The following is a 115343-nucleotide window of genomic DNA, read 5'->3' as shown; positions in this document are numbered from 1 at the left end:
TCTGGCCACGAATGGCCCCTGTAAACCGGGGTTGCTGGGGCCGCGATTCCGCTGACCCGCTGTCGCAAAAGGTACACCCCCGCAGCGCCTGTTCAAGACCCCCAGCAGGGATTTTTCGCAGAAAGGCAGCAAACCCAGTAGTCAATACCGGGCCTAGCCCAAATGGCCTAGTCCGGTCTACGGCGACTGTACTTGGAGACGCTAGATTTATACGCGCGAGGTCTTGCGCATATTCTACGAGAGTGGGACTCTCTGCGGGTCAGCGGAATTGCCGACGACGGGCTGATGCCCGAGGCAATGGTTTCTCAGAGATCCTCCATGAACCGCCCGCCGCTGAAGTTCGGCACCGAGTGGAGCCACGCTGGCACGTTCAAGCGCTACGGAAACGAGCTCACCCTGTGGGTTGCGGATGCCGCCACCCAGGAATTCTCCGACGCCTATAAGGGAGCGCCGAAGTCGCTCATCGATGCTGGCTACAGCTGGACCGACAAGGGGCACCGCAAGTCGGGCCTGATGCCCTGCTGGTGGGACCTCGGCCCCGTCGATCTCTGCGCCCTGGCCAACGCCGCGGACCGCGCGATCCGCGAGGCAGCCGCCGCCCGCGCCGAGAAGGCCCGCATCTCCGAAGAACGCCTCGCGCGCGAGGTCGCTGAAGTCGCCCCCAAGGCGGCCCCGATTCGCGCGGAGCTGGCCGCCATGATCGAGAGCCGGCCGTGGGCACTCGGACGCCAGCTCTCCGAGGCACGCGAACTCGTCGCGCAGGGAGACTGGACGCGGCCGGCCATCTGGCAGGGCGAGCGCCTGCTCGGCAACGCCAAGGGCAACGTCGAGCGGGCGGCGGAGAGGCTTGCGAAGACGCCTCCTGCGGTCTGGTTCGCCCGAGCTGGGGATAAGGACGACCGCGCGGGCGCGCTGTCCGCATGCCGGATCCTGAGCGCGCTCGACTCGGATTGGGCGGCCGTCCAGAACGGGAAGGGCTGGTCGCAAGTGAGCTGCTGGATGGGGCACACGCTCTCGGAGCGCGACGTTCTCGACCAGAAAGAAGCTGCCCACGCCATCGGCCTGCTGCATCAGCACCGGCGCCAGCTTCCCGACGAGCTCTGCATCCTCATTTTCGGCTCGGCCCCCACCCGTCGGCGCCGCCCCGCAGCCTCCGACGCCCCCTCCCTCGGGCTCTGACTTTCAGGGCGCGGGTGCACACTCGACGCAACGGCGGCCCCACTCCCGGGGCCGCCCATCGGGACAGGGGGACATCATGCTGAGGGGTATTCTCGCCGCCATCGCGCGGGCTCTGATGGGGGCCGTCACGCTCCCGCTGCGCCTGCTCGGGATCGGCGGCGCGGTGACGGCGGCCGACGTCGCCAGGTCCGCGCTGGCCGAGAGCGCACCGGCGGCCGTGCCCCGCGAGCTGACGCTGGGTCAGCTCCTCCGGGTGCACGCCTGGGACCGCGTGGAGGGTTACGACCGCGACCGGCCGGCCCGCCCACCGCTCCCGGCGGACGCCGCGGCATGGCTGGCTAAGCTGTCGAAGGAGACGGTGCTGAAGGTCGCCAACCTCCGCCCGGCTGAGATCGAGGCGCGATGCAAGGCCGAGATCGCCGCCGCGGCGGCCGCCCCGGTTGGGCAGGACCGCTCGCTGGAGGAGACCGGCCTCGCGCTGCTGCGGCGGCTCGGCCCCGCACGGCGCGACGAAGACGCGATCGAGGCGCTCGCCCGCCTCGCCTGAGCAGCCCGCGCTACGAAGAGAGGCCGTCCCGGGAGACCGGGGCGGCCTTTTCCGTTTCAGGCAACCGACAGCGCGGCCGCGTACCCGCGGAGGGCGGCCCGCGACCGGGCGAGCGCGACGTGCAGGGCCGCGTTCTCGGCAGCCAGACGGGCGGCCGCGGCCTGCGCGTCGGCGGCGACGCGCCGCGCGCGGCCGAGCTCGGCCACGAGCTTGATCACCTCGTGGCGATCTTCCGCCTGCTGGTCCTGGATCGCGCCGATGAAGCCATCGACGGCGGCATGCATCAGCCCGAAGGCCTGGAGGCCACGGCCGGCGACGTCGGCGCAGACATGGGCGGTTACGGCGGTCATGGCATCTTTCCTGGCGGGGCGGATCTAGTACCCAAAAGATGGGCCTGGGCTCAGAGTGGCGTCAAGAATCCGTCCGCGCCGTCCACAAACGAGGGTGAAAACTTCCCTGGGCCCCTTGTGCCTTTCCCTGTGCGCCCGAATTGAGCTTCCGTCGGCCTTTATTGGCCTTTCATGATAAACCCGCCCCGGATATCCCCCATATCGCGTTACCGGACCGCTCCTCTATCAGGTTCGTGCAGTAGACAGGTTTTCGCGTCGAGGGCTTGTCCTCCCGTTACTTCCGTTCAGTGCAACGCGTATTCGGCCGACTTGAGATATCACGTGCGGCCGGCAGCCGGCGCCGTCCCATGCGCTCGTATGCATACGTGCGTGGCATGCTCTCCACGAGGCCGCCGCGGCCCGCTGGAGACCACCGATGCGCATGCCGATCCCCAACGCCCAATCCGAGGATGCCGAGGCCGAGGCCGCCCCGGTCGTCGAGACGCCCCGCATGAGGCAGGCCCGCCTCGCCGCCTCGGCCGCGGCGCGCACGGCGGGCTGGCGCGCCCGCCGCGCCGAGGAGGAGGCCGCGCTCCGCAAGCAAGCCGCCCGCGATGCCGCGATCGTGGATGCCGTCGTGATGGCCGGCTACGTGGCCGAGACGGTCGCGAAGAAGGTTGGCTCCGACGAGGTGCCGACTTTCGGGATCCGAGACGTCATGCGGATCGCGAGGGACCGATTGGAGACGCTGGGCATGTCGCGCACCGAGGCCCTGAGGCAGCTGCACATGCGGCTCGCGCCCAGCGTGGAGTGCCCGTTCTGAAGGTGGGGCTACGCCGGCTCGAAGCTCACAACGACCCGCTTCCCGGCCGGCACGAGGGTTATCTCGACCCGGTGCTCCAGGGACGCGGCGATGGCGCACTGGCTGTCGAGATCCGACGTGGCGATGTCGCTGCCGCACAGAGCGGCCCTGGTTAGGGCTAGCCATACCGACGGGGTAGCGGCGGAGGCTCGGGCATCGGTCGGCGGCCCGCGCGATGGCCTCGCGGGGGGCGCGGCATGCTAATCAATGAGGCTAGCGCGTACTGATAGGCCCCCTTTCAAGAACGGCGAAAATGAGAATTCAGACCTTGCACTGCCACGAAAAGCTGCCTTTCGGCTTTGCGCCCGTCCCAGTCATTCAGCCGCCCCTGGCACCTTATTCAAAGCGGACGCGCCGGAGGCCCGGCGCTTAAGCCGGAGTAGCGTTCATCAGCTTCAACAAGGCCGTTCTTCGCGAGCCTCGGCGCTTGTGTCATCCAACGGTCGGTCTCACCTGCAGCCACATGATCAGCGATTTCGACGTCATCATCGTAGGCGGAGGTGCCGCTGGAATCGGCGCGGCGCGCCGGCTTACGGCCCGCGGGAAGGCGACACTGCTCCTTGAGGCGTCGTCGCGCCTAGGGGGCCGCGCATTCACGCAGGACCTCGGGGGGTACCCACTCGACCTCGGGTGCGAATGGCTGCACTCGGGCGACCGTAACGCCTGGGCTGGCATCGCCGAGGCGTCGGGCTTCCCGGTCGACCGGAGCGATCCGCCGTGGGCGAAGGCGCATCCTGGCATCGCCTGGGACGAGGACGAGGAGGAGGCGGCCCGGAAGGCGTTCGGCGATTGGGAGGAGCGGCTCCGCGCGGTCGCGCAGGGCAGCGACCGCGCGAGCGATGCCCTGGAGCCCGGAGGTGAGTGGAACGCCTACGTGCGGGCCATCGCCGGCTTCATGAGCGGGGTCGCGCCCGAACGCATCTCCGCCGCCGACTACATGGCCTACGACGATGCCTCCACGGGTCGGAACTGGAACCTGCCGCTCGGTTACGGCACACTCGTCGCCGCCAGCCTCCCGCCCGAGGTGACGCTGCGCTTGGCGACCCCCGTCGACCGGATCGACCTCGCGGCGGACGGCATCGCCGTCCAGACGCGCGCCGGCACCGTCCGCGCAAAGGCCGCCGTCCTCACGGTCTCGACCGCGGTCCTGGCCGGCGACGCCATCCGGCTGCCCGCCGGGACCGATCCTTGGCGCGAGGCGGCCGCCGCCCTGCCTCTCGGGCGAAACGAGAAGGTCTTCCTGGAGATCGGGCGCGGTGCCGCGTTCGAGCCGGACTCGCACGCCTATGGCAACCTGCGCGACCCGAGATCTGCCTCCTACTCGATCAGGCCCAACGGCTGGCCGGTGATCGAGGCGTTCCTCGGCGGCGAAGGGGCCCGCATCCTGGAGGAGGAAGGCCCGGCCGCCGGCTTCGCCCTCGTCACAGCCGAGTTGGTCGCCCTGTTCGGCAGCGACGTGGCCTCGGCCATCCGGCCCCTGGCGGCGACGGCCTGGAGCCGGATGGCGTCCATCGGCGGCGCCTACAGTTGTGCCCTGCCGGGGCAGTCGAAGGCGCGGGCACGGCTGGCCCGGCCGTTCGAGGACCGACTGTTCTTCGCGGGCGAGGCGACACACCCCTTCGACTTCACGACCGCCCACGGGGCGCACGACAGCGGGCAGCGGGCCGCCGACGAGGTACTGTCGTCTCTCTCAATGCGGCGGCTAGGCCCGGTGCGTGCAGTCTCCTGACCAGCCGGCTAGTGGTCGCCGGCTGACGTTTGATGCCCGTCGCGAGAGGCTGCTCCCGACGCTTTTCGGTCTTTCGCAAAATCCGCCCCTAAGCGGTTTGGTGGAGCGAGGAGGGCAGAGCTTAGCCCATCGTGATCCAGTACACTCAGGCCGGTGGTATGCTAGAGATGGTCCACCACCCACCGCCCCGCAGCCTCGAACGAGTCCTCATCGCGTCGGCGGAGCTGCTTGAAGCGTTTCGTCGCCCTCCCCACGTCGGGGCTATGACGACAGACCCCTTCTTTGAGACGATACCCGACGGTCAGTGGAATGCGTGCATCGGGGCACAGGGGAGCGCGTTGAACTATGTCGACGGCTATTTGGAGGCCGCTCGCGAGCTGATTGCCGCGGTGATCGACAAGCGCCTTTTCGGGAGCCGCGACACGCTCGCGATGCCGATTCTATATAACTGCCGCCATGGGCTGGAGCTTGCGCTCAAGTTCGCCATCGACCGTCTGCACAAGATGGAGATGATCGGGACTACCCACCCGGTCAACCACGACATTCAATCGCATTGGCAGCATCTTCGCGATGGGAAGATCGGCGATGCACGGCTCAACCATTTAATCGGTGAGCTAGAGCCGTTCGTAGCCAGCTTGGCGGGCATAGATGAGGACGGCCAGGAATTACGCTATGCCGTGAACCGAGATGGCGGCAGAAGTCTAAACGGCCTTGCGGTCGTGAACCTCCCGCTGATCCGGCACAGCATCGACGCGATGAGCACGATCTTAGAGCACATCAAGACGCGTCTCTTCGATCTGGAGGAGGAACGGCCGACCGGAACGCATACCGACGAGTGCTCGCGGGCCGACCTTATGGCGATTGCAACCATTATCGGTGACCACGCGACGTGGCGCGAGCCCAGCTTCGGCGACAAAAAGCGGGAGGTGATGGAGCGTTTCGGTCTGAGTAGCGGGAGAAAGTTCACCGCCGCAGTTACTGCGATCCGTGCATCTCGCCCACTCGCAGCCTTGGTTGGCTTGGAGTCGGAACTCCGGCACCTTAGTGACGACAAGGCTGTTGCAGCGCTAGGTCAATGGGCGAAAGCCCATCCCGTCAAGCCGTATGACCCTGAGGATCTCGGCATCGACTATTTCGACCGGGACTGGGAAAGGTACTCGGAAGAGGCGCGGATCGCGCGTGAGCTGGACGAGACCATCATTCAGCTTTTGACAATTGAAGAGTTCGCCGACCTGCAAGTTGTGTTCTATATCGGACGCGACAAAGTGAAGGGCGAGCATTATGACAAGCATATTGACCGTACACTCGAAGAACATCGCGCCGCGCCATCCCGGTGGGAGCTCGTTCACCAGATCATGTCGAAGACTAGCGTGCTCAACGCTATGATAGACGGGGCTGCGGCTGTCGGACGGCCGAGCCTGTCCGGCAAGCTGCGCAAAATCCGCGCAGGCTGAGAAGGGTTTAGCGAAACTTTCGGTTCACCGTCATGGCTTCGACACCTGAGTAGAAGGTGCCGCCGCCGATAACGAAGACATCGCCAAAGCCAGATCTCTGAGCGCTGAGTTGGGCAAGCAACCGAATGCATGCTCGCTGGCGGAGTGGCAAATTCCGCTCACCAACCGTCTCGGACTTTCAGGGGTGGGTACCAGGCGTCAGGTTCCGGCCACTAGCCCTGATCGAGTTTGGCCTTGCTCTCCGCCCCGCCGCGGTATCGCAGGGCGTCGACGACGAACTGGAAGGCGGCCGAGTGCTGGCGCCGGCTCGGGTAGTACAGGTGGTAGCCGGGGAACGGCGGGCTCCAGTCCTCCAGGACCCAGACGAGCTCGCCCCTGTCCAGATGCTCCTGCACCTGGCTCTGCGGCAGGTAGGCGATGCCGAACCCGTCGAGCGCCGCCCGCAGGATCATGCTCACGGTGTTGAACACCGCCTGGCCCTCGACCCGCACCCGGATCTCGCGCCCGTCCTCCTCGAACTCCCAGGCGTACAAGCCGCCGTGGGTCGGAAGGCGCAGGTTAATGCAGGTGTGGCCGGTCAGGTCCTGCGGCGTGCGCGGCGCAGGCCGGCGGGCGAAGTAGGCCGGCGAGCCGACCGCCACCATGCGCATGTCCGGGCCGATGGGCACCGCGACCATGTCCTTGGCCACCACCTCGCCGAGCCGCACGCCGGCGTCGAAGCGCTCGGCCACGATGTCGGTCATGCCGTAGTCGGTGACGAGCTCCACGTGGATGTCGGGATAGTCGGGCAGCACCTTCCGCAGCGCCGGCCACAGCACGTCGGCGACCGCGTGCTCGTCCGCGTTGATCCGCACGGTGCCGGCCGGCTTCTCCCTTAGCTCCGTCAGGGCCGCGAGCCCTGCCTCGATGCCGTCAAGATGCGGCCCCAGGCTCTGCAGCAGCCGCTCGCCGGCCTCCGTCGGGGACACGCTGCGCGTGGTGCGCGTCAGCAGTCGCAGGCCGAGCCGCGCCTCCAACTCCTTTACGACCTGGCTCAGAGCCGACTGCGAGACGCCCATCTGCGCCGCCGCGCGAGTGAAGCTGCGCTCGCGCGCCACCGCCAGGAAGGCGACCAGGTCGTTGAGGTTCTCCCGCGGCATTGATTAGCCCTGCTTCTGACAGCTAGCGGGTTTTAGCGGCTAATCGGTATGCCGGGCGAGGGATAGTTTGCCGTCATGCACAGCCGGCGGCAGCGCCGGCGTCCCACGAAGCGAAGGTTCGCACCGGCATGACGATGGACGTCCTCGGGTACGCCGCGCAATCGGCCGAGACCCCGCTCGCACCCTACCAATTCACCCGGCGCAACCCGCGCACCGACAACGTCGTCATCGACATCCTGTTCTGCGGCGTCTGCCACTCCGACCTGCACTCCGCCCGCGACGACTGGGGCGGGACGCAGTACCCGCTCGTGCCCGGCCACGAGATCATCGGGCGGGTGGCGAGCGTGGGCCCGCGGGTGACTCGGTTCAAGGCCGGCGACCTCGTCGGCGTCGGCTGCATGGTCGATTCCTGCCAGCACTGCGCCGCCTGCGGGAAGGGCCTGGAGCAGTATTGCGAGGAGGTCGCCACCTTCACCTACGGCGGCGCCGACCGCCACGACGGCATGCCGACCTTCGGCGGCTACTCGGAGCGCATCGTCGTCACGGAGAAGTTCGTTCTCAGGATCCCCGACAACCTCGACCAGGCCGGCGCCGCGCCGCTGCTCTGCGCCGGCATCACCACCTGTCGCCGCTGCGGCACTGGAAGGTCGGCCCGGGCAGCAAGGTCGCGGTCGTGGGGCTCGGCGGCCTCGGCCACATGGCCCTGAAGCTCGCCAAGGCGCTCGGGGCCGAGGTCACCCTGTTCACCCGCTCGCCCAGCAAGGAGGAGGACGCCCGCCGCCTCGGCGCCGACCACGTCGTGCTCTCGACCGACGAGGGCCAGATGCAGGCGGTGCAGAGCCGGTTCGACCTCATCGCCGACACCGTGCCCAACGTGCACGACCTCAACCCGTACATCCCGACCCTGGTGCTCGACGGCACGCTGGTGCTGGTCGGCTACCTCGGCCCGCTGGAGCCGGCCCTGGGATCGGTCCCGATGATCATGGGGCGCAAGGCGGTGGCCGGGTCCCTCATCGGCGGCATCCCGGAGACCCAGGAGATGCTCGATTTCTGCGGCGCCCACGGGATCACCTCGGACATCGAGCTCACCCCCATCCAGGGCATCGAGGACGCCTACGCCCGGATGAACAAGAGCGACGTGAAGTACCGCTTCGTCATCGACATGGCCTCGCTGAAGGCCTGAGCCACGAGACACAGGAGAACCACCATGGACATCAAGCGCGCCGGCTCGCAGCCCTCCGGTAAAGGCCCCGCCGACTGGTTCACCGGCACCGTGCGGGTGGACCCGCTGTTCAGCGCCAATGAGCCCGCCCGCGCGGGCGGGGCGCTCGTCACCTTCGAGCCGGGCGCCCGCACCGCCTGGCACACGCACCCGCTCGGCCAGACGCTGATCGTCACCGCCGGTATGGGCCTGGTCCAGCGCGAGGGTGGTCCCATCGAGGAGATCCGCCCCGGCGACGTGGTCTGGTTCCCGGCGAACGAGAAACACTGGCACGGCGCCAGCCCGACCACCGCGATGAGCCACATCGCCATCCAGGAGGCGCTCAACGGCAGCCCGGTGACCTGGATGGAGAAGGTCAGCGACGAGCAGTACCGGCCGTAATCGCCGGCCTAGCCCGAGGGAACGAAGCCATGCCCCACGTCACCGTCAAGCTCTGGCCCGGCAAGTCTGACCGCCAGAAGCATGACCTCGCCGACGCCATCACGAAGTCGGTGACCTCGATCCTCGGCTACGGGGACGAAGCCGTCTCCGTCGCCATGGTTGAGGTCGCGCCGTCCGAATGGACCGACGAGGTCTACGGGCCCGACATCGCCGGGCAGGCGGACAAGCTCCTCAAGAAGCCCGGCTACGGGCCTCTCGCGGGAGGCCGGTGATGGTCCGTCCCGTCGCGGCGATGCTCGCGCTTGGCCTGCTCGCCTCCAGCCCGGCCCTCGCCGAGGGCATGCAGGTGTTCCCCAACGGCTCGCGCCCGTCGGTGAAGGGGCCCGAGGCCAACTTCACCGGCTTGGTGCGGGTCGACCCGCAATTCGCCGCCCCGGACAGCCGTCTCTCGGCCGGCCACGTCACCTTCGAGCCCGGCGCCCGCTCGGCCTGGCACACGCATCCCGCTGGGCAGGTTCTGATCGTCACCTCCGGCACCGGCTGGGTGCAGGAGTGGAACGGCAAGAAGCGCCTGCTCAAGCCGGGCGACGTGGTCTGGACGCCCCCGGGCGTGAAGCACTGGCACGGCGCCACCGCGACCACCGGCATGAGCCACGAGGCCATCCAGGAGAGTGTCGACGGCAGGAACGTCGAGTGGATGGAGAAGGTCACCGATGAGCAGTACGCGTCCCCGGTGGCGCCGGAGGCGGGCAAGCCCTGACCATGCCCAGCGCCCTCGCGCCCGCCTCACCGGCGGCCGGCTCGACCGTGGCGGCGGCCCTGACGCCGCTGCTCGGGGTCGTGTTCGTCGCGTTCCTGGTGATCGGCATGGCCCTGCCGGTTCTGCCCCTGCACGTCCATCACGGTCTCGGTCTGGGCCCGTTCATGGTCGGGCTGGTGACCGGCTGCCAGTTCGCCGCCTCCATGGTGGCGCGGTTCTGGTCGGGTGGCATGTCCGACGCCCAGGGGCCGAAGCGCGCCGTAACCGTGGGGCTGGCCGCGGCATCGGTGGCCGGTGGGCTGTACCTCGCCTCGCTCGCCTTCGTCGGGTCCCCTTGGATCTCGGCCTGCATCCTCCTGGCCGGGCGCGCCGTGCTCGGCGGGGCGGAGAGCTTCATCATCACCGGTGCGACCACCTGGGGTCTGGCGCGTGCCGGCACATCGAACGCCGGCAAGGTTATCGCCTGGACGGGAACGGCGATGTTCGCCGCCTTCGCCGCCGGTGCCCCGCTCGGCACGGCGCTCTACGCGAGCGGGGGCTTCGCCGCGGTCGCCGGTGCGACGGTCCTCGCGCCGCTCGCAACCCTGCTGCTGATCATGCCCGTCCAGGGCGCCGCGCCCGCGAACCGGGCGGCTCCCTCGTTCCTCTCCGTGTTGGACCGGATCTGGCTGCCGGGCGTCGCCGCCGCCCTCAGCAGCATCGGGTTCGGGGCCCTGATCACCTTCAGCGCCCTGCTGTTCTCCGCGCACGATTGGCAGCCGGTCTGGCTCGCGTTCACGGCCTACGCCGTGGCCCTCATCGCGGCCCGGCTCCTGTTCGGGCACCTGCCCGACCGGCACGGCGGCGCCAGGGTTGCCTTGGCCTGCGTGCTGATCGAGGCGGCTGGCCTGGTCCTGATGGGCACGGCCTCGTCGGTCAGCGTGGCCGCGACCGGCGCCGCCCTGACGGGGTTCGGCTACGCGCTCGTCTTCCCTGGCTTCGGGGTCGAGGCGGTGCGCCGGGCCCCGCCCGAGAGCCGCGGTACGGCCATGGGCGCCTACACCGCCTGCCTCGACCTCGCGCTCGGCATCGCCGGGCCGGCGCTCGGCCTCGTGGCGGGCCATGCCGGTCTCGGGGCGGTGTTCCTCACCAGCGCAATCCCCGTGGCATGCGCGGCCGGCATCGCGCTCCTTTTGATGCGGTCCCAGACCGTCACCAACCAACCCTGAATGAGGGCACCACGATGCGGGGATTCCTCCCTCGATCCACCCGTTCCGCGCTCCTTGCCGCATTCGGCATCGCGGCGGCACAGCCCGTCCTGGCGCAGCAGGTCGTGCCCGGAGCCGCGCCGTCGCCCAAGGACATGCAGGCGGTGGCGCCGGCGCTCGGCCACTACACCGAGGACGTGCTCGTCGCCGAGGTCTGGAAGCGACCCGGGCTGTCGGCGCACGATCGCGGCCTGGTCACCGTCGCCGCCCTCGTCACGGAGGGGCAGACCGGGGGCCTGCTGGCGCACTACCTCAATCGCGCCCTCGACGGCGGGGTGACGCCGGCCGAACTCAGCGAGACCCTCACCCACCTGGCGTTCTACGCCGGCTGGCCGAACGCGCTCTCCGCGGCGAGCGTGGCCAAGGGCGTCTTCGCCGAGCGCGGGATCAAGGCCGACCAACTGCCGGCGGCCGACGCACCGCCACTGGCGGTCGACGAGGCGACCGACAAACACAGGGCGGACGCGGTTGCGCAGGTCTACGGCAGCGTCGTGCCCGGCTTGGTCGGCTACACGAACGGCGTCCTGTTCAAGGACGTCTGGCGCCGCCCCGGGCTGGCCCCGCGCGACCGCAGCCTCGTGACGGTCGCCGCCCTGGTGGCCGGCGGCCACGCCGAGCAGCTCCCGTTCCACCTCGAACGAGCCATGAACAACGGCCTGTCCAAGGCGCAGATCGGCGAGGTCCTGACCCACCCGCCTTCTATGCCGGCTGGCCGAAGGCGCTGTCCGCCGTCTCCGTCGCCAAAGCCGTCTTCGAGAAGCGACCGGGCTGAGCGCCTCATCCCAGAGCGGCACGTCGCGTCTGCCGATGCTCTTGAAGACCGACATGAACGTAAACCAGGAAAGAGACGACCTTTGACAGCCGATACCAACTCGATCCGCGTGGGGCAGGCCCCCTTCGCGAGAGACGCGGGCACGCTGCCGGCGAAGGGCTGGAGCGCGGTGTTCGCCATGTCCTTGTGCGCCGCGACCCTCGTGGCGTCCGAGTTCATGCCGGTGAGCCTGCTCACGCCCATCGCCACCGACCTGCACCTCACCGAGGGTCAGGCGGGGCAAGCCATCGCGGTCTCCGGCCTGTTCGCCGTGCTGACCAGCCTGTTCATCGCGCCGGCGACCCCGCGGCTCGACCGGCGCGCGCTCCTTCTCGGGCTGACCGTGCTGATGCTGGTCTCCGGGCTCGCGGTCGCCTTCGCGCCCAACGCTGCGGTGTTCCTGGGCGGCCGGGCGCTGGTCGGGATGGTGATCGGCGGTTTCTGGTCGCTGTCGGCGGCGACGGTCATGCGTCTCGTGCCGGCCGAGGACGTGCCGCGCGGGCTGGCCATCCTCAACGGCGGCAACGCCCTGGCCACCACGGTCGCCGCGCCGCTCGGAAGCTTCGTCGGGCAGTACATCGGCTGGCGCGGAGCCTTCTTCTGCGTCGTGCCGATCGCGGCCGTGACGTTCGCCTGGCTGTTCCTCACCCTCCCGGCGATGCCGAACCGGACGCGGGCGGACGCCTTCGCCACGTTCAAGGTCCTGCGCCGGCCCCGGGTGCCGCTCGGCATGCTCGCGGCCGCGCTGTTCTTCCTCGGCCAGTTCGCCCTGTTCACCTACCTGCGGCCCTTCCTGGAGACCGTGACCCGGGTGGACACCTCGACGCTGTCGGCGCTGCTGCTGGTGCTCGGCGTCTCGGGCCTGGTGGGTACCTCCGTCATCGGCCGCATCCTGCAGACGCGTCTGTTCGGCGCGCTGGTCGTCATGCCGCTGGCGATGGCTCTCCTCTCGGTGGCCCTGATCGCGCTCGGGTCGTCGCTGCCCACGGTGGCCGTCCTTCTTGCGTTCTGGGGCCTGATCGGCACGGCGGCGCCGGTCGGCTGGTGGACCTGGGTCAGCAAGGCCCTGCCGGACGACGCGGAAGCCGGCGGCGGCCTGATGGTCGCGGTGGTCCAGCTCGCCATTACCGGCGGCGCGGCCCTCGGGGGGCTGCTGTTCGACCATGCCGGCTACCGGGCGACCTTCACGTTCAGCGCGCTCGTGCTCGTCGCGTGCTCCGTGGCGGCGCTCCTGTCCGCCCGCGCCGACCGTGCCACCGGCGAGCGCTGATCCGCTCGGACCGGCCGACCTGCGAAACCCACGTCAGCCACAACGAGGAATCGTGATGAACCCGACCTACGACTTCAAGGGCAAGGTCGCCCTCGTCACCGGCGCCGCCGCCGGCATGGGCACTGGCCACCGCCACGGCCTTCGCCGAGGCAGGCGCCGCCGTCGTGCTCGCCGACTTCAAGGAGGATGCCGTCACGGCGGCCGCGCAGCGGCTAGTTGCCGCGGGGCATAAGGCCATCGCCGTACGGTGTGACGTCAGCGATGACGTCCAGGTCGCCGCGCTGGTGGAGCGCACCATCGCCGAGTTCGGACGCCTCGACGCCACCTTCAACAACGCCGGGGTCATGGCCAGGATCGCGCCGACCGCCGAGAGCTCCCCGGAAGACTGGGAGCGCGTGATGGGTGTGAACCTCCGCGGCGTCTGGAACTGCATGCGGCACGAACTGCGGCAGATGGAGCGCCAGGGCGGCGGGGCCATCGTCAACAACGCCTCGGTCGGTGCGCTGACCGGCAACCCCGGCATCGGTGCCTACATCGCCTCCAAGCACGGCGTGGTCGGCCTGACCCGTACGGCAGCCCTGGAGTACGTTAAGAAGGGCATTCGGGTGAACGCGGTGAACCCCGGCCTCATCGACACGCAGATCGCCCGCGACGTCGCCGACGGGGACGCCGGCGCCTATGCCGAGATGGAGAAGGGCACCCCCATCGGCCGGGCGGGCCGCCCCGAGGAGATAGCCGCGGCGGTGTTGTGGCTGGCCAGTTCGGCGGCGAGCTACGTGGTCGGCCAGGCCATCACGGTCGACGGCGGGATGACCGTGCCGTGACGGGCGGCCCCGCTCGGCGGTCGCGGGCCGCCGCGCTTACCGACACCGCTTCGGAAGGTAGGAAGGACGCGATCAGCATGCGACCGAAGATCATCTGCCACATGGTGACGTCCATCGACGGCAAGCTGCATCCGAGCCGCTTCACCGTGCCGGCCGCCGGCGTCGATGCCGCACGGCTCCGCAAGCACTACGACGAGGTCTCGGCCCGGTTCGGCGCCCAGGGCTGGATGTGCGGGCGCGTGACCATGCAGGAAATCTCGAAGGGGAAGGCCCGGACGGTGACCGGACCCGGCATCACGTCGCGCGAGCCGTTCGTCGGCGACCGGCGGGAACGGGACCTCGCGGTCGCCATCGACCCGCACGGCAAGGTCCACTACGGGCAGGACAGCCTCCTCGGCGACCATGCCGTCGCGGTTCTGTCCGAGGCGGTGTCCGACGCGTACCTCGCCGAGCTGCGCGAGGACGGCGTGTCCTACGTGTTCGCGGGCCCGGACGGTCGCGACCTCGCGAAGGCCATGGACGCGCTGGGTGAGACTTTCGGCGTCGAGACCCTCCTGCTGGAGGGGGGCGCGGCCATCAACGGCGCCTTCCTGAAGGCGGGCCTCATCGGCGACGAGATCAGCGTGCTCATCCACCCGGCCGTCGACGGCCTCGCCGGCGTGCAGAGCATCTTCGAGTACCCGGGTGAGCCCGACGAGCGACCTGGGGCGGGGCAGGCTCTCCGGCACATGTCCACCGAGACGCTCGAAGGCGGGATGGTGTGGCTACGGTACCAGGTGGAGAAAGCGCCGGCCTAGCCAAGGCCGCGCTGCCAACTGCACCGACGTGAGACCCATGGGAACCTCCGCACGCGTCCGTCGGGGTTGCTGCTCCGGCAGGTGACGATCTGATTCGCCCTCTCAGAGCGAACGTGGCCGCCGTCTTGAGAAGGCGGCCACGTCAACTCTAGGTTTTACTAGTGCGGAACTTTGGTGCTCCACAGCGCAACACTGGGTCGGCTATCAACAAAGACCTAACTGCCGTTCTTGATCTGCAGCAGGTCGATGATGTTGGTGACCTTGTTTGCGAGGTTCCCGGCGAGGGTGGTCACAGCCGCGTCAAGGTAGTGGAGATTGGCTGCACGTTGTTTAGAGCACGGGCGGGCGTGCCCTCAGAATGACGGAGAGGTGAGTTCCTGAACCGAAATTCGGCGCGGGTATTTCAGCCGGGCGGAAGGTCCGCTTACCTGCCTCTTGAGCTCCGAAGCGGACGGGCAGCTATCGGCCAAACTCCGTCACGTCGGATCGCCATCGCGCGCCGGAGCGGGCATTCGGCTTGGCGCCCATCTCGGTCATTCACGAAGCCGCGGACGCCACTCCATAGCGGACGTTCGCCGTGACGGCTGCGGCGGCACATTCGCATAAGAGGCAGGTTACGGAGCGACGCGGCGTTCTGCGGGCGTGCGCGACCGAGCGCGCTCTGGGTAGGCCTGCTTCCAGGTCGTCGATGAAGCAGAGGCCTATGACCGGGATGGGTGGTCTCCTGCCGGTCAGCTTCTGGATGGAGAATGCATCGAAGCAGATGTCGCCGCAGGAGCCGCCAACGCCAAACTCTTGCCCTGGGCTGTCTGCACCTCGATCTGGCGCAGCTTCAACACGATCTGCTCCGCGTTCGTCTTCTGACCTCGCCGCATGTCCGACTTCTCTGGTCCTGGCTGATCCTCTCAATCAGCCCGGTCCAAAGCCAGCCGGTCAGGTGACGTAGCGCATACTGCACAGGTAGGCACTGCCCCCTCAGGTTGTCGGGATCCAGGATCTGCGTTCCAAAGGGGCAAAAACACCTTATTCCGCCGCAGCACCGACGTTATCGGCCATCTTCGCTCCCCGCGTGCCGAGAGGCTGAGGCTCACCCACTGTCGTGTCCTCGGCAGTCTGATGCTCCATCTCGGCGTTCACCTGGGCACCCAGCAGCACGATCGTCGTAGAGATCCAGATCCAGGTCATGAACCCGATCGCGGCACCGAGCGAGCCGTAGGTCTTGTTGTAGCTGCCGAAATGGGCGACGTACCACGAGAACAGCAGCGAGCCCCCGAGCCAGAGCACCGCCGCGACGGCACTGCCTCCCGTGACCCAGCGCCAGCGTGGCGCGTCCCGGCTCGGGCCGTAGCGATAGAGTACCGCCAGGCCGCCGAGCACGGCGAGCAGGAGAACGGGCCAGCGCAGCAGGGCCAGCCACCACGCGTCCTTTCCCATGCCGATGAACTCGAACACGACCGGCAGCACCACGACTGAAACGAGCGCCATGATCAGGAACAGCAGCGCGCCGGCCGTGAACGCCAGCGACACGAGGTTGAGCACGAAGAAGTTTCGCTTCTCGCGCTCGTTGTAGACGAGGTTGAGCGCGTCGAAGATGTGCTTCATCCCGCCGTTGGCGCTCCACACCGACAGGGCCACACCAACGATCAGGCTTAAACCCAAAGTGGCGTTGCCCTTCTGGTCGAGCGATTTGATTTGTTCGCTCACGATGTCGAGCGCTCCCTGAGGCAGGATGCCCTGCAGGCTGGCGAGCTGGTCGTTGATGGTCGAGGTGTCAGCCACAAGCCCGTAGACGGACACCAGGGCGGCGATCGCCGGGAAGATCGCCAGCAGAGCGAAGAAGGTGACGCCGGCCGACACCAGCATGATCCGGTTCTCGCCCACATCACGGTAGGTGCGTAGCGCGATGTCCTTCCAGCCCTTGACGGGGATCTCTGTGGGCTTCGATGCTTGGCGTCCTCGATCAGCCTGAGTGCGAGCTAACTCGTGGGCCTCCTCGCCACTGTGAGAAGGCGAAGCTTGGCGTGCCGCTCCGGCCTGACCATCCGACCCCTTCTTAGCGGTAGGCCTCGTGCGTGCTGTACGCCGCGGCAAAGCTACGATGCCGAGAAGTGCAGTGGTCAGAGCTAGGGTCCAAGCGAGGGAGTGCCCCTTCTCGACGGGATCCGGCTTCGCGCGATCTGGAGGTGTGGAGGTCATCGTGGACTCCCGCGCGCATCAAGCTGCGCTGTAGCATCTCGCGCAATAACGGGGAGCCATCTTGAACGTTGCAGCGAGCGGCTTCGGAACGGGCGTGTGTATCGCCCTCATATGCGACGGATGGTAGGTCTAGCCACGTCCTGTGGAGGACGCCGTGAACACCGCCTTCATTCCCATGGCTCAGCACAGACCCTATGCGGTGGTCTCGCTGGAGCTCCTGTGCCGGAACCAAGCCCGACGCACGGCGGCAGGATCGCCATTCATTAACAATTGGTTGCGGGCATACCGTAGATGCAATCCATATCAAAGATGATGCGCGAAGCAGGAGCGAGATTACTGAACAATACAAATCCAAGCTAGGCGGCAAGCAAGCACTCAACGCTATAGTCATGCCCAGATTACTTACTCTATAGAAGTTGTAGCCGTGTCCATTTGCAACCTGCGCCGCCCGCTACTCCGCGGCACTACCATCGCTCTCGTGACGGCGCTACTGGCGCTTGGGCCGGCCCAAGCCAGCCTGTCCAGCGTCGTGCGCATCGTGCTGCAGAAGGGGCGGCACTACGATCCCACCGACCTGTTCCTGCGCCAGGGTGACACCATCACCCTCGTCAACGGCGACGACAACTCCGTCCACCACGCCTTCATCGAGGCGGACCGGTTCGCGTACGACGCCGGCGATCAGGGGCCCGGCGAGCAAGCGACGCTGACACTCAAGGAGCCCGGCGATTTCATCATCCGGTGCGGTATCCACCCGAAGATGAAGCTCACGATCCACGTCCAGTGAGATGGGCACTGCCGTCCGGCAGGCCCCGTCAGATCACCGGCCAGTCACCCTGTCCGACGGCGGTATCGAAAAGGACTTCGTGCCCGAGGTAGTACAGCGCCAGGAAGGCTGCCAGCGCGCCGCCATAGTACGCTGGCGCCCAGGCGGCATCCCGCACCCTCACTGTCGCGCGGGCATCGTCGGCGGCGATCGCCAGAAGCACCACGATGATCCCGGAGTGCCCGATCGCGTCCACCTTGCCGAACTCGGCGATCGCCGAGACGAAGATCGCCGCCAGGATGATCGCCGAGGTGCGGCGAACGAGAGGCGTCCAGATCAGCGCGAAGGCCAGGGAGAACTCGATGACGCCGGCGGCCTGCATGAACAGCTCGGGCGTCGCGCCCATCGTCATCTGCGGCTTGGCGGCGATGAGCGGGGCCGTCCAGTCGGGATAAGCCCACTTCTCGATCGAGGCCCACATCAGCGTGATGGCGGCTGTCCAGCGCACGAGGTCGAGCGACCGGATGTCGAAGGGCTTAAAACCGAGACCCTGGGCGATCAGATAGACGGCGATGCCGAGGAAGATCGGATAATCGGCGAGGTGGAACAGGCCGTACTGCGCCGTCGCGAAGCTGAACAGGAAGACGAGGCCGAGGCCGGTGATCGGCATGGTCCGGCGCCAGATCAGGCAGGCCGCCATCGCGAGCTGAAGCCACGGGATCCAGGCGACATCGGTCTTCAGCTCGGGCGTGAGGATGATGCCGCCGAGCTCCCAGAGCGAGACCAGGAAGAAGCCCAGCGTGGCGCGCACCAGCAGCTCGGTATCGGTGCGGATCCGCGCGGTCACGCGGTCGAGGGCGTTGAGCAGCGCGCCGCCCAGCGGCGTGCCCTCGGCGAGGCAGCCGAACATCAGGCAGGCCAGGGCTAGGACGGTCAGCCACTCGAAGTCCGCGCAGAGCACCTGTTCGAGGCCGCGGGGCTGGCCGGCGACGTCGTAGGCACAGAACCACTTCACGTGGGCGCTGGCGGATCCCGTCCCGGCGAGGAGGAGCAGAGGCGGCGCAGCGAGGCTTGCAAGCGTGCGCATACCCAGGCGAAGCGAGAGCCTGGGCGCCGAAACCCGAACCATGATGACCTCGGAGGACGTAGCGGGCCCTCGCCCGCCTACGTATTTCCTCACAATTAGGGCTTTGTGCCAACACAAAATTAACCTCTGTTATAAAATAGTTAACAGCGTTAATTGTGAGCAAGAAAGCACGTTATCTGATCCGAGTGCTCGATTGTTGAGCCCTCATTCGGCGGCTACAGGTCGCCCATCACCGACAAGCCCTATGCTCTCCTCGAACGCCTGAAGGCGCACCAGCGCACGCTCATTCTGGCGATGGCCGAGCACGATGGGCTGCCCGCCGGAAGCCCGCTGCGCCAGGTCGCCGAGTTGGAGAACGTCATCGGCGCGGCCGAAGCGGTAGCGGGCGAGGAGGCGGACCGGGCACGGCGTGAGTGATCCCGAAGGAATGCGCCCAACTATGGGACCTCCACCTTGATCGCCGCGTTGAGCGATATGCGCGCGGAGTTGCTTATGACCCTGCCGGACCCCACCCGCTTGGCTCTCACGGAAGCCGCCCTCACGTCCGCGGATCGGCTCTGGCGTGATGAGATGCGCCGAACCTACGGCCCGGACGGGGCGCTGATCTATAGGTACGCTCCAGAAGGGCAGGGCGGGCTCGGCACGCCGTTGCGGCGAAGCTGCGAGGCCCGGCGTGTGGCGGTCGCGCTCTGGCGCCGTGAACGCCATCAATCGCGATAGAAGCTGAGGACACCATGCTGACAGGTAGTTTGCTCTGGCTGCTGGGGGTGCCGATCCCCGTCCTCATCCTGATCTGGTTTTTCTTCCTCCGAGGACGATAGAGATGGCTGCCAGCATGATGGCCGAGCCCGACAAGCCTGAAGGCGAGAGCGTTCAGCCGTCCACCGTGCCAATTAGGGGTGTCAACACCCCCGATCCGACGACCGGGAGCGAGCCGGAGAGCAAAGACCCAGTCAAGGCCGCCGAGCGCAGATCAGATGATCCAGACAAGGCGGCCGAGGACGGACTGGCCTGAACTTCAAGGTCGCTCAGGCGCCTGCCAAGTCACCAACTCCATCTTACCCGTTGAGCCAGAGTGCGTGTCGAGCCGGGCTCAGTGCTATTGGCTGTTCCCCACCCCATGGTCAGAGTGGGGTGGGATCGACCTGAAGGCCTAGGCGTAGGCAGCAACCTCATACCTCGCCCCAGATCTGGCGCACCCGAGCCACCGCGGGCCGTGCAGCCATTCGTTCGAAATGTGCCGCGAGGTTTGGAGGGAGCGGGATGTTTTGCTGCGGCGCCCAGCGCTCGGCGTAGAACAGTGCGGTGTCGCCGATCGTGAATGCGTCGCCCGCCACGTAGGCGCGGTCCGCCATTTGACGGTCCAGGATGGCTAACGCTTGATCGATGATCTCGCGGCCTTGCTCCTTCACCGAGCCTTGGCCGAGCTTAAGCGTCTGGTGAAGTATGTCCTGCGGCTCGTAGTTCGCCGTCTTGAAGATCCGGCCGAAGCCTTGCAGGTGCAGGGTGCCGATCGAGTAATCCATCACCTCAATGCCCCGCCGCTCGGCTTCAGGATCTGCTGGGATCAGACTCCTGTCCGGGTTTGTGCGGGCAAGCCACGTGGCGATAGCGCCGTACTCGGTCATCACCGTCCCATCATCTCCCACGAGGGTTGGGACCTTGCCTTTGGGATTGACCGACTTGAACGGCTCCTGCTGCGTAGCGCCTCCGGCTACGTCCATCTTCACGCTCTCGTAGGGCTTGCCGATCTCCTCCAGCAGGATGTGGATGCCGATCGCACAGGTGTGCGGTCCCCAGTAGAATTTCATCGGCGGTCTCTACCTTGTAGGGCTGTAGTACGAGGAGGCTCGAAATGGCCCGTCGTGTCTGGGCCGAAGCGCGCTACTTTGAAGGCTCCGCCGGATTGGTGCCCGACGGTGATGCCGTGCGGTTCGGCAAGGAGCTTGAGGATCGTGCGCGGAGTCGCCGGTCGGGTTCGCAGCCGGAACCGGCCGATCCTTGTTCTCCGCGATCGAGTGGCCACCGGGGTTCGGTGCATCCTTGGCAGCCGACTCCTCCCGCGGCACCGGAGCTTGGCTCCAGCCGTCCTGCGCGCTTCGGCCCTTATCACCCATCGCGTCGAAACCCTTGATCTCACCGGGCTTAGTCTGAGCCTGCGCGGGTGCGGTAAGCGCCATAGAGGCAAACACGGCGACGGCCATGCTCAGGGAGGGAGACACACGGACCATTGGATTGTCTCGGCTGGCGCTAGGAGGTTCGAAAAGCAACCTGTCGCGCCAGCGGCCTGTTCCAGCCTCACGGGGCCTTCTCCCACGACTGGATCGCGCCGCCGCTGCTCAAGCCCTTGGTCGGCGATGAGGACAGAGCGCCTACCTCCATCCTGCCGGCCCATATCGAGATCGACAGCCCGCCATCAGCACCGCCGTGATCGGCTTACCCCCGCCCTCGGCACGCAGATGCAGCTTGGTCGATCCTTCGACAGGCTCAGGATGAGGAGCCGCCCTGGCTGCGCCCGAGCGCTTCGCCCATGCCCTCGACGGTCGCCTCACCCCCGATGGCGCCGGACCGGCGTGCCCCGGCGGCGTACTGGTGGGCGCGCACCACCGTGGCGTCCACGAAGTGCAGGTCCCAGTCGAGGTCGCCGCGCGCGTCCGCCTGCGCCTGCAGCCCCTGCAGCATCAGGTCAAACACGCCGGCCTTGCGCCACCGGTAGAACCGGCTCGACACCGTTCCCACAGCACCAGCGCGCCGGTAGATCCTCCCAGGGTGCGCCCGTGCGCTTCGATCCAGAGCATGCCGTTGAGGACTTGCCGGTGATCCTCCGCAGGCCGGCCCGTGCGCGGCTTCTGCGGAGGCCGCAGCGGGGCGATCTGCTCCCACTGCGCGTCGGTCAGTTCAAAGCGTCGCATCAAGCCCACATGGGCCTGACCTCCCAGCCTGTGAACCCCTTTGCAGAGACGCCCTAAAGGCGGCTTCGTAGGCCGCCTCCGAAGCGCAGCCGCTAAGCAGCCTTTTGGTTGATCTTGCTCTCGGCCATGGCAGTGAGCTTTTGGTCCGTGGCCTTCTCTTCGTCCAAGGTCTGCTGCAGCACACTGGCGCAGTCGTCGCGGCCGAGCCGCTTCGCCCAAGCGATCAGCGTAGCGTATTTCGTGATCTCGTAGTGCTCGACGGCTTGAGCCGAGGCGAGCAGCGCGGCGTCCAGCACTTCCTTGTCGCCAATCTCGCCGACGGTCTCGTTTGCCTCTATAATGATACCGTCGATTGCCGGGCAGTCGACCGCTTTTGGCTTGTGGCCGTGCATTTGGAACATTGTTCAAGGCGCTTGATCTGACCTTCCGTCTCGATCAGGTGCGCCTCAAAATCTTGCTTAAGCTGCAGATCCGCAGCCTTGCTGATCATCCTCGGCAGGGCCTTTGTGATCTGCTGCTCAGCATAGTAGATGTCTTGCAGCTGATGTACAAACAGATCATCCAAAGTCTTGATGTTGAAAGTAAACAGTCCCATAGCTTGCTCCTTGGGACCGTAGGACCTATTCTTGTCGCGGCCGATGACAATCCTGCTCGCTTATGTCGAGAACAGGTCAGGACAGAGTGATGTTCCGATCGGCTTCGGTCCCGAACGGCATGGCTACGCTTTCTTCACGGCAGGTGGCACAGTGCGGCCACCATGCCGATCCGGCCCGAACACCGCTTCTTCTATCCCATCGATTGGGCGCAGCTCTCGGCCGTGATCCGGTTCGGGCGGGCGAAAGGCTGCTGTGAGGGCTGCGGGCGGCCGCACGGGCGGATGGTCGACCACCTCGGCGATGGCCGCTGGTGGGATGCGGAAGCCGGCCGGTGGCGCGATGGATCGGATAGGCGGATCCGGATCGCGGCAGAAGCCGACATCCTCGGTCACGTGCGCCAGACCCGCGTCGTCCTCGCCGCTGCCCATAGGGACCACGACACCTGGAACAACGCGGACGCCAACCTGGCAGCCTCCTGCCAGCGTTGCCACATGATCCACGACCGTCCGGAGCATAAGCGGCGGCGCTGGCGCACGCTGTTCCGGCGGAAGGCGTTGGGTGACCTGTTCAGCGGGCCCTACTCATAAGATGGTTACTGCCATCTCCTAAGCTTTCTCCTCTACGATCTCCCGTAGCATTTTGAGCGCTCGCGCTCGCCCTTCAGCCGTTCTGATGCTGAGCCAGAGGCGCAGACATTCGTCCCCATCGGCGGTAGCTTCTGTAGACATCGCGTTTTTGAAGAACTGTTCCACAGGCACGCCGAGTGCCTCAGCGAGCCGGCGAAGAGTTGCCCGATCGGGCTTGTCCATTTCATTCATGGCAACAGTGCAATTTGTATCTCGAGAAATTTGTTCCGCGGCTTCAAAATCGCGATAGTATCAGTCATGTTAGTTGAAACGTACTGGTATCGCCCTCGATAAGGCGGTTCGCTCGTGGGGTCTGCGCCCTAGGTTCCAGACTCGCTGAGAGACCGAGGTCGAGGAGTATTCAGGATGATTTTCGTCACGGGTGCAGATGGCGAGGTCACCTACGTCAGCCCTGAATGGTGCGTATTTACAGGAAGAGATGGGGCGGCGGCGACCAAGCATGGTTGGCTGGATGCCGTGCATCCAGACGATCGCGAGATAGCTGTCAATTTTCTGCGCAGTGCTCACGTCCAGCAGAGCGAGTACAGCTTTCGGCACCGTCTACGCCGCGCTGATGGGAGCTACGCTTGGGTCACCGGTGGTGCTGTGCCCTCATTCGGCCCTCCCGGACGGACCTTCCTTGGGTACCTTGGTTCGTTGACGGAAATCAGGCCAAGTGGCTCGGAGCCACTGACTGCCTACGGAACCTTGGCGCGCTTCGTCCCAACTCCTATGAGCCCGACGACGCCCCCATGCTCGACGCTCGACCTCGTTGTCGACCATTTGCTGATGGCACATGGGCTGATCGAGCAGGACAGCGCCAAGGAGATGCTGCCGGTACTAAGCCAGGCGCTGATGGTCGCGGGCAGGCTGTTGGCACGCAACATGACGTCAGGCGATCCGGGCGACCGTCTCCATTGAACCGCCTATTATCGGGTCGGCATGTCACTTTCACTGGAAAGGGCCGAACGCCGCTGCAACCGGTCGGAAGGCGCGGACCAAGTCACCGTCCACCCGACCAGCCATGCCCTGTACGATCCCGTAGGCCTTCCCGCCGGGCATCGGTTCGCGATACGGGCGGCGCTCGATCAGCGCGCCGTAGATGTCACAGACCGTCACCAGGCGCACGAAGTCCGGGATCTCCCACCCCCTCAGCCCGTCTGGATAGCCGCTGCCGTCGAGCATCTCGTGGTGTGAGCGGACGGCCGCCAGCAGGTCAGCGTCAAAGCCCGCGCTCACGAGCATCGTGTGTCCATGCTCGGCGTGCGTGCGCATCACCGCCATCTCCGCGTCCGTGAGCCGATCCGGCTTGTTCAGGATCTCCATCGGCACCTGGATCTTGCCGACATCGTGCAGTAAGGCGGCCCGCGTCAGCCGGTGGCGATCGGCGGTGCGCAGCCCGAGCATGCCCGAGAAGGCCGCTGTAAGACCGGCCACGAGCAGGCAATGCTGGTGTGTGGCATCGTCGAACTGCTGGACCGCTCTGACCCAGTCGTAGATGCCGCTCTCGCCAACGGCGCGGTTGACCAAATCGGTCCCGGTGTCGGCGATGGCAGGCGTGATCGGGCCGCCTGAGAAGAGGCTCTGCCTGAAGAATAGTCTGGCCTTGCTGGCCTGCTTTTGCACGATAGCCGAGATCGATCGTTCCTGCAGACGATCCACCGCTCCGATCATCTGCTGTATCCCGGCCGTCGCGCTCGCACCGAGGATCTGAGCCTGCGCTTCAGCCCGGGCTACGTTGCCGTGCACGAGGAAGAGGTACGGTACGCCGTCACCACGAACTTGGGACAGAGCGCGGCGCAGGCAAATGAAGGCGTCCGAAGTGAGCGCCTCGATGTCGCTAATGATCAAGTCGTGCTGCGCGGACGGCAGCCTGTCATCGTAGAGGTCGTGTACGTGGCAGGATCCACGCGTGCCGAGATCGCGTGACAGACGTCTGCCCCGAGCGACGTCATCGGTGATTAGCAGAAGCATGCTCATCCCATCGCGCCACTGCACTCGGTTGTCGTAGTGCGTGCCTCGATATGCCGGATCAGCAGATCGATCTGAGCCAGTCCTTTGTCAGCTTCGCCGCCCAGGTCCGCGTTAATGGCGTCGAGCTGTGCGTTACCGCTCGATCCGCGCATCTGCAGATCGGTGATCAATGCGACCAGTTCGGCTCGCTGCGCCCGTAGCCTTTGTAAGATCACGTCGAGCCTTGCCGCCGACAGACTGGCTGCTCCTCCTTCTGTCAGCAGCGCTGCCGCAGCGACGTCGAAGGTGGCGAGTGCGGATGTGGCATCACGGCTGGATCTCAGCGGGATGATCGTAGCTGTCATGATAGTGTGTCCCGCTCTGGCTGATCCAAGCAGGTCGCTCGGATCAGCCGACCGCACGTGCAGCCTCACGGACCTGGCGCGTCGCGGCGTCGACCTGCTCGCTCGCCCGCGCGATCAACTCCATGCCGCCGGCGATCGTCGCTGCCCCGTGTGCGGCCGTGTGCATGCTGCCTGACATCTCCCGCGTCACAGCCGACTGCTCCTCCACCGCCGCGATAGTCGCTGAGACCTCATCGAGCGACCGGATCGTGCCCTGGATGGAGCCGATCGCATCAACAGCCTCACGGGTTGCCGCCTGCGTCGCCGTGATCTGCCCGCGGATCTGATTGGTCGCCTTGGCAGTCTGCTCGGCCAGCGCCTTCACCTCGGACGCCACGACCGCGAAGCCCTTACCCGCTGCTCCAGCGCGGGCAGCCTCTATGGTCGCGTTCAGGGCCAAAAGGTTGGTCTGCGACGCGATCCCCTGGATCATCGTCACGACGTCGCCGATCTGCGCCGCCTGCCCGCTCAGGCCCTCGGCGATGCTGCCGGTGTGGCGAGCCTGCTCGACCGCCTCGCCGGCCATCCGGGCAGCGTGGCTGACCTGCTGGCTGATCTCGCCGACTGAGGCCGACAATTCCTCGGTCCCGGAGGCAACGGCCTGAATGTCGCTGGAGACGCGGTTGACGGTATCGGCAGCCTCGCCCGTCTGCCGCGTGACGTCACTTACCGCACGACCGATCGTGTCGAGATCCGTTCCGATCGCCCACTGCGCCTCGGCGCGGCGCTGACGCTCGTGCACCTGCTCGGTGATGTCGGCGGCGAACTTGACAACCTTGAGCACCGTCCCGTCCACGTCAGTGATCGGATTATAGGTCGCCTGGATCCAGACCTCCCGGCTGCCCTTGGCGATGCGGCGGAACTCGCCCGCGGCGAAGGTCCCCCGAGCGAGCCTTACCCAGAACTCGCGGTAGGCTGCCCCAGCTTGCTCGATCGGATCGGCGAACAGGCTGTGATGTCGACCGCGGATCTCATCGAGGCGGTAGCCGACTGCGTCGAGAAAGTTCTGGTTAGCATCGAGGATGGTGCCGGTCGGATCGAAGGCGATTACGGCCTGCGAGCGGTGCAGGGCCGCAATCTGGCCGTCACTGTCCAACGCACGCAGCTTCCGCGCGGTGATATCAGTGGCGAATTTGACGACTTTTACGACGCGGCCAGCGCGGTCGAGCACAGGGTTGTAGCTTGCCTGGATCCAGACGGTACGGCCGCCCTTGGCGATGCGCTTGAACTCGGCGGACTTGAAGGTGCCCCGACGCAGATCATCCCAGAACGCCCGGTACTCTGCACTGTCGCGATGAGCAGGCCCGACGAACATCGCGTGGTGCTGTCCCTGCACCTCGGGCAGGGTATAGCCCATCGCGGTCAGGAAGTTGGCATTGGCGGTGAGGATGGTGCCGTTGGGCCGGAACTCGATGACAGCCTGCGAGCGGCCGAGGGCATCGAATTTGGCCGCGCGATCCGCCAGCCCGCGCGTTCCACCGAACATCGTCGTTTCCTCTAGGCGGCGGTCGAGGCTCTTCGACAGCAGGTCGCAGGGGCTGGCAGTCGCTGGTGCAAGCGAGTGGCGCACTGCTAATGCAAGGAATATCCTACTATAAACGTTACTTATAGCTTAACGGGCTTTAGTTTAGATCCTATTCCATTTGAGCCTAATCTAGATTAACTTCCAAGTTCAGTATAGAAGCCTAATAATTCGGCAACAAAACAACTTATACGTGCTCGAACAAAGCGAGGTTGCATAGGGCGCCGGTTAACAGATCGTTGCTTGCGGTTGCGGGATCGTAGCGCCCGCCTGCGTTCCGCGCGGGGCGGCCGATCCGGCGCAGCACCTCGCGCTCAAACGAGACAAAGTGCTCAATCCGCCCCTCTGCATTTCGCAGCGGCCGGCAATCGATCTCGGCCCGGTATTTGGTCCCGTCACCGCGGTAGTTCGTTAGATAACCGTGGAAGCGCTCACCGGACACGAGGGCGCGCCGGAAGGTATCCAACGCGGCCCGACGTGTTTCTTTGCCCTGCATGAAGCGGGGGCTTCGCCCGACGATGTCATCCAGGTCACGCCCAACGAGAAGCGCGAAAGCGGGGTTGGCGTAGATGATTGTCGGTCCGGGCAGCTCGACCGCCGCATCGGTGACAACGACGCCGACAGGAGCATCGTGAGCCAGGGCGCGAATGAGTTCGAGGACGGTCATCCCGCGGCGACGTTATGACGAAGCCGACAATGTGGTAACTGCATTCCACGCATAGCTATCAAGTGACTGCAACACACTTTCATTCGTCACGTCGGTCTGCGCATATGATGCAATTGCATGGCTCAGCCCGCGCCATAACCCGCGCGGATTCTCGTTTGAGCTGATCGGTCGAGGTCGCCCGCAGCTCCTCGGCAGCCCTTCTTCGGTCCAGGGCCGGCCGGGGCACCAACGCTGGCGGTGGCGCACGCTGTTCCAGAGGAAGGCGGTGGGTGACCTGTTCGGTGGACCCTACGCTTAAGATCGTAGCCGAGGCGGATTGGTCAGCCGTCAGCTATCCTGATCGAGAGCGAGCCCCCGGATCAGATTGCCAATCGGGTCAGCGTCGATCTTCCTGTCTGGGCTGATTGGAGCTGCCAGCGTGCTGGCCAGCCGTGGCGCCATTCTCGCCCCGGGAGGTAGCGACATCGTCAGGCGGTGTGCCAGCAGCGCGCTACTATCCGCCATCAGTAAAGCGGGCTCACTAGCGTGCAGCCTACGGGGCGGGTCAGTCCAGATCGTCGGCGCAGACGACGCCTCGCGGGTGATTACGACGACCCGTGTCTGCCGATCCGCTCTTTCGTAGTTGCCTGGATGAAGGACGTGTGCAGCGATCACCAGCCCGAGTACAGCAATCGCCGTGGTCGCCAATGTGGATCGATAGTGTTCCATGTCGGCAGAACAAACGGTCAAGCTCGCCGTTCCAACCGCTCCATTGGGATAGCTAACGGCGACTTTACAGTCGGCCGACTGACCGACACGCGGATGCTCTCACATGATCGTCCCAGGTCCGGCCGGATCTCCCGGAACTAGGTCTGGCCCAGCAGGGCCACCTGGCACAGGATCAGGCGGCGGTGCCGGCATAGGCGGGTCACCAGGTACGGGCTCTGTTGGCGGCGGCTCGCCAGGCGTCGGCAGATCGGGGCCGCCAGGATTGGGGATTGGGGTACCGGGATCAGCCATCTCGCACCGGCCGACAAAAGGAGGGTGCTCGACAACGGGCCGACCCAGTGCGCTGGTTCCTGCCAATTGCGGCGAATTACTGAGATGCCGCTGCAACCAGGAAGGCGCTTCAGGGTTGGAAGCCCAAATCCTGGCACGGCCAGGGCACAGTTGGATCCAGACATGCCGACCGAGCTGCACGATAAGGCCCATATCGACGTGTTCGACCGCGCCGCTCGCGAGCATTGGGCGCTTCGCTTCGGAGTGACCGAGGAGCATCTGCGCAAGGCTGTGCGGATGGTCGGATCACGCGTTACCAGCGTCGCCGCCTACCTCGGTCAGGCGGCCCACTGACGAAGTAGGCCCACTCTTGAGCCGCGATCTCTACGTCAGCTCGAACGGTGACCGCTGGCTCCTGCTGCGCGATCCGTCCGACGGTCGCAGCTTCGTCCGTCACGAGGCCAACCTGGCTTCGGGCGGGCACGTCACTGATATTGCTCTATCCGTCTTCCTCGCGGCTGATCGTGGTTCGCCAGAGCACCGTGCGCTCTGGCAGCTGATCGGTACCCTCGTCGAGAACGACGATGCTAAGCCGACGGCTCTGGCGTAGGCCGTACCGCCACTGCCTGAAGCAGCGCTACCTTGTCGACGATCAAGGCTGTGGCGAGTTCAGCCAGCGCGGCATCCTCGATCTCGGCGATGCCGTCGTGATCAGCTACCTCCGCCGCCACTAGGAACACGCTTTCGCGCTGCTCTGCAGGCCGTCCAGCGATCGCTGCGACCCGGCGCAGGTTCTCCGCCCGTCCGGCTCGCGTGCGCGCCCGGCCGATCGCCTCGTGCAGAGCCTCCTCCAGCATCAGGACGTCGTAGCCCTTCTCCAGGATCGGGCTGGCCAGCACGCCGGTCAGCGCGGTCTCAAACTCCGCGCCCGCCACCTCGCCATCGGCGACGATGACGTTGGCCGCCGCAGAGACGCCGGCCTGCATCAGCGCCTCGTCGCCGGCATAGGCGGCGACCATCTGACGGAAGCGGGCGAGGAGATCTTGTACGAAGGGCATGTCAATGTGCTGCTGAGCGGGGTGGGACCGTCAGGCGAAGGCGTGATCGCTGCCGCGCGACCCGCCGAGGCTGACCTGTCGGCGACTGCCACCATGAGTGCCATAGCTCGACGTCGTGTAGGGTCGGCGGGACAAGTCGTAGAGCTGGTTGCCTAGGAGCCCGGCAGCCCTGCGCAGGCTCGTTCCTTCGCAAGTCGCGGCAACTCGAACGCCCGTCTCACGGGTGTGGCTGCGCCCGTACAGCCAGACGGCCAAATTTGCTCGCGTCGCCTCTGGGATGTCGCCGAGCAGATCGAGAAGCACGTCGGGTTCAGCTCGGGTCAGCTGCATCGCGAGCCCGAGCGACACTGGGCAGTCGTCCGCGAAGTCCTCGGCGGTGATCAAACGAACCTGGTTCACGCGAGGCACCCTGCGAGCTGGAGCCCGCAGGGTGCGTGGGCATGGTTAACGAACTCTATCGGCGACGATGGTGGTGCATCGGTGATTGAGCGGCGACGGGTTCGGTCAAGGTTTCTTGCTCGGGGCCACGAACGGATTTGTCTCGGTCGGAGCCAGGTTCTTCGTGTAGCAGCTCTCCAGCCGATCCAGGCCGGCCGCGCTCTTGTCCAGCGCGACCTGGATGGTCGAACCCTCACCCCTGACCTCCAGGCTGTCGGCAAGCTTGAGCGACTTGAGGAACCGATCGTCCTTGATCGGAACCGAAACGCCATTACCCGAGGCGGCGACCTCGGCCTTTAGCACCGACGTTCCTGCGGCCAGCTCGACCGGGTAGCTCTTCCCTCGGCCAAGTTTCCACTTCGCCGAACTCATGCTCAGATCGAGGCCGTCGGCATCGCGCGTGAAGCGGACATTCATGCCGTCCGTGGTCTCACGGCTCATCACGCAGTGCTCGAACTTCTGCCCCTTGTACGTGGCCTCGACCTGCCACGGGCCGATGGTGACCGCCTCGTCCTTCAGCTGTTCAGCGGCGTGGGCTGCAGGCGTCAAAAGCGCGAGGGCGAGCGAGGCTGCGAAAGACAGACGCATCAGGTTTCCTCGGTTCTCAGCGGCTATGCCGGTCCGAAGGAGTGCGTGGGCCGGCCTCTGGTTCCCGCCAAGCTGCATCGCGCCGGACCGGTGGATCGCGTGGATTGCAGCGCTGCCGTCAACCGCACGGCAACCATTCCGGCACACACCGACGACTCGCTGTGTCCGAAGGATTGTGCTCATGCGTGCGCGGGTCTGGCTCGCCCTGACGCTGCTGGTGTGCCTCGTCGATGGTCACGCCCCGCGCGGACGCGAGCCGCGCAACCCCGATGCAGAGACAGGCTGGAGCAGAGGCGTGGAGGCCTTGAAGCGCCCGTCGATCAGAGGCGCATTGGGGTAGATCCGGCCGCACATCACTGTTGCTCGGCCGCGACAATGATCGGGTTCTGGTTGTGGATGGACCTTCGTGCCCCATGTCGGTCAAGCCTTCGGCGTCAGCCTGACCGGGTCGCACCAGATCCAGCCGCCACCATGCTCACAGCTTCCCGCACCGTCATCCTCAACTATCGTGAAGGCAGCGCCATACTCAGCTCATCCGCCGTGTTCATGGCCGGCGCGCTGACGCTCATCTGGCTGCTCGGCTGAGATGCCATCACTTCGGATCGATATTCACGTTGCGAGCCATGACCCAGCCGTGGTCACAGGGGCCGGTGTACGTCTGCTCGACGGGCACGAGGATCGTCGTCCGGCAGCCGAGTAGGGCCGCCCCGTAGACCACGCCCAGCCACGGCCCGAGCTTCTCGCAGACCACAACCATGTCACCATCGTGCAGGCGTCCGATCTCGCGGAAAGGCGCCTCGCCCGGCCCGCTCTGCACCGGCAGGAAGCCTTCGGGCTCCGATCCAACCTCGGCGACGCGGCCTTTCTCAGGACAGGCATCGTCGCCGATCGAGCCGCGCAGCAGGATCGGCACGTTCAGGGCTGCAGTCTCCGCCAAGACCGTGCTGGGCAGCATGAGCGCGAGCAGCAGCACAAGCCGCGGTGCGATGGGAGGCATGAAGGGGTGCCGAAGCTCTACAGGCTACTCTGAGGACACGAAAAGTCGGCTCATGATAGGCCCGCCCCCGATCATTGGTTAGTCCGCCAACACAGCGATGAGCGAGAACGAGCCGGCCAGCACAAACGTGCCCGCCACCAGGGAAGCAATCAGGAGCATCGGGGAAGCCTCAGGCGTCGAACGGCGCCGCTTTCTCAAGAACGCTCACGGTCATGCTTGGTTGCGCGAGGCCGAACGCCGGCCAAGTTAGTTCCCGTTGTCGCCGTCCCCAGCGTCGTCGCCGGCATCCAGCAGCCAATCAGGTATTCCGGGGAGCACCTCGCCGGCCATTTCGCCAGCAGTCGCAAGGGCCCTGCCTGCCTTCCCTCGGGGCGCTCAGCTCGAACCTCAGCAAACAGCTTACGCGCCAGCCAATCGCGTTCCTCGTCCAATAGCGTCTGACCAGGCTCATCCGTCATAGAGGTTTCCTGAGCTTAGGCCGCTCGGCCCCGGAGCTATGCGGGATTTTAGGTGACGGAGGCGGTCAGGCGGCGCGGTGATCTGGGCTCGCGGTGACCTCGGTCCCGTTGCGGAAGATGACGCCGGCCACGACCTTCGGCAACTGGTTTTCGCCCTTCAGCCGGCGCCAGGTTTTCAAGGCCGCCATCACCAGCTTGAATATCATCAGCTTGGCGGTCGTGGACGAGAGTGCGCCCTTGGTCCGCACGGTCCGATGCCGCACCGTGGCGAACACGCTCTCGATCGGGTTCGAGCTGCGCAGGTGATCCCAGTGCTCGGCCGGGAAGTCGTAGAACGCCAGCAGCGCCTCCCGGTCCTTGGTCAGGCAGGCGGCGGCTCGGGGGTACCGGCCCCGTACTTCTCGGCGAAGACGGCCAGCGCCGCCTCGGCCGCCGTCCGGGTCGAGGCGCCATGAATCTCGCGCAGATCCGCCTTCATCGCCGGCTGAACCGACTTCGGCACCTTGTCGAGGACGTTGGCGGGCTTGTGCACCCAACACCGCTGGTGGGTCTTTCCGGGGAAGATCTCATCCAGGGCCCGCCAGAAGCCGAGCGCGCCGGCGCCGACCGCGATCTCGGGCGCGATCGACACACCTCGCCGCTTCACGTCCACGAGCAACTCCCGCCAGCTCTGGGCGCTCTCGCGGACCCTAACCTGGAAGCCGACGAGCTCCTTCCGGCCCTCGGGCGTCGCTCCGATCAGCACGAGCATGCACTCGGCCCGGTCCTCCATGCGGGCCGGCATGTAGACGCCGTGGGCCCAGACAAGGGCTTAAGCGGCGCGCTGAGATGTCGCGGCCCTGCCAGCGGGTGTCCTCGTCCGCCCACGCCGCGGTCAGCCGCGCGATGACGGCCGGCGAGAGGTTCGGGGCATCCCGACCCAGAAGGGCGGCCAGCGCCTCCTGAAAGTCGCCGGTCGAGATGCCACGCAGGTACAGCTCCGGCAGCACCGCATCCAGGCTGCGGGTGCGCCGCGCCCACTCACTACTGGACACCGGAATGGCGCTCGGCCTTCTTCGGCTCCTACGGCGAGCAGAGCTTCTCGCAGAGCGCGCGTCTCGCCCAGGGCGCGATCTACAGCCTCGGGAGCGGAATCAGCGGCAGCCCGAGCTTCGGCTCGAACACGGTGGGCACGCCCGGCACCACGTTCTTCAACCTGAGCCAGGCCTTGCGCGACACCTACCAGTTCGTGGCGGGCGGCAGATCATCTGGTCGCCGGTCAAGGATCTCGATATCGGCGTTGAGGCCTTCTACACGCAAATCGGCGTGAAGAATGGCTGTGTCATCGACGTCGACAAGGACCCCACGGCCTATTCCCGTGTCGCTCAGATCAACGCTGGGGGCCCGGTCCGCACCGCGACGCAGGACTCGGTTTCGCAGATGCGCTTCCGCGTCCAGCGCGACTTCTAGGCCCGCAGATCGGGATCGGTTCCCTCCAAAGCTCCGATCTTGATGTCCCCGTGCTTAGGGACCCCAACTGCCCGGCCGAGAGGCCGGGCTTTTTGACATCGGCCGCGGCAAGTTCACGAGCGCACTATGGTCGACGTCGCGATCGCTCGATCCAACTGGTAACGAGATAATCGGCGAGCCCGATCCCGATCAAGAAGGCGTCGAACGCATGATGGCGCAGTTGCGCGACTTCGTCCACGGGCTCGGCCTGGATGAGGCAGGGCTCGGCAGATCGTCGATCAAGTCATCATCGACCTGCCACTACACACGGACGAAGAGCGGCTGGTGTGGGCCTCGGATCAGGCGCGGAAGATGAAGGACCTGGAGCGCGAGAACGCTCGATTGCGGCGGCTCGTGGCCGATCTGTCTCTGGTGGGTCAGGTGCTGGCGGACGTCGCCTCGGGAAACTTGTAGCCTTCGAACGGCGCCGGCAGGCGGTTGCTGGCATCCGGGAGAAGTACGGCCTCTCGGAACGTCACGCCTGCCGGATCGTCGGCCAGCATCGGGGCACGCAATGCACCGTGCCCACCGTGCCGGCCGATGAGGATGCGCTGACCCGCGCCGTTATCGCCATGGCGTCCGAGTACGAACCCTACGGCTACCGCCGCGTCACCGCGCTGCTGCAGGCCGCTGGCTGGCAGGTGGGCAAGGACCGGGTTCAGCGCATCTGGCGTCGCGAGGGACTCAAGGCCCCGCAGAAGCACCGACCACGCAGCCGCCTAGCGTAGTTCGCCAGGCGCGCACCTTCGTCTTGCCAAGTTCCCGGCTGTCGTCAGATAAATAGGGGGTCGGGAACGGGCATGGTGCACTGCGGTTCTGACTGGTGCAGCACAATAAGCACCGGAGCTTCGTCATCCCACAAGTTGAATTCACGCCGCGCCTAGACCCGCAAACCTTCAAGGTGAAGATCGCGGGCTCCTGGCAGGTCCTATGCCTGAACGAAGCGATGGGTGCCCATAACACGGCTCCGAAGCGCTGCCCCGAGTGTCACGGCCCGATCCTGATCGCCTCCTTCGGAAAGGCTCTTCGGCGTCGGCTTACCGACCGCAAGGCGCACACCGGATGCCCTCGCATCCCGAGCAGGTACTCGGGCATGCCTTCCCGGCATCCGATGCCGGTCATATAGGCGCGACCGCGCCCATCCCGCCGATATGGCGGTTATCGAGTAGACGCCGAATGTCCGACCGAGCCTCCTGATCGGGCCATTGCCGTCATGAACGTGTGAACGCCCCGCGGCCGATGCCCTCCGGTGATACGACCCGGAGGACACACACCGGAATTCCAATGGTCCACACCGGCTACGACCCCGCCCTCGTCGCGCTCTCCATCGCCATCGCGGTGTTCGCCTCCTACACCGCGCTCGACCTCGGCGACCGCGTCCGCGGGGCTGGCTCCAAGATGCGGGGGCTGGATCGCGGCTGCCGCGCTCGCGATGGGCGGTGGCATTTGGGCGATGCACTTCGTCGGCATGCTCGCCTTCGAGATGGGCATGCCGGCGGCGTACGACCTCGGTACCACGGTCGCGTCGCTGCTGATCGCCGTCGGCGCCACCGGAGCCGCGTTCGCCTGGGTAAGCCGCACCGGAGCCGGACCGCGCGACGTCCTCGTGAGCGGACCGCTCATGGGCCTCGGCGTCGCAGGGATGCACTACACCGGCATGGCCGCGATGCGCATGCAGGGCAGCCTCGCCTACAGCCTGCCCGTGGTTGCCACGTCGGTCGTCCTCGCGGCCGTCGCGGCCACAGCCGCGCTCTGGCTGACCTTCCGGCAGAACAGCGTCTGGCAGAAGCTCGCCGCGGCCGCGGTCATGGGCCTCGCCGTCGCCGGCATGCACTACACCGGCATGGCGGCGGCGACCTTCACGGCGGAGGACGCCGGCGCACACGCCGCGCATGCCACCGGCGTCGGCCTCAGCCAGCAGCACCTCGCCCTCTCCGTGGCCGGGGCGACCTTCGTGATCCTGTTCATGGCCGTGGTCGCCTCGTCCTTCGACCAGCAGCGGGTCCAGCGGCATCTGCACATCAGCGAGGGCCGCTTCCGTGCGGCGGCCGAGGCGGTCGGCGACATCATCTGGGCGGCCGACGCGCGCGGCGCGATGATGGGTCCGCAGCCGTACTGGCAGGCCTACACGGGCCAGTCCGAGGCTGAGTGCCAGGGCATCGGGTGGACGAAGGTCGTGCACCCCGACGACGTCGAGGTGACGAAGGCCGCGTGGCGGGAGGCGGTCGCAGCGGACCGGGGCTACGAACTCCAGCATCGCGTCCGGAACCGGGACGGGGAGTATCGCCTGTTCTCCGTGAAGGGCCGGCCGGTGCGCAACCCCGACGGGACGATCCGCGAGTGGGTCGGCGTGCACGAGGACATCACCGAGCGTGAGGCGTTCGAGACCGCGCTGAAGGAAGCCAGGGACGCAGCCGAGGAACACAGCCGGGCCAAGAGCCGCTTCCTCGCCAACATGAGCCACGAGCTGCGCACGCCGCTGTCGGCCGTGATCGGCTACTCCGAGATGCTGGAGGAGGAGGCGGAGGAGCTCGGCCAGGAGAGCCTGCTCAAGGACCTCGGCAAGATCAAGTCGAACGCCCAGCACCTGCTCGGGCTGATCAACGACGTGCTCGACGTCTCAAAGGTCGAGGCCGAGAAGATGGATCTCTATCCCGAGGACATCGACATCGCCGCCTTCGCCTCTGACGCAGCCGGCACCGTCGACGCTTTGGTCCGGAAGAAGGGGAACACCCTCGTTCTCGCCGTGACGGAGGATGTCGGCCAAGCGCGCACAGATGCGGTGAAGCTGCGCCAGTGCCTGTTCAACCTGCTCTCGAATGCGGCCAAGTTCACCGAAGGCGGGACCATCACACTCCGGGTCGCGCGAGACGGACCCGGTCGGCGGCTGGCTCCGGTTCACGGTCGAGGACACCGGGATCGGCATGAGCCCGGAGCAGGTCGGGCGCCTGTTCGAGCGCTTCACCCAGGCCGACGAGACCACCACGCGCAAGTTTGGTGGCACTGGGCTCGGGCTCGCGCTCAGCCGCGCCTTCGCCCAGCTTCTCGGGGGCGACATCACCGTGTCCAGCGTCGAGGGCCAGGGCACGACCTTCATTCTTCGCGTGCCCGTAGCCGCCCCGGACCAGACCCGTGAGGAGGAGGCAGCCGCAGCTTTCGAGACCCATGCGGCCTCGGGCGATCTCGTGCTCGTCATCGGCGACGAGGCGTCCCAGCGCGAGCTGATGACCCGCTTCTTCGAGCGGCAGCGCTTCGCCGTGCGCACGGCGGGCGACGGGCGAACCGGTCTCGACCTCGCTCGCGCGCTCAAGCCGCGCGCCATCCTGCTCGACGTGATGATGCCGGACATGGATGGCTGGTCGGTGCTCGCTGCTCTCAAGTCCGATCCAGCGACCGCGGGCGTCCCCGTGATCATGGTCAGCTTCGTCGCCGACGCGGCCCTGAGCGCCTCGCTCGGGGCTGCCGAGGCCGTTCCCAAGCCCGTGGACTGGACGCGGCTCAGGACGATCCTGGACCGGTTCCGGGCTGCGGACGGCGACGTGCTCGTGGTCGGCGACGATGCCGACACGCGCCACCGCGTCCGAACGGTCTTGGAGCGCAACGGCTGGACCGTCCGCGAGGCCGGGAACGGCTGCGAGGCGCTCGACCAGGTCGAGATGGGCGTGCCACGCCTCGTTCTCTTGGACCTGACCATGCCGGTGATGGACGGGTTCTCGTTCCTTGACCGGTTGCGCGGTCTGCCGGGCTGCGCGGAGGTCCCCGTGGTGGTGCTCAGTGCCCGGGACGTCACGGCCGAGGAGCGCGACCGGCTGTCCGAAGCGGACCGCGTCCTGCGCAAGGGCGACGCCAGCCTCCAGGACCTCGCCACGGAGCTACGCAAGCTCGACAGCCGCCAAAGCGATACACGGGCAGCAGCCGGCGTCGGAGAAGGTCCCAGAGCTTCCGAAGTCACCCTGGACGAGCTCCCCATCGACCGACGCAGCCTGTGACGCACCGCGTACCTCGTGATGCGTCGACGGCCTCCCTCAGATGACGGGCACGCCGCCGGTCACCGCATAGCGCGCGCCGGAGATGTAGCTGCCCTGGTCGGAGGCGAGGAGCACGTAGACGGGCGCCAGTTCAGCGGGCTGGCTCGCGCGCTTCAGCGGCACCTCCTGGCCGAAGCTCTCGACCTGCTCGGGCGGCATGGTCGCGGGGATGAGCGGCGTCCAGATCGGCCCCGGCGCGACCGAGTTGGCGCGGATGCCGCGCTCGGCGAGCATCTGCGCGAGGCCGCCCGTGAAGTTCACGATCGCGCCTTTCGTGGCCGAGTAGGCCAGGAGCTTGGGCTTGGGCGTATCGCGGCTCCCGCCCGGTGCTCGTCGGCAATGCGGCCGCCCTGCAGCACCAGCACGGCATTTTCGGCGACATCTTCGAGACCGCCTGCCTTTTCGTGGCCGACGGCAACGTGCTCGACCAGAGGAGCGCCGCGGTGCTGTCCGCGCTGGCCGACCAAGCCGCGGACCGCCGGCGCCAGAAGGATGCCGGCATCTGGGAACTGCGCGAGCCGCAGCACTACACCATGTCGAAGATCAGCGCCTGGCAGGGCCTCGCCCGGGCGGTCGAGCTCGCCGAGGCCGGGCATCTGCCGGCCACCTGCGTGCCGCGCTGGCAGCGCGAGCGCGACCGCATCGCCGCCTGGGTCGAGGAGCATTGCTGGTCGGAGACGCGCAAGGCCTACACCCTCCACCCCGGCACCGAGCGGCTCGACGCCTCCCTCGCTCTGGCGGTCCGCTTCGGGTTCGACGGACGGGACAAGCTGTCCTCGACGCTCGACGCGGTCCTGGAAGAACTCGGACGCGGCCCGTTCCTCTTCCGCTACTCCGGTGCCGAGCAGGAGGAGGGCGCGTTCCTGGCCTGCTCGTTCTGGATGGCTGAAGCGCTGGCCGAACTCGGCCGCCAGGACGAGGCCGAGGAGGTCTTCGCCGGCACGATCCGCGGCTTGCCCCGGGGCGTCGGCATCCTGAGCGAGATGGTCGACCCGGAGAGCGGCGACTTCCTAGGCAACACGCCCCAGGGACTGAGTCACCTCGCCCTCATCCACGCCGCCTGCACCATCGGCGGCGACCGGATGCGGCACCTCAGAGCTCCAGGGTAAGCCGCTTCGCCGCCCCAACTGAGCCCCCGGCACCGGGCATGCGGCGATCGAGCCTCCCCACCGGACGGCGGACCCACATCCATTCAGAGCAATCTATGACCCTCCTCGACCTGCCTGAGACGGACCCGCTCGATGCCGAGGCGGCAGTCTCGGCCGCGCCGTCCGCTCCTGCCCCCGGACCACGCCCTGGAGTTGTCCTCGCGGCGCTGGCGGTAGGTGGCTTCGCCATCGGCACGACCGAGTTCGCGGCCATGAGTCTGCTGCCGGCCTTCGCGCCCGATCTCGGCCTGGACGCGCCGACCGCCGGTCACGTGATCAGCGCCTACGCCCTGGGCGTCGTCGTGGGCGCGCCAGTCATCGCAGTGCTGGCGGCCAAGGTCGCCCGGCGCACGCTCCTCGTGGGCCTGATGGTGCTGTTCGCCCTGGGCAACGGCCTCTAGGCGCTCGCGCCGAGCTACGGCTGGATGCTGGCCTTCCGCTTTCTTTCCGGCCTGCCGCACGGCGCCTACTTCGGCGTCGCGGCGCTCGTGGCCGCTTCGTTGGTGCCGCGCGAGCAGCGGTCCCAGGCGGTCTCGCGCGTGATCCTCGGGCTGACCATCGCCACCGTCGTGGGCGTGCCGCTCGCCAACGGCATCGGCCAGCTCGCCGGTTGGCGCTGGAGCTTCGGCCTCGTGGCCGCGCTCGCCCTCCTCACGGCCGTCCTCGTGCGCATCCACGCACCTCTTGGGGCGCCCACCGCCGGGGCGAGCCCGCTACGCGAGCTCGGGGCGCTGCGACGTGGGCAGGTCTGGTTGACGCTGGCGATCGGCGCAATCGGCTTCGGCGGCCTGTTCTCGGTCTACACCTATCTTGCCTCCACGCTGCTGGAAGTCACTCACGTCGGGCCGGCGGCGATCCCCGCCATCCTTGCGGTATTCGGCCTCGGCATGACCGCCGGCAACCTCGTCTGCGCCTGGGCGGCCGACCGCGCGCAGATGCCGGCCGCCGGTGCCACGCTGGTCTGGAGCGCTACCGCCCTCGCCCTCTACCCAGCGGCCTCGGCGAGCCTATGGACGCTAACACCGGTGGTGTTCCTGATCGGCTGCGGCTGCGGGCTCGCCACCATCCTACAGACGCGCCTGATGGACGTGGCGGAAGACGCGCAGACGCTGGCCGCCGCCCTCAACCACTCCGCCTTCAACGTCGCCAACGCCCTCGGGCCCTGGCTCGCCGGTCTCGCGCTCGCGGCCGGGTTCGGCCTTCCCGCAACCGGTTGGGTCGGTGTCGCCCTTGCGCTCGGCGGGCTAGCTATCTGGGCGGTTTCGTTCCTCGCCGGCCGCGGTGCCCGTACGGCTGCTTAGCAGCCGCGGTCCGGCGTCCGATCGCGGCTCGGGTGGTTCGCCGCGATGGGAGAAACGAGGCTGGCCTACCGCTCCAACGCCGCCATCCAGCCGCACCCTGCAGCGTCTCGAGAGCAGGCGCGGCCAGGGCGTACCTTCGATCGGAAGCAGCCAAGCGGTACGAACTGTCAGGAGCAGTAGACGCCGTCGATCAAGTTCAGGCCAAGAAGGAACTCGGATGTGAAGCGTGTACGTACAAGCGGCTCGAAACGCGGCTGCGTACGCAGACCTGCCGCCTCCGCCGCTCGTGCCGAGACGGCCTGCTCGAGACCGACCTGAACGAAGCGGAAGAGGCTTCTCGGCCGAGCCTGAGTAAGCCGACCCAGATCGGGACCGATCACGGTGGCGATCTTGGGGTACCCGCCGGTGGGCTGACGATCCGCCATCAAAACGATGGGACGACCGTCGCCAGGAACCTGGATCGCCCCCATGACGATGTCGTCCGAGACGATGTCGTGGCCGGCGGCGTGACGGACGGCCGGTCCAACGAGGAAAAAACCCATGCGGTCGTTCCTGGTGGACACGGACCAGTCCGCCGACAGAAACGTCGCGATCGCCTCGGGTGTGAAGTAGTCGTCCTGCGGCACCGGAACGACGCGGATGGTATCGCTCCGTCGGTCGAGCCAGGGCGCCTCAATGTGGCTCGGGTGGGGGTGGCACTCTGCCTCCGGGTATGAAGAAAGCGTAGCGGTTCGGCGCTGATACGATGGTGCACGCTTCAGCCTGTGTCAGGTGCAACGTCAGGCAGCAGCCGGTGTAGCGTCCGGCTCTTGCTCTTTCGCGAGGCCGAACCGAGCTGCGAACACGTCGGCGGGCATCGGCTTGCCGAACAAGTAGCCTTGCCCCTCCTGGCAACCCTTCTCACGCAAGCGTGTGTATTCCGCCTCCGTCTCTATGCCTTCGGCGATCACCGCCAAGTCAAACCCGCGCCCAAGCTGCAGGATCGCCCGCACGATCGTCACATCCTGATGCGAGGCCAGCATGCCGGTCACGAACGAGCGGTCAATCTTCAGTCGGGTCAACGGGAAGCGCTTGAGCAGGCTGAGTGAGGCGTAGCCTGTGCCGTAATCGTCAAAGGCGATGCCTACTCCAGCCTCGTGCAGGGTGTGTAACGCGGCGATCACCTCGGCATCATGGCGCAGCACGATGTTCTCGGTGATCTCCACCTCAAGACCAGCAGCCGGGAGGCCGGTGTCTGATAGGGTCGCCTGTACCGTCTCGGCCAAGTCACCGCGTTGTACCTGGGCACTGCACAGATTCACCCCCATGCGGAACTCGGGCGCTCCCGCGTTGCGCCACGCAACGGCCTGTTCACAAGCAGTTCGTAGCACCCAATCGCCGACAGGCGCTGCGTAGCGGCTGGTGTCCAACGCGTCGAGGAACGCCGCCGGCGCGAGCAGACCGCGTTCTGGATGCTGCCAACGGATCAAAGCTTCCGCCCCGACCAGGGCACCGTCGCTGAGGCGTACCTGCGGTTGGTAGAACAGCACGAACTCACCGTGCTCGACCGCCCGGCCCATCTCGTCCCGGCAGGTGTGAAGGCGTTGCGCCTGCTGCCGCAGCACGGGCGTGAACAGCCGGTGGCAGTGCCGGCCAGCGGCTTTGGCTTGGTACAGGGCTAGATCTGCGCACGAGAGCAGGTCGTCGGCGCTCTCCCCATGAGTCGGGGCCAGGGCGATGCCGACGCTGGTGCTGAGCCGGAGCGTCTGACCCTCGTGCTCGAACGGTTCTGCGACCGTAGCGATGATTGTATCTGCCACCTCGGCCGTCCGCAGCGGATCTGCTATGTCAGGCATGAGCAGCACGAACTCGTCGCCGCCCAACCGTGAAACGGTGTCGATCGGGCGAACGCATGCCAGTAGGCGCGCGGCCATCGCCTTGAGCGCAGCGTCACCGGTGGCATGCCCGTGAATGTCGTTGATCTCCTTGAAGCCGTCGAGGTCGAACATCAGCACGGACACGGCACGTGCCGCGGTGACAATTTCGGTCAGACGCTCGCGTAACACGGCACGGTTGGGCAACTCTGTGAGCGGATCGAGGTGGGCGAGGCGGAACAAGCGCTCTTCGTTGGCGTGCCGCTCGCGGATGTCACGCACGATAGAGCCGAACGCGGCGCGTCCCTCCTCCTGCCAGCGCGACAGCGACAGCTCGATTGGGAACTCGGTGCCATCCTTATGGCGGGCCGGCAGTTCGATGGTCTTGCCTAAAAGCCGGGGTTTGCCGCCGCCGGCGACACGGCGCAGACCACCGCCATGACCGCCGCGCATCCGTTCGGGCACGATCAGGTCGATGGGCTGCCCAACCGCCTCGGCGGCGGTGTAGCCGAACATCTGCTCGGCGGCATCGTTCCAGAACGTGATGTGGCCCTTGGCATCAGCGCAGATGATGCCGTCCGGTGATGTTGACGCGATCTGGACGAAGCGCGACTGGCTCGCGCGCTGGGCAACCTCCAGCCGGCGCATCTCCAGGCGGTCGAGGGTGAGGTCGGCGAGCTGCCGTAGGATCTGCCGGTCGGCGTCGGAGAAGCTGATGCGCGGCCGCGTATCGGCGAGGCAGAGCGTGCCCACGGCATGGCCTGACGGCGCATGCAGAGGGATGCCGGCGTAGAAACGGATGTGCGGTGGGCCCGTGACGAGCGGGTTGTCCTGGAAGCGCAGGTCGAGAGTGGCGTCTAGGACGACGAGGGCGTCGGCTTGCGCAATGGTGTGCGAGCAGAATGCGACCTGTCGGTCAGTCTCGCATAGATCAAGGCCCACCTTTGCGTGGAAGACCTGTCGGTCGTGGTCGGCGAGCGAGACGAAGGCGGTCGGGACCTGAAACAGGCGCGTTGCCAGGGCAACGATCTGTGTGAAGGCCGGTGCTGGCGCTGAGCCGACAAGATCGTACTCAGCGAGTGCTGCGAGGCGGGCGTTCTCATCGGCGAGGAGAGGGGAGGCCTCATGGCAGGAACCCGAAGTTGCATTCGTCCCCCGCCATATCGTGAGGTTGTTAAAAGAACTCCCTACAGGTTTGCGCAGCGTCGGGATTGCTCTTTACATCGTGAAAGCCACCGCAAGCTTGGGTGGCGAACTGGTAGCCGCAACATTTAGCTTGAGCCATGCCTTGTTATGAACGAAGCCAAGCTCCTGACGAACACGGCTCTTGCGAGCGTTATGCCGCCCGCACGGTGGCGAGGAAGCGCCCGACCCCCGCGCCGAGGTGCTCGGACTGGCGCGACAGCTCCGAGGCCGCGCCGAGGACCTGGCTCGCCGCCGCGCCCGTCTCCTCGGCCGCACCGGCAACGCCCGCGATGTTGCTCGTCACCTCACCGGTGCCCTGCGCCGCCTGGGAGACATTCCTGACGATCTCCTGGGTGGCCGCGCCCTGTTCCTCGACTGCGGCCGCGATCGAAGTCGCAACGCCGCTGATCTCGCGGATCCGCTCCGTGATCCCGGCAATCGACGTCACCGCTTGACCAGTCGAGGCCTGGATCTGGGCGATCTGACCGGAGATCTCGTTCGTCGCCTTGGCCGTCTGCTCAGCCAGCGCCTTCACCTCAGAGGCCACGACCGCAAAGCCGCGTCCCGCCGCGCCAGCGCGTGCCGCCTCAATCGTCGCGTTCAGAGCCAGAAGGTTCGTCTGGCCAGCGATCGAGGAGATCATCGTGACCACGTCGCCGATGCGCGAGACCGCGGCGCTCAGCTCCTGAACGAGTGCGCCGGTCTGACCGGCCTCGGTAACAGCGGTCCGGGCGAGATCCGCCGAGCCGGCCACTTGCCGGCCGATCTCCTGAACCGACGAACCAAGCTCCCCCGCCGCCGCAGCGACAGTGTTGACGTTGGAGGCGGCCTCCTCGGCGGCCGCGGCCACGGCGGTCGACTGACTGGCGGTCTCGGTTGCCGTGGCGGTCATGGTCTGCGCGGTGGCCTGCAGCTCGGTCGCCGAAGACGACACCATGCCGATGATGCCGCCGACGGCAGCCTCGAAGCTGTCGGCCATCTGCCGCATGCCGGCCTTGCGCTGCTCCTCGGCGGCCAAACGGGCCTGGGCAGTCTCTGCTTCAAGCTGCCGGGTGCGGATCAGGTTGTCCTTGAACACCTGAACGGCCGCTGACATTGAGCCGATTTCATCCTGGCGCCGCCTGAACGGTACCTCGGCGGCCGTGTCCCCCTCCGCCAAGGTTTTCATCGTGCCGGTCATCGTCTGGATCGGCCGCGAGACCCGCATCAGGGCGAATATAGCAGCAGCAGCCGCGGCGACCATCGCTAGAGCGATTGCGACGTAGACGGCAGTCTTGGCCTCGTCGGCAGCGGTCATAGCTGCATCTGCATCCGTGCGTGCGCCATGCTCGTTCAACGCCACATCCTGGGCTAACGCATTGCGCACATCATTGTAGAGGCTGATATTTTCCGGCCGGCTGATGAGCGCCAAACCCTCCGCGGCCTGGCCGCCCTCGGCTAAACGCATCGCCTCGCGGCCTACACTCTCGTACCGATCCCAAGCGGCGACAAAGACGTCATAAAGCCTGCGCTCCTCATCGGACGAAATTAGTGGCTCGTATGCTTTCCGCGCTGCAGCCGACGCAGCGAGGGCATCCGCTAGATCTCGGGCATTGTCGGCCCTACGCTCGGATGTACCCGCCATGGCCAACGAGCGCAGCTGTTTGATGCGGACCTCTGAGGCTGTCGCCCGGATATTCGTTACCGCGATGACTGACGGCAGCCAGTTCGTAGCGACCTCCGTGACCGAGTGCCGGATGCCGGAGAGCTTGGCGAGCGAGAGCACTCCCTGGCCGACGCAGATAAGTGCGAGGAAGCTGAAGGCCGCGGCGAGAGAGGCTTTGATAGAAAGGGAGAGACGCATGGACCGGATGGGCGCGGGAGAGACCGAGCAGTGCGCCGCGCGCGCAGTCACTCGGTATATGCACCCCGCGCTAGTGATGGTGCGACGTTAATTAACTCGTTGCACAACGACGTGGGGCCTTCACATTTCAGTGTGAGTCCGCAGAGTGAGAGCGAAATCTATCAAATTGAGGGCCCTAGGAGATTTTCCGCATACCTTCTGGTTGAGCCGCCATCGAGTGCCAAGCGAACTGATTGTCGTTCTGGGCTTTGCCTTAATACTTGGTCGGGCACGCGTGAGCGGGCGAATTGGGCTACAGGCCGAATGTCAGCTCCGTCGAGCGCACGAAGGCGACGCCGACCTCGGTCGTCCCGCGGCTGCCGGCGCTGCTGCAGCGCAAGCCGGTGCGCGTGGTGACCGTGGCAGCGGCCAATCGCACCGCTCGGGTCGCCTGGGTGATCCTGACCCGCGGAGGCACCTACCGCGCACAAGCGGCCACAGCCGCCTGACAGCACGGCGAGGAGGTTTTTCAAGTTTACGAGGACGATGAGAGCTGATGGCGAACCGGTCAGATCGGGAGCCGGGACACCCCGCGTAATGTCCAGGGCGTCATAGCCCGCGAAGCAGAGTGGGACCCAGCTCGAGGGTACCATCAGGGCCAGCAGTCACCATGTTCGACTGCATCAACAGGCTGGACACAAGACTGCACCCGACCAACGCGTCAGAAGCTCAATTCGCCACTCGCAATGCGGGAGCCATTCACACAGGACCATAGCGCAGACCTGACCTGACCGGTATTTTGGACCGAGCCAATTGGGAGGCTACTGCATAGTCGCGGCCATGGGTAGCCGGAAGGCCAGATCCGGGTAGCTGACGGGCGCAGGTGGCCCTGCCGAAAGGCGCAACGCAAACTGATGATCGCCTACCGGCTGCAGTACAACATCGCCCACCGCACCCTGATCGGCCTGGCGCGGCAGAAGGCCTACGGCGAGCTGAGGCTCATCGAGGCAGTCAACACCCAGAACGACGCCGCACCAGGGCAGTGGCGGCAGATCAAGGCTCTGGCCGGCGGTGGATCGTTGCCGGACGTCGGCCTCCACTGTCTGAACGCCTTCCGCTACATCACGGGCGAGGAGCCGGTGGAGATCACGGGCCGCCTGACCCAGCCGAAGGGCGACCCGCGCTTCTGCGAGGTCGAGGACATCTCGCACTTCACGCTGCTGTTCCCCTCGGGCGTCTTCGCCGCCGGCACCGCGGGCTACAGCATGCACGAGAACCGCCGCCTACGCGCAGACGCGACGGATGGATGGTTCGGACTGGATCCGGCCTTCAGCTACAACAATCTCGTGATGCACATCGGCCACCGTGCCGGCCCGGCGAACGCGCAGGAGCAGCGCGTGTTCACGCCACGCAACCAGTTCGCGGTCGAGATGGACCAATTCGCGGAGTGCATCCGGACCAACCGTGAGCCGAACACGCCGGGCGAGGAAGGACTACAGGACCAGCGCATCATGGCAGCGATCTATGAGGCGGCGGCCGGTGGCGGCGTCGTGAAGATGGCGGCCAGTGATCGCCTGGACGCCACGCGCGGACCGGCTCCGAACGAACAGAGCGGTTGAGCGCAACCCACCCGCCTGTGTTGCCTGATGAGCTGGCCGGCCATCAGAACCAGGAAGAAGGCGTCACCTGTCCACTTCCTGCATTCTGAGCTGGAGGGCCGGCGCACTCCGTTTCTAACCCGACACAGGTGTTCAACCCGCCGAGATCAGCCTCACCCCACGTCCAGCGAGCGTTTCCAGTATGCCCTGCTGGCGAGGGTCCGGTTCGCTTTCGACGATCGCCACCTCAGGGGTTTCCTCCTCAAGCCAAGCTTCTGTGCTCTCAGCGTCGGCAAACTCTAGGACGTTGTAGCCCTTCTCGCTCAGCAGGTGGCAGTTGCGGGTCCGCTGTTCGATACGATGCGACAGAACCAGGGCGAGCGGCCGGTATCGCTGCTCCGCTCTCATGCGGCTTTCCTGACTTTTCGCGGAGCAGGCTTGCTTGCGGGCTGCTTCGACGCCGTGGCCGTGCGCTTTGAGCCAGAGGACTTTCGAGCTGATGGCTTTGCTGGAGAGCCCGCCTTCTCGCTGTCGATGCTCCGCTTCAGGGCTTCCATCAGGTTGACGACGTTGCCGGTGTTCGAAGCCTCAGCCTTCGCTCGTCCCTTGCCCTTCGACGGCTTCGACGCCTTGCCCTTCACGAGCGTGATCAGCGCCTCCTCGTAGCGGTCCTCGAACTTCGAGGGGTCAAACGTCTTCGTCGAACGTGCGATCAACTCCTCGGCCAACGCGCGCATCTCGTCCGTGGGCTTGCCGTCAGGCATGTCCTCGAAGTACGCCGTCGGCGAACGGACCTCGTCCTGGTAGCGCAGCAGCGTCGCCAGCAGACCCTTGCCGTAGGGTTCGAGCAGAACCACCCGCTCGCGCTTGTAGATGACGAGCCGCCCGAGGCCGGCCATGCCCTTCTTCTTCATCGCGTCGCGGATCACGGCGAAGGCCTCACGCGAGACCTTGTCCTCGGCCGCGAGGTAGTACGGCTTGTCGAGGTAGCGCTCGTCGACCTCCTCACGCTTGCAGAACGCCTCGATGTTGATCGTGTGAGTGCTCTCCAGCGCGATCTCGCTGAGCTCATCGGCCTCGATCGGCACGAGTTCGTCCTTGGTGACCTCGCAGCCCTTGATCTGGTCGTCCCGGTCCACGGGCTCACCGTCACGGCATCGACAATGAGCTGCTTGATCCGGTTTCCCGTCTCGCGGTTGATCGTGTGACACTTGAGATCGCTCGAGGAACTCACCGCCGGATACAGGCCGACCGCACAGGAAACGAGGGAAAGTCTCAGGTGACCTTTCCAATTGGCACGCGCCGCCACCGTGGCCTCCAACATTCGTCCAAGTATTGTCGAGTCTCCGCGCCTCCGACGAGTCTCGACGTCGATTTCAGCGACTCAACGAGGGTTCGGATCGACTCGTTCCGCGGGCCGACCGCCTGTGGATAACTTGCAAACTCTGTGCAATCCGAGTCTTCACGGGACTTCGCTTGGAACCTCGGCGTGAACGTCGCCGTTTGCTGCGAGCTATGGTCAAGCTCCTCGAACCCTATCGCGCCAAGCGGGATTTTGGAGTCTCATCCGAGCCGCCGGGTCGGCGTGGCCGGAAGGCCAAGAAGGCCCGTTTCGTGGTGCAGAAGCACGATGCCACGCGCCTGCACTACGACCTGCGGCTCGAGATCGATGGCGTGCTCAAGAGCTGGGCGGTGACACGCGGGCCGAGCTTGGTACCCGGCGATAAGCGCTTGGCAGTCCAGACAGAGGACCACCCCATCGACTACTTGCGCTGGGAGGGCGCGATCCCGAAGGGCCAGTACGGCGGCGGCACCATGATCGTCTGGGACACCGGACACTGGGATCCGGTCGGGGATCTCGCAGCCGGGCTGGCGAAGGGCCACGTCGAGTTCGCCCTCCACGGCGACCGGCTCAAGGGCCGGTGGCACCTCGTGCGGATGAAGGGCCGCGGCAGCGAGAGAAAGGAGCCCTGGCTCCTACTGAAGGCCGAGGACGAGCATGCGCGCCTGAAGGGCGACGCCGACATCCTAGAGGAACACGACACCTCGGTTCTGTCAGGCCGCACCAACCGGGACCTTGCGAAAGGTGGAGCCATCAGGGCCGATCACGAGGCTCGCGCTCGGGTCGAGGCCGGTCGCACCACGAGGCCGACGGCAAGCCGGTCCGCGCGCGGTCGCAAGGCCATCCTTCCGCCCTTCGTTGAGCCGGCGCTCGCGACCCTGGTCGAGACGGTACCGAGCGGCCGTGACTGGCTGTTCGAGATCAAGCACGACGGCTACCGCATGCAGGCGCGGATCGACGGCGGATCCGTGACGCTGCTGACGCGCTCGGGCCTCGACTGGACGGCCAAGTTCAAGCCGATCGCGGCGGCTCTCAAGGCCCTGAAGCTGCCCTCAGCCCTGATCGATGGTGAGATCGTTGTCGAGACGGAGAGCGGCGTGTCGAGCTTTTCGGCTCTGCAGCAGGCGCTCACCTCGGGCGAGATCGGAGGGGCAGTCTTCTACGCGTTCGATCTTCTCTACCTGGATGGGAAGGACCTCCGCGCTCTGCCGCTCATCGAGCGCAAGGATCTGCTGTTGCAGAGCCTCGGCGACGTGGATCCGAAAAGCCGCATCCGGTTCAGCGAGCATCTCGTCGAGGACGGCGCGGCCATGGCACGCCACGCCTGTAGGCTCGGGCTGGAGGGCATCATCGCCAAGCGCACGGACGCGGCCTACCGTTCAGGGCGCAGTGACCTCTGGCGCAAGGTGAAGTGCTCGCATTCCGAGGAGTTCGTCATCGCCGGCTACATGCCCTCGACATCGGCGGTTCGGTCTGTCGGTTCGCTGATCCTCGGGTCGTACGAGGGCGAGCACCTCGTGCACGTGGGACGGGTCGGGACCGGGTTCAGCAATACCGCCGCGCGCGATCTCTGGACGCAACTCGACCCGTTGCGGATCAAGGCCTCGCCGTTCAGCATGGAGTTGCCACCGCTAGCGCGCCGCAACGCCAAATGGGTCGATCCGCGGCTCGTCTGCGAAGTGACATTCCGTGGCTGGACAGCCGACAACCAGCTGCGGCACGCTTCCTTCAAGATGCTCCGTTCGGACGTGCGACCGGACGAGATGGTCCGGGAGGCAGCGATGAAGCGCCCGAAGCCGCGTGCCCTGAACTCCCAGGTGAAGAACACACCGGCCGAGAGTGTGACCCTGACACATCCCGATCGCGTACTGTGGGACGATGTCGGTCTCACGAAGGAAGGTCTAGCCGCGTACTACACCGAGATCGCCGAGCACATCCTGCCGCACTTGGTCGACCGACCGCTGTCGCTCGTTCGATGCCCTGACGGCGTCGGCTCATGCTTCTACCAGAAGCACGGCTGGGCCGGGATGGATGATCGGTATCTCCATCTGGTCGGGGAGGGCTCCGAACGGGCCGTGGTGATCCGCGACCGCGCCGGTCTCCGCGCTCTGGTGCAGGCGAGCGTTCTCGAGATCCATCCTTGGGGTGCGACAGCTGCCGATCCGGACCGGCCAGACCGCCTGGTCTTCGACTTGGACCCCGGTGAGGGTGTCGGATGGGGCGATCTTGTGGCCGGCGCGCTCGACGTCCGCGAGCGGCTCGGGCGTCTGGGGTTTGCGGCCTTCGTCAAAACCACGGGTGGCAAGGGGGTGCACGTCGTCACTCCACTCATGCCGCAGGCGACATGGACCGAGGCGAAGGCCTTCACGAAGCGCGTCGCAGCCGAAATGGCAAAGGACACACCCGAGCGCTACGTGGCGACCGTCTCGAAGCAGGCCCGAGAAGGCCGCATCTTCGTGGATTACCTGCGCAATCAACGGGGCGCGACCGCCGTTTCGGCCTTCTCGACCCGTGCTCGCGCGGGCGCGCCTGTGTCTGTGCCCGTGAGCTGGGACGAGCTTCCGTCGCTCGGCTCCGGCGCACGCTTCAGCGTCGCGAGCGTGCCGGGCCGCCTCGCCGCGTCGAAGCAGGATCCCTGGGCTAACTTTACGCATGCAGCGCGTGCACTCGGTGTGTCTGGCCACCACGCGCAAAGGACGTAGCTGCCCAACGCACCGAGCGACAGCCGGTGGCTGATCAAGGCGGTTTGCCGGGGGGCGTTGAGATTTAGCGTGAACCGGGTCCGGTGTCGTGGCGCTGATCGGCCGGCTCGACCGGGAGCAGCGCGGTCCGCTCACGCAGGCACTCGACGCCTGCAACATCCGTTGGTGCCGCGATGCTGTCGTACCTGCCCGAGCAGGGCTGGCGACGAAGCGTGCGTGGAACACGAACTTCGTAATGTGTACACCGCAGTACATCGCACAGGTGCCGGACCTGCCGGCCGCCTGTGCTTCAACAGCCAGGATAGTTGGACTGTCGTTGGCCTCAAGCGACGTGCGAGTATCTACGACCGGCTGAAGCCACCCTCCACCGCGCGCCACTGTCGTCCTTCGCGGCGTACATCGCTTGATCGGCGGCGTTCAGGATGTCGCTTGGTGTCCCCGCGTGCGCTGACGAATATGCAACGCCAATCGACACGCCAACCGTGATCGGTCCATTCTGAAGGCGGATTGGACCGGCGATGGTAGTGGCGAGGTGATCGGCGAGACCCGTGACCGCCGCTCCATCAGGATCCGTGCGGACAAGGATCGCGAACTCGTCCCCGCCGATGCGGCAGGCGAGATCGTCTGATCCGATCGAGAGGCGCAACCGCTCCGCGATCTCGATCAGAACCTGGTCGCCGGCGGCATGGCCCATTTTGTCGTTGATGCCCTTGAAGCCGTCGAGATCGAGATAGAGGACGGCGAAGTCCTCGCCGGTTGTGGCCGTCCTCTCGCAAGCCAGCGCCAGCTGCTGGTGGAACATCGCGCGATTGGCCAAGCTCGTGAGACCGTCATGGCTCGCGCGGTGTGAGGCTTCCTGGACGGCGAGCAGCCGATCGGCGACGAGCCGGTGCAGGTACAGCGTTGCCTCGGCAATCACGGGGATGAAAGCGATCAGGAAGACGCCAGCAAGTTTGATCGGGAGTTCTGGACTCATCAAAGCGCCGTAGATCGTCGGCACAAGCATCAACAGGCTGGTCGCAATCGGAACCCAGGGTACGACCGACAGGCGTGCGCAGGCTCCGGCGCAAAATGCCAATACGAAGCCCAAGGCCAGGAGAGCCGCAGGTGTATCACCGTTTGTGAATGCGTGCAGGCTCTGGAGCCCGAGCGCAGCAGCCTGGGCAACCAAGCCTCCAGCATGCCAGCGGTACCAAGGCCGGATCGATGCCAGTGTCGCGGCAACGTTGCTACGCCTCCGATACATGAGCAGCACGACCACACGGACTACGCCGATGGCGGCGATCGCGATCGCGAGACAGAGATCGACCATCGCGCCGGAACGAAGCGCTAGCGCAATCGCACCAATCGTTGTCGTGGCGCTGATGCTCACGGCTTGCGGCAAGCTGCTGAGCAGGCATCCCACCAGTTCAAGGCGAATCGATACTGGTAAAGCCGCTCGCCTCTCGCTGTGCCAAACTGCCATGATCCCTGCTCCGCAGGCTTCTCAAACGGCCTATTAGGCGTCAGATCTAACTAGCCCGTTAATTAGCTGATCTTTCTATGGCTCTATAGCCTTGACGCCGGCAACCACATAACATGGGTTATAGCCGGATGGGAGGCATCGGCCGCAATGAGCGTCTATTATCTGATGTAAATTCTATTTACGTTTACTTCACGTCGGCTCTCATAGTATTCAGCTTGAGGAGAGCGGCTGATGACGCGCGTAGGGTGCCAGGGTTGTCGGGACGGAGCTCCGCTCCCGTTCGCGTTCACGATGGCGTTCCAGCCGATCGTCGACGTCGGTCAAAACCGCGTCTGGGGTTACGAGGCACTCGTGCGGGGCACCGAGGGCCAGGGTGCGGGCTGGGTGCTCGGGCAAGTGGACGATGGAAACCGGTACAAGTTCGACCAGGCTTGCCGCGTCAAAGCCATCGAGCTTGCCGCGTCCCTGTTCCCGGATGCCGAGACCCGGCTGTCGATCAATTTCATGCCGAACGCCGTCTACGAGCCGGCCGCCTGCATCCGAGCCACGCTCGAGGCTGCACAGCGTACGGGCTTGGCGCATCGGCAGGTCATGTTCGAGTTCACCGAGAACGAGCGCATGGTCGATGTCGCTCATGTGCAGCGGATCATCGCCGAGTACCGCAAGCACGGCTTCATGACGGCGCTGGACGATTTCGGCGCGGGCTATGCCGGATTGAACCTTCTGGCGAGCTTCCAGCCCGATCTGATCAAACTCGACATGGAGCTGATCCGCGGCATCGCGACGTCGCCGGCGCGTCAGACGATCATCGCGGCCGTGACGATGATGGCGCGGGAGCTCGGTATCACCGTGCTGGCGGAAGGCATCGAGAGCGAGGCCGAATTCGTGACCCTGAAGGCTGCGGGCATCCGCTTGTTCCAGGGTTACCACTTCGCCAGACCGGAGATCGGCGCGCTTCCTGCTGTGCAGTTTACGGCGGCAGCGTCCATGGCCGCCTGACCGTCTGGCTGGCCGAGCAAGCCTATTGTCAGAATTGTCGGTTCTGTCAGAGCGGCGCGCCTGTTTGGGGGTACGACGGCCGACAAGTTGGACGCCCGTTCACAGGCAGGGCTCTGACGATAGGGACAGTTGCGACGATGGCTTGGGCTCAGCTCGCTCCGCCTGTGTGTCGTAACCCGTGCTCACCGCCCCCTCGGGTGCGGGCGCTCGCTCGATGGTTGGACGCTCGCCGAGCAGCCGGCATGCCGAGCCGATCACCTGTAGAGCGGCGGCTCAGCGGGATCCGCTCCGCTGGGCGGCAGACTTCACGTAGCTCAGGCAACGTCGGCGGGCTTGCTTGTCGTCTATCCGGGCCCAGGCTTCGAGCAGCTCGGCGGTCTCCCGCAGCTGGGTGATCTGCTCCCCGCTAACAGCCTCGGGTCGGGTGAACGCCTCGATCGGAATGCCGAGCGCCTCTGCGAGACGTACGAGGGCTTGGGTGTTGTCCGCCATGCTCGATAGTCCGACGCTGGTATGCCGCCGAACGTCCTAGGAAAGGGTTCCGCATACCTCAAGTCGCATCTGCGTGGACGATCGGGTCGCGCACAAGCTTTCAGTTGAGCTGAGGCGTGCGTGTCACACCCGCAGATTAAGCTATTGTCAGAATTGTCGGTCCTGACAGGCCGGGGACGGCTAGGGTAGGACGGGACGCGACGGGCTTTGTGGATCAGTGTGTCTGGCGTATCCGGCAATTCCCGCTGCTCTATGCTCGCAAAATACATCCGTGCTGAAAAATAGGTTGCGGACGGTCAGTCCTGCCCGCGCATGCCTGCGCGCAGCACCCTGATGATGTCGGCGACGGCCGCCTCATCACCCCCGGACGCTGCAACCTGCAGTCCGTGGGTGACGTGCTGGTCAATGATGAGCAGAGCGACCTCGCGTAGCGCGGCTCGGGCTGCGTGGATCTGCTGGATCTCGTCGAGGCAGTGGCGGTCTTCCTCGATCATCGCACGCAGGCCGCGAACCTGACCCTCGATCCGGTTCAGGCGCTGCACGAGCGGTTTTCGCTCGTCATCGGTCCGATGCAGGATGACGCGCCCGTCGATGACCTCGCTACCTGCCACGCGGCCTCCTTGCCCGCCACGATCCCTGGGCGGGTGTCAGGAACGGCCGGTCGGCCAAAACCGTTCAATGCGGGCCTCGACGCTGCCGAGGCCCGTTCTTCAGCTTCAGCCGATCTGCTGGGACTGGGCCCCGCTGTCGGGCCGTGCCGGGCCGAGCACCGGCTCCTCGCCCATGGGCTGGTTCTGGACCACGCTGAACTCGCCCTTGCCGTCGAGGGACGGGCCCTGCGTCCAGCGGCCGGCCGGGGGCGGCGAGCCGTCCGCCGACGTCGAGAAGAAGTTGTAGTTGAACTTCTGGTTCTCCTCGCTCTGCGGGAAGGAGTTCGGGATCGGCAGCGTGCCCGCGTGCCCCCCGAGTTCCTCGATCACCGACAGCCATTGCTGCTGGTGCATCGTGTCCCGGGCGATGAGGAAGCTCCACATGTCGCGCATGCCGGCATCGTTGGTGGCGTTGTAGAGCCGGACCGCCAGGATCCGTCCGGTCGCCTCGGCGGCGACGTTGCAGTACATGTCGGCCGCGATGTTGCCGCTGGCGTAGATGTGGCTCATGTCGAACGGCAGGCCGTCGGAATTGCCCGGGAAGGCCGCCATGCCGGTGGACAGCAGCGTCTTGTGCAGCATGCCTTCGGCGATGTGGCGCGGGTTCTCGCCGCCCATCACAGCTCCGACGAGCGCGTCGGCGGCCCCGGCCTCCTGCACCTTGGTCGGCGCGGTCTCGAGGTTCATCGCGACGGCGGTCGCGAGCATCTCGATATGCCCGATCTCCTCGGTCGCGGTGTTGAGCAGCATGTCGCGGTACTTCGTGGTCGGGGCGCGGTTACCCCAAGCCTGGAAGAAGTACTGCATGCAGACCCGGATCTCGCCCTCGATCCCGCCGATCGCCTGCTGGAGCATGCGGGCATAGATCGGGTCCGGGCTGTCGACCTTGACCGGGTACTGAAGTCGCTTGTCGTGGTAGTACATGGGCAGGCTCCTCGTTGGGACAGGACGGGCGGCGAGCACGAAGTCCTTTGCCGGGTACTCTCTGGGAGTACCCTGCCGTGCTCTCCGGCCAACCGGCCTGCTCGGAGAAGGTTCTGTCCTGTCGCACCCGCTTTTGGAGAGTAAAGCTTCGAGCCGGTGGGCTGCCTGTCCATAAGCGCGCTGACACGTCCCCTCGATAGCGTCGTCCGGCTCGACCGAAGTCACAGCCCGTGGAGGCGCGCGTCAGGCCGCCCGTACGGAGGCGAGGAAGCGTCCGACCTCGGCCTTGAGATGCTCGGATTGCCGTGACAATTCCGAGGCTGCGCCCAGGACTTGGCCCGCCGCCGCACCCGTCTCCTCGGCCGCGCCGGCGACGCCGGTGATGTTGCTCGTCACAGCGCTGGTGCCCGCAGCGGCCTGAGACACGTTGCGCACGATTTCCTGCGTGGCCGCGTCCTGCTGCTCGACGGCGGCCGCTATGCTCGCAGCCACAGAATTGATCTCCCGGATCCGGCTGCTGATCCCGCCGATGGCGGCGACCGCCTGATCGCTTACGCCCTGGATATCACCGATTTGTCTCGCGATCTCGTCGGCAGCCTTCGCGGTCTGACTGGCCAATGTTTTGACCTCAGTGGCCACCACCGCAAAGCCTTTCCCGGCCTCACCGGCGCGCGCTGCCTCAATCGTGGCGTTGAGCGCAAGAAGGTTGGTCTGTGAGGCGACAGAGGTGATCAGTCCGATCATGTCGCCGATCTTGGCGGACGTAGCTTTCAGTGCCTGCACGAGCCCGGCGGTCTGATCGGCCTCTGCCATGGCGGTGTGGGCGAGTTCGGCCGAGCCCTCGACCTGGCGGCCGATCTCCTGAACGGACGAGCCGAGCTCCTCGGCGGCAGCCGCCACCGTGTTGACATTCGAGGCCGCCTCCTCGGCCGCGGCCGCGACGGTGGTCGACTGGTCGGCAGTCTGCGTCGCAGTGGCGGTCATCGCCTGAGCGGTCGCCTGCAGTTCTGTTGCCGACGATGAGACCAGCCCGACGATACCGCCGACTGACTGCTCGAAGGCCGTCGCCATCTGGCGCATGCCGAGCTTGCGCTGCTCCTCGGCGGATGCGCGGGCCAGCGCCGTCTCCTCTTCCAGTCGGCGCGCCTGGATCAGGTTGTCCTTGAACACCTGCACGGCACCCGCCATCGCGCCGATCTCATCGCGCCGATCCGTGCCAGGGATGGTTGCCGATGCATCGCCCTCGGCCAGCTGTCCCATGACCTCCCGCAGCCGCTTCAGGGGCGACAGGGCTCGGCGCAGGGCGAACCAGAGCACGCCGACAGCGATCGCCGTGACGATCAGCCCGATCATGATGGCCTGCTCGGCGAGTGCATCGACGCTCGCGAGGAAGTCGGCGCGTTTGACACCGACGTAGAGGACACCAATGACCCCACCAGCGCTGTCGCGGATTGGCTCGTAGCGCGCGAGGTAGGGCGTGCCGAGCACCTCGACTTCGCCCTGGTAAGACACACCCTGGCGCAGCACAGCATCGTAGGCTGGCCCTTGGGCGAGCTTGGTACCGACGGCGCGCGAGCCGTCTGGCTTTGTGACATTCGTCGCGATGCGGGTATCGCCCAGGAAGATGGTCGCACTTCCGCCGATGATCGCGCGCACACGGTCGACAGCCGCATCGGCGGCGTCGATGGCATGCTTTCCGACGTAGAGACGCTCACCTTGGACGCTGAACGCTGCGCTCCCGCCTTCGTCGGCGAGGCTCTGCTGCAGCAGGCGCAGGTTGCTCGCGAGATTGGTGTTCGCGCGAGTTTCCAGCTCGGTGCGCATCTGCACCAATAGCAGGCTGGCCAGGATCGTCGTCGCGAGCACGAGCAACACCGTGCTGAGCAGGCTCACGCGAGCCGGCAGCGAGAGAGCCGGAATGCGCAGGGCTTGCGTGCGGGTCGCCGTTCCTGGGCGGTCAAAGAGCATGGCTACGATCCCTAAACGGGCACGTACACTGCGCGCCCATGGCGTTCGGACAAGTGCCGAAACTTGATCCCATCCTAGGATTTCGAGGTTATTCCTCCGTTAAAACCTTGATCGAGCTGAAGCAGGTTCGGTCCAGAAACATCGAATTACACGGGTTCGATAACCTTTTATGCTGATTTATGTTTGCACAACCTGTGATTGTCTATGCATATGCGTAAAGCCGGCGCGATAAGCGTAAAGCCGGCGCGAAGAGACAGGCAGGTTGAGGCCCTTTCACGGGTGACGGTCCGCCGAGCTTGGCCGCCTGTCGCGTCCCTGAGGCCGGGCGAATTCCGCAGCGTCAGTGGCACCGATTGACAGGACTGATACACTGGCTGTGAAAGCCTCGTTCGCAGGCGACGATCTCTTTGTTCGCGGCGATCACGGCCTCGATCCAGATCCCCGCCACGAGATCGGCACTCCTTCGCTGCCGCGCACGATCTAGGGCGCGGGATCGACCGCGTCCTGCGCCACTTCCGACATCCTCGTCTCGGATCCGCGATCGAGGCCACCCTGGATGACGCGCAAGACGACCTGCGGCGGGATCTCGACTGGCGCACCGCCGAACAGGCCCGTGATGAGCCTCGCGACCTCAGCGGCGGATCCGGGCGGTTCGAGTTTCTCGGCGGTCGCGAGTGCCTCCTGCTTGAGCGCCTCGGGCTCAATCAACCCGGCCTTCGTCATCTCGCGTAGCAGGAGCGCACAGACCAGCGAGTTGGCGCGCGCCTGATGGAACAGGGCCTGGAAGGCGGGTCCGGATCCCTCGATGAACCGGCTGAGGGCCTTGAGCAGGGGCTCGAGCTCGCCCTCAGTGATCGGCCGATCCGGGTCCGACATGCGCTGGTCCTCGTACACAGGGGGATCCGAAGCGCTCACAACCGGTATCGTTCGGCCAGCCCCATGAGGGCTTGAGCGAGCTCCGTCAGGTTGGCCGAGGCGGTCTCGACCTGCCGCGTGCCGGCCGCCGTCTGCTGGCTGGCCTGCCGGATGTTCTGGAGCGCGCCCATCACCTGCTCGATGCCGAGCTGCTGCTGGTTCGCCGACGCGATGATCTGCTGGAAGACCTGAGCGCCCTCTTCGACCTTCGCGGTGATCTCCTCGATGGTCCGCTGCGTCGTGTCCGAGCGCGTCTTGCCGGCGGCGGCGCGCTTGACCGCCTCCTCGGTGAGCATCACCGACGTGTTGATGCCCCGCTGGATCTCGCCCAGGATCCCGCGCACCTGGCCGGTCGCCGCCTTCGCCTGGTCGGCCAGCAGCTTCATCTCCGAGGCCACCACCGCGAAGCTGCGCCCGCTCTCGCCGGCCGCCGCCGCCTCGATCGCGGCGTTGAGCGCCAAGAGGTGCGTGCGCTCCGAGATGTCGTTGACCGTCTCGATGATGTCGCCGATCGTCTGGGTCTTCTCCGACAGGCTGACGATGTTGCCGGCCACCGCCTCGGCCTGCTCGCGGATCGCGTCCATGGCTTTGGCAGTGTCCGAGACGGCGCGCAGCCCCTGCCGGGAGGTCTGGGCGGTGGCCTGGGCGGTGGCGATCACCTCGGTGGCGCGCTTGCTGATCTGCGCGCCCGAATGGGTGATCTCGTCGACCGTGGCGGCGGTCTCCTGCACGGCGGCGAATTGCTGCTCCACCGAGGCGGCCTGCTCCTGGGCCGAGGCGCGGATCTCGGCCGCGGCCGCACTCAGGTCGGCGGTGGCGGCCCGGTTGGTCGTGGCGAGGTCGGTGAGGCTCGCGACCATCCCGTTCAGCGTCGTACCCAGGCGACCGATCTCGTTGCGCCCGGTCGCGGGGATCCGGCCGGTGAGGTCGCCCGCGCCGATCTGTCCGACGAAGGTCATCACTCTCAGGATGGGCCGGACGATCAGGCGGTTGATAGCGATGCCGATCGCGAGGCAGATCAGCAGCGTCAGCGCGGTGCCGATCCACAAGGTGAGGCCCGCGGTGTGCTGAGCCTGCGCGAGGCGCGTGTTCTGAGCGATCCTGTCGGCCTCTTCCAAGGCCTCAATCGCCGTGAGCCGCTGGCGGAAGGTGTCGAACAGCTGCTTGCCCTTGCCGTCCGCCTCGAGTTCGACCGCACCGGGCCGGGTTGCCGGATCGGCCGCGCGATGGACGGCGGGCTCACCGACCTCGGTCTGCCAAGTTCGGGCGGCTGTAACAGCCTCACTGAGCAAGTGGGCGGGCTCCGGATCATTGCCGATCAGGGCGGTGAGGCGGCCGACTGCGTCGTCGAGGCCCGGACGACCGGCCCGGTAGGGTTCAAGGCTGCTGTCGCGTCCGGTCAGCAGATAGCCGCGTAAGCCCGTCTCCTGGTTGAGCATGGCCGCGCGCAGATCGCCGAGGCCGCGAATGACTTGGCTCGCGCGCGTGCGCGCCTCGCTCGCCTCGTCTAGGTGGCTGAGCGTGACCTGGACAGCACCGCTGCTCAGAAGTGAGACCAACGCAATGATGCCGATGGCTCCGCCCAGCGAGCGGTTGAGACCGAACGTGTTTGGCATACCCGCTCTTCCTGCTTGACTGGGGCTTGGTCCGAACGCCCAGCAGCCGGGCTCTAGCGATACGGGGTACCCAGAGGCAATCGCCGCGCCGGTAGAGGACCTGAAACCCACGTTCTTCCACGAAGAGGGCCGAGCGCTTTGCAGCGCAGTGCCGTTCGGCTTAACCTCCCCACTGCGGGTGTAGGCGAGCGCAAAGCAGGTTTCGATGGCGCTATCGCCTATTTCGTCCGTGGAGCGATCGCGTCCTGGAGGTGACAAGCTCGCCGTGACTGAGGGCGAGACGCGTCCGCGTGAGCTGGCCCCGGAGGACCGGACACCGCCGGGCCTGGATGAGCATCTCGCGCGTGAATGCGTGCGGGGTCTCGTGCGGTCAGCCGCCGCTCGGGGGCCGATCCGGCGACGCGCCTTCGCGATTTCCGCACGCTCCAACACGGTCTTATTGCGAGGTCCCGAGATCCCGCGACGGTTAGGACCGCTGAGCAACTCGTGTGCGCGGTCGATCTGGTCTTGAAGGATTGGATTGCCCCGAAGTCGTAGACGGCCCAGTCACCTGCGCGCATCTTGGGACCGAATTTGGGGCTCCTGTTCGAGAGCCACCCCGGCTACCGGCTTAATCCGGAGCGATCACTCGGGCTGCTCCGAGCGACACAGCACACCGATGTGACGGACAAGTTCTGCGATGGTGCAGGGCTTTTCCAGACGCGGCACGTCCGCGTAGGCAGCCGGTATTACGTCGCTGCTGTAGCCCGTGATGAACACAAATGGGATGCTTTTTGTCCTCAGCGCCTGGGCGACTTCGAAAGTCATACCGTCCAGCAATCCGACGTCGAGCGCGGCGAGGTCAAATCCGCCCCCGATGACTTTTTCAATGGCGTCCTCTGCCGACGCGACGAGGCCGACCACCTCGGCACCAAGCGTTTTCAAGGACCCTGCAAGATCGCTGGCGATGAAATAGTCGTCCTCCACGATGAGGATGCGACGTCCGCCGAGAGGCCGGTCTTGCATAGCTATAGCCGCCCCCGAGTCGGAACGCATCGGCCAACAACCCGAAGACCTGCCATAGGTTCTCATCGAATTTATGGGCGGACACCCTCTGGCCGACCTGCCGATCTCGCTTTCAAAGTGTGTTGCTCACAACCTATAGGCTGGAACGGCCAAGCCAACCCGCGACTGCGGTTCGTACCACAAGAAAGTAGGGCTATGCACGACGACCACGCAACCGCTCCGGCTGTTGCACCGGAGCAGGGCGGCGGGGCCGCCGAGGAACTCGCCTACCGATTGCGCCAGCAGCAGCTCACCGCCGAGTTCGGGCACTTCGCCCTGCGGACGCACGACACCGCCGCTTTGTTACAGGAGGCAACGCGGGTGTGCGCCATCGGCCTGCACAGCGAGTACTGCAAGGCGATGGAGTACCTGCCGAACGAGCAGCAGTTCATTGTGCGCGCCGGTGTCGGCTGGAAACCCGGTGTGGTTGGACATGCGCGGGCCGGGGCCGATACGGGCAGCCCGGCAGGGTACGCGTTCCAGACTGGCGAGCCGGTGATCTCCAACCACCTCAAAGCGGAGACCCGCTTCCGTACCCCAAAAATTCTGATCGAGCACGGCGTCAAGCGGGCGATTAACGTGCTGATTCAGGGCGAGGGCGAGCGGTTCGGCGTGCTTGAGGTGGACAGCCCAACCGAGGGCCGGTTCACGAACGCCGATCTCGCGTTCATGCAGGGGTTTGCCAACCTGCTCGGGGTCGCAATCGAGCGGCAACAGGTCGAGGAGGCGCTTCGAGCCAGCGAAACCCTCCTGGAGCAGGCTCTGGCACACAAGGAGGTGCTGACGCGCGAGATCAGCCACCGGGTCAAGAACAGTCTGACCATCGTGGCGGGCCTGCTCTCGATGCAGAGCCGCATGTCGGACAATCCGGACCTGACCCGGGCGCTCGCGGACGCGCAGACGCGCGTGCAGACCATCGCCAGCGTCCACGACCGGTTGTGGCGCAACGACGAGGTGCACACGGTCAACCTGGCGGAGTTCATGGGCGAGCTGTGCGAACAGCTCCGTTCGTCGGCCGGGCCGAAGCAGAGGCTCACGGGCGACTTCACGCCGGTCACCATCGCGACCGATCAGGCGGTGCCCTTAGGCTTGCTCATCAACGAGCTGGTCACGAACGCGCTCAAGTACGCTTACCCCGACAGGGCTGGCGACGTGCACATCTCGATCCGACCGGATGAGGCCGGGCACCTGCGCCTGACCGTCTGCGACCAGGGCGCGGGTCTACCGCCCGACTTCGACGCCGCGCGATCCAAGAGCCTTGGCATGAAGCTGATCGCCAGCCTCGGCCGCCAGCTCGGCGGCCGTCCGGAATGGCAGAGCGCCGATCCCGGCACCCGCTTCGTGCTGGACTTCTTTCCGCAGCACACCTCGGCAGCAGGTGCCTGACTTGCAGCCCTGCGAGGGAGGCGGCGTCCGCTCATCGCGGTGAGCCCCTCCCGGACCTGCTCAGGCCGCTTGTGCAATCGCGCTCACCAAGTCACCGTGATGGTAGGGCTTCTGCACGAACTGCCCGTTGTCGGGGAGTTCGTGAGTGCTGAGGCCGCAGCGCCCGGAGGTCACGACCAAGCGAATGTGCGGCCAACGCTCGGCCACGCGTGCCGCAAGGGCGAGCCCGTCCATATGGCCCGGCATGTTCACGTCGGTGAACAGCACACCGATGTCGCTGCGGCTCTCAAGGAGGGGCCATGCGTCATCGGCGGTCGCTACCTCAAGCACCGTGTAACCCTCATCCTGCAACATATCAGCGGCAATCATGCGGATGAGGTCTTCATCTTCGACAACTAATACGACGGAGAGCGCGAGGGGCGGGCAGGAGAACATGGATCTTTAACATGCGTTGCGCTCGCGGGTTTCAGCTTGGCAGCGAAGGAAATTGCCGTCTGCGGCACCAGCACACGGTGTGCTCTCCACCAGGATCCGGATCATCTCGGACCGGCTATGGAGAATTGCCGCAGGCCGTTCACCAACGAGGGCTTTCCAGGCGTTCAAGAATTCCGCCTCTGGCATGCTGTCGAGCCGACCCTCCTGCTGCGACACAGGTTCGATCAGCGGGCTACGTTCGTTGAGCAGCTGCAAGATACGCGGACGCCGCGCGCTGCGTTGCGCTGCGGCGCAATCACGGTCAACGTGTCATGAACACGGCTGCCGAAACGGTTGTTGTGCCGGAGCGGCCTACGCTGAGGTCGATGGAGCCTATACGACACAAGCCTTCTCGGCCTGTAGCTGCATCGACGGCCCGAAGTATCGAGTGGGACTTGCGATCAGGTGATGGACGTGAGGCGGGTGTGGCGAGGAACACGCTCGAAATCAAATTGTCGCGCGAAACATCGTCCGTCTCGGATGTGAGACGCTGTGCCTGTACGGGTATGGAAGCCCCGCCTTCTGGGCGGGGAGACATCACGCTTGAGCAACTGCGCGGGGTGGTCGGCCCGTCTGCTCCGGTGCCAAGCTGCTGCCGAACCGGAGGTCTCCGGCTGGCTTAGGACGACTGTAGAGGTAGCCCTGCAGTTCCTCACAGCCGCTCTGCCGCAGACGCTCGGCCTGCTCACAGGTCTCGACACCTTCCGCCGTCACTGACATGCCGAGCCCAAGGGCCATATCGCGGATCGCTTGCACGATGACCTGATTGTCCCGGCGTGTCGTCAGTTCCTGCACGAAGGAACGGTCGATCTTGACCTTGTCAAAGGGGAAGCTACGCAGATAGCTCAGCGACGAGTAGCCGGTGCCGAAATCGTCGAGCGCGACGCGGACGCCCAGCGCTCGAATCTGCCTCAGCGTGTCCAGCGCGACCTCGACATCGTCGATGAGCACGGTCTCGGTCACCTCGATCTCCAGGCGCGAGGGCGACAGCCCCGCACGCGTGAGCGCCGTCAGGATCGTGTGCGGCAGCTCGCGATTGCGGAACTGCACGGGCGAGATGTTGACGGAGACACGTTGCTCTGCCGGCCAGCGGACGGCAGCGCGGCAAGCCTCCTCCAGGATCCAGGCTCCGATGGGCACGATGAGGCCGCTCTGCTCGGCGACCGGGATGAACTCGGCAGGCGCGATCATCCCGCTCTCGGGATGTTGCCAGCGCAGCAGCGCCTCGCAGCCGCTCACCTCGCCGGATCGGGCGCTGACATAGGGCTGGTAGTGCAGCACGAGCTCCTCCCGCGCGAGCGCCGAGCGGAGGTCCTGCACGAGACGCTGCCGCTCCTGCAGACGCCGATCCATCTCTGGCGCGAAGAACCGGAAGGTGCCCCGCCCGTCGCCCTTGGCCCGGTACAGCGCAGCGTCGGCGTTCTTAATCAGTGCGGAGGCGGTTTCGCCATCCGTCGGAGCGAACGCGATGCCGATGCTGACGCCGACCGCCACGTCGTCGCCCGCAATCAGGAACGGTGCGCTGAGAGCGCGGATGATGTGCTGTGCCAGCGCCTCGACCCCGGCCTGATCGGTGTAGGTCGCATCCAGAATGACAAATTCGTCGCCGCCGAAGCGAGCGACCTGATCACCGCCCTCGACCACAGCGCGCAGGCGCTGCGCGACAGCCACCAACAGCGCGTCGCCGGCCGGATGACCGTAGCGGTCGTTCACGCCCTTGAAGCCGTCGAGGTCCAGGCTGAGCACCGCAACGCGCGCGGTCCCGCGCCGGAGCGCTTGGTCGAGGCCCTCACAGAAGAGCGTGCGGTTCGGCAACTCCGTCAGTGCGTCGTGGTGGGCGAGATAGGCGATCCGCGCTTCGGCCTGCTTGGCCGGCGTGATGTCCGCACAGACACCGCGATAGCCCAGGAACGAACCCTGCCCATCGTGGAGCGGCCGGCCTGAGAGCGCCCACCAGCGCTGCGCGCCACCGATGCTGAAGGGCACGACGATGTCGCGGAACGCCTCGCGTGCAGCAGCGCTGTCCCGGAGCGTTCGGCGAGCCTCCACGTTTCCCGAGACGGCCTCATCAATGAGAAGCTGTCCCAGGATGACGTCCTGGATACCGTCGGCGGGTCGTCCGAGAGCCTGCGCAAAGCGCGCGCTCGGATTCTGGTACCGCAGATCCGCGTCCGTCTCCCAGAGCCAGTCGCTGGTCTGGTCTTCGTAGTCCTTGAGTAGCAGGCCGATCGTCGCCCCCTGCTCCTCCAGCTCGACTTGCTGCCGCTGGCTAGCCGTGAACAGCTCGGACTGCCGCTTGGCTGTTCGCAGGACCGTCGCGCCCCCGGCCACGAACAGGAAGGCCACGAACAGGGTGTACGCGTTGCACCCGCTCGCGAGCAGGCCCGCGATGGTGAGCGCGCTGACCAGCCCGACATAGGTGACGGCGGCGCTTAGCACGGGAGCCAGGATAAGGCCGCCCGCCCACAGCATACCGGTGAGGAAGCAGATCACACAGCTGACCTGGGCTCCCGTCACCTGCGTCAACAGCCAAGCCGGGACGCCGACGAAGAGCGCGGCCATGATCGCGGCCTGTCGGACGCGTTTCTGGTCGAAGCGGGGAGAGGCGTAGGCGCGTGGCTGTTGCGCGTTCGTACGCAACGCCATCACCAACCGAGCGGTGGAGAGGCCCACGATGAGCGCACACCATGGGATCAGGACGGCGGGCTGAACCTGCCAGAGCAGAAGCGTCAGCGTTCCCGCGCACGCGATGTTGGCTAGCATCATCGCAGGCACGAGCTGGTCGATGGCCTCGTGTCGGCGCGCCCTGATGCGGCCAAGTCTCATCTCGTCGGCAGACAGCCTCGCCTTTTGAGACCGGCTGGCGACAGATGTGACGCTCGTTTTTTCGGCCCGCGATTTCATCATAGTTCTCGGTCGTCCGAGCCGTGAAGCGGCATGCACAGCAACTAGCGTAGTAAAAGCTGACCTCGTTAAGAATGGCTGTATTAGCTTGTGTTGCTGTATGCTCTCGCAACAGGCTTGAAGGCGCGAACGAGGTCGCGATCGAGGCGGTCTCCCATGCCCTCCAGAATGCCGTAAGCTTCGGTTCCGCCCGTCGGAGCACGATACGGCCGCCGCTCGATCAGGGCACCGTAGATGTCGCAGACGGTTACCAAGCGTACGAGATCCGGGATTTCCCGGCCTCTGAGCCGATCTGGGTAACCCGATCCGTCGAGCAACTCATGATGCGAGCGCACGACCGCCAGCATCGCGTCCTCGAAGCCGGCTCCGGCCAGCATGGCATGGCCGCGAGTGGGGTGGGTCCGCATAACCGCCATTTCGGCCTCGTTGAGCTTGCTCCGCTTATTCAGGATGGCGGACGGAACACAGATCTTGCCGACATCGTGGAGCAGCGCGGCTTTGGCGAGTTGGTGCCGATCAAGTTCGCTCAGCCCAAGTGTGCCCGAGAACGCGACGGCGAGACCAGCCACGAGCAGGCAGTGCTGGTGCGTAGCATCGTCGAAGCGACGCACAGCACGCACCCAATCGCGGATCCCGCTCGCGCGAACTGCACTGGACACGATCTCCGTGCCGCTGTCGGCGAGCACCGGCGTCACCGCACGGCCAGGCACGAACGTCTCGCTTAGGAATCGACGCGCGCTCTCCGCCTGCCGCTGCGTCGCCGGTGCGACCGCCTCAGCGTGCTCCTGAAGACAGACCAGGGCCTGTATGAGGAGGCGCGTTGCGGCGGTGGCGCTGAGGGTGCCGGAGGCACCGAGTAGGTCCGCTTGAACGTGGGCGCGTGCGCTGTTCTCGTGCAAGAGGCAGAGGAAGGTGGTGTCGGCACTGCGCACGCTCTTCAGCACGCCGCGAAGGCGCAGGATCGCCTCGGACGTGAACGCCTTCACGTCGCTTATGATCAGCTCCGCTCCCGAAGCCGGTACACCGTCCTCGTAGAGATCGTGGACGCGGCAGGCCCTGAACGCACCGAGGTCGCGCGCGAGGCGCTCACCGCGACGGAGATCGTCCGTGATCAGCAGAAGCTCGCCCATTCGCACCAATCTCGCCGCTTGATGTCCCCCGACACCGACGTCACGCCCAACTTGGCACGGCCTCGCCGATCTGCTCGGCCAAGCGGATCAGCAGATTGGTCCCAGTCAGAGCACGGCATGCTGCCGCCTCGAGGTGCACCAGGGGCACGAACACCTGTCATCCTGGACTTCTCTGCCTACCGTGACCGGTGTGCGCCTCAGGCGATCGCCCTTGCCGCCTCACGAACCTGCCGCGAAGCCACGTCGACGCGTTCACCGGACTTCATAACAGCCTCGATGGTGCCTGCGATGAGCGTCGAGCCATGCGCCGCCGTGTGCATGCTGCCTGACATGTCGCGCACGACCGCCGATTGCTCCTCGACGGCGGCTGCGATCGCGGTCGAGACCTCATCGAGAGCGCGGATCGTCCCCTGGATCGAGCCGATCGCGTCCACGGCCTCTCGCGTCGCGGCCTGGGTGGCGGTGATCTGCCCACGGATCTGGTCGGTCGCCTTCGCCGTCTGCTCGGCCAGCGCCTTCACCTCCGAGGCAACAACCGCGAAGCCTTTACCGGCCGCACCCGCGCGCGCCGCTTCGATGGTGGCATTTAGCGCCAGCAGATTGGTCTGCCCGGCGATGCCTTGGATCAGGGCGACGACGTCGCCGATTTGCGCGGCCTGACCGCTCAGTCCCTCGACGATGCTGCCGGTGCGCCGGGCCTGATCGACCGCCGCACTCGCCATCTGAGCAGCGTGGCTGACCTGTTGGCTGATCTCGCCGACAGAAGCCGATAACTCCTCCGCGCCTGCGGCGACGATTTGAATGTCGTTGGAGACACAGCTCACCGTACCGGCTGCCTCGGCTGTCTGACGTGTGACGTCGGTAGCAGCGGCGGTAATGATGTCGAGATCGGCGCTGATCTCCCGCTGAACGGCTTCGCGGCGATGCCGCTCTAGCACCTCCGCGGTGATGTCGGTCGCGAACTTCACGACCTTGCGCACGCGACCGTCCGGATTGGTGATCGGGTTGTAGGTCGCTCGGACGAAGACTTCGCGTCCGCCCTTGGCGACGCGCCGGAACTCAGCCGACTGGAACTCGCCGCGAGCGAGCGCCGCCCAGAACGCCAGGTAAGCCGGGCTGGCACGCTCGGCCGGATCGGCGAATACGCTGTGATGGCGATCCCGGATTTCAGCGAGGTCGTACCCCATTGCCGTGAGGAAGTTCTGGTTCGCGTCGGCGATGGTGCCATCTGGCGCGAAGGCGATGACCGCCTGCGAGCGATGCAAGGCGGCGATCTGACCCTCGAGGTCGATGCTGCGCAGCTTCTGCTCCGTGATGTCGGTGGCGAGCTTGACGACCTTCACAGGCCGTCCTGCTGCGTCGATCACAGGGTTGTAGGTGGCCTGAATCCAGACCTCGCGGCCGCCCTTGGCGCGACGCCGGTACTCGGCCGCCTGGAACTGACCGGCTCGCAACGTTGTCCAGAACGCAGCGTACTCGGCGCTGTCAGCTGTCGCGCGCTCGACGAACAGGTTGTGGTGACGCCCGCGGATCTCGTCCAGGGTATAGCCCATGACATCGAGGAAGTTCTGGTTGGCGTCGAGCACGGTGCCGTCGAGCGCGAACTCGATGATGGCAAGCGATCGGCTCATTGCGGCGAGCCTAGCCTCGCGATCTGCATGTGACCGCCCGCTGCTGAACATGGCCGCTACTCCCGAATACGCAGCAACTCTGCATCGATCTTTGCAATCGGACTTGATCGAAGAGCCGGAGATCCTGGCCAGACGCCTGCCGACGATTAACAATTATCAGCCAAAAAGCTTACTTAAATCTTGCTAATCGCCGTTCTAATGAACATATGCGCCTGATAACATAGATTGCACAACCAGAACGCGAGTATAGCTGCGTGTTTCTGTGGACTGCGCTGAGCTAAATGGCCTCGAAGACGCCAAGCGCTCGCAGCGCGTCCGTTAACAGATCCTGACTTACGCTTGCGGGTTCGTAGCGCCCCGCTACTCCCGTCGAGACAGGCCGGCCAATCCGCCGTACGACCTCGCGCTCGAACGCGACGAAGCAGTCGATCCGCCCATGAGCGTCGTAGAAGGGGCGGCAATCGACTTCGGCGCGGTACTTGGTGCCGTCGGCGCGGTAATTGGTCAGATAGCCGTGGAAGCGCTGGCCCGCCGCGAGCGCGTGGCGATAGGCATCGAGAACAGCCCTGCGTGTTTCCTTGCCCTGCATGAAGCGGGGACTCAAGCCGACGATCTCATCCGGATCCCGTCCAACAAGGCGTCCGAACGCGGGATTGGCGTAGAGGATGGTCGGTCCGGGCTGATCGATCCTCGCATCTGTGACGACGATGCCGACGAGCGCGTCTCGAGCCAGGGCGCGGATCAGTTCCAGAGCGGTCATCGTGATAGCGTGCGCAACGCACGAGCATCCAGCCGCCGTGCGGCCGGTCGCGGCAAAGCGTGGCTATGTTGTCGCAGCCTCTTGGACCAGAAGCCAGGGGGTTGTCGCGCGGGGCCGGTATGAGGTTGTGCTCTGGAACCACGAGCGATCTCCCCGATGTCCGGTGTCGCTCTCCTGCTCGTGGGCGCTACGCTGCAGCCGACGCTTGCCCGCGGGCCACAGCAAGGCTGCGCTCGATGACAGCGCGCAGTTGAGCGCGATCGAACGGCTTGCTGATGTGCCCGTTTGCCCCTGCAGCCCGCAACTCTGCCACCTGTTCCGGTAGCACGTGCGCGGTCATCGCGACGATCGGCACGTCGCGCGCCGCACCGTCGAGTCCACGGATGCATCGCATCGCTGTACGACCGTCCATCACCGGCATCTCGACGTCCATCTGCACGAGGTCGTAGGTGCGAGTCTGGACCAAGGTCACGGCCTCTTGACCATTACAGGCCACATCGACGCGGTAGCCCACCGCTTCGAGCACCATCTGAGCGATTTCGCGATTGATCGCGGTGTCCTCCACCAACAGCAGGCGCGCGGGCGTGAAAGCGTCCGAACCGGAAGGAACGACGGCTTGCGCTGGCCCGGTGACTGGCTCGACCTCAGGTGCGCTCGGAAGCTTGAGGCGGAACCAGAAAGTCGAGCCGGCACCGTCCTGGCTCTCCAGACCCATCGCTCCGCCCATCGCCTCGATCAGCCCCTTCGCGATGGCCAAGCCTAGACCCGTGCCGCCGAACCGGCGCGTGGTGCTGCTGTCGGCCTGGACGAAGCGCGTGAACAGCCGCGCCTGCGCCTCGACCGGGATGCCGATGCCGGTGTCACGCACGGTGACCCGCAATGCGATGCCGTCATGTTCTGCTACCTGGGTGAGCGCGACCGTGACCGAACCCTGCGCCGTGAACTTTACGGCGTTGTTGACGAGGTTGAGCAGCACTTGGCGCAAGCGGGTGACGTCGCCGACGACGCGGTGGTCCTCTGGTCCCTCTTCGATCCGCAGGTCCAGGCCCTTGCGCTCAGCGCTGCCGCGAACCAGAGCCAGCGTGTCCTCGACAAAGGAGCGGGGTCTGAACGGCGCGGCCTCCAGCGTTATGCTGTCGGCCTCGATGCGGGCGAAGTCGAGGATGTCGTTGACCACGCTGGTCAGAACCTCACAGCCGACGCGCATCTGATCGACGCAGCGCCGCTGAGCGGGGCTAAGGCCAGTGTCGTCAGCGAGCAAGTCACCGAAGCCCACGATGGCGTTCAGCGGCGTGCGGACCTCGTGACTCATCGTAGCGAGAAACTCGCTCTTGGCGCGCTCGCCGGCTTCCGCGTGCGCCTGGGCTGCTTCCGCCCGTCCACAGGCCTCGGTGAGTTCCGCAGTGCGCTCGAGGACGCGCCGCTCCAAGTCGGCGTTGGCCCCGGCCAAGGCTCGATCGCGCTCGCCCAGGCGCGCGAGGAGCCCGGTGAGAGCGCCGGTCAGTTCAGCGATCTCAACGTACCCGCGCGGTGCCGGCAGGCGGGCACCGTCGGGGGCGTGCCCGATGCCGCTGGCGGCCGTCGCGAGCTTCCGCAGCGGACCGGCGAGGTGCTCGGCTGCCCACCAGCCCAGCAGCGCGAACAGAAGCGCGAAGACTGCGCCACCGAGGATCAGTTGGTTGAGGATCGGGCCGGAGATCGTCTGGGCGATCTCGACAGGCTGGCGGACCACGATGGTCCAGGGCAGCGTCGGTTGCTCGGCGGTACCCTGCGCGCGGCTCGCCCCGGTGAAATACTCGTGCCCATCCGGCCACGGACCGCGCGCACTGGCCCGCTCGGCCCCGGCCGCGAGTGCCGCGAGCGCGGGCAAATCGGCCTGGAGGCGCTCGCCGTCCTGGTCACCCGGCCCGAGCACCACGGTGCCGTCACTGGCGAGGATCATGGCCGAGACGCTCGGATCGCGTGCGAGCGCTGAGGCTATGGCAGCGCGGCTGATCTCGCGCATCCACCGGACGCTCAGGTGACCGCCCACAACCCCGACGGTACCTCCAGACGCGTCGCGCATTGGCGCAGCGACATCGACGAAGCGCTTGGGCTCGCCGTAGGGCAGTGCGGGGAGTTTCTGGGCCAGCAGCGCCGCCTCGTGCACGTCGACTACGACGGGATGATAGAGACCCGCGCGAAACCACGGCCGCGCGGTGACGCTCTCGCCCTCCAGCAGCCCGCCGGTGCTGGCGATCACAAAGCCTCGGCGATCGGTGAAGCCGATCCAAGCGTAGGCGGGGTAGCTCTGACGCATGGCATCGACCCACGCGCGGCGCGCGTCCGCGGTCGCCGCCGTCGTCTGTGCGACAGAGGATAGAACGGCCATGTCGCCCAGGCGCTCGGCGATGTTGGCGTCGATAGTCTGGCGCAGGTGGTCGGCCAGGTCTGCCATGCGCGCTTCGGCGCGGATCTGAACGCGAACCGCGACGAAGCGAGAGACCAAGACCGTGCCAGCGAAGGTCACGATCAGCGCGCAGGCGGCAAAGACGAGGGCGAGAAGCGTGCGCAGCCGCATGTCAGCACTCAGGCTAAGGATTGCGGCCTTATAGCTCGAACATCTTACGCAAAATGGACGCGTGGTCGGCCCAACGAGGTAGAAGCGGGTCCGCGCCCGACGCACGATCCCGTATGCAATGTTCGAAGTGCAATGAGGTTCTAGGCTGCGCGGCGACCCCGGGCCGGCTCGCAATCTGCCGGCGCGCCAGGGCGGCCGAGGCCGATCGCCTTCGTCGGGGCTGAGCGCTGGGCGGCGTAGTTTGCCACGATTAGGGGATAGTTGGCTGGAACGCTGTAGCGCTCGCGGTAGGTGCGCGGGTCGAGCCCGTGACCAGCCGGGTGGCGCTTGAGCGTCTTGTATGCTCGATCGTTCGTAATGTCCCGCCCAAGTCTAGTGCTGCGATGAACCTTAAAAACGGTAGGTTAGCCCGGAGTGGAGAACTACTGGATCCAAGCTTACGCTTGAGTGCGCCGGCAATCCGGTTAAGTAACCCCTGGTATTTGTTGCAATGAAGCCTTTCTTGGCATCAAAGAACACGCCCCAATGTGCATCTAGCATGAGGTCGAATCCCGCCTGGAGCACGACCCCGACTGCCTCTTCCGTCCGATAGCGACGGAGAAGCCGATCCTCGTCGCTGAAAACCACGAGGGCAGAAACACCTGCGCCGATGTAGGGCTGAAATGCGCCGAGTTCGCCGAAGTGATAGTGCACAGTTGCAGCAATGGGGCCACCCTGCGTCTTTCCGATAGCACCTAAGCCACTCAATGTGCCGGCTGCCTCGACCTTTGATATGGGTGGGACGCCACCGCTCACGGACACGGCGATATTGGCAGCTATGAAGTAGCCCGCCTCGACAGCGAAAGTGGCCCGATCCGCGATTTTGACTGCAGCCCCGGGTATCGGCGCACTGGCGACGCTGATGTGTGCGCGCGGGTCGTTGAAGATCCCCGCCACGCCAACATGCAAATAGAAGGGCTGCGGCCCAAGTACCGGGGCCATAGCCTCACGGGGAGCGTCTAGGTCAGCAGCCCAAGTGGCGGAAGCCGCCAAAACGGACGCAACTAGCGTGGCCGCACCCCGGATCAGCATCTGGCTCCTCGCCGTTTACAGCTGAGGCGGCATCTGCCTTGCTCTGCCTTGACAGGCGGTTAAGCGGACTGTGGGATCTGAGACCTTAGATAGCCTCGTTCAGATCGCGGCATTCAGCCTTTCGGAGCGAGAACCGGCTTCCAGTCGGTGGGATCTACCCCGCATGATGTCCGCGTTACATCGGCCCTCTAGACACGTTCGACCTCAAGGTAGCCGATGACGCCCGCGGCGTCCTCTGTGTAGGTCGTCTTTCGGACTTCTGCCGGCACAAGGTTCTGCGCGAAGCGCTCAATTTCATCACGGGAGCGGTACAGGAGGTACCAATCCATGAACACTTCCATATAGGCCTCTTCCGGGACGCCCCAGAGGAAGTTCGGGATGAGGAGGCGTCCCCCGTCATTGAGGTGATCAAAGAGGATGCGCGTGAGGCGTGCCGCGACCTTGGCGTCCAAGTAGTCATAGAGACCAGCGGCATAGATAAAATCAAAGCGCCCCAGGCTCGACTTGCCTGAAAGAATGTTCCTGACGGTAACCTGCTTCGCCTCGATCGCATCAGTAATCGACGTACGGTATCCGTCAACTACCGAAAGGCTCGTCTTGTCTTGGTCGGTTGCGAGCAAACGCCCGACGCGTCCCTCTTTCAAGGCGATGCTTAGCTCCGCCTCGCGAAGGTGGCCACTCGCGACGGCCAAAATTGCGGGCCGATCTTTACGCGCTGCTGTCTCGCCGATCTTTCTGGCCAAGATAGACCGGCGGTGACGCACGGCCTCGCAGGCGGTTACGTCGACGGTGAAGGCCATGACTGTGCGCCCGGCCTCTGTCGCAGCTTCCTGTGTGGGACGCGCAGCTGGATGGCGGTATACAAAATCTAGCAGCCCAGCATCTCCAGGGTATCCACGCGGTTTCGTAAAGGAATGGCGCGTGAATGGACACTCGTGCACGAGGTTAGCGAGAGCATGTGTGCGAGCAGCCGGCAGGACAGCTTCCCGCCATGCTCGGTCGCTAAACGTTCCTTTTAGCAAGCCAAGCAGATCGATGACGGCGCTCGTCAGCTGCGTGTAATTTCCAGGGATTGCAAGCGCGAGAAGATCGGTCAGAGCCCGACTCACGTCGTTCGCCACAATTGGATAGAGCGACTCGGGAAGCTCAACTAAGCTCTGACGGCCATCAATGCGTGATGGCTCGACCTGCCTGAGCGATGCGAAATCGTGCAAGCGGTCACGCTCACGAGACAGTGGAAGTAGCCCGCCCGACATGCTCAACCGCCCTTAGCCTCAGACGCCGGAACGCATCCGCGTCTAATGGTTAAGCTTAACGAATGGTTAAGTTTTGTCCAGGGGGTTGCTCATCCGCTCGTGAGCGCAGGAACTTCGTGCTTGTAAGCGGCAGACTGCACGGCGATGAGGGTCTTTCCTCTTTGGAAGGGCGGTGGGCGGCAGCCATGCACCAGCGAGCGGTCTGCTGGTCGCTCCGAGCAATGCACGCCTAGCTTGTCGCGCCAGCAAATTAGGGGCGGGTCAGCCACAGCTTTGGGATGCGCGCAGCGAGCGCCCGGAACTAGAACCGCGCGGCGCGCCGACGTGCCCAGCATTAAGAGTTTCGGGACCCCACGAGTGGTAACGGTGCCGCGTGAGGCTGGGTGCACGATGAGTACCGCAACGCTTGATCTGCTTGATTGTGAACTCGGCAAGCGTTGGTTTCAGCGCCGCTCGCCGGCTCTACACACGACCTTCAAGGCGCAGCACGCACAGGCTCTGCGCGAGGAGATGGGCAAAGCGTGCCTGGTTGTGGGCCTGCTCTACGTCGCGTTCGGCGCGATGGACGCACTCCTCATCCGTGACATGCTCCCGTACCTACTAGCGCTGCGCCTTGTGGTCGGCGGATGCTATGTCACTGCAATCATGCTGCAGGTCCGACGCGGCGTCGGCACGCGCATCCTCGAGCTTCAATGCTCGCTCGGCATCTACGTTGGCTTCGCAGCGTGGCTCTACCTTGCGGCACAAAGCTCCGATGAAACAGCGATCCTCTACTATGCCGGCTACGGCCTGATCTTTATGTTGGTCGCCAACCTGTTCTTTGATTTCAGCTTCACCTTTGCCCTGCTCTCATCAGGTCTCATAACGGCGACCTTCCTGCTTTGGTCCACCGAGTGGACCAACAACATGTCTTATATTACATGTTTTGGTTCGCTATACGTTTTGAGCTTTCTGCTCACAGCATTTCTAAATTTCAAATACAATCGTGAACGCTATCGTGTGCATTTGAACGCCTGCCGAGCCGAGCTGCGGCAACGAGAAGTCGTACTCCGCGGGGAAGAGTTGTTCCGGTTATCCACGACCGACGCTCTAACGGGCCTGGCGAACCGGCGCGCCATCGACGGCGTGCTACAGGAACTCTGGATGGCCAACAGGAACTCGGGCCAAGCGTTCGGTATAATCCTGATCGACGTCGACTTCTTCAAGCTGTACAACGACCGATACGGACATCAGCAGGGGGACCGCTGCCTTGCCGCACTGGGTGAGGCGATGCGCGGTGCGGCTAGCCCAAGGCAATACGCGCTTGGCCGCTTCGGCGGTGAGGAGTTCGCGGCGCTATTTCCCGCTCAATCGGCCGAGCAGGTTCTCGCATTCGCTGAGGAACTTCGCAAAACCGTCGAGGCATTGCAAATTCCGCATCCGGCGCGGCGGGATCTGCTCTCGAACGTTACGGTAAGCATCGGAGCGGCCTTCTCGGCTGATGTCGAGGCGGACAAGCCCGAACGCACGGTGACTGCAGCTGACCTCGCTTTATACGTCGCAAAGGAAGAGGGTCGCGATAGGGCGAGAATTTTTAACGCGCGCATGCTGCACGGCGCTGAAAGCGATGATCTCAATGCCGAAATGCTGCGGTCTGCCGTCGTAGATGGCCGCATCTCCGCGGTCTTTCAGCCCATCGCCGATGTCTCGTCCGGCCGCATCTGGGCTGCGGAAGCCCTTATGCGGCTTAAGGATGCTGAGGGTCGCGCGATCTCGCCGGATACGTTCATTCCTGTCGCCGAGCGCACAGGAGTCATTCTCGAAATGGGCGCTTGGATCTTGCGCGAGGCCTGCGACCTCCTTGCGAGGGAGCCAGCCCTACCAATCGCCAGCGTGAATATTTCCGCGCGACAGATTGCTGATCCAAACTTCGTAAGCTCCGTTGAAGCCATCGTCCTCGCTGCCGGCATCGCGCCGTCACGCCTTGCCCTGGAGATCACCGAAAGCGGGGAAATCAGCGGCAACCCGGAAGTCGCCCGGTTGATGGATCGGCTTTCCGCTGCCGGAATTCGTGTTTGGCTGGATGACTTTGGGACGGGTTTTGCGGGTCTCACATGCCTCAGTGAGCTGCGCTTTGACATGGTGAAAATCGATCGGTTCTTCGTACAGAGCTGTGACACGCCACGCGGAGCAAAGTTGCTCAAAAACATCATCGATTTGGTTGGAAACTGCGCTCAAAGACCCATCGCCGAGGGGGTTGAAGAGGCGCAACAGATTGAACTTGTAGCGTCCTTCGGCGTGGATCTTTTTCAAGGCTATCATCTTGGTAGACCTATGTCGCGGCATGAACTTAAATTGAGATTGTCGGATACCTCAAACTCAGACTGTTTGCCAAATAAGCGGCTTAGTGCTTGAGCTGCGGCCTGAATTCTAGAATCTTTCAAGACATGATGACTCGATCAAAACATCGAGAGCGGCCACCAAGTCGATCGGGCGAGCACGATTGGAGTTGTGAAAGCTGGTCGATGAAGGAGATCAGCACCGGCAGCACGTCCGTGACGACCTGGAGCTCGTCGCGGACGCGGCGGGTCTCGCCCTCCCGTGCCGTAGACTCGGTGCGGTCGCGCAGGATCTTGAGGAAGCCAAGGTCCGAGCCGCCGCGGCCGCGCAGCGGCATCAGCTCGCCGCTGGCCCAGAGGCGGGAGCCGTCCTTGCGCAGGTGCCAGCGCTCGTCGGACGCGCGCCCGGCCTCGGCGGCGCGCCGCATCTCACTGGCGGGCTGCCCCACCGCTCGGTCCTCGGGCGTGAAGAAGGTCCCGGTCGGCAGACCGAGCATCTCGGCGGCGGACCAGCCCAGGATGCGTTCCGCCCCCGGGTTCCAGGACGTGACCCTGCCGTCCCGGTCCGAGGTGATGATGGCGAAATCGACCGCGCTGTCGAAGACCGCCTCGTAATGGCCGGCCTGAGGCGAGGTGCCCCCGCCACGAAGGCGCGCCACCTCCGCCTCCAGCTCGCGTTCGCGCCGCCGGAGCCGCTCGATCTTGGGCTCACTCACGGACGCGCTCCCTCCTTGGTAGAAGGCGGCTCCGGACGAGTGGCCGTTGGGAGGGCGGGCGAGAGCGTGATCAAACCGGGTGACCGACTGGGGTGGACGGAAGCATCCCGCCCGCCGAGATAGGACGAACGGGCTCGGACGGCAGCGGAGACGTAGGCCATGCCCATCCCGCTCCGCAATCATGTACCGTAGCGGTCGGCGCGGGTGTCGCACCCGCGGCCTGCCGACGCTTCAGACCGCGCGGTCCGGGCTCAGCCGAACGTCAGCGCGGAGCGCTCCCGCAAGGCCCTGCGGAGCGCCCTGCTGAGGTCGGCGACCGAGTAAGGCTTGCCCAGCAGCGGAAAGCCATCGGTGCCTTCGGAGGCCAGGACGTGGCTGTACCCGGAGGTCAACACGACCGGGAGGTAAGGCCAGCGCCGCCGGATCTCCCGGGCGAGATCCACCCCGTTCATACCGGGCATCACCACGTCGGAGAACACGACCTCGAACCGCTGTCCCGACGCCTCGATCTCGGCGAGGGCGGACCGCGCGTCCTTCACCCAGGCGGCATTGTACCCGAGTTCCATCAGGGCTTGGGTCGCGAAGGCGCCGACCTCCGCGTTGTCCTCAACGACCAGGACCGGAGTGCCGTGTCCCTCGGCGAGCGGTCCCGGATCGTCCCGCACGGGTTCCCGCGCCTCGGCGTCGGCGGAGCGCGGGAGGAACAGGGTGAAGGTGGTCCCGACGCCGACATCGCTGTCGACCCCGACGTCGCCACCCGACTGCTTGGCGAAGCCGAACACTTGGCTCAGGCCGAGCCCGGTGCCGTGCCCGACGCCCTTCGTCGTGAAGAAGGGCTCGAAGATGCGTTCGAGCAGGTCGGCCTCGATGCCGGCTCCGGTGTCCGAGACCGAAACCGCCACGAAGTCGCCCGGCAGGGCCGGATGCGAGCGCAGGGCCGGAATGCGGTCGGCGCGCCTGACCGCGATGCGCAGGCGGCCCTCGCCCTGCATCGCGTCGCGGGCATTCACGACCAGGTTCACAAGCGCCGTATCGAACTGGCTTGGATCGGCGTCGACGTGGCAGGACACCCTCCTGCCGGCGCCATCGACCCCGGCGTCCGTGTCGGTCTCGACCTGGATGCGGGCGCCGGTCAGGGTGCCGACCATGTCGGCGATGGCGGACACCGACTGGGCGACGTCGAAGACCGCGGGGCGCAGCGCCTGCCGGCGCGCGAATGCCAGCAACTGGCTGGTCAGCTTGGCGGCTCGGTCGACCGTGTCGGAGATGGCGTCGACGTAGCGGACCCGGCGTTCCTCACTCAGGCTCGGTCGCTTCAGCAGGTCGGTCGACGACTTGATGACGGTAAGCAGGTTGTTGAAATCGTGCGCGACGCCCCCGGTGAGCTGCCCGACCGCCTCCATTTTCTGGGACTGGCGCAGCTGCTCCTCCAGGGCCCGGCGCTCGGTCACGTCCCGGCCGGTGGCGTGGAAGCGGTCCCCCTGCGGGATGGCGTTCCAGGAAATCCAGCGATGTCCGCCGTCCGCGGTCCTGAACCGCACGTCTAGGTCGGAGAGAGGTTGACCGGCACTCAGCGTTTCGAAGGCGTGCGTCGCGGCCTCTCGGTCGTCGGCGTGCACGAGGGTGTCGATCCGGCTGCCGACGAGGCTGCCGGCCGTCCAGCCGAGCGTCTCCGCCCAGGCCGGGTTGACCGCGCGGACGGTTCCGTCGAGGCCGCAGGCGACGAGGAGGTCGCGGTTCGTCCTCCAGACCAAGTCGCGCTCAACCAGATGATCGCGGTCCCGTGCTTCCCGCCGCTCCTCATCCTCCTGCCTGGAGGTGGCGTCCTCGAACAGCACGGCGACCCGGTTCTGCGCTTGGCTGCCGATGCGCACTGCATGCACGTCGAACGCGCGCCCTAACCGTGATGCCACTCCCCTGAACCGGGCGTCGCGTCCCGTGCGGGCGACCTCGCCGTAAGTGTCGAACCAGTGCCGCTCAAGCTCCGGTTCGAGCTCGCGCATCCAGCGGCCCTCCGCGTTCGCGAGCCCGGACTGGCGCTCGAAGGCGGGGTTGACCTCGACAAAACGGTAATCCTCGGCCCTGCCTTCCGCGTCGAAGCGCATCTCGATGATGCAGAACCCGGCCTCGCCGTCCTCCAGCAGGCTGCGGAAGGAGGAGCCCCGCCGTACGGCGTGGCCCTCCTGCTCCCGAAAGCGCGTGAGGTCGAGTTGGCTGCCGAAGAAGAACAGGAGCTCGCCGTGCGGGCCGAAGACCGGGCTGACGTAGAGCTCGTTCACGAAGGTGCTGCCGTCGCGCCGGTAGTTCAGCAATTCAACGACGACGTCCCGCCGGGCGGCGATGGCCTTCCGGATTCGGGCCACGTGGGCTGGGTTGGTTTTCGCCCCCTGGAGGAAGCGGCAATTGCGCCCGATAAGTTCCTCGGCCGCGTAGCCGGAGAGCTCCAGGAAGGCGCGGTTGGCGAAGACGATGGGATTGTCGGGCAGGTTCGGGTCGGTGACGATCATCGCCATCCGGGTCTTGTCGGCGGCGGTGAACAACAAGTCCGGCCTCAGGGTCCCGACGCCGGCCTCGCTGGCGGTCGGGGGAGCGTCCGGTTCCCGACCGGCGCGCAGGCGGGAATTCTCCGCCATCAGCTCGCTCTCGCGTCGACGCAGCCGCTCGACCTCCCCCCGAAGATCCTCGATGCTCATGGCCCCGGTCCTTAACCGGCATCCATGCGGGGACCAACGCTTTGGAAGGCGCCGGAGCAGGCATGGGATGCGTCCTTTAGTCCGGTCACGAGCTCGTGCCGGTTGGCGGCGAGTAGCCTCGTCGGCCTCATCGGGGCACGGTCCTGGCCGCCACAGCGCGATTGACCGCGTCGCGGAGGCGGATCTCCAAGAACGGCCGCTCGACGAAGGGGACGTGGTCCGGCAATTCGCCCGGCCGCGGGGTCACCTGCGCCGACACGACGACGACGGCCACGTCCGGCCGGTGGCGGGTGACCTCGCGCGCGAGCGCCAGGCCATCCATCTGCCCCGGCATGCGCACGTCGGTCACCACCAGCATGACCTCGTCGCCGAGCCGTTCGAGCGCCACGGCCGACGTTGCCGGCCTCGACCACTGCGTAGCCCTCCGCTTCGAGGAGGTCGCGGACCTCCAGGCGGAACAGCATCTCGTCCTCGACCACCAGGGCGGTCTTCGCGTTCGGGGCATCGGTCATGGCAAGCGGCAACGGCCCGCCCGACCCTTTGTTGCTCCGCACGGTCAAACGACCGCCTGGAAGTCGGCCAACGACGCCTCGATGATGCAGACCACGCCCTCCGGACGGTAGTCGAGGGAGAGGCTGGCGTTGACCTGCGCGGTCAGCCCGCGCTCGATCAGCCGTGACCCGAACCCTTTTCGCGATGGCGGTACGACAGACGGGCCGCCGCGCTCGGTCCACGCGATGCGCAGCCGCGGCGCGTCATCCGGCCCGACCAGCGAGGCCGTCACCGCCACCGCCCCGTCGGGCACCGACAGCGAGCCGTACTTGACCGCGTTCGTGGTCAACTCGTGCAGCGTAAGGGCCAGGGACAGCGCGGCCTTGCCGCCGATCTCGACGTCCGGCCCCTCGAACGCGACGCGCCGACCAGCCGATTCCTGCACGCCGACGCCTTCGCGGACCACCGCCGCCAGGGATGCGCTCTCGGCGGCGCCGCCGAGGAGCACGTCGTGTGCCTTTCCGAGCGCGACCAGACGGCTGCCCAGGACCTCGCGAGCGGCGTCCATGTCGGTGGCGCCGCGCAACGTCGAGGCGGCGATGGCCTGCACCATCGCCAGCAGGTTCTTCATGCGGTGCGAGAGTTCCTGATTGAGCAGGTCCTGCCGCTCCTCGGCACGACGTCGGACGTCGATGTCGGCGACCGCCACGACGGCGCCGACGACTGTGCCCGCATCGTCGCACATCGGTACGCCGACGATCTCGATCCAGACCAGGGTGCCGTCGCCGCGTTGGTATTGGCATTCGAGCGCCGCGTGTTCTGCACCCTCGCGGATGATCCGGCTCAACGGGTACTCGTGCGGCTCGACGCGCCGTCCGTCCTCGTGGAAGGCGACCCACTCCCCGTAGCTCTCGGCGTCAGGCGAGGGCAGCACCGGGTGGCGGAAAATCTCCTCCAGCCGGCGATTGCCGCCGACGATGCGGCCCGATGGAGCTTCCGCGAACAGGATGCCCACCGGTACGGTATCGAGGACCGCCCGAAGCGACGCCTCGCTTGCCTGCAGGGCCTGCCGGGCAAGGCGCTGATCCGTCAGGTCGCGGGTGACCGTGCCGTAGCCGAGCAACGCGCCAGGGCGATCGCGGACCGGGAAGATGTTGTAATGGACGGGTATGTCCGCGCCTGTGGCGAAGTTGCGGAAGTGCAGCTCGCCCTCCCAGAACCCGTCACGCCCGGCCGCGGGAAGGACATCCGCAAGGATCCGCTCGTGCTCATCGGGCACGAAGTAGTCGAGGATGCGGTTAGTCTGGGCCGCGGCAAGGTCGGGTAGCCCGACAAGCAGTCGGCCGGCCTCGTTGACGAAGTCGACCGTCCCGTCGGGCGCGGCGAGGCCGATGAAGTCACGCGACTGCTCGACGAGGGCGGCGAGCTTGCGCGCCTCCGCCTCCGCCCGGCGCTGGTCCTCGACGTCGACCAGCACGGTGACCGCGGCCTGGATCGTGCCGTCCGCGTCCCGCACGGGGCCGCTCGACACCTCAAGGCGCCGGACGAGGCCGGTGGCGACGTTGCGATAATGCATCTCCTCGGCTCGCACGGTCTCGCCGTGACGCAGGGCCCGCAGCGTCGGATAGTCACCCGGCTCGTAGCGGCGCCCGTCGGGATGCTGCGCGCCATATGAGACGTAGCGCGCGTCGCCCTCGGTCCCGAGCCCGTGCCCGAGGAGTTCCTCGGCCCTGGCATTGATGACCGAAGGCACCTCCGCCGTGGCGCCCGCAATGGAGATCCCGACTGGCGCCTGCTGGAAAACCGCGTGGAGCAGGCCGCGCTCCAGGGCGAACCGCCGCTCGCTCTCGCGCAGGGCGTCCTCCGCCTGCTTGCGGTCGCTCAGGTCAAGCATCGCGCCGATCATGCGCCTCGCCCGCCCTTCGGCGTCGCGGATGACGTAGCCGCAGTCGAGCACGTGCGCGTGGGAGCCGTCCGCACGGAGGAACCGATACTCCTCGGTCCACGCCGTGCCCGCGCCGTCGATGACCGCGTGGATCGAGGAATTGACGCGTGCGCGGTCCTCGGGATGGATATGCGCGATCCACCATTCGCCGGTCGGCTCGACCGTACCGGAGGCATGGCCGTAGGCTTCGTTGAGAGCCTCGTTCCACAGGACGTGGTTCGTCGCCAAGTCCCAGTCCCAGATTGTGTCATTGGTCGCCCGCGCGACGAGCCGGTAACGCTCCCGGCTTTCCTCCAACCGGGCGACGGCTTCCTTCTGCTCGGTCCGGTCTCGCAGGATCTTCACGAACCCGATGGCCGCGCCGGCGTCGTCGCGGAGCGCCATCATCTCGCCGTTCGCCCAGAAGCGCTCGCCGTCGCGGCGCAGGTGCCAGCGCTCGCCGATGCCGCGTCCGTTCTCCATGGCGGACCGCATCTCCTTGTCCGGGATGCCATCGCGCCGGTCCTCCGGCGTGAAGAACGCGTCGGCGGTCTCGCCGCACATCTCCTCGGGGTGCCAGCCCAGGATGCGCGTCGCGCCGGAGTTCCAGTCGGTGACGCGGCCTTCGAGGTCCAAGACGATGATGGCGTAGTCGTGCGCGCTGTCGAACACCGCCCGGCGACGATACTCGGTCCGCGATGCCTCGCTCCGGGCGGCGATCTCGCCCGCCTCGGCCAGGCCCGTGGCGACCGTCGCGGCGAAAACCGTGGCGGTCCTGAGGTCTTCCTCAGAGAATGCGGCGGGCAGGCTCGACTGCAGCTTCAGGACGCCGACCACGGTGCCGCCGCGGCGCACCGGGACCAGAAGGCAGGAGCGCAGGCGCAGGCTCTCCAGCACGTCCCGCTTCGCCCGCGGGTCTTGGAGGACATCCGGGACGAGGAGCGGGACGCTCTCCCTGAGGCAAGCGCCGGCGAGGCTCCCCTGGACTGGGAGACGTAGACCGAGATGCGGCGCAAGGTTGTCGGTGACCGCGCGATAGACGAGATCCTCGCCGTCGCGCATTTCGACCGCCCCGGCCTCCGCTGCCGGCACGGCACGCATGGCGCCGGCCAGCACCGCCCTGAAACTCGCGTCGAGATCGCCTCCGGTCGCCACGACCGCGGCGAGGGTCTCGGCGACCGCCGCACGCTGGCGCTCGCCTCGGTCCCGCTCGCCCAGGGCGCGGCGGAGCACCAATTGGTTCATCACCTGTCGCGCGAGGCGCTCAAGGTCCTCGACCTGGGCCGGTGTCAGCCCACGCGGGCGCGGGGCGTGGTCGATTACGCAGAGGCTTCCCAGGACTTCGCCTTCGGGGGTCCGCAGCGGCGCGCCGGCGTAGAAGCGCAGGTGCGGCTCGCCGGTCACCAAGGGGTTGGCGCAGGTGCGCGGGTCCAGCGTGAGGTCCGGGATCTGCAGCACGCCCGGTTCGGTAAGGACGAACTTGCACACCGAGCGGTCGAGGTCGGTTTCGCAGGGCGGGAAGCCTGCGCGAGCCTTAAACCACTGCCGGTCGCGGTCGACCAGGCTGACCAGCGCCACCGGCGCGGCGCAGAGGCGGCGGGCCAAATGGACGATGTCGCCGAAGCCGCGTTCGGGCGGCGTATCGAGGATGCCGAATGCCGCGAGCGCGGAAAGCCGCGCGTCCTCCTCGATCCGGGCAACGGGCATGACTTGGTTCACGGGCTCCCCTCCCGCACGACCGTCGATGGCGGCCGGAGCCTCTCGGGCTCGGCGACGTCGACGGCGATGATCCGCCCGCCAGGTGCGTAAACGGCCCCCATCACCTCCTCGAAGTGCCGTCGCACGGTGGCATGGCACTCGCAGGCCCCGGCCTCGGCGCGGATCCGGTCCGGCAGCGTGATGCGCCCGTGTCCAATGGCGATCAGGCCTTCGCGCTGCATGCGGCCGAGCACCTCGGTCAGGTACGCCCGTCTCACGCCGAGCATATCGGCCAGGAGTTCGTGGGTGACCGGCAGCTCGGCGGTGCCGATCCGGTCCTGAAGGGTCAGGAGCCAACGCAGGCAACGCCGTTCGATGGTATGGGCAGCGTTGCAGGCCACCGATTGCAGCACCTGCGCCAAGAGGCAGTCGGCGTAGCGCACGAACAGGTCGCGAATGCCCTTGGACACGTGCTTGGCCTCGGACAGACGTGCGGCATCGATCCGGATGACTGAGCCACCGACCTGGACGACCGCCTGCCCGAACGCCGGAAGGTAACCGTGGCTGACGACGCCACCCATGGCGCCCTCCCGGCCTATCGTCGCGGTCTCAACCGACTTCCCGTCGACGAGCGGCACCACCAGCGTGACGACGCAGCGTTGGACGGGGAAAGTGACGTGGCTGACGTCGTCGCCGGCGCGAAACAGCACGTCGCCGCGACTGACCTCGCGACGTTCGACGTGTGGGGCCAGCAAGGCGCGGTCCGTCGCGTCGAGGGCTTCGAGCAGCAGGTTGCCGTCGATGGAAGGCAAATTTCTGGCGTTCACGGGAGTGGTCCGGGCCGGCGCGGCAGAATTGTCCAGTAGCGGACTTCCGTGCGCGAAGATGTCCGATATCTGACAACTGGCGACGAAGTGAACGCCACGGCGCAGGTTTTCGGGCGTCAGTCGCCTCGACCGATGCCGGTTGGCGACGGGCGGTGCCCGCCGGTGGGGTCAGGTGACCGCCGTGACCGACGACACCGGCTTGGACAAGGCGGGGGCCGGCAGCCGAAACCGGAAGGTCGTCCCACGGTCGATGACGCTCGTCACGGTCAGCACGCCCCCCTGGCGCTCGACGAGGTCCCGACAGAGCAACAGGCCAAGCCCGCTCCCACGCTCGCCGGCGGTGCCGTTCGTTGTCGTCCGCCTGTCTAGCCGGAACAGGTCATCGACCTTGCCCGGCGGCATGCCGACGCCGGTGTCCGTCACCGAGATCTCGACCTCGTCAGCGTCGCTCCGACCCGACACCGTGACGGTCCCGCCCGGCAGCGTGAACTTGACCGCGTTGCTCACGAGGTTGCGCAGCACCGTGGCGAGCATGTCCCGCTGTGCCCGAACGACGACCCGGTCGCACGTCACTACCAGGCCGATCCCCTTATCGGCGGCAGCCTCGGACGCACCCTGCATCACCTCGGCGGCAAGGGCGTCGAGGACGACGTCGGTCAGGGCCACCGCCATCGTGTCCATCTGCAGGCTCGCCCAGGAGAACAGGCTTTCGAGCAGGTCATAGGCCTGCGTCGCCGCCTCGTGGATGCCCTTCGCCCGGCGCTCGACGGACGCGGGGTCGCGCGCTGCGACGGCCTTGCCCAACACCTCCGACAATCCGAGCAGCGCCTGGAAAGGATTGCGTAAGTCGTGCGCGATGATCGAGAACAGGAGGGACTTCTGCCGGTTCAACGTGTCGAGTTCGAGCGACTTCGCCTCCGCCTCGCGCCGCGCCGCGGCGAGCTCCGCCTGGAAGGCTTGTCGGGCCTCGGCGTAGCGGATCGCACGGGCCAGGCCGGAGGGCGTGACCTCGGCCTTGTCCAGGTAGTCCAGCGCCCCCGCCCGCATCAGCCGGGTCGCGAGGTCCGGGTCGGCCTCGCCGGTCAGCATCAGCACCGCCCGCGCCTGCCCCTCGGCCGCCAGCAGCGTCCTGAGCAGCGCGAACGTGTCGATGCCCGGCAGCCGGTAATCGAGCAGCACGCAGTCGAAGGTTTCCTCCGCGGCGAGGCGCAGGCCCTCGTCGCCTCCCGACGCCTCCGTCAGCGTGTGCTTAAGGCCGGACTTGGCTAGCGCCCGGCGCACGGCCGCCCGGTCGACGGCGTCATCGCCGATTAGAAGGATGCGGGTCGGGGTCGTCACGGGGTCGGCTACGCCGGGAACTCCACGACCTTCCAGTAATGCTCCAGCAGCGCGACCGCCTCCATGAAGGTGTTGGCCGGGTCGCGCTTGACGATGTACCCGGCGACGTTGTGCCCGTAGGCGCGCATCCGGTCCTCGTCGGCCTTCGACGTGGTGATCATGAACACCACCGCCGAGCGCAGATCCTCGTCGGCGCGCACGGCTTCCAGGAACTCGATGCCGTTCATGCGCGGCATATTCAGGTCGAGCAGGATCAGGTGCGGTTTTGGCAGGCGCTCGCGGCCGTTCTCGCCGCGCAGGATTTCCAGCGCCTCGATGCCGTCGCGGGCGACCGTGATCGGGTTGCCGATCTTGCTCTTCTTGAAGGCGCGCTTCAGCCCCTGGACGTCAACCTCATCGTCGCCGACCAGCAGGATGTTAACCGTCGAACCCATCCGTCCGCCCCTTCCCGCCGTCGCGCGGCCACGTGAAATGCACCGCCAGCCCGCGGCCGTTCGGTCCGTCCGCGAGCCAGACCTTGCCGCCCTGCCGGTCGACCAGCTTGCGCACGATGGCGAGCCCCATGCCGCTGCCCTCGACCTCGTCGCGAGGCTTGAGCGTCTGGAACATGCCGAACACGCGCTCGCGGAACTGCTCGGGGATGCCCGGACCGTCGTCGGTCACGACGAACTCGACCGCGTCCCCCGTCGGCTTGGCCTCGACCAAGATGTGCCCCTCGGCCGGCCGGTCGTGGTGCTTGATGGCGTTGCCGATGAGGTTCTGCAAGGCTTGGGTGAGCGGTGCCCGGGCGGCCTGGAGGGTCGGGAGGGAGGTATCCCCCGTGATGGTGAACCCTTCCTGCGGGCTGACGAGGACGGCGAGTTCCTCGACGAGCGCCTTCGTGTCGATCTTGTCGATGGTAGCCTCCCCACGACCCGCCCGCGAGTAGGCCAGGAGGTCGCCGAGCAGGCTGTCGAGCCGACGTACCCGGCTTTTCAGCAACTCCATGTTCGTCAGGACGTCGCCGGTCAGCGAACCTTCGAGGTCCTCCTCGATCCATCCAACGAGGTTCTCGATGCCGCGAAGCGGCGCCTTGAGGTCGTGTGAGGCGACGTAGGCGAACTGCTCCAACTCCTCGTTGGAGCGGCGCAGGTCGATGGCATGCCGGGCGAGCCGGCGTTCCATCCCCTTGCGCTCGGTGATGTCGGTGTTGGTCCCGAACCAGCGCAGGATGCGTCCGTCCGGACCGCGATGCGGTTGTGCCAGCGATAGAAACCAGCGGTACTCGCCGTCGACCCCGCGGAGCGGGAAAGTATCCTTCCAAGGCTCGCCGGTCCGGAATGCCTCGCTGATGCGCGCGACGACGCGCTCGACGTGGTCGGGGTGGTGGACGTCGCGCCAGCCCCATCCACGCATCTGCTCGATGGTGGTGCCCGTGTAGTCGTACCAACGGCGGTTATACCAAATGATGTCGCCGTTTGGCTCGGCGACCCAGGCCATCTGCGGTAGCGCGTCAGCGAGCGCGCGAAAATCGTCCGCCGTCAGGTTCGCGGCTCGCTCCACCCAGCTCTCCTTCGCCGAGGCGGCGGGTGGGATGGGGAAGAAGGACACTTCCCGCTCCGGAACCGGCGCGGGCGCCAAGTGGGACCGGAAAGCGGCGGCGGCAAGGCCTGCCGGTCCCTGAGCGAATTGACCGTCATTGGTCGCGTCGGCATCTCCATGTCGAGGGACTTGGCATTACCAGGCAACGAAGTGACTAGACTGGATGCGCGTCGGGACACGCGTCTTGATGCGCCGCCTGTTGGACGAAGCCGTCGGGCGTGAGGTCCATGCCGATGCCCTGGCGGACTTGGCGGTGCGCAGGCCGCTGGACGTGCACGTTCCGACGTTGCGTGCGCTGGCTCATAGCCAGCGCATCCGTGCCGTGGAGTTGCGCGGCTCGGCGGCTGCCCTCTCCATCTGCAAGGGCCAAGCGCACAGTCCGCCCAGGACTGACGGACGCCTGTCAGGGCTCGGGCAGGCCGACCATGGCTTGGCCCACGCGCAGACTCGAAAAGGTCGTGGAATGGGCGGCAGTCACGCTTGATGCAGCAACGGCAAGGCCGCTCGGAAGCCGGGCGGCCTTGCTTTACTCTAGGTTGCTACTGTGCGGAACTTTGAGGACTGAAAGCGGATCTTTGGCTCGGCTATCACCGAGTTGATTAGTAGCACCGCGGTACGCAGCAAGGCGGTGGTGTTGGTGATTTTGATCGCCAGGTTCACGGCGTGATCCGCGTTGCCGTCATAGGGAATTTTTGCCCGCCGGGGGCCACCGTGTCGGATCGAGCTTAAGCTCAGGGCATCGGAAAGCGTCCGCTAACCTGCTGCTTGCGCTCCGAAGCGGACCAGCCGCTTTCGGCCAGAGTGCGTCACGCCGGATCGCCATCACGCGCAAAACCGGACATTCGGCTTCGCGCCCATTGCGGCTTACTCAGCCGACTCGGCGCTCTCCCGCAAAGCGGATATCGAGCAGCGCAGGTTACAGGCAGTCTCGAAAATCTGCCGGTCTTCTCGGCGTGTCGACTGTCTCGGCGGTTTACGCCGCCTGAGACAATCTGGGCGGATCGAGGTCACCTGCCACCTGACGGCGCGCTGGGATGTGGCCGAAGTCGACCTGTCATAGCCGCTCATGCTGCGGCTTGGGCGATAGCGGGCGATGTGAGAACAGGCGCCGATCCGTTTTGGCGTTGCCAGACCAACGTTGCTCAGCAGGGCTTAGCCACTCACGGGGGTAAGTTCTCTGGCTGGCTGAAGCGGAAGCTCACGTTCGGATCCTCGGCGGATTGGTCGCCCGCCGCCATGATCGATACGCGCAGGGCCGCGGCACCCGCCAGCGTGGCGACTGCCGCCAGCGCGGTCACCGGACGCGGTAATCCCCGGCGGGTGAGGAGCGAGGCCGCGAGGATTCCAAGCGGTAGGGCGGTCCCGAGCAACGTGGCTCCCAGGTGCTCCACCTGTCCAGCCTTCCCCCTCAGTGCGCCCGCGACGCCCGCGCGCCGGTAGGTTGCGTGCGAGATCGCAGCGCCCACTAGCTCGACGGCGAGCGCCGCTGCGGCCGTGCCTTCCAGCGCCCGGCGGCGGTCCGGTTCCGGCTCGGTCAGCGCCAGGGCAGAGGCCGCCGAGGCCATCGACGAGGCACCGAAGCGCATGGCGAGGCTTTGCGGGGCCGCCGCCCAGAGGGGCGTCGAGGTCGCCGAGAGGAGCGAGGCCGTGTAGGTCGAGAGACCCAAGCCGGTGAGCGCCGCCGGTACCTGGGCGGCTCGGGCGAGGCCGTTCAGGCCCCGTGCCCGGGGCCAGAGGTCGGTGCCGAGTTGCGCGGCCGCGGCGAGGCCCGCGGCGCCGGAAAAGCCCATCAGGATCCAGGTGCCGATCGACATCGGCGAGGTGTGCTTGGCCACGCGCAGCATGTTGTAGAAGCGCTTCGGCGTGTGCAGGTCGTAGATCAGCAGCGGCGCCCCGAGGATGGGGCCGAGCAGCGCAAGGTAGCGCCCCCGGCGGACGAGGGGCCTCGCCGCAGCGCCTTGCCGGAGGTCGGCCAAGGCGGCGATCACCGCGGACGAGCCCGACAGGCCGGCGAGGAAGATATAGCCCCCCACCACCGGATTCTCGAAGGGCGAGGCCTTGAGCTGCGCCCGGCCATAATAGGTCGGCCCAGTCCAGCCGGCCCGGTTCGGCCGGCCGTGCACCGAGGGCGGCTCGGTGGCTCGGTGAGGAACGCGCGGCGCGTCCTCGGGCCCGTCCTGCGTGGCAGCAGCCGCGTCCGGGCTGATCGTGGCGGTCACGCGCGCCTCCCCGGCTGCGGCGCGAACAGGAAGGCGCTCGCCAGCGCCAGGGCGGCCACCGTGGCGAGACCGGTGGCGAGGCTCGGCGCCACCCGGTTGGCGGGCCGGGTCGGGGCGGCCGGCAGGTTATAGACCTCCGGCCGGTCGATCAGCAGGAAGAAGGCGTTGAGGTGCCCGAGCCCGCCGGTCGCTCCCGGAGCGTCGGGGGTACCATACAGGTAGGCGCTCTCGACGCCGATGCCGTGCAGGTGCTCCACCCGCTCTGCCGCTCGGGCCTGTAGGTCCGACAGCTCGCCGAATTGGATCGAGTCGGTCGGGCAGGACTTGGCGCAGGCCGGCTCCAGGCCGCCCTTGAGGCGGTCGTAACAGAGGGTGCACTTGTGCGCCTTGCCGTCCACCGTGCTGACGTCGACCACGCCGAACGGGCAGGCGGGCACGCAGTAGCCGCAGCCATTGCAGATATCCTGCTGGACCACGACCGTGTCGAACTCGGTCTTGAACAGAGCCCCAGTTGGGCAGGCTTCCAAGCAGGGGGCGTTATGGCAGTGCTTGCACACGTCGCTCATCATCAGCCAGCCGGACTGGAACTTCTGGTCCAGGCCGTCCCGGAGGCCGTGGGTGCCCGACTTTTCGACGAAGGCCACGTGCCGCCAGCTGTTGGCCGAGAGGGCACCGGTGTTGTCGAAACTCTGGCCGGTGAGCCCGACATTGTCGGCCGGGAGGTTGTTCCACTCCTTGCAGGCGACCTCGCAGGCCTTGCAGCCGATGCAGACCGTGGTGTCGGTGAAGAAGCCGTAGGACCGCCCCGGCTCGATCCGCACGCCGGCGGTGAGCTCGGACTCGTCGGGGATCACGTGATCCAGGGTGGAGTAGGCGTGCTCGAGGGCACGGGGGTGCATGTTCATCAGCGGACGCCTCCTCAGCGGGCTGGGGAGTGCGGGAGGAGGGTGACCGAGCGGGCCACGAGTCCGATCAGGTTGCGAGCGGGCTCGTAGATCACGCGCACCCGCGCTTGGCGGGCCTGAAGGGGCGCGAGCTGCGCCGGCTCGGCCGCGGCGTTGCGGTCCAGCAGGAACAGGTGCGCGATCCCGTTGTCGTCCGTGAGCTGGAAGCGGCTCTCCTGGACGATGGTGACCACACCCTCTTTAACATACGTCAAAGCTCGTCCCCGGATGCGGCCGTTGCAGGCTGGAATCGCTCGCAACTGCCCCGACAACTCGACTACCGGGCGGAAGGTTCAGAGCCGCGCCGGGCTCACCTTAGATCAGACGGCAGGGTTACTTGCGCGACCGGTCCGAGCCGGGAACAAAACGAACGCTCACCCGACTTACCGGCACGAAGGCCGAGCAACGGGTGGCACCATGGCGACGATCCGCAGGCGTTTGTCGGAGAGGGTGGCAGGTTTCGTGCGGGACTGGTCGCTCCCCCGCCAGCTCGCTGGGCAGAGTGTCATGTCCGAGGCGGCCCGGAGCACGACCTCGGCGAACCTGCGCCCGCGCTTGGAGGAGGCCGACCGGATCGGCACCAGCGTCTGCCCGTTCTGCGCAGTGGGCTGCGGCCAGCTGATCTACGCCAAGAACGGCAAGCCGATCCACGTGGAGGGCGACCCGCGCAGCCCGATCAATCAGGGGACCCTGTGCCCGAAGGGTGCCGGGACGCTGGGCATGCTGCTCTCCCCGGAGCGGATCAGTGACGTGCTCTATCGCGCCCCCTATTCAGACCGCTGGGAGAAGCGGCCGCTGGCCTGGGCGATGGAGCGCATCGCCCAGCTCACCAAGCAGGTCCGCGACGAGACCTTCGCCGAGACCCTGCCTGACGGCCGGATCATCAATCATACGTTGGGCCTGGGCTCCCTCGGGGGTGCCACCATGGACAACGAGGAGAACTACCTCATCAAGAAGCTGTTCGGCGGCGGCCTCGGGATGGTGAACATCGAGAACCAGGCGCGCATCTGACACTCGTCCTCGGTGCCCAGTCTGGGCACCACCTTCGGGCGCGGCGCCGCCACCATGGCGCTGTGGGACCTCGCCAATTCCGACTGCATTATCGAGATGGGCTCCAACATCGCGGAGAACCATCCGGTGGGTTTCCGCTTCGTCGTGGAGGCCCAACGCCGCGGCGCGACCGTCATCCACATCGACCCGCGCTTCACCCGCACCAGCGCGCTCGCCGACATCTACGCGCCGATTCGCTCGGGCAGCGACATCGCGTTCCTCGGGGGGATGATCCGCCACATCCTGGAAAACGACTTGTGGTTCCGGGATTTCGCCCTGGTCTACACGAACATCAGTCACATCATCGAGGAGGGCTACGGCGACCCTGAGCAGAACGAGGGCCTGTTCTCTGGCTACGACCCGGTGGCCGGGACCTACTCGCAGGACACGTGGCAATACGCCGGCAAGACCGTGCCCTCGCCCGTGGCTGAGCACCGGGTGCAGTCCCAGGAAGGCGCGTCGAACGAGGGCGAAGCCTTCGAGAGCATGACCCGGTCGCCGCCGGCGCAGGACCCGACCCTGCAGCACCCGAACTGCGTCTACCAGATCATGAAGCGCCATTACGCGCGCTACACGCCCGAGATGGTCGAGCGGGTGACAGGTTGCCCGAAGGACTTGTTCGTCCGGATCACCGAGATCTTCGCGAAGAACTCGGGGCGGGAGAAGACCGGGGCCTTCACCTACGCGGTGGGCTGGACGCACCATTCCACCGGCGTCCAGATCATCCGGGCGGCAAGCATCATCCAGGGCCTGCTCGGCAATATCGGGCGCCCGGGCGGCGGCATCATGGCGCTGCGCGGCCATGTCAGCATTCAGGGCTCCACCGACATCCCAACGCTCTACAACATGCTGCCGACCTACCTGCCGCAGCCGAACGTCTTCCACGACCACGCCACCCTGGACCGGTATCTCAAGACCGAAACGCCGCCCACGGGCTGGTGGTCGAACATGCCGAAATACGTGATCAGCCTGCTGAAGGCTTGGTACGGGGAGGCCGCGACGGCCGGTAATGAGTGGGGCTACCAGTTTCTGCCCAAGCTCACCGGCGACGCCTCCCAGGAGCCGATGACCATGGCGATGTCGGACCGGGTCGTGAAGGGGCAATTCATCCTGGGCCAGAACCCGGCCGTAGGAGCGGTGAACTCCGAACTCGTGGAGCGCGGCTTCGCCAATCTCGAATGGATGGTCGTGCGCGACTTTGCCATGACAGAGACCGCCAATTTCTGGCAGCAGGGCCACCGCGTCCGCAAGGGCGAGGTCCGGCCCGAAGAGATCGGCACCGAGATGTTTTTCCTGCCCGCTGCCATGCCGGGGGAGAAGGACGGGTCGGTGACCAACACGAGCCGCCTCGTCCAGTGGCACGACGTGGTCTGTGAGGCGCCGGCGACAGCCGCTCGGACCTCTGGTTCATCGTCCATCTCGGGCGCCGACTGAAGGAGCTGTACCGGGATTCCACCGAGCCGAAGGACCGGGCGATCCAGGCGCTGACCTGGGGTTACGAACTCAAGGGCGAGAAGCAGGAGCCCGACGCTGAGGCAGTGCTGCGCGAGATCAACGGTCGGACCGTCGCGGACGGGCGCCAGGTGCCAGACTATCGCCAGCTTAAGGACGACGGCTCCACCGCCTGCGGCGGCTGGATGTATTGCGGCATCTTCCCGGAGGCGGGGAAGAACCTCTCCCGCTCGCGCCGGCCGGACGGACCGGGCGAGTCCGGTGCCCATCTCGGTTGGGCCTGGACCTGGCCACTCAATCGCCGGACGCTCTACAATCGAGCCTCCGCGGACCCCGCCGGGAAGCCCTGGTCGGAGCGCAAGAAGATGATCTGGTGGGACGAGGCGCAGGCCAAATGGACCGGTGACGATGTGCCGGACTTCGTGGCCGACAAGCGACCCGATTACCGCCCGGACTGGTCGAAGCACCCCCACGGCATGGACGCGCTCGGCGGTGACGACCCGTTCATCATGGAGGCGGATGGCAAGTGCGCGCTGTTCGTGCCGACCGGCTTGAAGGACGGCCCGCTGCCGACGCATTACGAGCCGATCGAGAGCCCGGTCCGGAACCCGCTCTACCCGAAGCAGCAGCGCAATCCGACCGCGAAGCTCTGGGGACGTCCCGGCAACGAACTCCACGCCACCGCCGACCCGCGCTTCCCATACATCTTCACCACCTTCCGCCTGACCGAGATGCATTGTGGCGGCATCGCCACCCGGGTGATGCCGCACACGGCGGAGCTGCAGCCCGAGGCCTTTGTGGAGATTTCGCCGGAGCTCGCCGCGAATCTCGGAATCGACCATCTCGGCTGGACCGTGATCTCCACCCTGCGGGGTGAGGTCGAGGTCCGCGCCATGGTGACGGAGCGGCTCAAGCCGTTCCGCATCGACGGCCGAGTGGTCCACCAGATCGGGATGCCCTGGGTCTACGGGTGGCAGGGCTACGCGCGGGGCGACGTCGCCAATGTGCTGCTCGCGATCACGGGTGATGCCAACACCAGCATCCACACCACCAAGGCGATCACCTGCAACATTCGGCCTGGCCGCAAAGCCCGTCCGGACGTGCTCCGGCAGCGGGAGGCGGTGTCGTGAGCGCCGCCCCCGGACAGGAATGCGGGCGCCGGGCGCTCTCAGCCCTCGACACAGTGCTGGCGCGCAAGCCCCAGAGGGATGACGACAAGCTCTCGGAAGCCACGGCCGACTTGACGAAGTTCCGCGACGCGATCATCGCCGAGCGGCGCGGCGGCGGCATCCAAAGTGCAGAGGAGCGGCAGCACTTAGCGCACCTGAACGCGGTGCTCAGCGTCGTCCTTGGGGTGCATTTCCCTCTCGGAGAAACGCCGTGGGACGAGCTTCAGAGGGCGCGGAGTTGGCTCTCTGATCTCGTCAAGGAGGCATAGGCTGTCGGATTTGACCGTGGACCCGAGCAGGGCCGCCGCTGAGCACTTACGTCCGAGTCGAAGCCGCCCATGCCAAAAGACCATTCCAGTTGCTGATTCCCAAGTGTTCCGGGATGGGCACGTCCGCTCTCTGCCCTGAGTTGTTCAGAAGCGGACCGGCCGCTTTCGGCCAAGTTCAGCCAGCCGCTCGGCACCTCTATCGCTCGATTTGATCCATCGAACCTCAGCCTAGAAGCGGTCAATAGTAGAGCTATAGTGGAGCGCTGTACGTGGATCACCTCTTTTGTGCCGAGATCCGATCGGCCGTGCGCAGCGCGATTGCCTGGATGGTGAGCGACGGATTGACCCCGCCGACCGTCGGGAAGACCGAGCCGTCGCAAACGTAAAGGTTCGGGATGTCCCAGGAGCGGCAGTCGGCATCGACCACGGAGGTTCGCGGGTCGGACCCCATTCGGGCGGTGCCGTTGAGGTGGCAGGTGTCGTCGGTCTGGTCCCAGACCTCGCGGCCGCCCGCGGCCACCAGGGCCTCGCGCATGAACCTGAGCGCGTGCCGGTTCAGCGCCTTGTCGTTGTCGCACCAGGAATAAGTGATACGCGCCACCGGCAACCCATACTGATCCTTGACGTCCGCGAGCGTCACCCGGTTGCGCTCCTGCGGCATATACTCGGAGACGACCTTCAGCCCGGCCACGTGGTTGTAGCGCTGCATCTCGGCCACCAGCGCCTCGCCCCAGAGGCCGTGCGCGGAAGCCTGGGTATTGGCCCAGAGCTGCGGCAGCGGGCCCTGGCTCATGTACGAGTAGCCACCGAAGAAGTTCTTGGCGAAGGGGCCGTGACCCGTGTCGTCGTAGTTCCAGTGCTCGCTGATGGCGAGCGAGGGCGGGCCCTTGTAGCTGCGGATCTCCTCGTCGAAGACGCCCCAGACCGCTTGGTTGCCCTGGACCATCAGGTTCTTGCCGACGAGGCCCGAGGAGTTGGCGAGCCCGTCCGGGAATTCCTGGTTGGCCGAGTTCAGGAGCAGGCGCGGCGTCTCGATGGCGTAGCCCGCCACCACGACGTTCTTGGCGCGCTGGAACCGCCATTTCCCCTCGCGGTGATAGTGGACGCCGGTGGCGCGCCCGTTCCGCGTTTCGATGCGCCCGACCATGGCGAGGTCGCGGATCTCGGCGCCGGCCTTCAGGGCGCGGGGCAGATAGCTCACCAGCACGCTCTGCTTGGCGTTGGTCGAGCAGCCGAGCGTGCAGAAGCCCCGGTAGACGCATGGCGGCGCGTCGCCGTGCGGGGCCGAGACCGTGGCGAGCGGCGTCGGCGTCCAGCCGATGCCCATCGCCTCGGCGCCCCGGGCCAGCACCTTGGCGGCCGCGTTGATCTCGTGTGCGCGCCGGTGATAGCGGCGCCGGTGCGGCCCCCAGGGGTAGGAGACCGGGCCGGAGATCTTGAGGTCGTCCTCGACCTGATCGTAGTAGTGCCACATCTCTCGCCAACCGATCGGCCAGTCGGCGCCGTAGCCCATCAGGGTGCGCGCCTTGAACCACTCCGGCCGGAAGCGCAGGGCCACCATGGCGTAGTGGACGGTGGAGCCGCCCACCGCCTTGCCGGAATTGTTCGAGCCCATCTGCAGCGGGTTCTCGCCGTCGACGATGCGCTCGTCCGTCCAGTAGAGCTTGGACTGGTGGCTCTCGTCCGAGGCGAAATCCTCCAGCGGCCGGAAATACGGGCCGGCATCGAAGGCCACCACCGAGAAGCCCTGCTCCGCGAGCCGGCAGGCCAGGGTTCCGCCGCCCGCGCCGGTGCCGACGATGACGAAATCGACCTCCTCGTCGTCCCGGTACTGACGCATCGGCACCCACTCGCCGATCCGCATGACGTTGGGCGCGCGGCCGTCTCGGGCGCGGGGATGGTGCTCCGGATCGTCGCCGGGGGTGGCGTGCTTTGGGTTGTCGGCGGCGTTGCCGAGGCCGGGGATACGCATGAGCGAGGGAGATCCTTACCGACCGACCAAGAGGTTCTCTGCGTGGGCCTCGTCCTCGCGGCCCGGCTTGGCCTCGGCCGCCTCCCAAGGATCGCGGCGGTCGAAAGCCATGCGGACGTAGCCCCGCGGGCTCGCGGGGCCGCCCCAGCCGATCTCGTTCCAGGCGGTCGGGTGGGCGTAGTAGGCCTCCACCACATCCGCGAGCACGCGCTGCTTGAAGAACAGCTTGGACGGCATGCCCGCCCAGGCGGCGTCCGTGAGTTCGCCCGCCTCGGCGAGCTTCAGCAGCGCGTCCTGCGCCCAAGCGCCGAGTTCGTGGAAGCGCGCGCCGAACCGCGCCCGCGCCTCGGCGTCGAGGGCCTTCAGCCCCCGACGCCATGCCTCGCGCTCTTCGGGCAGATCGGGGTTGCGGTAGCCGTCGCGGGTATCGGTGGCGAGCTTGTGGTCCACCAGCGCCGCCACCGGGACCAGATTCGCCCGGTCCGCCGGCTGCGGCACGATCCGGTCGGCGATCGCCTTCATCGTCGGCCATTCGGATTCGTCGAAGAAGCGGCGCGTCTCCGGGCCGATCGCCAGCCGCTCGTCCAGAACCGCGCGGGTTTTGGCGTTCCAAGAGGGGCTGTCGCGCTTCGCCAGCACGTCGTAGCCGGGATAGAGGTCACGTCTCGGCAGCATGGGACACCCGGCTCAGAAGCGGAAGGGTCGGTGTTCGAGCAGTTCGAGGGCGGCGAGCCCGCCGAGCGCCACGCCCGAGAAGGAGGGCGGGGCCGGGAGCGGCGGCCCGTCGATAAGGTTCTGGCGCCAGTTGTCCCAGCCGCCCATCATCCGGGCGACGCCGTAGGCATGGAAGGCGACGCCGCCGACGCCCATCGCCGAGACCGCCCACATCCCGAGCCTCGCCCCCGTCTGGCGCGCGCCCACCGGCCTCGTGGCGGCCCGGACGAGGAGGGCGGCGGCCAGCGGCGGCAGGGAGACGGGGATGTACATGGCCGGGTTCTGGAAGGCGCCGCGGAAGTGCAGCAACCCGGCCTCCAGGGTCGTGCCGGCGAGCATGCCCGCGGTGGCCAGCGCCAGCGCGCGCCCGGCCGGCAGGCCGCCGAGTTGGGGCTGGTCGGGGTCAGCGTCGCGCACCCGCTCGGCGACGCCGCCGAGGATGCCGGCAAGCGTCAGCGCCATCGGCGCGCCGATGGGGGCGGAATAGAACAGGTTCTGGAAGGAGTAACCGCCTTCGCGCTTGCCGACGTTGTAGGCGTGGAAGCCGAAGCCGATCAGCCCGGTCAGCCCGGCCAACACCTGCACCCCGTGCCGGACGCGGGAGCTGCCGGGATCGGTGTCGCCGGCCCCGTGCAGGGACGCCGCCAGGGTGACGCTGGACACGATGATCGGCGTGTACATCGCCCGATTGAAGAACTGGCCGCGGTAATGCTCCAGACCGGAATCGAACAGCACCGAGGCGGCGAGCATCGTCGAGGCGTGGTTGAGGCGCTGCGCCGCGCTCGCCGTCACCGCGCGCCCGCGGGGCGCGTAGCGGCGCCCGTCCGAGCCGGCCGGATCGAGGCGCTTCTCGCGTCCGGAAGCGAACCACGTCAGCAGGCCGGCGCCGACAGCGGCCGCGGCGAGGACCACCACCGGATGCACCGCGGCCTCGACCCGCACGGGGGCGACGCGCCGCTTCAGGGCGGGTCCGGACGATCCCGGCGCGCCGCCGCGCCGCTCCGGCGGGCGCGGACCGCGGTCAGACAGCGTAGGCATCGGCGTCCCGGGTCTTGAGGGTGAGGCCATGGCCTGGGCGCGTGAGGTCGGGGGCGATGGCCCCGTCGCGAGCCACGGGGGCCCCGTCAAACAGCATCCGCTCGATGCGGACGTGGTCGTGGAACCATTCGAGGTGCCGGAAGCGCGGCGCCGCCACCGCGACGGGCAGGTGCACAGCCGGCGCGCAGTGGCCGGACAGGTCGATATGGGCCGCCTCGCAGAGGGCCGCGATCTTCAGGAAGCCGCTGTAGCCACCGCAGCGGGTCACGTCGGCCTGCGCGACGTCGACCGCGCCGGCCGCGAGCAGACCGCGCAGGTCGTTCAGGGTATAGGCGTACTCGCCTGCCGCGATCTCCATCCCGGCGGGCGCCGCCGCGCGGACGGAGGCCATCCCGGCGGGATCGTCGCTCGACACCGGCTCCTCGAACCACAGTACGCCGAACGGCTCGGCCGCCCGCGCGACCGCGACGGCGCGCTTCGGAGTGAAGGCTCCGTTGGCGTCGATGAACAGCTGCGCGGTGCCGATCGCCGATTTGGCGGCCGCCATGCGGGCCGGATCGCGCTCTGGCTGGCTGCCGATCTTCATCTTTACGGCGCGGCAGCCGTCCTGCTCGACCCAGCCGGCGAGCTGCTCGCGCAACTGCCGGTCGTCGTAGCTCGTGAAGCCGCCGCTGCCGTAGATATCCGCGCGCTCCCGCGCCCGCCCGAACAAGCTCGCGAGCGGCAGGCCGAGGAGGCGCGCCTTCAGGTCCCACAGGGCCGTGTCGAGGGCTGAGATCGCGGTGGCCGCGAGCCCGGAGCGGCCGAGGTTGCGCACAGCGCCCCACAGAACCCCGTTCACCCGCGGAATATCGAGGGCGGAGAGGCCGGAGAGGCGTGCCGCCAAGGTCTTGGTGATGAGCTGCGCGACGCTCGCGTCGGTATAGCTGTAGCCGAGGCCAGTCTCGCCCCCCGCCTCGACCTCGGCGACCACGAGAGTCGTCTTTTCCCAGGCAAAGGTGCCGTCGGCCTCCGGCGCGTCGGTGGGAACGGTGAACGCCCGGGCCCGCACCGCCCCGATCGTCGGGTCCTCACGCATCATCGGAGCCGGATCTTAGCTCTACTTCCGGTCGCCGGGCAGGACGGAACTCAGCACCTGCCGGGCGGTGTCGGCCAGGAGGTGGCGCTCCTTCGAGTCGCCCTTGCCCAGCATCGACATGAAGTTCTTGACCTGCTCCAGGGTGAAGAACGGCGGCAGCGGCGGCACCTCGGGATCGGTCTTGACCTCCAGCACCACCGGCACCGGGCTCGCCAGCGCCTCGTCCCAGGCCGGCCCGACCTGCGCCGGGTCGTCCACGTAGAGGCCCTTCAGGCCGATCAGCTCGGCGAACTTGTGGTAGGGCACGTTCGGAATGGTCTGGCTCGCCTCGAATTTCGGGTTGCCCTCCATCACCCGCTGTTCCCAGGTGACCTGGTTCAGGTCCTCGTTGTTGAACACGCAGCAGATCCAGGTCTTGTTGGACCAGCGATGCATGTACTTTGCCACCGTGATCAGCTCGGCCATGTTGTTCATCTGCATCGCGCCGTCGCCGACCAGCGCGATCACCGGCCGGTCGGGATGCGCCACCTTGGCGGCGATGGCGTAGGGCACCGCCGCGCCCATCGAGGCGAGGCCGCCCGAGAGCGAGCACATCTGGCCCCGGCGCATCTTCAGGTCGCGGGCGTACCAGTTGGCGCAGGAGCCGGAATCCGAGGTGACGATCACCCGCTCGGGCATGCGCGGCGAGAGTTCCCAGGTCACCCGCTGCGGGTTGACCGGGTTGGCCTTGGCCATCGCCCGGTCCTCGGCCTCCTTCCACCAGGAGGCGACGTTCTTCTCGATCCCGGTCCGCCAGGCGCCGCCCTCCTGCTTCTGGTCGAGGAGCGGCAGAAGGGCGGTGAGCGTCTCGGCGGCCTCGCCGCAGAGCGGCACCTCCATCGGGTAGCGCAGCGACAGCATCTCCGGCGCGATGTCGATCTGCACGCCGCGGGCCTGCCCCTCCTCGGGCAGGAACTCGGCCCAGGGAAAGCCCGAGCCGACCATCAGCAGGGTGTCGCATTCGGCCATCATGTCGGAGGACGGCTTGGAGCCGAGCAGGCCGATCGTGCCGGTGACGAAGGGCAGGTCGTCCGGCAGCGCCGCCTTGCCGAGCAGCGCCTTGGCGACGCCGGCCTGGAGCTTGTTGGCCACCGCGATGACTTCGTCGGTGGCGTGGAGCGCGCCGGCGCCGACCAGGATCGCGACCTTCTGGCCGGCATTCAGCACGTCGGCCGCCCGGCGCAGGTCGCCGTCGAAGGGCACGACCTTCGGGGCGGTGTAGCCGACGCCCGAGAAGGTGTTGCCGTGCTTGCGCACCGGCCCCTCGTAGGGAACGTCCTGCAGGTCGTTGGGCAGGATGATCGCCGCGACCTTCCGCTCGGCCTTGGCGATGCGCATGGCACGGTCGGCGATGTGGCGGACCGAGGCCGGGCTCGCCGCCTGCTGCACGTAGGCGGCGACGTCCTTGTAGACGCTCGTGAGATCTAGCTCCTGCTGGTAGTGCGCGCCGTTGACGTTGCGGGCCTGCTGGCCGGCGATGGCGAGCAGCGGCACGTGGTCCGAATAGGCGTCGTACATGCCGGTGAGCAGGTGCGTCGCGCCGGGACCGGAGGTGGCGAGGCAGACGCCGACCTCACCGGTGAACTTGGCGTAGGCGGTCGCCATGAAGGCCGCCATCTCTTCGTGGCGGACCTGGATGAACTCGAAGGGCAGGTCGTTGCGCTGAAGGGCGCCGAGCAGGCCGTTGATGCCGTCCCCGGGGTAGCCGAAGATCGTCTTCACCCCCCATTCGGCCAGACGCTTCCAGAAGAAGTCCGCGACGGAGTCGGCCATGGAACACCTCCTTGGAACCCGCGCGGCCGCGCAGCACGGGGCGGTGGCGGCGCGTCGAATGCGGCGTCGGGATTATGCATCTGACGCGCGATCGTCCGCGCGACGTCGTGGGGCTAACTGGCTGTCTTCCGACGCCGTTCCTGCGGTACGGACGGGCGCGCTGACGTTTGCGTGAGCAGTCTGGCTCACCCGCCCGCGAGGTCGATGGCGTAGAGGTGCTGCTTCGACGTGATGAACAGCCGCCGCTCGCCCGGCCCGAAGCAGCAGTTGGAGCAGAGTTGCGGCGTCGGGATCAGCCCGAGCCGGTGGCCTTCCGCCGAGAAGACCTGCACGCCAGCCTCGGAACTCGTCCAGATCCAGCCGCGGCGGTCGACGCGGAAACCGTCCGGTACGCCAGGCTCGACCTCGGCGAAGACGCGCCGCTCCCCGAGACTACTATCGTCCAACACGGGGAACGCGTAGATCGTGTGCCCGTCGCCGCCCTCGGTGCGGGACGTGTCACTGACGTAGAAGGTGCGCCCGTCCGGCGCGAAGGCGAGCCCGTTCGGCTGGCCAAGATCGACCATGCGCCGCACGGTGCCGGTGGCCGGGTCGAAGCGGTAGACGCTGTGGTGACCGAGGTCGGACTCGGCCAACACACCCTGCTTGGGCAGGCGCAGGCCGTAGGCTGGGTCGGTGAACCACAGGGCGCCGTCGGCAGCGCAGACGACGTCGTTCGGCGCGTTGAAGCGGCGTCCGTCATAGGTCTCGATCACCGCCGCGTAGCGCCCGCCAGGGGTCGTGCGGGACAGGCGGCGGTTGCCGTGCTCGCAATGGATCAGGTCGCCGTTCCGGTCGACCGTGTTGCCGTTGATGAAGGGGGTCGCGTCGATGACCACCCGCACGCACCCGTCCGGATGCCAGCCGAGGACACGGCGGCCCTCAACATCCGACCAGACCAGGATGTTCTGGGCGGGCCACCAGGTTGGGCCTTCGCCGAAGATCGCCTGATCGTAGAGCGAGAAGAGGCGGGCGTGGTGGGGCACCACCTCGCTGAAACGTGGGTCCAACGCCCGCGGCGGGTCGACGTGGGACACAGGTTCCGGCGGTCCGGACCGACGCAGCAGGTTCGACACGGGTTCGGCGGCCATGAAACCTCGGCGATGCTTTTTGTGCACAGTCGGGCTGCGGAAGCCCTCAGTTCGACAATGGGCGTTGGCCGATGTCGTTCGGCCGCTGATACAAGCGACCGGGGCGGCGCTGAACGTCCTCTTCCGCCGTGGTGGGCTCCTCACCGGGCCTGCCCCGGGTACGACGCTGGTCACGCGATCAGGGCGCGAGTTGAACGTCCGCTTCAATGGCGTCATCGCTCGACAGCGGACCAGCCGCTTTCGGCCAGACTACGCCAAGCCAAACTGCCGACGCGAGAAGAACCGGTCGTTCGGCTTTGCGCCCAACCCGGTCGTTCAGATGGCTTTGACGACGTCCCGTAAGCTGATGCTACCGGCTGCGATCGGCCATTCGAATAAGGGCAGCTTACGGAACTAATGTCGGTTCGGTGGCGCGTTCAACCGGGTAAAACACTCGCCCGCGATGACGCCGGAGACACACCGAAGTGTCTCCAAAATCGGCGGAGGAGTTATCTCGGCACCACCATCCGCGGACGTGGTCGGGATGTGCGCGAGGCGGATATGCAGCCAATTGGTTGCTGTCGGCTGTTCCCGCGAAGGCGTCTCAGGGAACAAGCCGAAGTGATGATGGCGCCGACGTTGTCGGTTTCCTACCGTCCTGCAGCTCGTGCGGTTTAGTCGCCGAGTCGGTCGCCGTCTGAGCCGCCTTCAAGCAGGCTTCGACCCCGTCGCGCAGCGAGGCCACGTAGACGTCCGCGCCGATCTGTCGGCCCAGGGCGGCGTCGGTGAGCACCTTCTCACCTACAGGCCACAATCCGACCAGAACCGGCATACCGGGCGCACGCCGCTTCAGGCGTTCCAGGAGGTAGCGCAGGTGCGCCGGGCTGCCGCTGATGTCCAGGTAAGAGATGCACACCATCGCCACGCCCGTCAGGTCGAGATCGCGGATACGGTCCCGTGAGACGGCCTCGTAGCCGATGACTTTGGCGCCGAGCCCGTGCTTGCGCAGCAACTGGGCCAGCATCGCTGAGGAGGCCTCGTCGAGGGGGCCGCGCCCCGCCACGCACAGGACGGGCGCCTCCCCGCGCCACGCTTCCGGCAGGCTCTCGCGCGGCGGGGCTTGGCCGGGTACGGCCTCGTTCTTCGGGTGCGCGCGTTCGGCCAGCGTCGGGGTGTCTTTCGGATGGAGCGCATTGTCCTCGCCGTCCGGCTCGGCGTCGGGATGGCCCTCGAAATCCTCCACCAGTGAGCGAGCCGAGTTGCGGATGCCGTCTAGCTGCGCCGGCGTCACGACCCCGCGGGCGTAGTCGTTGGCGGCGAGCTGGAGGCCCTTGAGCGCCACCTCGTCGTAGTACGAGGACAGGGAGCGCTCCTTCAGCATGCCCTCGGCAAGGTCACGCACCTCGTCCGGGTCGCCGGCCAGCATGCGCTGGTAGAAGTTCTCCACCGGCGTCAGCGGTGGCCGATCGCCCAGCAGGACGTCGAGGAACTCCAGGCTGTCCACGTGGCGGCCGAGCACCACGAGGCAGACGGTGAACGGGGTGGCCAGGATCAGGCCGATCGGGCCCCACAGGAAGCCCCAGAACAGGGTCGAGACGATCACCGCGAAGGGCGAGAGGCCGGTGGAGTGGCCGTAGAGCAGCGGCTCGATCACCTGCCCGAAGATCGGCTCGGCGATCAGGAACAGCGCTGCGGTCGCGATCACCATCGACCAGCCCGGGTCGACCGCGGCGGCCAATGCCACCGGGAGGATGCCCGAGATAAAAGAGCCGATATACGGGATGAACCGCATGATCGCCGAGAACACGCCCCAAAGCAGCGGGTTGGGCACGCCGATGAACCAGAGGCCGACGCCGACGATGACACCGAAGGCCGCGTTCATACCGAGCTGGGCGAGGAAGTAGGTGCCGAGCCGGCCCGCCGCGTCGTCCATGGCCACTGTCGTGCGGTGCAGGTCTCTCGATCCGAACAGGCGGATCATGCGGTTGCGCAGATCCTCCCGCTGCAGGAGCAGGAACACCACCACGACGAGGACGATGCCGACGTCGGTCAGCGGCGAAACGACGGGACCGAGCACCTTCTCGGCCAGCGCGAGCGGCGAGGGCTCGGGCTCCTGCACGCGAACGAGCTGCGGCTTGGGCGTGTCGCCAGCTGGCCCGGTCGCCGCGCTCGTACCGACGGCGTCGGCCTTCTGGGTCACGTCCCGCACTTGGTGGTTGAACTTCTGGAGGAGGCGGTTGGCCTCGCCGAACCAGCCTTGCTGCAGCCCGGCGAACTTCTTCTGCACGGTGGCTTGGTACTGCGGCAGGTTTCCGGCGAGCCCGGCCACCTGCGTACCGATGACCGCGCCGATGCCGCCCAGCATTCCTAGAGCGAGCAGGACAGCGACGATGACCGAGGGCACCCGTCCGAGCTTGATCCGCCGGAGCAAGTTGACGACGGGACCCAGGACGAAGCTGAGCAGCACGGCCAGCACGAGAGGGATGAACACCTCGCGGCCGAAGTATAGAGCCGCGATCAGCACCACGCCGATGGCGAGGGTGAGCAGCCCGTGGACACCCGGGACTAGAGGCGGCGGCACCTGCGCTGGCTGGCGTGAAGCGGTACTCGGCTCAGCTGACATACTGGTAGAACCTCGGCGATAAAAGCTCAGTTCTGCCGTTCGCGCTGCTGTAACGCCGAGCACGATTTTGCGGCCTTGAACAGGTATGCTCTGCTGTTGGGAAGTGCGCGAGTTGAGCGAGTTGTAGGATTAGGCTTACGGCCGAACGTCGACGAACGCTCAAGGTTCGCAACCTTGCTCCAACCTCAAAGTCAGCAGACGCCCGTAAGTGCCCCGTCGCTTGATTTGATTACGGGCTGGTGAAGAGGAGCTCAGAGAGATCGTTCATAGGCTGCTATTCGTCCTCCGATACCTTACGCGGCTGCACGACGACCTTAGGCCAGCGATCAAGCCCGATGGGCATCAGGACGGCGATCTGCTGTGGCACCTCGGCGTCGCCGAGAAGGCTCCTCAGTGAGATACGACACGCTTCTTCCAGTTCGGGTCGCGTGCGCGCGCCCGAGGTCTTTAGGTCAGCGATGAGGAGCGCGGCGATCTCGCAGGCAAAGGCATCTGGGTCTGACATGGTGCACTCCGCGTCTCCTGCGAAGCTAAACTTACCCAGCTCAGCTTAGGTTCTCTGTTGGTGGCAAAACGCGTTTTCACACATCGTTGATGGTACTTGTGAGCCGGCAGACTAACTGATCGGAGCAGCCTCGGCCTCAGTAGCTGGAGGTGGAAAGCTGGCGCCGGCCGTGCGAAGCGCCTGCACCAGAGCATTCAGCTGCGCGATTGTGACCATCGGTTCGTCAGGGCTGCTCTCGGCTCGCGTTACGACGCTTAGAGGCACCTTGGCTCGCTTGGCCATCTCGGCAGGAGCCCAGGCGATAGACAGTCGTGCTGCGAGAAGCTGAGGACCTTTGATCACCCTCATCCGTTCCTGTCACCAAGCGTTGCAAACATAGGCGTTCGCCTTGCGAGTACTGATGGCGGCTACTTGCCTGCGCCACCCTTGATTGAGAAGGTGGTAGGGTCCGGATCGGCGCTGACCCGGATCTCTCCTCTAACCGGAACTCATTCGTTTGTTGAAGATATCAGCGTCTTCTAGGAAGGAGGTCTGCTTCGAAACAGTCCGAACACTTAAATCGGTTCCGGGTAGATCCGCGCGCGTCTGCCTCGTCGGAGGCGCTCGTCTCCCTGCACCGAAGCCGATGGTAGATTGCCGGCTGACAGCTTCGCAGGTTGTTTGACTCGCGCCAGAAGCATGCTCAACCCGGCACAGATCAGCAGCACCGGTATCGGATGGCGTCGCACAGCATCTACGGACAGGTCGTAGAGGTCGCCGCCGGCACCGCTGCGCCTTGCTGTCCCGAGCACGTCCTCGACGAACGCACCGGGGTGGAGGCGATCCTGGAGCTGGTTGAGCACGCCGTCGAGCCGCGCCCGCCCAGCCTCGATCTCCCGCTCGATCTTGTTCACCGTCGCGTTCATATCCAAACCCGCCGCAGGTTATGCCGCCATCAGCTGAAATGGCCTCTTGAGTGAGGTGACTGGGCTCACGAAGATCGCGCGCCCAGCCGTGGCTCGATTGCGCGAACTACTTCTTGGCGCTGCTCTTGCTGTGCGCCTTCGCCGAGCTCTCGTGCGCTTTTTCGGAGTGGCCGTGCGCCTCCTTCGAGTGCTTGGCCGCGGTGGCCTCGTCACCCTTCTCGTGGTGCTCGGCCGCGGTCTTGTGCGACTTGGCGGCGGCCTCGTGGTGCTTGGCCGCCTCGTGGTGTGCGTTCTGGGCCATGGCTGTGTTCCTTGTTCGGCACCATCACGGTGCTCGTTGCGGTTGGATCGACCGGCGCGTCCAGGTGGGGGATCCCACCTGGCGTGCGGAGTGTCCTCAGGTCCACCATGGTTCCTTGCACTGGCGACTTGCCCGTGTCGGTGTTGCGTTCCACCGCTGGGGGAAGCTCTCGTGAGAGCCGGGAAAGACGCATGGGAGGCGGTCTGCCTCGAAGGGGTGCCACTACTTTGGACCAACCGCCGCAAGGAGGCGGCTCGGGGTGCCGCTGGCCGTCGCCGAGGCGAGTACCAGGATCAGCAGCCGTCAATGGGCGCGTCTGCGGTGGGTCAGCTTGGACGCCAGCGCCCGTATTTTCCGTGGGCGCCGCGCAACACAGGCTACCAGTTCGCGTGCTCCTGCTCGGTCGGCATCCGGCCCTGCGGGGTGAGTTGGTCGACCACACCGGGCAGCAGTCGCGAGAGCTGCGACAGCAGGTCGGAACTGCCCATCCCGGTCTGCTGCGAGAGCTGCCCCACCGTCTCCGGACCGAGCGCCGCGCCGAGATCGTGCGGCGCGATCGGCTGGTTCTGGCCGCTGCCGATCCACGAGTTGATCGCCCCGCCGTGACCGGCCTGGGTGAACTGCTCGACCAGAGCACCGAGCCCACCGGCCCCGCTACTGCCTCCCAGCAGACCACCGAGGCCACCCTGGCCGCTGAGACCGCCGCCGCTTGCGTTACCAGCCATGCCGCCGAGGCCGCCCCCGGCCCGCGCAGCAAGCAGGCTCATCAGGACACCGACGAGAGGATTTGCTCCGCCTCCCTGCTGCTGACCAGCATTGCCGCCGACCACGCTGCCGATGATGCTGTCGAGTAGGCCCATGGTCTGTACTCCTGATGCGGCCGCAGGCCGGGTGATCGTACTGGTCGCTGACGAGGCCGCTCTGGCGGGTGGATCCCGATGATCAAATCGGGTGATTGTAGACCCGCACCCGCCGGGCACCGGACGTCCGCGTATCGGTGTCCGTCACAGGAGGGTTGACCGCAACGTTCTCGCGTACGAGCGAGCCGGCGGCGGCATCCGAGCCGATCAAAGTCGAGGTATCGCCTCGGGCCTCGCCGGCCGTCCCGCTGTTCCAGCCCTCGCTCTCCCAACCCTGCGCACGCGCGTCGAGATCGACGGCGCCATGCTCCTCCAGGATGCGCGTGGCTACAGCAGCGTGAGCCTCATCCGCCCGCACGGTCAGCAGCGAGCCGCCACGGCGTACACCCTCAGCGTAGGCGTGCGCATCTGTCTCGCTCACGCCGGCGCCGGTCAACGAGCCGGTCAAACCGCCCGCTGCGGCACCGATGCCTGCACCGGTCAGCGTCGCCACCAGCCAGCCCGCGGCCACGACCGGTCCGACGCCCGGGATGGCCATCAACCCGAGGCCAGCGAGCAGGCCCGCACCGCCACCCAGGATCGTGCCGAGCGTCGCACCGGTACCCGCGCCAGTGGTGGCATGGTCGGCCGTGTCGCCGGTTCCGGCGGTGCTGGTCTCCGCCTTGTTGCTGACGAGGCTGATATCGGAGTGCGGCACGCCGGCCGCCTCCAACTTCGTCACCGCCGCGGCAGCGTCGTCGTAGCGATCGTACAGGGCCGAGAGGGTCTGCGTGGGCATGGGATGACTCCGAGATGTTCGAGCGGGACAGATCGAGCGAGGGGGCCGGCTACTGGACCGCGACATTGCCCTTGAAGTCGAGGCCGACGCTGGCGGGCTTACCATCCACCATGGTGCTGGCGTGCCAGATACCGTCGGCGTCCTTCTTGAGGTCCTTGACCTCGTGGTAGCCGGCCCGCTCGAGGCGGCGGCGAACCTCACCCTCGGTGAAGCTGTTGGCGCCCCGCTCCAGCTTGACGTTCGCCCCCGTGCCGGTTGCGGCTGCCTTGCCATCGTTAGCGTGATCGGTGTTCGGCCGCGTCACGGCGTTCTGCCCGCCTGAGGTCGCGCTCGACGTGCCACCCGTCGCCGGCTGTCCGGTCACGGTCGTCTGCGCCAGTGCGGGCGCTGCCGCGAGCAGCGGCAACACGAGGAGGATCGAGCGGTTCAGGGACATGGCGGGGCCAGCGGTTTTCTGGTTGCGGGGGATCCGAAGTCAGATCTCGGCAGGGTGTGCGGCCCGGTGCATCAAGGCTCCGGGCCGCGTGCTCAGGTGGATCAAACCGGCTTGCGGGTGCCCGGCGTGGTCCCGGCCGTCGCGGTGCCGGTCGCGCCGGTGCGGCTGACGTTGCCGCGCTCGTCCTCGACCTCGACCTCGGTGTGCCGCACCTTGTCGGCGATGGTCTCGACGTGCTGCGTCGCGCCCTTTCGGATGCCGACCTCCTCGACCACGCGGGCCTCCTTCGACACCACCGCCTGCTCGCGCATCTCGGTCGCCTCGATGGTCTTGCTCGCGAACAAGGCCTCGTCGGCCGCCGTCACCGGCCGGTCGACCGCGCGCCGGTCGACGTGGACGGTCTCGTCGCGCAGGGTGACCTGCTCCTCGACCGGCTTCTCGACGACGTACGAGCGAACTCGCACCCGACCCGCCTCAGCCACGCGCTTGCCGACGTTGAGCCGCTCCTCGGCGACCGGGATGTAGTCCGTCTCGCCCGCGGTTGTGCCGGCGCCCTTCAGAGCCGCGGCACCCGTAGCCGAAGTTCCCGTAGCTGTTCCGGTCGCCGCCGTGCCTGTGGTTGAGCCGGCCACGGTCGTGCCGCCCGACGCCGAGTACCCGCTCCAGCCTTCCTTGCGCCAGGAGGCCTCGCGCTGGTCGAGATCCACCGAGCCGTGCTGCTCCAAGATGTCGTAGGCCGTTTCGGTTTGCGTCGGCTCGACGCTCGCGGTCAGCAGCGTGCCGCCGCGGCTCAGGCCCTCGCTGTAGGCGTAGCGATCCTCCTCGGGCATGAAGAAGTCCTTCAGCGAGCCCCAGAAGCCACCCTCGTCCTTGTGGTAGTCGTACGAGCCGCTCGTGCGCGCCGTCTGCGCTCCCTGGACCAGCCGAATTGCCGATTGCGGGATGCCGGCGGCAACGAGCTTGGCTTGCGCGGCCTGCGCCTCGGCCGGGCGATCGAACAGTGCGGTGATCGTCTGCGTCATGGTGTTTTCTCCTGGGCTGAAAGGGGATCGATCTGCACGCTGGCGTGGCCGTCCAGGCTCACGCGTTCCACCACGGCGCGCTGCTTGCGCAGCGTCACCGGGACCTCGACGTCCTCATCCGCGGAGTTTCGGCGGATGTGCAGCTCCTCCTTCAGGACGAGGCGCTTCTCGACGACGAGGATCTCTTCGAGGACCGGGATGATCGTCACCCCGTCCTCCTCGCGCACCGCCGGGGGCACCTCGCCCGGCGACAGCGTTCGGTCCATCGGCACACGGGTGACCTCGACGGTGTCGCTGCGCAGGCTCTCGCGCAGGACCTGGTCCACGGTCTCGGTGAGGGTCGAGACCCGCACCCGTCCGGTCTCCACCGCCCGCTTGTCGATGCGTGCGGTCTCCTCGACCACCGGGAGCGTCACACTCTCGCCGGCGGCGACCTCCACCGCCTCTACGCCTTGCGCCTGTGGGGGCTTCGGTTGGCTGTCGGCGGGATCGCTCATGGTCAGATCCGACCCTGGGTCGTGGTGACGACGCCGGTGCGGCTCACCACCGGATCGACGGCGGCGCCGCGGCCCGCGAAGAAGGCCGCCAGCGCGCCGAGGATCAGCGCCAGGGCGCCGTAGAGCGCGCCCTGCGAGGCGACACGCGCGGCGGCATCAGCCGCCTGCTTGGCCTGTTCCTTGGCCTTGGCTGTCGCGTCGTTGAACTGCTGCACGTACTGAGCGACCTGGGTCCGGGCCTGCTCGACCGGGATGTTCTGCGCCTTCGCCAGCGCCTGAGCCGCGTTCTCCTGCGCATCTTTCTGCTGGGCGGTATCACCCGTCACCGCCGCGCGCATCGCGCTGACGGCGGCGTTCTTCAGGGCCTCCGGATCGTTGCCGGTGCCGCTGCGGACCTCGCTCTCGATGTTCGAGAACGGGTTATCCATGCCCGGCAGCGACGGGGCGGCAGCCTGTGCGGCGGTCTTCACCGAGCCGCCGATCAGGTTGCCGGCGCCACCCAGCGTGCTCGACACCGCGCTCGACGCGCCGCTGACGACACCGCCGACAGCCGAGGACAGCAGGTACACGACGACCAGCGTCGAGACCGCCCAGGCGATCAGTCCGTGGTAGGCAGTCGTAGTGTTGGCCGGCTTGCCCGAGAGGCGCCCTGCGAGCCAGCCGCCGGCGGCGGAGGCGAGGATGCCGGAGATCACGAACCAGATCCCCGCGCCCGAGGACAGGCTGCCGGCGGTCGGTGTGCCGTTACCCGCCGGGTCGACGGTCGAGAGGCCGATGCCGAGCCCGACCATGTTGAGGATGACCTGGGCGACCAGCGCGATCACCGCGCCGGCGAACACCGCGCCCAAGGAGACGGAGTGCAGCGCCATCGTGCGCATGTCCTCCGCGGGGGAGACCGCGCTGACGGTGGGGACGTCGCGGTCGTAGGCCGGACGGGTGGTGTCGGGGGTCAACGCCATGCTCGGTGCTCTCAGGTCAGTGTGGTTCGATCTTCGGCCGGGAGCGGCAGAAACGGGTTTGGTCCAAGGTCAGATCACCCGGCGACGGCCGAGCAGGGTGTGGTTGCGCCTCAGCAAGACCGTCTGCAGGCTCGCTGAAGCCGTGCAGAAGCCGCGGGTGTGGTCTCATGTCCGCTCGCGACCCGGCATCACGTGAGGGTCGGGCGCCTTGGTCTCGGCTTGGGGTTCGACGACGTGTGCGCGGCTTCGATGGCGGCGATCTCGGCGGCGGCTTCCGCTTGGATCGCGCGGTCGCCCTCGATGATGCCGATGGCTTCCTTGATCAGCGCCCGGGCATGGTCGGGCGAGAGCACCTTCCGACGCCCGGCCACACGGATCTCCTCGTATCAACCCGCTGGGATGATCTTCCGAGATGCTCGCGTGAGCAGAGCTACCACTGCGTAATCAGTGGATCTACTCGAAGTTCCGACGATTTACATAAAGTACATTTCTACCAGGTCGACTTGGTAGTTCCGTCACGGTTTTCGTGGGTCTCAGCGCCGGTGCCGCGTGTTCGGCCCGATGCCGCGCTCCTGCGCCCACACCAGTACGGCGCTGCGGCGGTTGACCCCGAGCTTGCGGTAGAGGCTCGAGACGTGATTGCGCACCGTGTTCGGCGACAGCTTCAGCTCGGCCCCGATCTCGTGGTCGGTAGCGCCCTGGCAGATCCGCGTGAGCATGTCCCGCTCGCGGGTCGTCAGGTTTTCGACACCGACCGACGGCCGGGCGGCGCGTGACGGGTGACGCAGGGTCGCTAACTTGTCGATCACCCCGTGGCTGAACCACGACGCGTCCGCCATCACCGCCTCGATGGCGGTGATCAGCTCGCGCTCCGAGCGCTTGCGACTGGTGATGTCCTGCAGGGCGCACAGCACGCAGGCCTCATCGTTGATGCTCACCCGCTCGGCCGAGACGAGGCAGTCGATCTCGGCGCCCGCCGCATCCTGCAGCACGGCCTCGAAGCCGCGAACGCTGCCGAGTCGCCTCAAGTCGCGGGAGAACTTGCGCTGCTCGGCGCGGTCGGCCCAGAGCGCGAGATCGGCGAGCGACTGGCCGCCCGTCGGCTCAGGCGCGGGCCCAAAGGTGGTAACGAAGGCCTGATTGACGCTGGTGATCTCCAGCCCGTCCGCGTCCATCAACGCGCTCGGCACCGGCGACAGGTCGAACGCCTTGGCGAAGCGCTCCTCGCTGTGGCGCAGCGCCATCTCCGCCTTCCGGCGATCCTCCAGATCGGCGAAGGTGAACAGCATGCACGGCTCGATGCCGCCCGGGCCCGGCATCTCGATGGGATGTCCGGCCACGATCACGTAGCGGCCTCTCCCACAAGGGGTTGCGAGCTGAGCCTCCATCTGCGGGATGGTGCGGCCCTGGTGCAGGCGATGGATCGCCATCTCGCGCCGCTCGGCCTCGCGAAGCAGATCGATCTCGCAGAAGCTCCGGCCGAGCACATCGTCGCGATGGTACCCGGTCAGGTCCAGGAAGCCGTGGTTGACCCGCACGAAGCGTAGATCGGCGATCCGGCAGATGATCGCCGGAGCCGGGTTGGCGTTGAACATCCGCTCGAACCGGGCCTCGGCCTGGTAGTGCTCGCTGACATCCTGCATCACGAGGGCGAGGCCATTCAGTGTGCCATCGGCATCGGTCGTCACCAGGCTGCGGATCCGGTGCATCCACCTGTGTGTCGGATCCCGCTTGGGGATCAACTCGACTACGACGTCGCGGAACACCTCGCCGGCGAGCACCCGGTCGAGGGGGTGCTGTAGCGGGCCGATCTCCCGGTGATTGCGGTAGTGCAGGGTGAAATTCGCGCGGTACTCGGACACGGTGGCGCCGAGATCGCCGGCGTCCGCAACCCCGTGCATCATCACGGCGGCGTCGTTCGCGTAGGCGATGGTCTGATCCGGCTCGATCAGGATCACGCCCTCGGATAGGCCGGCCACAATCTGCTGCATCTGTATGTGGCGCGTCTCATCCGCCATCGGCGTCTCTCCTCGCGGAACACCAACGTTCGGACGCGTGGAAAGCCCTGATGCGAACGACGGCGGCTCGAGGAAAATCTTCGCGGTCGGTCGAGAGTTTCCGGCTGCATCGTCCTCTGTGACCTCAGACGGAACGACGCGGCGATGCCGACGGGCGGAACGCCGTGATGTCCCTTCGGTTTGCGGGGCATCGCGAACCAGCTGGAGGAAACGATGTCGGCACCCAACAGCCTGAAAGAGGTCTATCTCGACGAGATGCAGGATCTCTGGTCAGCCAACGACCAGATGGTCAGAGCCGCGCAGCAACTCACCGGTCAGGCGAGTGATCCGAAGCTCAAGCAAATGCTGGAGAAGTCGGTCGGCGGGATCCAGAAGCACACCGACGTGCTCAAGAGCCTGATCCAAGCCAACGGCGGTGAGAACAAGCCCGAGCACTGCAAGGGTATGGAGGGCCTCGTGGCCGAGGCCGTGAAGCACGGCATCAAGGAGGCGCCGAGCGACGGCAAGCTGCGCGATGTCCAGATCATCGCACAGTACCAGCGCATGTCACATTACGGCTTGGCCGGCTTCGGCTCGGCTGCCGCCTACGCCAAGGCGCTCGGCCGCACGGACGACGCAGCCAAACTGAAGCAGGCGGTAGACGAGATCTACAAGGGCGACGAACTCGCCAGCCAGCTGGCTGAGACGGTCGAGAAAGCGGCGGCCTGAGAGGCACACCAAATTCACTGATCACGACGGCGGGCGCACCACCTAGGCGTGCGCTCGCCTACGACGTTCCATCGTCACCTCTTATGCAAATGGCACGGCTGAGTTCCAGCTGCGCCGTTCCACTGCGCTCGCCCTACTAGAACTCGACGGTAGGTAGCGTCGCTGCGAATGTACGAAAAAGACCGTTTGTTTTACAGGCCTATAGCTGCAACGAAACGGCTCTCTTTGTTCCTCAGCGTTCGGTCCTGCCCAGTTCGCGATCAGGCGCGGATCGACCCAGAAGGCCGGTAACGCGAACCAATCCACGCATCCGGACTTGTCGGACGCGGTCATGGCGAAGGTGCGATGGGGGAGCTGATGTCGCGAGCACGCGATTGAGCCGCCGAGGCGCGAAAAGCCCGCCCCTTTCGCATCGGGGCGGGCTTTTCTTTGGGACAGGAGACAATTTGCGACGATTTGATGGTGCCTACTAACGAGAACTAAGCTGCACGCACGTTTGCAAGAAATTGCAGCACTTCTATGCGCAAGGTGCGTGATTGTTCGGCTAGAGTGTCTGCAGCCGCCGCAACGGAATGCGCGGCTTCACCCGCGCTCTCCGCCGAGCGCGCCACCTCGGAGATGTTCACGGTCACTTGATCCGTGCCAGCGGAGGCCTGGACCATGCTGCGCATGATCTCCTGTGTGGTCGCGCTCTGCTCCTCGACGCCGGCGGCGATGCTCATCGTCACACCATTCATCGCGTGGATCTGCTCGACGATGTCCCGGATCGCCTCAGCGGCACCGCCCGTCGCTGCCTGGATCGCCGTGATCTGACGGCCGATCTCCTCGGTCGCACGTGTGGTCTGGCTCGCCAGTTCCTTCACCTCGGCGGCGACGATGGCGAAGCCTCGCCCCGCCTGGCCGGCCCGCGCCGCCTCGATCGTAGCATTGAGCGCCAGGAGGTTCGTCTGCCCAGCGATGCGCGAGACGATACCGGTCACGTCACCGATACGGGTCGCGGCAGTGGCAAGGTCTACCATGGTCTGGTCGGTACGAGAGACGGCTTGAACCGCATGAGCCGACATCGCGGTGGCCTGCTCGACCTGTCGACCGATCTCCTGGACCGTCACACCGATCTCCTCGGCTGCTGCCGCCACGGCATGCACGTTACCACTGGTATGCCGCGCGGCTCCCGCCGCCGTGGCCGAACGGTGAGCGGTGCCGTCTACAGCCGCCGACATCGTGTCGGATGAAGCTTGCAGACTGCCGACCGCTTGCCCGACATGCTCGACGATCGCGCCGACAGAGTGCTCGAACTGGTCGGCGAGATCGCGCAGCATGGCACGTCGTGCTTGCTCTTCGCGCAGGCGGCCGGCCTCCGTCGTCGCGAGTTGCTTGGCCGCTTCCTCCAGCGACATGTCGCGGACAGCCACGACCGCCCGGGCGATGGCGCCGATCTCGTCTCCGCGGTCGGCCCCCAGGAGCCTCACGCTGGTATCGCCCTGAGCCAAGCGGCTGGTATCGGCGGTGAGCCGGACCAGAGGCTTGGCCAAGCTCCCGGCGAGCCACCACGCCGTGGCTGATCCAAGGACGACAACGGCGCCTGCGAGGCCCAGCATCATCCAGATTTTCGAGGCAGTCGCCTCGCGGGTAGAGCCGATCCGAGTGCGGGCATCCTCTGCCGCAAGCGCGACGATCTCGCCGAAGCGCTGTTGCAACCCGCGGCTGCGGCGCGTCATCCGCTCCTGGGTCGGGATCTCCCGCGCCGGCCGGACACCGAGCAGGATCTCCGCATCAGCACGCCATTGAGCCGCATCGGCGTCCGTGTTGCGC

The 115343-nt window shown here is 66.6% G+C and carries 98 protein-coding genes and 15 pseudogenes (2 of these 113 only partly in view); 41 read left to right on the top strand and 72 right to left on the bottom strand.

Annotation, left to right across the window (positions count from 1 at the left end; translation table 11 throughout):
• Positions 1–9: the 5' end (the start) of a helix-turn-helix domain-containing protein gene (locus M6G65_RS14950; protein ID WP_238199435.1), read on the bottom strand. It extends 231 nt beyond the left edge of the window; only the first 9 of its 240 coding nucleotides appear in the window; it begins with the start codon at positions 7–9; its stop codon lies beyond the left edge, outside the window.
• A gap of 183 nt (positions 10–192) precedes the next feature.
• Between M6G65_RS14950 and M6G65_RS14945 the strand changes: the two genes are divergently transcribed.
• Positions 193–1179: a hypothetical protein gene (locus M6G65_RS14945; protein WP_250104112.1), complete on the top strand. Its 987-nt coding sequence runs from the start codon at positions 193–195 to the stop codon at positions 1177–1179.
• A gap of 76 nt (positions 1180–1255) precedes the next feature.
• The gene (locus M6G65_RS14940) at positions 1256–1726 is read left to right on the top strand and encodes a hypothetical protein (RefSeq protein WP_238199437.1); all 471 of its coding nucleotides are present in this window, start codon (positions 1256–1258) and stop codon (positions 1724–1726) included.
• Positions 1727–1782: 56 nt separating this feature from the next.
• Here the strand turns inward: M6G65_RS14940 and M6G65_RS14935 are convergent, their stop codons facing one another.
• Complete coding sequence (locus M6G65_RS14935) at positions 1783–2076, bottom strand: hypothetical protein (RefSeq protein ID WP_238199439.1); 294 nt, start codon at positions 2074–2076, stop codon at positions 1783–1785.
• 415 nt (positions 2077–2491) lie between these two features.
• On the opposite strand from M6G65_RS14935, the gene M6G65_RS14930 reads away from it, so the two are divergent.
• The 3 genes from M6G65_RS14930 (at position 2492) to M6G65_RS14920 (ending at position 6100) form a co-directional block, all read left to right on the top strand.
• The gene (locus tag M6G65_RS14930) at positions 2492–2878 is read left to right on the top strand and encodes a hypothetical protein (protein WP_238199441.1); all 387 of its coding nucleotides are present in this window, start codon (positions 2492–2494) and stop codon (positions 2876–2878) included.
• A 502-nt stretch (positions 2879–3380) separates the two neighbouring features.
• Positions 3381–4646: a flavin monoamine oxidase family protein gene (locus M6G65_RS14925; protein ID WP_238199442.1), complete on the top strand. Its 1266-nt coding sequence runs from the start codon at positions 3381–3383 to the stop codon at positions 4644–4646.
• Positions 4647–4984: 338 nt separating this feature from the next.
• Entirely contained in the window at positions 4985–6100 is a 1116-nt protein-coding gene (locus tag M6G65_RS14920) for a hypothetical protein (RefSeq protein WP_250104111.1), read from the top strand.
• A 212-nt stretch (positions 6101–6312) separates the two neighbouring features.
• On the opposite strand, the gene M6G65_RS14915 is transcribed toward M6G65_RS14920, so the two are convergent.
• Positions 6313–7239 (bottom strand): LysR family transcriptional regulator, encoded by a 927-nt coding sequence (locus M6G65_RS14915; RefSeq protein ID WP_238199445.1) that lies wholly within the window; start codon positions 7237–7239, stop codon positions 6313–6315.
• Between the two features lie 134 nt (positions 7240–7373).
• Here M6G65_RS14915 and M6G65_RS14910 point away from each other — a divergent pair.
• From M6G65_RS14910 to M6G65_RS14870, 9 genes and pseudogenes are all read left to right on the top strand, one after another.
• A pseudogene (locus M6G65_RS14910) lies at positions 7374–8422 on the top strand (NAD(P)-dependent alcohol dehydrogenase).
• 24 nt (positions 8423–8446) lie between these two features.
• Positions 8447–8842 carry a (R)-mandelonitrile lyase gene (locus M6G65_RS14905; RefSeq protein WP_238199446.1) on the top strand — a complete coding sequence of 132 codons (396 nt, stop codon included), beginning with the start codon at positions 8447–8449 and terminating at the stop codon, positions 8840–8842.
• A gap of 29 nt (positions 8843–8871) precedes the next feature.
• A complete protein-coding gene (locus tag M6G65_RS14900) occupies positions 8872–9114 on the top strand; it encodes a tautomerase family protein (protein WP_238199447.1) in 243 nt (80 codons plus the stop codon).
• A 68-nt stretch (positions 9115–9182) separates the two neighbouring features.
• Positions 9183–9602 (top strand): (R)-mandelonitrile lyase, encoded by a 420-nt coding sequence (locus M6G65_RS14895; RefSeq protein ID WP_238199459.1) that lies wholly within the window; start codon positions 9183–9185, stop codon positions 9600–9602.
• Between the two features lie 2 nt (positions 9603–9604).
• Positions 9605–10810 (top strand): arabinose transporter, encoded by a 1206-nt coding sequence (locus M6G65_RS14890; protein ID WP_238199448.1) that lies wholly within the window; start codon positions 9605–9607, stop codon positions 10808–10810.
• Positions 10750–11481 (top strand): annotated as a pseudogene (locus tag M6G65_RS14885) (carboxymuconolactone decarboxylase family protein); the annotation flags it as partial. The gene M6G65_RS14890 and the pseudogene M6G65_RS14885, both read left to right, overlap by 61 nt.
• Positions 11482–11730: 249 nt before the next feature.
• A complete protein-coding gene (locus tag M6G65_RS14880; RefSeq protein WP_238199461.1) occupies positions 11731–12930 on the top strand; it encodes an MFS transporter in 1200 nt (399 codons plus the stop codon).
• A 55-nt stretch (positions 12931–12985) separates the two neighbouring features.
• Positions 12986–13754: pseudogene (locus M6G65_RS14875) on the top strand (SDR family NAD(P)-dependent oxidoreductase).
• A gap of 77 nt (positions 13755–13831) precedes the next feature.
• Positions 13832–14551: a RibD family protein gene (locus M6G65_RS14870; protein ID WP_250104110.1), complete on the top strand. Its 720-nt coding sequence runs from the start codon at positions 13832–13834 to the stop codon at positions 14549–14551.
• Positions 14552–15574: 1023 nt separating this feature from the next.
• Here M6G65_RS14870 and M6G65_RS14865 read toward each other — a convergent pair.
• Positions 15575–16747, bottom strand: coding sequence for a YihY/virulence factor BrkB family protein (locus tag M6G65_RS14865; protein ID WP_238199453.1), 1173 nt, complete (start codon positions 16745–16747; stop codon positions 15575–15577).
• A 424-nt stretch (positions 16748–17171) separates the two neighbouring features.
• On the opposite strand from M6G65_RS14865, the gene M6G65_RS14860 reads away from it, so the two are divergent.
• Positions 17172–17531 carry a cupredoxin domain-containing protein gene (locus M6G65_RS14860; protein WP_238199456.1) on the top strand — a complete coding sequence of 120 codons (360 nt, stop codon included), beginning with the start codon at positions 17172–17174 and terminating at the stop codon, positions 17529–17531.
• 28 nt (positions 17532–17559) lie between these two features.
• Here the strand turns inward: M6G65_RS14860 and M6G65_RS14855 are convergent, their stop codons facing one another.
• Positions 17560–18597, bottom strand: coding sequence for a hypothetical protein (locus M6G65_RS14855; RefSeq protein ID WP_250104109.1), 1038 nt, complete (start codon positions 18595–18597; stop codon positions 17560–17562).
• A 294-nt stretch (positions 18598–18891) separates the two neighbouring features.
• Between M6G65_RS14855 and M6G65_RS33480 the strand changes: the two genes are divergently transcribed.
• The gene (locus M6G65_RS33480) at positions 18892–19014 is read left to right on the top strand and encodes a hypothetical protein (protein ID WP_283214911.1); all 123 of its coding nucleotides are present in this window, start codon (positions 18892–18894) and stop codon (positions 19012–19014) included.
• Between the two features lie 406 nt (positions 19015–19420).
• Complete coding sequence (locus tag M6G65_RS14850; protein ID WP_238199600.1) at positions 19421–19612, top strand: hypothetical protein; 192 nt, start codon at positions 19421–19423, stop codon at positions 19610–19612.
• Between the two features lie 157 nt (positions 19613–19769).
• Here the strand turns inward: M6G65_RS14850 and M6G65_RS14845 are convergent, their stop codons facing one another.
• From M6G65_RS14845 to M6G65_RS14835, 3 genes and pseudogenes are all read right to left on the bottom strand, one after another.
• Entirely contained in the window at positions 19770–20408 is a 639-nt protein-coding gene (locus tag M6G65_RS14845; protein ID WP_238199601.1) for a glutathione S-transferase family protein, read from the bottom strand.
• Between the two features lie 591 nt (positions 20409–20999).
• Positions 21000–21509: pseudogene (locus tag M6G65_RS14840) on the bottom strand (IS5 family transposase); the annotation flags it as partial.
• A gap of 92 nt (positions 21510–21601) precedes the next feature.
• A pseudogene (locus M6G65_RS14835) lies at positions 21602–22104 on the bottom strand (YciE/YciF ferroxidase family protein).
• 162 nt (positions 22105–22266) lie between these two features.
• On the opposite strand from M6G65_RS14835, the gene M6G65_RS14830 reads away from it, so the two are divergent.
• Together M6G65_RS14830 and M6G65_RS14825 are read left to right on the top strand one after the other, a co-directional pair.
• Entirely contained in the window at positions 22267–22692 is a 426-nt protein-coding gene (locus M6G65_RS14830; protein ID WP_238199604.1) for a hypothetical protein, read from the top strand.
• Positions 22693–23097: 405 nt separating this feature from the next.
• Complete coding sequence (locus tag M6G65_RS14825) at positions 23098–23652, top strand: PAS domain-containing protein (protein WP_238199605.1); 555 nt, start codon at positions 23098–23100, stop codon at positions 23650–23652.
• A 30-nt stretch (positions 23653–23682) separates the two neighbouring features.
• On the opposite strand, the gene M6G65_RS14820 is transcribed toward M6G65_RS14825, so the two are convergent.
• From M6G65_RS14820 to M6G65_RS14805, 4 genes are all read right to left on the bottom strand, one after another.
• A complete protein-coding gene (locus M6G65_RS14820; protein ID WP_238199606.1) occupies positions 23683–24711 on the bottom strand; it encodes an HD-GYP domain-containing protein in 1029 nt (342 codons plus the stop codon).
• Positions 24708–25049 (bottom strand): hypothetical protein, encoded by a 342-nt coding sequence (locus M6G65_RS14815; RefSeq protein ID WP_238199607.1) that lies wholly within the window; start codon positions 25047–25049, stop codon positions 24708–24710. The genes M6G65_RS14820 and M6G65_RS14815 overlap by 4 nt, the downstream gene beginning before the upstream one ends.
• Before the next feature lie 43 nt (positions 25050–25092).
• Positions 25093–26574 carry a methyl-accepting chemotaxis protein gene (locus tag M6G65_RS14810; RefSeq protein WP_250104108.1) on the bottom strand — a complete coding sequence of 494 codons (1482 nt, stop codon included), beginning with the start codon at positions 26572–26574 and terminating at the stop codon, positions 25093–25095.
• A gap of 223 nt (positions 26575–26797) precedes the next feature.
• Positions 26798–27277, bottom strand: coding sequence for a PAS domain-containing protein (locus tag M6G65_RS14805; protein ID WP_238199609.1), 480 nt, complete (start codon positions 27275–27277; stop codon positions 26798–26800).
• A 1161-nt stretch (positions 27278–28438) separates the two neighbouring features.
• On the opposite strand from M6G65_RS14805, the gene M6G65_RS14800 reads away from it, so the two are divergent.
• Entirely contained in the window at positions 28439–28609 is a 171-nt protein-coding gene (locus M6G65_RS14800; RefSeq protein WP_238199610.1) for a DUF3606 domain-containing protein, read from the top strand.
• A gap of 16 nt (positions 28610–28625) precedes the next feature.
• A complete protein-coding gene (locus M6G65_RS14795) occupies positions 28626–28865 on the top strand; it encodes a hypothetical protein (RefSeq protein ID WP_238199611.1) in 240 nt (79 codons plus the stop codon).
• On the opposite strand, the gene M6G65_RS14790 is transcribed toward M6G65_RS14795, so the two are convergent.
• The 6 genes and pseudogenes from M6G65_RS14790 to M6G65_RS33475 form a co-directional block, all read right to left on the bottom strand.
• Positions 28843–29313 carry a tellurite resistance TerB family protein gene (locus M6G65_RS14790; protein ID WP_238199613.1) on the bottom strand — a complete coding sequence of 157 codons (471 nt, stop codon included), beginning with the start codon at positions 29311–29313 and terminating at the stop codon, positions 28843–28845. The two genes, M6G65_RS14795 and M6G65_RS14790, sit on opposite strands and share 23 nt — an antisense overlap.
• Before the next feature lie 30 nt (positions 29314–29343).
• Positions 29344–29712: a hypothetical protein gene (locus M6G65_RS14785; protein WP_238199614.1), complete on the bottom strand. Its 369-nt coding sequence runs from the start codon at positions 29710–29712 to the stop codon at positions 29344–29346.
• Between the two features lie 105 nt (positions 29713–29817).
• Positions 29818–30522 (bottom strand): hypothetical protein, encoded by a 705-nt coding sequence (locus M6G65_RS14780; RefSeq protein ID WP_250104107.1) that lies wholly within the window; start codon positions 30520–30522, stop codon positions 29818–29820.
• Positions 30523–30931: 409 nt separating this feature from the next.
• Positions 30932–31336 (bottom strand): integron, encoded by a 405-nt coding sequence (locus M6G65_RS14775; protein WP_250104106.1) that lies wholly within the window; start codon positions 31334–31336, stop codon positions 30932–30934.
• A gap of 523 nt (positions 31337–31859) precedes the next feature.
• Positions 31860–32545 (bottom strand): annotated as a pseudogene (locus M6G65_RS14770) (IS256 family transposase).
• A complete protein-coding gene (locus M6G65_RS33475) occupies positions 32484–32783 on the bottom strand; it encodes a hypothetical protein (RefSeq protein WP_284042383.1) in 300 nt (99 codons plus the stop codon). The pseudogene M6G65_RS14770 and the gene M6G65_RS33475 overlap by 62 nt, the downstream one beginning before the upstream one ends.
• 20 nt (positions 32784–32803) lie before the next feature.
• On the opposite strand from M6G65_RS33475, the pseudogene M6G65_RS14765 reads away from it, so the two are divergent.
• From M6G65_RS14765 to M6G65_RS14745, 7 genes and pseudogenes are all read left to right on the top strand, one after another.
• Positions 32804–33243: pseudogene (locus M6G65_RS14765) on the top strand (porin); the annotation flags it as partial.
• 336 nt (positions 33244–33579) lie between these two features.
• Positions 33580–34004 (top strand): annotated as a pseudogene (locus M6G65_RS14760) (IS3 family transposase); the annotation flags it as partial.
• 224 nt (positions 34005–34228) lie between these two features.
• Complete coding sequence (locus M6G65_RS34205; RefSeq protein ID WP_488600469.1) at positions 34229–34408, top strand: hypothetical protein; 180 nt, start codon at positions 34229–34231, stop codon at positions 34406–34408.
• 113 nt (positions 34409–34521) lie between these two features.
• Positions 34522–34614: pseudogene (locus M6G65_RS33745) on the top strand (hypothetical protein); the annotation flags it as partial.
• Positions 34615–34714: 100 nt separating this feature from the next.
• Positions 34715–35860 (top strand): annotated as a pseudogene (locus tag M6G65_RS14755) (MHYT domain-containing protein); the annotation flags it as partial.
• A 241-nt stretch (positions 35861–36101) separates the two neighbouring features.
• Positions 36102–36338: pseudogene (locus M6G65_RS33740) on the top strand (ATP-binding protein); the annotation flags it as partial.
• Positions 36339–36344: 6 nt separating this feature from the next.
• A complete protein-coding gene (locus M6G65_RS14745; RefSeq protein WP_250104250.1) occupies positions 36345–37271 on the top strand; it encodes a response regulator in 927 nt (308 codons plus the stop codon).
• A 36-nt stretch (positions 37272–37307) separates the two neighbouring features.
• On the opposite strand, the pseudogene M6G65_RS14740 reads toward M6G65_RS14745, so the two are convergent.
• A pseudogene (locus M6G65_RS14740) lies at positions 37308–37622 on the bottom strand (SDR family oxidoreductase); the annotation flags it as partial.
• A gap of 14 nt (positions 37623–37636) precedes the next feature.
• Between M6G65_RS14740 and M6G65_RS14735 the strand changes: the two are divergent.
• Both M6G65_RS14735 and M6G65_RS14730 read left to right on the top strand, forming a co-directional pair.
• Positions 37637–38419 carry a glycoside hydrolase family 15 protein gene (locus tag M6G65_RS14735; protein WP_238199618.1) on the top strand — a complete coding sequence of 261 codons (783 nt, stop codon included), beginning with the start codon at positions 37637–37639 and terminating at the stop codon, positions 38417–38419.
• Between the two features lie 95 nt (positions 38420–38514).
• A pseudogene (locus M6G65_RS14730) lies at positions 38515–39759 on the top strand (MFS transporter).
• Positions 39760–39926: 167 nt separating this feature from the next.
• Here the strand turns inward: M6G65_RS14730 and M6G65_RS14725 are convergent.
• Together M6G65_RS14725 and M6G65_RS14720 are read right to left on the bottom strand one after the other, a co-directional pair.
• Positions 39927–40385 carry a 5-oxoprolinase subunit C family protein gene (locus tag M6G65_RS14725; protein ID WP_347710487.1) on the bottom strand — a complete coding sequence of 153 codons (459 nt, stop codon included), beginning with the start codon at positions 40383–40385 and terminating at the stop codon, positions 39927–39929.
• Between the two features lie 153 nt (positions 40386–40538).
• Positions 40539–42260 carry a putative bifunctional diguanylate cyclase/phosphodiesterase gene (locus tag M6G65_RS14720; RefSeq protein WP_379012011.1) on the bottom strand — a complete coding sequence of 574 codons (1722 nt, stop codon included), beginning with the start codon at positions 42258–42260 and terminating at the stop codon, positions 40539–40541.
• Positions 42261–42411: 151 nt separating this feature from the next.
• Here M6G65_RS14720 and M6G65_RS34005 point away from each other — a divergent pair, with 151 nt between their 5' ends.
• Positions 42412–42615, top strand: coding sequence for a PAN domain-containing protein (locus tag M6G65_RS34005; protein ID WP_430929564.1), 204 nt, complete (start codon positions 42412–42414; stop codon positions 42613–42615).
• Positions 42616–42948: 333 nt separating this feature from the next.
• On the opposite strand, the gene M6G65_RS14715 is transcribed toward M6G65_RS34005, so the two are convergent.
• Complete coding sequence (locus M6G65_RS14715; protein ID WP_238199622.1) at positions 42949–44640, bottom strand: methyl-accepting chemotaxis protein; 1692 nt, start codon at positions 44638–44640, stop codon at positions 42949–42951.
• 308 nt (positions 44641–44948) lie between these two features.
• Here M6G65_RS14715 and M6G65_RS14710 point away from each other — a divergent pair.
• A pseudogene (locus M6G65_RS14710) lies at positions 44949–45128 on the top strand (IS110 family transposase); the annotation flags it as partial.
• Between the two features lie 405 nt (positions 45129–45533).
• Entirely contained in the window at positions 45534–46238 is a 705-nt protein-coding gene (locus tag M6G65_RS14705) for a Gfo/Idh/MocA family protein (protein WP_238199623.1), read from the top strand.
• 132 nt (positions 46239–46370) lie between these two features.
• Here M6G65_RS14705 and M6G65_RS14700 read toward each other — a convergent pair whose 3' ends face one another.
• Together M6G65_RS14700 and ku are read right to left on the bottom strand one after the other, a co-directional pair.
• Positions 46371–46625, bottom strand: coding sequence for a hypothetical protein (locus M6G65_RS14700; RefSeq protein ID WP_238199624.1), 255 nt, complete (start codon positions 46623–46625; stop codon positions 46371–46373).
• The gene (ku, locus tag M6G65_RS14695) at positions 46622–47356 is read right to left on the bottom strand and encodes a non-homologous end joining protein Ku (protein ID WP_238199625.1); all 735 of its coding nucleotides are present in this window, start codon (positions 47354–47356) and stop codon (positions 46622–46624) included. Before ku ends, M6G65_RS14700 begins: the two co-directional genes overlap by 4 nt.
• A gap of 376 nt (positions 47357–47732) precedes the next feature.
• Here ku and ligD point away from each other — a divergent pair, with 376 nt between their 5' ends.
• Both ligD and M6G65_RS14685 read left to right on the top strand, forming a co-directional pair.
• Positions 47733–50261, top strand: a complete 2529-nt coding sequence (ligD, locus tag M6G65_RS14690; protein WP_250104105.1) for a DNA ligase D — start codon at positions 47733–47735, stop codon at positions 50259–50261.
• An 88-nt stretch (positions 50262–50349) separates the two neighbouring features.
• Positions 50350–50616 (top strand): DUF4113 domain-containing protein, encoded by a 267-nt coding sequence (locus M6G65_RS14685; RefSeq protein ID WP_238199627.1) that lies wholly within the window; start codon positions 50350–50352, stop codon positions 50614–50616.
• Here the strand turns inward: M6G65_RS14685 and M6G65_RS14680 are convergent.
• Entirely contained in the window at positions 50584–51726 is a 1143-nt protein-coding gene (locus tag M6G65_RS14680; protein WP_250104104.1) for a GGDEF domain-containing protein, read from the bottom strand. The genes M6G65_RS14685 and M6G65_RS14680 overlap by 33 nt on opposite strands.
• A gap of 231 nt (positions 51727–51957) precedes the next feature.
• Here M6G65_RS14680 and M6G65_RS14675 point away from each other — a divergent pair, with 231 nt between their 5' ends.
• Complete coding sequence (locus tag M6G65_RS14675) at positions 51958–52725, top strand: EAL domain-containing protein (RefSeq protein WP_238199629.1); 768 nt, start codon at positions 51958–51960, stop codon at positions 52723–52725.
• A 273-nt stretch (positions 52726–52998) separates the two neighbouring features.
• Here the strand turns inward: M6G65_RS14675 and M6G65_RS14670 are convergent, their stop codons facing one another.
• The 7 genes from M6G65_RS14670 to M6G65_RS14640 form a co-directional block, all read right to left on the bottom strand.
• Entirely contained in the window at positions 52999–53217 is a 219-nt protein-coding gene (locus M6G65_RS14670) for a hypothetical protein (RefSeq protein ID WP_238199630.1), read from the bottom strand.
• A 296-nt stretch (positions 53218–53513) separates the two neighbouring features.
• Positions 53514–53792, bottom strand: coding sequence for a metal-sensitive transcriptional regulator (locus tag M6G65_RS14665; protein ID WP_373323905.1), 279 nt, complete (start codon positions 53790–53792; stop codon positions 53514–53516).
• Positions 53793–53933: 141 nt separating this feature from the next.
• Entirely contained in the window at positions 53934–54791 is an 858-nt protein-coding gene (locus tag M6G65_RS14660) for a manganese catalase family protein (RefSeq protein ID WP_250104103.1), read from the bottom strand.
• 243 nt (positions 54792–55034) lie between these two features.
• Positions 55035–56759 (bottom strand): methyl-accepting chemotaxis protein, encoded by a 1725-nt coding sequence (locus tag M6G65_RS14655; protein ID WP_250104102.1) that lies wholly within the window; start codon positions 56757–56759, stop codon positions 55035–55037.
• A gap of 480 nt (positions 56760–57239) precedes the next feature.
• Positions 57240–57635, bottom strand: a complete 396-nt coding sequence (locus M6G65_RS14650) for a hypothetical protein (RefSeq protein ID WP_238200318.1) — start codon at positions 57633–57635, stop codon at positions 57240–57242.
• A 35-nt stretch (positions 57636–57670) separates the two neighbouring features.
• Positions 57671–59290 carry a methyl-accepting chemotaxis protein gene (locus M6G65_RS14645; RefSeq protein WP_250104101.1) on the bottom strand — a complete coding sequence of 540 codons (1620 nt, stop codon included), beginning with the start codon at positions 59288–59290 and terminating at the stop codon, positions 57671–57673.
• Between the two features lie 624 nt (positions 59291–59914).
• Positions 59915–60256 carry a response regulator gene (locus M6G65_RS14640; protein WP_238199465.1) on the bottom strand — a complete coding sequence of 114 codons (342 nt, stop codon included), beginning with the start codon at positions 60254–60256 and terminating at the stop codon, positions 59915–59917.
• A 234-nt stretch (positions 60257–60490) separates the two neighbouring features.
• On the opposite strand from M6G65_RS14640, the gene M6G65_RS14635 reads away from it, so the two are divergent.
• Positions 60491–61720, top strand: a complete 1230-nt coding sequence (locus tag M6G65_RS14635; protein WP_238199467.1) for a sensor histidine kinase — start codon at positions 60491–60493, stop codon at positions 61718–61720.
• 60 nt (positions 61721–61780) lie between these two features.
• On the opposite strand, the gene M6G65_RS14630 is transcribed toward M6G65_RS14635, so the two are convergent.
• From M6G65_RS14630 to M6G65_RS14590, 9 genes are all read right to left on the bottom strand, one after another.
• Entirely contained in the window at positions 61781–62155 is a 375-nt protein-coding gene (locus M6G65_RS14630; protein WP_238199469.1) for a response regulator, read from the bottom strand.
• Positions 62156–62731: 576 nt separating this feature from the next.
• A complete protein-coding gene (locus tag M6G65_RS14625; protein WP_238199470.1) occupies positions 62732–65101 on the bottom strand; it encodes a putative bifunctional diguanylate cyclase/phosphodiesterase in 2370 nt (789 codons plus the stop codon).
• Positions 65102–65181: 80 nt separating this feature from the next.
• Complete coding sequence (locus M6G65_RS14620) at positions 65182–66228, bottom strand: HD-GYP domain-containing protein (protein WP_238199471.1); 1047 nt, start codon at positions 66226–66228, stop codon at positions 65182–65184.
• Between the two features lie 197 nt (positions 66229–66425).
• Positions 66426–67859 (bottom strand): methyl-accepting chemotaxis protein, encoded by a 1434-nt coding sequence (locus M6G65_RS14615; RefSeq protein WP_250104100.1) that lies wholly within the window; start codon positions 67857–67859, stop codon positions 66426–66428.
• Between the two features lie 277 nt (positions 67860–68136).
• Complete coding sequence (locus M6G65_RS14610; RefSeq protein ID WP_238199473.1) at positions 68137–68619, bottom strand: PAS domain-containing protein; 483 nt, start codon at positions 68617–68619, stop codon at positions 68137–68139.
• 187 nt (positions 68620–68806) lie between these two features.
• Positions 68807–71179, bottom strand: coding sequence for a hybrid sensor histidine kinase/response regulator (locus M6G65_RS14605; RefSeq protein ID WP_238199474.1), 2373 nt, complete (start codon positions 71177–71179; stop codon positions 68807–68809).
• 140 nt (positions 71180–71319) lie between these two features.
• Positions 71320–71538, bottom strand: coding sequence for a MucR family transcriptional regulator (locus M6G65_RS14600; protein WP_238199494.1), 219 nt, complete (start codon positions 71536–71538; stop codon positions 71320–71322).
• A gap of 31 nt (positions 71539–71569) precedes the next feature.
• The gene (locus M6G65_RS14595; RefSeq protein WP_250104099.1) at positions 71570–72115 is read right to left on the bottom strand and encodes an OmpW/AlkL family protein; all 546 of its coding nucleotides are present in this window, start codon (positions 72113–72115) and stop codon (positions 71570–71572) included.
• Positions 72116–72438: 323 nt separating this feature from the next.
• On the bottom strand, positions 72439–73050 hold the full coding sequence (locus M6G65_RS14590) for a class I SAM-dependent methyltransferase (protein WP_250104098.1): 612 nt from the start codon (positions 73048–73050) through the stop codon (positions 72439–72441).
• A gap of 846 nt (positions 73051–73896) precedes the next feature.
• On the opposite strand from M6G65_RS14590, the gene M6G65_RS14585 reads away from it, so the two are divergent.
• Positions 73897–75900: a putative bifunctional diguanylate cyclase/phosphodiesterase gene (locus M6G65_RS14585; RefSeq protein ID WP_250104097.1), complete on the top strand. Its 2004-nt coding sequence runs from the start codon at positions 73897–73899 to the stop codon at positions 75898–75900.
• Positions 75901–75925: 25 nt separating this feature from the next.
• Here M6G65_RS14585 and M6G65_RS33735 read toward each other — a convergent pair whose 3' ends face one another.
• The 12 genes from M6G65_RS33735 to M6G65_RS14530 form a co-directional block, all read right to left on the bottom strand.
• Entirely contained in the window at positions 75926–76540 is a 615-nt protein-coding gene (locus M6G65_RS33735) for a PAS domain-containing protein (protein ID WP_308445233.1), read from the bottom strand.
• 251 nt (positions 76541–76791) lie between these two features.
• The gene (locus M6G65_RS14575) at positions 76792–79233 is read right to left on the bottom strand and encodes a PAS domain S-box protein (protein WP_238199479.1); all 2442 of its coding nucleotides are present in this window, start codon (positions 79231–79233) and stop codon (positions 76792–76794) included.
• 127 nt (positions 79234–79360) lie between these two features.
• On the bottom strand, positions 79361–79621 hold the full coding sequence (locus tag M6G65_RS14570; protein WP_250104096.1) for a response regulator: 261 nt from the start codon (positions 79619–79621) through the stop codon (positions 79361–79363).
• 168 nt (positions 79622–79789) lie between these two features.
• Positions 79790–83356 (bottom strand): PAS domain S-box protein, encoded by a 3567-nt coding sequence (locus tag M6G65_RS14565; RefSeq protein ID WP_430929576.1) that lies wholly within the window; start codon positions 83354–83356, stop codon positions 79790–79792.
• Between the two features lie 8 nt (positions 83357–83364).
• Positions 83365–84174 (bottom strand): Crp/Fnr family transcriptional regulator, encoded by an 810-nt coding sequence (locus tag M6G65_RS14560; RefSeq protein ID WP_250104094.1) that lies wholly within the window; start codon positions 84172–84174, stop codon positions 83365–83367.
• A 168-nt stretch (positions 84175–84342) separates the two neighbouring features.
• Positions 84343–85512, bottom strand: a complete 1170-nt coding sequence (locus M6G65_RS14555; RefSeq protein WP_250104093.1) for a hybrid sensor histidine kinase/response regulator — start codon at positions 85510–85512, stop codon at positions 84343–84345.
• Positions 85513–85520: 8 nt separating this feature from the next.
• Complete coding sequence (locus tag M6G65_RS14550; protein WP_250104092.1) at positions 85521–85946, bottom strand: response regulator; 426 nt, start codon at positions 85944–85946, stop codon at positions 85521–85523.
• A complete protein-coding gene (locus tag M6G65_RS14545) occupies positions 85930–87102 on the bottom strand; it encodes a sensor histidine kinase (protein ID WP_250104091.1) in 1173 nt (390 codons plus the stop codon). Before M6G65_RS14545 ends, M6G65_RS14550 begins: the two co-directional genes overlap by 17 nt.
• 522 nt (positions 87103–87624) lie before the next feature.
• On the bottom strand, positions 87625–87753 hold the full coding sequence (locus M6G65_RS33470) for a hypothetical protein (protein ID WP_283214908.1): 129 nt from the start codon (positions 87751–87753) through the stop codon (positions 87625–87627).
• 500 nt (positions 87754–88253) lie between these two features.
• Positions 88254–89312, bottom strand: a complete 1059-nt coding sequence (nrfD, locus tag M6G65_RS14540; protein ID WP_238199485.1) for an NrfD/PsrC family molybdoenzyme membrane anchor subunit — start codon at positions 89310–89312, stop codon at positions 88254–88256.
• Positions 89309–90217, bottom strand: a complete 909-nt coding sequence (locus tag M6G65_RS14535) for a 4Fe-4S dicluster domain-containing protein (RefSeq protein WP_238199486.1) — start codon at positions 90215–90217, stop codon at positions 89309–89311. Before M6G65_RS14535 ends, nrfD begins: the two co-directional genes overlap by 4 nt.
• A gap of 14 nt (positions 90218–90231) precedes the next feature.
• Positions 90232–90471: a hypothetical protein gene (locus M6G65_RS14530; protein ID WP_238199487.1), complete on the bottom strand. Its 240-nt coding sequence runs from the start codon at positions 90469–90471 to the stop codon at positions 90232–90234.
• 202 nt (positions 90472–90673) lie between these two features.
• On the opposite strand from M6G65_RS14530, the pseudogene fdh reads away from it, so the two are divergent.
• Together fdh and M6G65_RS14520 are read left to right on the top strand one after the other, a co-directional pair.
• Positions 90674–93888, top strand: a pseudogene (gene fdh, locus M6G65_RS14525) (formate dehydrogenase).
• A complete protein-coding gene (locus tag M6G65_RS14520) occupies positions 93885–94196 on the top strand; it encodes a hypothetical protein (protein ID WP_238199490.1) in 312 nt (103 codons plus the stop codon). The pseudogene fdh and the gene M6G65_RS14520 overlap by 4 nt, the downstream one beginning before the upstream one ends.
• Before the next feature lie 274 nt (positions 94197–94470).
• On the opposite strand, the gene M6G65_RS14515 is transcribed toward M6G65_RS14520, so the two are convergent.
• The 18 genes from M6G65_RS14515 to M6G65_RS14430 form a co-directional block, all read right to left on the bottom strand.
• Complete coding sequence (locus M6G65_RS14515) at positions 94471–96168, bottom strand: GMC family oxidoreductase (RefSeq protein WP_238199491.1); 1698 nt, start codon at positions 96166–96168, stop codon at positions 94471–94473.
• Positions 96169–96183: 15 nt separating this feature from the next.
• A complete protein-coding gene (locus tag M6G65_RS14510; protein ID WP_238199492.1) occupies positions 96184–96843 on the bottom strand; it encodes a gluconate 2-dehydrogenase subunit 3 family protein in 660 nt (219 codons plus the stop codon).
• Between the two features lie 12 nt (positions 96844–96855).
• On the bottom strand, positions 96856–97920 hold the full coding sequence (locus M6G65_RS14505) for a hypothetical protein (RefSeq protein WP_238199493.1): 1065 nt from the start codon (positions 97918–97920) through the stop codon (positions 96856–96858).
• Entirely contained in the window at positions 97904–98998 is a 1095-nt protein-coding gene (locus M6G65_RS14500) for an enolase C-terminal domain-like protein (protein WP_238199496.1), read from the bottom strand. The genes M6G65_RS14505 and M6G65_RS14500 overlap by 17 nt, the downstream gene beginning before the upstream one ends.
• 21 nt (positions 98999–99019) lie before the next feature.
• Complete coding sequence (locus M6G65_RS14495; RefSeq protein WP_250104090.1) at positions 99020–100810, bottom strand: thiamine pyrophosphate-requiring protein; 1791 nt, start codon at positions 100808–100810, stop codon at positions 99020–99022.
• 185 nt (positions 100811–100995) lie between these two features.
• On the bottom strand, positions 100996–101940 hold the full coding sequence (locus tag M6G65_RS14490; RefSeq protein WP_238199956.1) for an SMP-30/gluconolactonase/LRE family protein: 945 nt from the start codon (positions 101938–101940) through the stop codon (positions 100996–100998).
• A gap of 583 nt (positions 101941–102523) precedes the next feature.
• Positions 102524–104542 (bottom strand): AI-2E family transporter, encoded by a 2019-nt coding sequence (locus M6G65_RS14485; protein ID WP_238199955.1) that lies wholly within the window; start codon positions 104540–104542, stop codon positions 102524–102526.
• A 274-nt stretch (positions 104543–104816) separates the two neighbouring features.
• Positions 104817–105047 (bottom strand): hypothetical protein, encoded by a 231-nt coding sequence (locus M6G65_RS14480; protein WP_238199953.1) that lies wholly within the window; start codon positions 105045–105047, stop codon positions 104817–104819.
• Between the two features lie 554 nt (positions 105048–105601).
• Positions 105602–105940: a DUF3618 domain-containing protein gene (locus M6G65_RS14475; RefSeq protein ID WP_238199951.1), complete on the bottom strand. Its 339-nt coding sequence runs from the start codon at positions 105938–105940 to the stop codon at positions 105602–105604.
• Positions 105941–106058: 118 nt separating this feature from the next.
• Positions 106059–106253: a hypothetical protein gene (locus M6G65_RS14470; protein WP_250104089.1), complete on the bottom strand. Its 195-nt coding sequence runs from the start codon at positions 106251–106253 to the stop codon at positions 106059–106061.
• A 377-nt stretch (positions 106254–106630) separates the two neighbouring features.
• A complete protein-coding gene (locus M6G65_RS14465; protein ID WP_238199947.1) occupies positions 106631–107113 on the bottom strand; it encodes a YidB family protein in 483 nt (160 codons plus the stop codon).
• An 82-nt stretch (positions 107114–107195) separates the two neighbouring features.
• Complete coding sequence (locus M6G65_RS14460; protein WP_238199945.1) at positions 107196–107891, bottom strand: hypothetical protein; 696 nt, start codon at positions 107889–107891, stop codon at positions 107196–107198.
• A 49-nt stretch (positions 107892–107940) separates the two neighbouring features.
• Positions 107941–108327, bottom strand: a complete 387-nt coding sequence (locus M6G65_RS14455) for a hypothetical protein (protein ID WP_238199943.1) — start codon at positions 108325–108327, stop codon at positions 107941–107943.
• A gap of 101 nt (positions 108328–108428) precedes the next feature.
• Entirely contained in the window at positions 108429–109349 is a 921-nt protein-coding gene (locus tag M6G65_RS14450; RefSeq protein WP_250104088.1) for a YsnF/AvaK domain-containing protein, read from the bottom strand.
• Positions 109346–109846 carry a YsnF/AvaK domain-containing protein gene (locus M6G65_RS14445; protein ID WP_238199941.1) on the bottom strand — a complete coding sequence of 167 codons (501 nt, stop codon included), beginning with the start codon at positions 109844–109846 and terminating at the stop codon, positions 109346–109348. Before M6G65_RS14445 ends, M6G65_RS14450 begins: the two co-directional genes overlap by 4 nt.
• A 2-nt stretch (positions 109847–109848) precedes the next feature.
• On the bottom strand, positions 109849–110805 hold the full coding sequence (locus M6G65_RS14440) for a PhnA-like protein (protein ID WP_430929563.1): 957 nt from the start codon (positions 110803–110805) through the stop codon (positions 109849–109851).
• Positions 110806–110993: 188 nt separating this feature from the next.
• Complete coding sequence (locus tag M6G65_RS14435; RefSeq protein ID WP_238199940.1) at positions 110994–111176, bottom strand: hypothetical protein; 183 nt, start codon at positions 111174–111176, stop codon at positions 110994–110996.
• A gap of 162 nt (positions 111177–111338) precedes the next feature.
• Positions 111339–112823, bottom strand: coding sequence for a PAS domain S-box protein (locus tag M6G65_RS14430; RefSeq protein WP_238199939.1), 1485 nt, complete (start codon positions 112821–112823; stop codon positions 111339–111341).
• 213 nt (positions 112824–113036) lie between these two features.
• Between M6G65_RS14430 and M6G65_RS14425 the strand changes: the two genes are divergently transcribed.
• Complete coding sequence (locus M6G65_RS14425) at positions 113037–113531, top strand: ferritin-like domain-containing protein (protein WP_238199957.1); 495 nt, start codon at positions 113037–113039, stop codon at positions 113529–113531.
• 479 nt (positions 113532–114010) lie between these two features.
• Here the strand turns inward: M6G65_RS14425 and M6G65_RS14420 are convergent, their stop codons facing one another.
• Positions 114011–115343 carry the 3' portion of a methyl-accepting chemotaxis protein gene (locus M6G65_RS14420; protein ID WP_250104087.1) on the bottom strand. Its footprint extends 329 nt past the window's final position, so only the last 1333 of its 1662 coding nucleotides appear in the window; its start codon lies beyond the right edge, outside the window — the gene reads right to left on this strand; the stop codon is at positions 114011–114013.

The organism is Methylobacterium tardum, assembly GCF_023546765.1.
Classification (GTDB): Bacteria; Pseudomonadota; Alphaproteobacteria; order Rhizobiales; family Beijerinckiaceae; genus Methylobacterium; species Methylobacterium tardum.
This window is presented reverse-complemented; position numbering and strand designations above follow the sequence as displayed.

What these genes read in the sequence shown, in the direction of transcription:
- M6G65_RS14500 (WP_238199496.1), bottom strand. Translation starts at nt 98,998, where the DNA reads ATGCGTGAGGACCCGACGATCGGGGCGGTGCGGGCCCGGGCGTTCACC.
- M6G65_RS14800 (WP_238199610.1), top strand. Translation starts at nt 28,439, where the DNA reads ATGCCGACCGAGCTGCACGATAAGGCCCATATCGACGTGTTCGACCGC.
- M6G65_RS14900 (WP_238199447.1), top strand. Translation starts at nt 8,872, where the DNA reads ATGCCCCACGTCACCGTCAAGCTCTGGCCCGGCAAGTCTGACCGCCAG.
- M6G65_RS14670 (WP_238199630.1), bottom strand. Translation starts at nt 53,217, where the DNA reads ATGGCGGACAACACCCAAGCCCTCGTACGTCTCGCAGAGGCGCTCGGC.
- M6G65_RS34205 (WP_488600469.1), top strand. Translation starts at nt 34,229, where the DNA reads ATGGGTGCCCATAACACGGCTCCGAAGCGCTGCCCCGAGTGTCACGGC.
- M6G65_RS14535 (WP_238199486.1), bottom strand. Translation starts at nt 90,217, where the DNA reads ATGAACATGCACCCCCGTGCCCTCGAGCACGCCTACTCCACCCTGGAT.
- M6G65_RS14775 (WP_250104106.1), bottom strand. Translation starts at nt 31,336, where the DNA reads ATGCCTCCCATCGCACCGCGGCTTGTGCTGCTGCTCGCGCTCATGCTG.
- M6G65_RS14445 (WP_238199941.1), bottom strand. Translation starts at nt 109,846, where the DNA reads ATGAGCGATCCCGCCGACAGCCAACCGAAGCCCCCACAGGCGCAAGGC.
- M6G65_RS34005 (WP_430929564.1), top strand. Translation starts at nt 42,412, where the DNA reads ATGTGCGGTGGGCCCGTGACGAGCGGGTTGTCCTGGAAGCGCAGGTCG.
- M6G65_RS14510 (WP_238199492.1), bottom strand. Translation starts at nt 96,843, where the DNA reads ATGCTGCCGAGACGTGACCTCTATCCCGGCTACGACGTGCTGGCGAAG.
- M6G65_RS14495 (WP_250104090.1), bottom strand. Translation starts at nt 100,810, where the DNA reads ATGGCCGACTCCGTCGCGGACTTCTTCTGGAAGCGTCTGGCCGAATGG.
- M6G65_RS14425 (WP_238199957.1), top strand. Translation starts at nt 113,037, where the DNA reads ATGTCGGCACCCAACAGCCTGAAAGAGGTCTATCTCGACGAGATGCAG.
- M6G65_RS14430 (WP_238199939.1), bottom strand. Translation starts at nt 112,823, where the DNA reads ATGGCGGATGAGACGCGCCACATACAGATGCAGCAGATTGTGGCCGGC.
- M6G65_RS14715 (WP_238199622.1), bottom strand. Translation starts at nt 44,640, where the DNA reads ATGCGTCTCTCCCTTTCTATCAAAGCCTCTCTCGCCGCGGCCTTCAGC.
- M6G65_RS14780 (WP_250104107.1), bottom strand. Translation starts at nt 30,522, where the DNA reads ATGAGCACAATCCTTCGGACACAGCGAGTCGTCGGTGTGTGCCGGAAT.
- M6G65_RS14815 (WP_238199607.1), bottom strand. Translation starts at nt 25,049, where the DNA reads ATGACAGCTACGATCATCCCGCTGAGATCCAGCCGTGATGCCACATCC.
- M6G65_RS14480 (WP_238199953.1), bottom strand. Translation starts at nt 105,047, where the DNA reads ATGTCAGACCCAGATGCCTTTGCCTGCGAGATCGCCGCGCTCCTCATC.
- M6G65_RS14605 (WP_238199474.1), bottom strand. Translation starts at nt 71,179, where the DNA reads ATGCGGCTGCGCACGCTTCTCGCCCTCGTCTTTGCCGCCTGCGCGCTG.
- M6G65_RS14820 (WP_238199606.1), bottom strand. Translation starts at nt 24,711, where the DNA reads ATGAGCATGCTTCTGCTAATCACCGATGACGTCGCTCGGGGCAGACGT.
- M6G65_RS14720 (WP_379012011.1), bottom strand. Translation starts at nt 42,260, where the DNA reads ATGCGCCGGCTGGAGGTTGCCCAGCGCGCGAGCCAGTCGCGCTTCGTC.
- M6G65_RS14890 (WP_238199448.1), top strand. Translation starts at nt 9,605, where the DNA reads ATGCCCAGCGCCCTCGCGCCCGCCTCACCGGCGGCCGGCTCGACCGTG.
- M6G65_RS14450 (WP_250104088.1), bottom strand. Translation starts at nt 109,349, where the DNA reads ATGACGCAGACGATCACCGCACTGTTCGATCGCCCGGCCGAGGCGCAG.
- M6G65_RS14700 (WP_238199624.1), bottom strand. Translation starts at nt 46,625, where the DNA reads ATGAGAGCGGAGCAGCGATACCGGCCGCTCGCCCTGGTTCTGTCGCAT.
- M6G65_RS14490 (WP_238199956.1), bottom strand. Translation starts at nt 101,940, where the DNA reads ATGGCCGCCGAACCCGTGTCGAACCTGCTGCGTCGGTCCGGACCGCCG.
- M6G65_RS14645 (WP_250104101.1), bottom strand. Translation starts at nt 59,290, where the DNA reads ATGCCAAACACGTTCGGTCTCAACCGCTCGCTGGGCGGAGCCATCGGC.
- M6G65_RS14585 (WP_250104097.1), top strand. Translation starts at nt 73,897, where the DNA reads ATGAGTACCGCAACGCTTGATCTGCTTGATTGTGAACTCGGCAAGCGT.
- M6G65_RS14440 (WP_430929563.1), bottom strand. Translation starts at nt 110,805, where the DNA reads ATGGCGTTGACCCCCGACACCACCCGTCCGGCCTACGACCGCGACGTC.
- M6G65_RS14870 (WP_250104110.1), top strand. Translation starts at nt 13,832, where the DNA reads ATGCGACCGAAGATCATCTGCCACATGGTGACGTCCATCGACGGCAAG.
- M6G65_RS14830 (WP_238199604.1), top strand. Translation starts at nt 22,267, where the DNA reads ATGCCGATCCGGCCCGAACACCGCTTCTTCTATCCCATCGATTGGGCG.
- M6G65_RS14625 (WP_238199470.1), bottom strand. Translation starts at nt 65,101, where the DNA reads ATGATGAAATCGCGGGCCGAAAAAACGAGCGTCACATCTGTCGCCAGC.
- M6G65_RS14575 (WP_238199479.1), bottom strand. Translation starts at nt 79,233, where the DNA reads ATGAGCATCGAGGATCTTCGGGGGGAGGTCGAGCGGCTGCGTCGACGC.
- M6G65_RS14810 (WP_250104108.1), bottom strand. Translation starts at nt 26,574, where the DNA reads ATGTTCGGTGGAACGCGCGGGCTGGCGGATCGCGCGGCCAAATTCGAT.
- M6G65_RS14850 (WP_238199600.1), top strand. Translation starts at nt 19,421, where the DNA reads ATGGCTGCCAGCATGATGGCCGAGCCCGACAAGCCTGAAGGCGAGAGC.
- M6G65_RS14610 (WP_238199473.1), bottom strand. Translation starts at nt 68,619, where the DNA reads ATGACCGCTCTGGAACTGATCCGCGCCCTGGCTCGAGACGCGCTCGTC.
- M6G65_RS14940 (WP_238199437.1), top strand. Translation starts at nt 1,256, where the DNA reads ATGCTGAGGGGTATTCTCGCCGCCATCGCGCGGGCTCTGATGGGGGCC.
- M6G65_RS14865 (WP_238199453.1), bottom strand. Translation starts at nt 16,747, where the DNA reads ATGACCTCCACACCTCCAGATCGCGCGAAGCCGGATCCCGTCGAGAAG.
- M6G65_RS33480 (WP_283214911.1), top strand. Translation starts at nt 18,892, where the DNA reads ATGGCCGAGCACGATGGGCTGCCCGCCGGAAGCCCGCTGCGCCAGGTC.
- M6G65_RS14905 (WP_238199446.1), top strand. Translation starts at nt 8,447, where the DNA reads ATGGACATCAAGCGCGCCGGCTCGCAGCCCTCCGGTAAAGGCCCCGCC.
- M6G65_RS14845 (WP_238199601.1), bottom strand. Translation starts at nt 20,408, where the DNA reads ATGAAATTCTACTGGGGACCGCACACCTGTGCGATCGGCATCCACATC.
- M6G65_RS14485 (WP_238199955.1), bottom strand. Translation starts at nt 104,542, where the DNA reads ATGTCAGCTGAGCCGAGTACCGCTTCACGCCAGCCAGCGCAGGTGCCG.
- M6G65_RS14465 (WP_238199947.1), bottom strand. Translation starts at nt 107,113, where the DNA reads ATGGGCCTACTCGACAGCATCATCGGCAGCGTGGTCGGCGGCAATGCT.
- M6G65_RS14915 (WP_238199445.1), bottom strand. Translation starts at nt 7,239, where the DNA reads ATGCCGCGGGAGAACCTCAACGACCTGGTCGCCTTCCTGGCGGTGGCG.
- M6G65_RS14935 (WP_238199439.1), bottom strand. Translation starts at nt 2,076, where the DNA reads ATGACCGCCGTAACCGCCCATGTCTGCGCCGACGTCGCCGGCCGTGGC.
- M6G65_RS14925 (WP_238199442.1), top strand. Translation starts at nt 3,381, where the DNA reads ATGATCAGCGATTTCGACGTCATCATCGTAGGCGGAGGTGCCGCTGGA.
- M6G65_RS14650 (WP_238200318.1), bottom strand. Translation starts at nt 57,635, where the DNA reads ATGTCGGACCCGGATCGGCCGATCACTGAGGGCGAGCTCGAGCCCCTG.
- ligD (WP_250104105.1), top strand. Translation starts at nt 47,733, where the DNA reads ATGGTCAAGCTCCTCGAACCCTATCGCGCCAAGCGGGATTTTGGAGTC.
- M6G65_RS14895 (WP_238199459.1), top strand. Translation starts at nt 9,183, where the DNA reads ATGCAGGTGTTCCCCAACGGCTCGCGCCCGTCGGTGAAGGGGCCCGAG.
- M6G65_RS14660 (WP_250104103.1), bottom strand. Translation starts at nt 54,791, where the DNA reads ATGTACTACCACGACAAGCGACTTCAGTACCCGGTCAAGGTCGACAGC.
- M6G65_RS14825 (WP_238199605.1), top strand. Translation starts at nt 23,098, where the DNA reads ATGATTTTCGTCACGGGTGCAGATGGCGAGGTCACCTACGTCAGCCCT.
- M6G65_RS14455 (WP_238199943.1), bottom strand. Translation starts at nt 108,327, where the DNA reads ATGTCCCTGAACCGCTCGATCCTCCTCGTGTTGCCGCTGCTCGCGGCA.
- M6G65_RS14635 (WP_238199467.1), top strand. Translation starts at nt 60,491, where the DNA reads ATGCACGACGACCACGCAACCGCTCCGGCTGTTGCACCGGAGCAGGGC.
- M6G65_RS14620 (WP_238199471.1), bottom strand. Translation starts at nt 66,228, where the DNA reads ATGGGCGAGCTTCTGCTGATCACGGACGATCTCCGTCGCGGTGAGCGC.
- M6G65_RS14655 (WP_250104102.1), bottom strand. Translation starts at nt 56,759, where the DNA reads ATGCTCTTTGACCGCCCAGGAACGGCGACCCGCACGCAAGCCCTGCGC.
- M6G65_RS14630 (WP_238199469.1), bottom strand. Translation starts at nt 62,155, where the DNA reads ATGTTCTCCTGCCCGCCCCTCGCGCTCTCCGTCGTATTAGTTGTCGAA.
- M6G65_RS14615 (WP_250104100.1), bottom strand. Translation starts at nt 67,859, where the DNA reads ATGAGCCGATCGCTTGCCATCATCGAGTTCGCGCTCGACGGCACCGTG.
- M6G65_RS14805 (WP_238199609.1), bottom strand. Translation starts at nt 27,277, where the DNA reads ATGACCGTCCTCGAACTCATTCGCGCCCTGGCTCACGATGCTCCTGTC.
- M6G65_RS14855 (WP_250104109.1), bottom strand. Translation starts at nt 18,597, where the DNA reads ATGCGCACGCTTGCAAGCCTCGCTGCGCCGCCTCTGCTCCTCCTCGCC.
- M6G65_RS14680 (WP_250104104.1), bottom strand. Translation starts at nt 51,726, where the DNA reads ATGGCAGTTTGGCACAGCGAGAGGCGAGCGGCTTTACCAGTATCGATT.
- M6G65_RS14675 (WP_238199629.1), top strand. Translation starts at nt 51,958, where the DNA reads ATGACGCGCGTAGGGTGCCAGGGTTGTCGGGACGGAGCTCCGCTCCCG.
- M6G65_RS14930 (WP_238199441.1), top strand. Translation starts at nt 2,492, where the DNA reads ATGCGCATGCCGATCCCCAACGCCCAATCCGAGGATGCCGAGGCCGAG.
- M6G65_RS14460 (WP_238199945.1), bottom strand. Translation starts at nt 107,891, where the DNA reads ATGCCCACGCAGACCCTCTCGGCCCTGTACGATCGCTACGACGACGCT.
- M6G65_RS14590 (WP_250104098.1), bottom strand. Translation starts at nt 73,050, where the DNA reads ATGGCCTTCACCGTCGACGTAACCGCCTGCGAGGCCGTGCGTCACCGC.
- M6G65_RS14505 (WP_238199493.1), bottom strand. Translation starts at nt 97,920, where the DNA reads ATGCCTACGCTGTCTGACCGCGGTCCGCGCCCGCCGGAGCGGCGCGGC.
- M6G65_RS14790 (WP_238199613.1), bottom strand. Translation starts at nt 29,313, where the DNA reads ATGCCCTTCGTACAAGATCTCCTCGCCCGCTTCCGTCAGATGGTCGCC.
- M6G65_RS14705 (WP_238199623.1), top strand. Translation starts at nt 45,534, where the DNA reads ATGATCGCCTACCGGCTGCAGTACAACATCGCCCACCGCACCCTGATC.
- M6G65_RS14515 (WP_238199491.1), bottom strand. Translation starts at nt 96,168, where the DNA reads ATGCGTATCCCCGGCCTCGGCAACGCCGCCGACAACCCAAAGCACGCC.
- M6G65_RS14565 (WP_430929576.1), bottom strand. Translation starts at nt 83,356, where the DNA reads ATGCCCGTTGCCCGGATCGAGGAGGACGCGCGGCTTTCCGCGCTCGCG.
- M6G65_RS14550 (WP_250104092.1), bottom strand. Translation starts at nt 85,946, where the DNA reads ATGGGTTCGACGGTTAACATCCTGCTGGTCGGCGACGATGAGGTTGAC.
- M6G65_RS14470 (WP_250104089.1), bottom strand. Translation starts at nt 106,253, where the DNA reads ATGGCCCAGAACGCACACCACGAGGCGGCCAAGCACCACGAGGCCGCC.